At 57.3% G+C, this 115,343-nt stretch carries 84 protein-coding genes and 2 tRNA genes (2 of these 86 cut by a window edge); 19 read left to right on the forward strand and 67 right to left on the reverse strand.

The window, feature by feature from the left end; genetic code table 11:
- Window positions 1-381: the 3' portion of a hypothetical protein gene (locus tag ABGT79_RS01830; protein ID WP_346664743.1), read on the forward strand. It extends 312 nt beyond the left edge of the window; 381 of the gene's 693 nt are visible here — the last part of the coding sequence; its start codon lies off the left edge, out of view; it ends in the stop codon at window positions 379-381.
- Between the two features lie 166 nt (window positions 382-547).
- On the opposite strand, the gene ABGT79_RS01835 is transcribed toward ABGT79_RS01830, so the two are convergent.
- The 19 genes from ABGT79_RS01835 to ABGT79_RS01925 all read right to left on the reverse strand — a co-directional run bounded on the left by ABGT79_RS01835 (window position 548) and on the right by ABGT79_RS01925 (window position 22,803).
- Window positions 548-1,096, reverse strand: coding sequence for a VWA domain-containing protein (locus ABGT79_RS01835; RefSeq protein ID WP_346664744.1), 549 nt, complete (start codon window positions 1,094-1,096; stop codon window positions 548-550).
- A gap of 28 nt (window positions 1,097-1,124) precedes the next feature.
- Window positions 1,125-1,652, reverse strand: a complete 528-nt coding sequence (locus tag ABGT79_RS01840; RefSeq protein WP_346664745.1) for a hypothetical protein — start codon at window positions 1,650-1,652, stop codon at window positions 1,125-1,127.
- 1,126 nt (window positions 1,653-2,778) lie between these two features.
- Window positions 2,779-3,747: a protein rep gene (locus tag ABGT79_RS01845; RefSeq protein WP_346664746.1), complete on the reverse strand. Its 969-nt coding sequence runs from the start codon at window positions 3,745-3,747 to the stop codon at window positions 2,779-2,781.
- A 117-nt stretch (window positions 3,748-3,864) separates the two neighbouring features.
- A complete protein-coding gene (locus ABGT79_RS01850) occupies window positions 3,865-4,749 on the reverse strand; it encodes a ParB/RepB/Spo0J family partition protein (protein WP_346664747.1) in 885 nt (294 codons plus the stop codon).
- Window positions 4,750-4,888: 139 nt separating this feature from the next.
- Complete coding sequence (locus ABGT79_RS01855) at window positions 4,889-5,581, reverse strand: ERF family protein (RefSeq protein ID WP_346664748.1); 693 nt, start codon at window positions 5,579-5,581, stop codon at window positions 4,889-4,891.
- A gap of 9 nt (window positions 5,582-5,590) precedes the next feature.
- A complete protein-coding gene (locus ABGT79_RS01860) occupies window positions 5,591-6,370 on the reverse strand; it encodes a PD-(D/E)XK nuclease family protein (RefSeq protein ID WP_346664749.1) in 780 nt (259 codons plus the stop codon).
- 72 nt (window positions 6,371-6,442) lie between these two features.
- On the reverse strand, window positions 6,443-7,321 hold the full coding sequence (locus ABGT79_RS01865) for a DUF3150 domain-containing protein (RefSeq protein WP_294484722.1): 879 nt from the start codon (window positions 7,319-7,321) through the stop codon (window positions 6,443-6,445).
- Between the two features lie 9 nt (window positions 7,322-7,330).
- Window positions 7,331-7,552, reverse strand: coding sequence for a DUF2997 domain-containing protein (locus ABGT79_RS01870; protein WP_294484720.1), 222 nt, complete (start codon window positions 7,550-7,552; stop codon window positions 7,331-7,333).
- A gap of 9 nt (window positions 7,553-7,561) precedes the next feature.
- Window positions 7,562-7,993 (reverse strand): DUF1257 domain-containing protein, encoded by a 432-nt coding sequence (locus tag ABGT79_RS01875; RefSeq protein ID WP_346664750.1) that lies wholly within the window; start codon window positions 7,991-7,993, stop codon window positions 7,562-7,564.
- A 7-nt stretch (window positions 7,994-8,000) separates the two neighbouring features.
- Window positions 8,001-9,434, reverse strand: coding sequence for an AAA family ATPase (locus tag ABGT79_RS01880; RefSeq protein ID WP_346664751.1), 1,434 nt, complete (start codon window positions 9,432-9,434; stop codon window positions 8,001-8,003).
- Window positions 9,435-9,878: 444 nt separating this feature from the next.
- The gene (locus ABGT79_RS01885) at window positions 9,879-10,310 is read right to left on the reverse strand and encodes an IS5 family transposase (RefSeq protein ID WP_346664752.1); all 432 of its coding nucleotides are present in this window, start codon (window positions 10,308-10,310) and stop codon (window positions 9,879-9,881) included.
- A 500-nt stretch (window positions 10,311-10,810) separates the two neighbouring features.
- A complete protein-coding gene (locus ABGT79_RS01890; protein ID WP_346664753.1) occupies window positions 10,811-11,401 on the reverse strand; it encodes a DUF1796 family putative cysteine peptidase in 591 nt (196 codons plus the stop codon).
- Between the two features lie 332 nt (window positions 11,402-11,733).
- Window positions 11,734-13,527 (reverse strand): ABC transporter transmembrane domain-containing protein, encoded by a 1,794-nt coding sequence (locus ABGT79_RS01895; protein WP_346664754.1) that lies wholly within the window; start codon window positions 13,525-13,527, stop codon window positions 11,734-11,736.
- Between the two features lie 340 nt (window positions 13,528-13,867).
- Window positions 13,868-14,622 (reverse strand): IS5 family transposase gene (locus ABGT79_RS01900; protein WP_346664755.1). Its coding sequence is split into 2 segments (ribosomal slippage): window positions 13,868-14,289 and window positions 14,289-14,622, totalling 756 coding nucleotides; the frame shifts between segments, so codons are not numbered across the junction.
- A gap of 533 nt (window positions 14,623-15,155) precedes the next feature.
- A complete protein-coding gene (locus ABGT79_RS01905) occupies window positions 15,156-18,881 on the reverse strand; it encodes a glycosyltransferase (RefSeq protein WP_346664756.1) in 3,726 nt (1,241 codons plus the stop codon).
- A gap of 27 nt (window positions 18,882-18,908) precedes the next feature.
- Entirely contained in the window at window positions 18,909-20,096 is a 1,188-nt protein-coding gene (locus ABGT79_RS01910) for a nucleotide sugar dehydrogenase (RefSeq protein ID WP_346664757.1), read from the reverse strand.
- 37 nt (window positions 20,097-20,133) lie between these two features.
- On the reverse strand, window positions 20,134-21,069 hold the full coding sequence (locus ABGT79_RS01915; protein WP_346664758.1) for a glycosyltransferase family 2 protein: 936 nt from the start codon (window positions 21,067-21,069) through the stop codon (window positions 20,134-20,136).
- Complete coding sequence (locus ABGT79_RS01920; RefSeq protein ID WP_346664759.1) at window positions 21,066-21,923, reverse strand: glycosyltransferase family 8 protein; 858 nt, start codon at window positions 21,921-21,923, stop codon at window positions 21,066-21,068. Before ABGT79_RS01920 ends, ABGT79_RS01915 begins: the two co-directional genes overlap by 4 nt.
- Window positions 21,924-21,939: 16 nt before the next feature.
- Window positions 21,940-22,803 carry a tyrosine-type recombinase/integrase gene (locus ABGT79_RS01925; protein WP_346664760.1) on the reverse strand — a complete coding sequence of 288 codons (864 nt, stop codon included), beginning with the start codon at window positions 22,801-22,803 and terminating at the stop codon, window positions 21,940-21,942.
- A 1,145-nt stretch (window positions 22,804-23,948) separates the two neighbouring features.
- Between ABGT79_RS01925 and ABGT79_RS01930 the strand changes: the two genes are divergently transcribed.
- Complete coding sequence (locus tag ABGT79_RS01930) at window positions 23,949-24,503, forward strand: hypothetical protein (protein ID WP_346664761.1); 555 nt, start codon at window positions 23,949-23,951, stop codon at window positions 24,501-24,503.
- 396 nt (window positions 24,504-24,899) lie between these two features.
- Here ABGT79_RS01930 and ABGT79_RS01935 read toward each other — a convergent pair whose 3' ends face one another.
- The 5 genes from ABGT79_RS01935 to ABGT79_RS01955 all read right to left on the reverse strand — a co-directional run bounded on the left by ABGT79_RS01935 (window position 24,900) and on the right by ABGT79_RS01955 (window position 30,345).
- Window positions 24,900-26,534, reverse strand: coding sequence for a DUF927 domain-containing protein (locus ABGT79_RS01935; RefSeq protein ID WP_346664762.1), 1,635 nt, complete (start codon window positions 26,532-26,534; stop codon window positions 24,900-24,902).
- Window positions 26,535-26,713: 179 nt separating this feature from the next.
- The gene (locus tag ABGT79_RS01940; protein ID WP_346664763.1) at window positions 26,714-26,911 is read right to left on the reverse strand and encodes a helix-turn-helix domain-containing protein; all 198 of its coding nucleotides are present in this window, start codon (window positions 26,909-26,911) and stop codon (window positions 26,714-26,716) included.
- 351 nt (window positions 26,912-27,262) lie between these two features.
- Window positions 27,263-28,585: an integrase arm-type DNA-binding domain-containing protein gene (locus ABGT79_RS01945; RefSeq protein ID WP_346664764.1), complete on the reverse strand. Its 1,323-nt coding sequence runs from the start codon at window positions 28,583-28,585 to the stop codon at window positions 27,263-27,265.
- A 185-nt stretch (window positions 28,586-28,770) separates the two neighbouring features.
- A tRNA-Ser gene (locus ABGT79_RS01950) sits at window positions 28,771-28,858 on the reverse strand.
- A gap of 785 nt (window positions 28,859-29,643) precedes the next feature.
- Entirely contained in the window at window positions 29,644-30,345 is a 702-nt protein-coding gene (locus tag ABGT79_RS01955) for a heavy metal-binding domain-containing protein (RefSeq protein WP_346664765.1), read from the reverse strand.
- A gap of 553 nt (window positions 30,346-30,898) precedes the next feature.
- Here ABGT79_RS01955 and qrcA point away from each other — a divergent pair.
- The 5 genes from qrcA (at window position 30,899) to ABGT79_RS01980 (ending at window position 39,647) form a co-directional block, all read left to right on the forward strand.
- Complete coding sequence (qrcA, locus tag ABGT79_RS01960; RefSeq protein ID WP_294488391.1) at window positions 30,899-31,534, forward strand: menaquinone reductase multiheme cytochrome c subunit QrcA; 636 nt, start codon at window positions 30,899-30,901, stop codon at window positions 31,532-31,534.
- Between the two features lie 18 nt (window positions 31,535-31,552).
- On the forward strand, window positions 31,553-33,625 hold the full coding sequence (qrcB, locus tag ABGT79_RS01965) for a menaquinone reductase molybdopterin-binding-like subunit QrcB (protein WP_346664766.1): 2,073 nt from the start codon (window positions 31,553-31,555) through the stop codon (window positions 33,623-33,625).
- A gap of 10 nt (window positions 33,626-33,635) precedes the next feature.
- Window positions 33,636-34,421: a menaquinone reductase iron-sulfur cluster-binding subunit QrcC gene (gene qrcC, locus ABGT79_RS01970; protein WP_346664767.1), complete on the forward strand. Its 786-nt coding sequence runs from the start codon at window positions 33,636-33,638 to the stop codon at window positions 34,419-34,421.
- Between the two features lie 3 nt (window positions 34,422-34,424).
- A complete protein-coding gene (qrcD, locus tag ABGT79_RS01975; protein WP_346664768.1) occupies window positions 34,425-35,672 on the forward strand; it encodes a menaquinone reductase integral membrane subunit QrcD in 1,248 nt (415 codons plus the stop codon).
- A gap of 1,461 nt (window positions 35,673-37,133) precedes the next feature.
- Entirely contained in the window at window positions 37,134-39,647 is a 2,514-nt protein-coding gene (locus tag ABGT79_RS01980) for a hypothetical protein (RefSeq protein ID WP_346664769.1), read from the forward strand.
- Between the two features lie 770 nt (window positions 39,648-40,417).
- Here ABGT79_RS01980 and ABGT79_RS01985 read toward each other — a convergent pair.
- The 3 genes from ABGT79_RS01985 to ABGT79_RS01995 all read right to left on the reverse strand — a co-directional run bounded on the left by ABGT79_RS01985 (window position 40,418) and on the right by ABGT79_RS01995 (window position 45,212).
- Window positions 40,418-42,940, reverse strand: a complete 2,523-nt coding sequence (locus ABGT79_RS01985) for an ATP-binding protein (RefSeq protein ID WP_346664770.1) — start codon at window positions 42,938-42,940, stop codon at window positions 40,418-40,420.
- Between the two features lie 630 nt (window positions 42,941-43,570).
- Window positions 43,571-44,158 (reverse strand): hydrolase, encoded by a 588-nt coding sequence (locus ABGT79_RS01990; protein ID WP_346664771.1) that lies wholly within the window; start codon window positions 44,156-44,158, stop codon window positions 43,571-43,573.
- Between the two features lies 1 nt (window position 44,159).
- Window positions 44,160-45,212: a dynamin family protein gene (locus ABGT79_RS01995; protein WP_346664772.1), complete on the reverse strand. Its 1,053-nt coding sequence runs from the start codon at window positions 45,210-45,212 to the stop codon at window positions 44,160-44,162.
- A 2,015-nt stretch (window positions 45,213-47,227) separates the two neighbouring features.
- Here ABGT79_RS01995 and ABGT79_RS02000 point away from each other — a divergent pair.
- The gene (locus ABGT79_RS02000) at window positions 47,228-48,472 is read left to right on the forward strand and encodes an exonuclease SbcCD subunit D C-terminal domain-containing protein (RefSeq protein ID WP_346664773.1); all 1,245 of its coding nucleotides are present in this window, start codon (window positions 47,228-47,230) and stop codon (window positions 48,470-48,472) included.
- On the forward strand, window positions 48,460-52,248 hold the full coding sequence (locus ABGT79_RS02005; RefSeq protein WP_346664774.1) for an AAA family ATPase: 3,789 nt from the start codon (window positions 48,460-48,462) through the stop codon (window positions 52,246-52,248). Before ABGT79_RS02000 ends, ABGT79_RS02005 begins: the two co-directional genes overlap by 13 nt.
- Window positions 52,249-52,742: 494 nt before the next feature.
- Here ABGT79_RS02005 and ABGT79_RS02010 read toward each other — a convergent pair whose 3' ends face one another.
- From ABGT79_RS02010 to lysS, 6 genes are all read right to left on the reverse strand, one after another.
- Entirely contained in the window at window positions 52,743-53,942 is a 1,200-nt protein-coding gene (locus ABGT79_RS02010) for an MFS transporter (protein WP_346664775.1), read from the reverse strand.
- Between the two features lie 688 nt (window positions 53,943-54,630).
- The gene (locus ABGT79_RS02015; RefSeq protein ID WP_346664776.1) at window positions 54,631-55,275 is read right to left on the reverse strand and encodes an HAD-IIIA family hydrolase; all 645 of its coding nucleotides are present in this window, start codon (window positions 55,273-55,275) and stop codon (window positions 54,631-54,633) included.
- 706 nt (window positions 55,276-55,981) lie between these two features.
- The gene (gene bamA / locus ABGT79_RS02020; RefSeq protein WP_346664777.1) at window positions 55,982-58,672 is read right to left on the reverse strand and encodes an outer membrane protein assembly factor BamA; all 2,691 of its coding nucleotides are present in this window, start codon (window positions 58,670-58,672) and stop codon (window positions 55,982-55,984) included.
- Complete coding sequence (locus ABGT79_RS02025) at window positions 58,653-59,375, reverse strand: ABC transporter ATP-binding protein (RefSeq protein WP_346664778.1); 723 nt, start codon at window positions 59,373-59,375, stop codon at window positions 58,653-58,655. Before ABGT79_RS02025 ends, bamA begins: the two co-directional genes overlap by 20 nt.
- The gene (locus ABGT79_RS02030; RefSeq protein ID WP_346664779.1) at window positions 59,368-60,612 is read right to left on the reverse strand and encodes a lipoprotein-releasing ABC transporter permease subunit; all 1,245 of its coding nucleotides are present in this window, start codon (window positions 60,610-60,612) and stop codon (window positions 59,368-59,370) included. Before ABGT79_RS02030 ends, ABGT79_RS02025 begins: the two co-directional genes overlap by 8 nt.
- Before the next feature lie 55 nt (window positions 60,613-60,667).
- Window positions 60,668-62,173: a lysine--tRNA ligase gene (gene lysS, locus ABGT79_RS02035; RefSeq protein ID WP_346666643.1), complete on the reverse strand. Its 1,506-nt coding sequence runs from the start codon at window positions 62,171-62,173 to the stop codon at window positions 60,668-60,670.
- A 714-nt stretch (window positions 62,174-62,887) separates the two neighbouring features.
- Between lysS and ABGT79_RS02040 the strand changes: the two genes are divergently transcribed.
- Entirely contained in the window at window positions 62,888-63,757 is an 870-nt protein-coding gene (locus ABGT79_RS02040) for a phosphodiester glycosidase family protein (protein WP_346664780.1), read from the forward strand.
- A 543-nt stretch (window positions 63,758-64,300) separates the two neighbouring features.
- Here ABGT79_RS02040 and ABGT79_RS02045 read toward each other — a convergent pair.
- Complete coding sequence (locus ABGT79_RS02045; protein ID WP_346664781.1) at window positions 64,301-65,218, reverse strand: LysR family transcriptional regulator; 918 nt, start codon at window positions 65,216-65,218, stop codon at window positions 64,301-64,303.
- A 152-nt stretch (window positions 65,219-65,370) separates the two neighbouring features.
- Between ABGT79_RS02045 and ABGT79_RS02050 the strand changes: the two genes are divergently transcribed.
- Complete coding sequence (locus tag ABGT79_RS02050; RefSeq protein WP_346664782.1) at window positions 65,371-66,345, forward strand: DMT family transporter; 975 nt, start codon at window positions 65,371-65,373, stop codon at window positions 66,343-66,345.
- Between the two features lie 201 nt (window positions 66,346-66,546).
- Here ABGT79_RS02050 and ABGT79_RS02055 read toward each other — a convergent pair whose 3' ends face one another.
- The 3 genes from ABGT79_RS02055 to ABGT79_RS02065 all read right to left on the reverse strand — a co-directional run bounded on the left by ABGT79_RS02055 (window position 66,547) and on the right by ABGT79_RS02065 (window position 70,914).
- Window positions 66,547-66,828 carry a hypothetical protein gene (locus ABGT79_RS02055; RefSeq protein ID WP_346664783.1) on the reverse strand — a complete coding sequence of 94 codons (282 nt, stop codon included), beginning with the start codon at window positions 66,826-66,828 and terminating at the stop codon, window positions 66,547-66,549.
- A gap of 236 nt (window positions 66,829-67,064) precedes the next feature.
- The gene (locus ABGT79_RS02060) at window positions 67,065-68,372 is read right to left on the reverse strand and encodes an outer membrane homotrimeric porin (protein ID WP_346664784.1); all 1,308 of its coding nucleotides are present in this window, start codon (window positions 68,370-68,372) and stop codon (window positions 67,065-67,067) included.
- A 1,231-nt stretch (window positions 68,373-69,603) separates the two neighbouring features.
- Window positions 69,604-70,914, reverse strand: coding sequence for an outer membrane homotrimeric porin (locus ABGT79_RS02065; protein ID WP_346664785.1), 1,311 nt, complete (start codon window positions 70,912-70,914; stop codon window positions 69,604-69,606).
- Between the two features lie 286 nt (window positions 70,915-71,200).
- On the opposite strand from ABGT79_RS02065, the gene ABGT79_RS02070 reads away from it, so the two are divergent.
- Window positions 71,201-71,380, forward strand: coding sequence for a hypothetical protein (locus tag ABGT79_RS02070; protein ID WP_346664786.1), 180 nt, complete (start codon window positions 71,201-71,203; stop codon window positions 71,378-71,380).
- A gap of 62 nt (window positions 71,381-71,442) precedes the next feature.
- Here ABGT79_RS02070 and ABGT79_RS02075 read toward each other — a convergent pair whose 3' ends face one another.
- From ABGT79_RS02075 to hemW, 27 genes are all read right to left on the reverse strand, one after another.
- The gene (locus ABGT79_RS02075; RefSeq protein ID WP_346664787.1) at window positions 71,443-73,029 is read right to left on the reverse strand and encodes a hypothetical protein; all 1,587 of its coding nucleotides are present in this window, start codon (window positions 73,027-73,029) and stop codon (window positions 71,443-71,445) included.
- A gap of 10 nt (window positions 73,030-73,039) precedes the next feature.
- Complete coding sequence (locus ABGT79_RS02080; protein WP_346664788.1) at window positions 73,040-73,624, reverse strand: hypothetical protein; 585 nt, start codon at window positions 73,622-73,624, stop codon at window positions 73,040-73,042.
- A gap of 1 nt (window position 73,625) precedes the next feature.
- On the reverse strand, window positions 73,626-76,100 hold the full coding sequence (locus ABGT79_RS02085) for a hypothetical protein (protein WP_346664789.1): 2,475 nt from the start codon (window positions 76,098-76,100) through the stop codon (window positions 73,626-73,628).
- 78 nt (window positions 76,101-76,178) lie between these two features.
- Window positions 76,179-78,839, reverse strand: coding sequence for a tail fiber domain-containing protein (locus ABGT79_RS02090; RefSeq protein ID WP_346664790.1), 2,661 nt, complete (start codon window positions 78,837-78,839; stop codon window positions 76,179-76,181).
- A gap of 1 nt (window position 78,840) precedes the next feature.
- Window positions 78,841-81,774 (reverse strand): tail fiber domain-containing protein, encoded by a 2,934-nt coding sequence (locus tag ABGT79_RS02095; protein WP_346664791.1) that lies wholly within the window; start codon window positions 81,772-81,774, stop codon window positions 78,841-78,843.
- A 1-nt stretch (window position 81,775) separates the two neighbouring features.
- Entirely contained in the window at window positions 81,776-82,384 is a 609-nt protein-coding gene (locus ABGT79_RS02100) for a hypothetical protein (protein ID WP_346664792.1), read from the reverse strand.
- A 102-nt stretch (window positions 82,385-82,486) separates the two neighbouring features.
- Window positions 82,487-82,924 carry a hypothetical protein gene (locus ABGT79_RS02105; protein WP_346664793.1) on the reverse strand — a complete coding sequence of 146 codons (438 nt, stop codon included), beginning with the start codon at window positions 82,922-82,924 and terminating at the stop codon, window positions 82,487-82,489.
- An 8-nt stretch (window positions 82,925-82,932) separates the two neighbouring features.
- Complete coding sequence (locus ABGT79_RS02110) at window positions 82,933-83,925, reverse strand: major capsid protein (RefSeq protein ID WP_346664794.1); 993 nt, start codon at window positions 83,923-83,925, stop codon at window positions 82,933-82,935.
- Window positions 83,926-83,952: 27 nt separating this feature from the next.
- A complete protein-coding gene (locus ABGT79_RS02115; protein WP_346664795.1) occupies window positions 83,953-84,585 on the reverse strand; it encodes a hypothetical protein in 633 nt (210 codons plus the stop codon).
- 5 nt (window positions 84,586-84,590) lie between these two features.
- Window positions 84,591-84,875, reverse strand: coding sequence for a hypothetical protein (locus ABGT79_RS02120; RefSeq protein ID WP_346664796.1), 285 nt, complete (start codon window positions 84,873-84,875; stop codon window positions 84,591-84,593).
- A 2-nt stretch (window positions 84,876-84,877) separates the two neighbouring features.
- Window positions 84,878-86,593: a portal protein gene (locus tag ABGT79_RS02125; protein WP_346664797.1), complete on the reverse strand. Its 1,716-nt coding sequence runs from the start codon at window positions 86,591-86,593 to the stop codon at window positions 84,878-84,880.
- A 4-nt stretch (window positions 86,594-86,597) separates the two neighbouring features.
- The gene (locus ABGT79_RS02130) at window positions 86,598-86,819 is read right to left on the reverse strand and encodes a hypothetical protein (protein WP_346664798.1); all 222 of its coding nucleotides are present in this window, start codon (window positions 86,817-86,819) and stop codon (window positions 86,598-86,600) included.
- Window position 86,820: 1 nt separating this feature from the next.
- On the reverse strand, window positions 86,821-87,321 hold the full coding sequence (locus ABGT79_RS02135; RefSeq protein WP_346664799.1) for a hypothetical protein: 501 nt from the start codon (window positions 87,319-87,321) through the stop codon (window positions 86,821-86,823).
- Window position 87,322: 1 nt separating this feature from the next.
- Window positions 87,323-88,582, reverse strand: coding sequence for a terminase large subunit domain-containing protein (locus tag ABGT79_RS02140; RefSeq protein WP_346664800.1), 1,260 nt, complete (start codon window positions 88,580-88,582; stop codon window positions 87,323-87,325).
- On the reverse strand, window positions 88,582-88,968 hold the full coding sequence (locus tag ABGT79_RS02145; RefSeq protein ID WP_346664801.1) for a terminase small subunit: 387 nt from the start codon (window positions 88,966-88,968) through the stop codon (window positions 88,582-88,584). The genes ABGT79_RS02140 and ABGT79_RS02145 overlap by 1 nt, the downstream gene beginning before the upstream one ends.
- 1 nt (window position 88,969) lies before the next feature.
- Complete coding sequence (locus ABGT79_RS02150; protein WP_346664802.1) at window positions 88,970-89,434, reverse strand: hypothetical protein; 465 nt, start codon at window positions 89,432-89,434, stop codon at window positions 88,970-88,972.
- On the reverse strand, window positions 89,431-89,823 hold the full coding sequence (locus ABGT79_RS02155) for a 3TM-type holin (RefSeq protein WP_346664803.1): 393 nt from the start codon (window positions 89,821-89,823) through the stop codon (window positions 89,431-89,433). The genes ABGT79_RS02150 and ABGT79_RS02155 overlap by 4 nt, the downstream gene beginning before the upstream one ends.
- Window positions 89,820-90,287, reverse strand: coding sequence for a glycoside hydrolase family protein (locus ABGT79_RS02160; RefSeq protein ID WP_346664804.1), 468 nt, complete (start codon window positions 90,285-90,287; stop codon window positions 89,820-89,822). Before ABGT79_RS02160 ends, ABGT79_RS02155 begins: the two co-directional genes overlap by 4 nt.
- A gap of 425 nt (window positions 90,288-90,712) precedes the next feature.
- Window positions 90,713-90,788 (reverse strand) — tRNA-Lys (locus tag ABGT79_RS02165).
- 100 nt (window positions 90,789-90,888) lie between these two features.
- The gene (locus ABGT79_RS02170; protein WP_346664805.1) at window positions 90,889-91,278 is read right to left on the reverse strand and encodes a pancreas/duodenum homeobox protein 1; all 390 of its coding nucleotides are present in this window, start codon (window positions 91,276-91,278) and stop codon (window positions 90,889-90,891) included.
- Window positions 91,279-91,683: 405 nt separating this feature from the next.
- Entirely contained in the window at window positions 91,684-92,472 is a 789-nt protein-coding gene (locus ABGT79_RS02175; protein WP_346664806.1) for a phosphate ABC transporter ATP-binding protein, read from the reverse strand.
- 6 nt (window positions 92,473-92,478) lie between these two features.
- Entirely contained in the window at window positions 92,479-93,363 is an 885-nt protein-coding gene (locus ABGT79_RS02180; protein ID WP_346664807.1) for an ABC transporter permease subunit, read from the reverse strand.
- Window positions 93,360-94,238 carry an ABC transporter permease subunit gene (locus tag ABGT79_RS02185; protein ID WP_346664808.1) on the reverse strand — a complete coding sequence of 293 codons (879 nt, stop codon included), beginning with the start codon at window positions 94,236-94,238 and terminating at the stop codon, window positions 93,360-93,362. Before ABGT79_RS02185 ends, ABGT79_RS02180 begins: the two co-directional genes overlap by 4 nt.
- A gap of 6 nt (window positions 94,239-94,244) precedes the next feature.
- Window positions 94,245-95,069: a phosphate ABC transporter substrate-binding protein gene (locus ABGT79_RS02190; RefSeq protein WP_346664809.1), complete on the reverse strand. Its 825-nt coding sequence runs from the start codon at window positions 95,067-95,069 to the stop codon at window positions 94,245-94,247.
- A 691-nt stretch (window positions 95,070-95,760) separates the two neighbouring features.
- Window positions 95,761-96,387: an HAD-IIIA family hydrolase gene (locus tag ABGT79_RS02195; protein ID WP_346664810.1), complete on the reverse strand. Its 627-nt coding sequence runs from the start codon at window positions 96,385-96,387 to the stop codon at window positions 95,761-95,763.
- A gap of 264 nt (window positions 96,388-96,651) precedes the next feature.
- Window positions 96,652-97,665: a tRNA glutamyl-Q(34) synthetase GluQRS gene (gene gluQRS / locus ABGT79_RS02200; RefSeq protein WP_346664811.1), complete on the reverse strand. Its 1,014-nt coding sequence runs from the start codon at window positions 97,663-97,665 to the stop codon at window positions 96,652-96,654.
- Window positions 97,662-98,813, reverse strand: coding sequence for a radical SAM family heme chaperone HemW (gene hemW, locus ABGT79_RS02205; protein WP_346664812.1), 1,152 nt, complete (start codon window positions 98,811-98,813; stop codon window positions 97,662-97,664). The genes gluQRS and hemW overlap by 4 nt, the downstream gene beginning before the upstream one ends.
- A gap of 735 nt (window positions 98,814-99,548) precedes the next feature.
- On the opposite strand from hemW, the gene ABGT79_RS02210 reads away from it, so the two are divergent.
- A complete protein-coding gene (locus ABGT79_RS02210; RefSeq protein ID WP_346664813.1) occupies window positions 99,549-99,809 on the forward strand; it encodes a hypothetical protein in 261 nt (86 codons plus the stop codon).
- A gap of 264 nt (window positions 99,810-100,073) precedes the next feature.
- On the forward strand, window positions 100,074-103,358 hold the full coding sequence (locus tag ABGT79_RS02215) for an autotransporter domain-containing protein (RefSeq protein ID WP_346664814.1): 3,285 nt from the start codon (window positions 100,074-100,076) through the stop codon (window positions 103,356-103,358).
- Between the two features lie 544 nt (window positions 103,359-103,902).
- On the opposite strand, the gene nadD is transcribed toward ABGT79_RS02215, so the two are convergent.
- Window positions 103,903-104,592, reverse strand: coding sequence for a nicotinate (nicotinamide) nucleotide adenylyltransferase (gene nadD / locus ABGT79_RS02220; RefSeq protein WP_346664815.1), 690 nt, complete (start codon window positions 104,590-104,592; stop codon window positions 103,903-103,905).
- A gap of 4 nt (window positions 104,593-104,596) precedes the next feature.
- The gene (locus tag ABGT79_RS02225) at window positions 104,597-105,865 is read right to left on the reverse strand and encodes a glutamate-5-semialdehyde dehydrogenase (protein ID WP_346664816.1); all 1,269 of its coding nucleotides are present in this window, start codon (window positions 105,863-105,865) and stop codon (window positions 104,597-104,599) included.
- A gap of 783 nt (window positions 105,866-106,648) precedes the next feature.
- Here ABGT79_RS02225 and ABGT79_RS02230 point away from each other — a divergent pair.
- On the forward strand, window positions 106,649-107,380 hold the full coding sequence (locus ABGT79_RS02230) for a tetratricopeptide repeat protein (RefSeq protein ID WP_346664817.1): 732 nt from the start codon (window positions 106,649-106,651) through the stop codon (window positions 107,378-107,380).
- A 27-nt stretch (window positions 107,381-107,407) separates the two neighbouring features.
- Window positions 107,408-108,994: a sigma-54-dependent Fis family transcriptional regulator gene (locus tag ABGT79_RS02235; protein WP_346664818.1), complete on the forward strand. Its 1,587-nt coding sequence runs from the start codon at window positions 107,408-107,410 to the stop codon at window positions 108,992-108,994.
- 1,778 nt (window positions 108,995-110,772) lie between these two features.
- Here the strand turns inward: ABGT79_RS02235 and ABGT79_RS02240 are convergent.
- Window positions 110,773-111,000 carry a hypothetical protein gene (locus tag ABGT79_RS02240; RefSeq protein WP_346664819.1) on the reverse strand — a complete coding sequence of 76 codons (228 nt, stop codon included), beginning with the start codon at window positions 110,998-111,000 and terminating at the stop codon, window positions 110,773-110,775.
- Between the two features lie 161 nt (window positions 111,001-111,161).
- Here ABGT79_RS02240 and ABGT79_RS02245 point away from each other — a divergent pair, with 161 nt between their 5' ends.
- From ABGT79_RS02245 to ABGT79_RS02255, 3 genes are all read left to right on the forward strand, one after another.
- Entirely contained in the window at window positions 111,162-111,914 is a 753-nt protein-coding gene (locus ABGT79_RS02245; RefSeq protein WP_346664820.1) for a S24 family peptidase, read from the forward strand.
- A 717-nt stretch (window positions 111,915-112,631) separates the two neighbouring features.
- A complete protein-coding gene (locus tag ABGT79_RS02250; RefSeq protein ID WP_346664821.1) occupies window positions 112,632-114,029 on the forward strand; it encodes a hypothetical protein in 1,398 nt (465 codons plus the stop codon).
- Window positions 114,013-115,343 carry the 5' portion of a hypothetical protein gene (locus tag ABGT79_RS02255; protein WP_346664822.1) on the forward strand. Its footprint extends 790 nt past the window's final position, so 1,331 of the gene's 2,121 nt are visible here — the first part of the coding sequence; it begins with the start codon at window positions 114,013-114,015; its stop codon lies off the right edge, out of view. The genes ABGT79_RS02250 and ABGT79_RS02255 overlap by 17 nt, the downstream gene beginning before the upstream one ends.

Raw genomic sequence — 115,343 nt, forward strand, 5'->3', positions numbered from 1 at the left:
ATACGGGAACTGCATACCGACAGACCCGTCGTCCTGCGGACGCCTGAAATCAAACGCATCGCCATGCTGACCAAACCTGAAGGCGTGACGCATGAAGAGGCCATGACCTACTGGCTGGAGCGCCACCCCGCCTTCTGTTTCCGCCATCACAACGGCATGGCGTCCTATTCCCAAAACCACATCGACGAGCTTCTGACGGAAAACTCCATCCCTCTGGACGGATTTCCCATCCTCACCTACTGGAACGAAGACGCTTTCCGCTTCGGCCATTTCAGCATGAAGGATTCGAGAAAACTCATGCTCGAGGACTGCCGTCATTTCCGATCCACGTCTTTTGTCGTCACTGTCGATGAATACATCATGAAGCAGGAAGAACTCTGACAGCATATCCATATTTCATCTTCCCAACTTTAGGAAAAGATCAAAAAATAATTATCCGTAAAGCCTGCCTGTTATTCGTCACAGTCCTTCACGATTTTTATAGCGATCTGAAGAACCAGAATGCCTATCGCGAGCCAGGTCGTCTTTTTTATGGATGACGCCATGGTCACCTCCCTTTTTCGAGTAGAGGTTGTTGAAGAAGCCGGAACATTGCCGGAGCCGGTTCGCGGATGTCGGTGATGTTTTCGGAGATGGGAATCATAGAGCTGATGACCGGAGCATCGATGCCGATGCCCAGCACCTCCATTCCCATCTGTTGCGCTGCTGCTATCGTTTCTTTTGCAGTCTCAGGATCGTCCGGGTAGCCGCCCGTCACCACCAAGATGATTTTTCGATGTTCAGGGCGTGTCGAAAGCATCCCAAGTACCCACCACAGGGCTTCCGTCATGGGAGTGCTTCCATGAGCTTCTGCGGCGAATGAGTTTGTTATACGTTTACCATGTTGCAATAACGGATAAACTGTGGCCGCAACATCTTCCTTATGATCGGCAGGGAAAGCAGAAACGCCCACGGAGATGCCCGGAATAGCAGCAAGAGCCAGCGCCACGGAGCAACAGGCGGCACAGGCAAGCTCGATACGGCTGGTCATGGAACCGGAAATGTCCAGAAGAATATGGACGGCGGTATCGATTCCTGTGACGGATTCGTTTTTCATGAACAGTCTGGGATCATGAACCGCGAGTCTATAGAGACCATGAGTCGAGAGTCTCTCCATGCCGTGAGGGACCGGAACGCCGCAATACCTGGGATTGCAGAAGCCCTTGGAGTTTTGTCCGTAAGGCTCTGGATATGGCCTGAGCTTCCACGATAAGCGCATCGGGAAGTTCGGTTGTTGAGAGCTTGCCTGTTACTGCAACGCTCATTCCCTTTCGTTGCTTAGGGGAGCATTGGCCGGAAATCATGTCGGAGAGCTGCTTACCCATAGAGGGTGGCAGCTCTTCTTCCGTTGCCTGTACGAGTTCATGTAGCGATTGTTGTTCGCCTCCTGTTTGTGGCTCTTGTTGGGTTCGTTCTGAGTTATTCTGCGCAGTTATCGAGGGGGATACTACTGAGCTTTCGGTGGATTTCTGTTCCTTCTGGGCTTCCTGTTCGATGAGCCGGAGAATATCTTGGGCAAAATCCAGCGAATCCTGCGTAGATCGGCATCGGGCCGGAATATCCCGCATGATCGCGTCAATTTTTGGAGCGTAATCCGGGCCAGTGTTTTCCATGATGCTTGCTTCGAGTTCGCAATGACGAACCAGCTCCGCACATCCCAGGAACGCAGCGTCAGGAGCACCCGTAAAACAGGTAGTTTTCTGTTTCGGTCGCTTCCGCTCCCGCAGATGCCTGAAGACTTAAACAGCGTCCCACAAGGTGTCAGATACCTTATGGGACTTTTTGAAACTTTGTGGGAGATGGCTTTGAACATCCTTCAAGGTGTGCCCCTCTGGCAACAAAAAACAGCTCTGCCACTTCGGCACGTCGGCCCCGGATACGCTTTACAGACCCGGGGCTTGCACGACGGTCATTTCATTTAACGCCGGAAATGAATTCCGACTGTTCATGCCCGTCGGCCGGGCTCCTGGCGTCGCCCGGGGCGACATTTTCTAGCCGCCTGAGCAACTCTGCCTCCCGTCTGCTCTGGACACACTGTACTGTCGCGTAACTTGCACGACGGGCATTTCATTTAACGCCGGAAATGAATTCCGGCTGTTCATGCCCGTCGGCCGGGCTCCTGGCGTCGCCCGGGGCCCCGGGCGCTGAGATGACGGGAGATGGCACGACAAGAACGCAAAAAACGCTCTGGGCAAAGGCCCATCCTCCCCGACGGCTTAAAACACGAATCCCCGCAGCCTGTACGAACTGCGGGGACATGTTTTGCTCTTCTGGCGGGAGAGGGATTTGAACTGACAAGATAACATATTGATATTTATATAAAATACTGTAGTTTGCTTATGGAGAATACATCTTTTCATACATCCCTGTCATTTATACAAAAAATAAATAATTTCAATTAGTTATGTAAAAATCAACAAGAGTCAAAGGGACATGATCTTTTTCCCGTTTTTTTCACGCCTTCTTCCCCTGAAAAACGCATCCAATGGACGCATGGGAGGAGGGCACCTGTCGCTCAGTTAAAAAATTCCCCATACCATTCGGCATGGGGATATAGGGCGTCGTAAATGCCAGAGGGCAACCTTATTTAATAGTATAGAAACTTCTGATCACAAATTTATCTTTTAAAATCGACTATAAACACATATATTTCAATATGTTATTATATAATGCACGTACAGATTCATGTAACTCTGAGTCGGAGACTTTTTATGGAGATCAATCTGTCTATACTATAACTCAGACTCCTCCAATTTCTGAATAAAAAGTATCCGTACTCTTCCATAGAAGAAATTTTTCCTTATTTTTTTGAATATATTTTTCTGTATCTAATCTATTAAGTAAATAACAATTTTTATACTCTGCTGCGAAGTCAGCAGAAGATATATTATGTTTAGTATTACTTTTGCTAAATATTCCGCCTCTAGTTACATATTTCATATTTACAATTTGACTTATAAACGAAGTTAAAGATCTTCTATTTAACGATAATATGAGATTTTCTAAATCCTTTGACTTTAGTATATATTTCATCTTTTGAATTATTTTACTTATGCTTGTAATTGACTGTATATTAGTTTGAACTGGTATGTAATTTTCTTCACAAGAAACTTCATATATTATTTTATTTACCATATATGGCGTAAATTTTAACTTATACGCAATGCTATCAAATATATCACATACTATACTATTAAAATCAGTATTTTTTATAAAATTTCTACCTTTTACGCTATTTGACATGAATAATACACAATGCATATGTATATGAATATAGTTTTTATCAGTGATACTTCCAAATTCTATACATGTAATATATCCTGAAATTCTATTTCTGAAAAATTTATTATTTTTTATTTTTGTAAATGTTCCTCTTAATACATTTATTAAATCTTTAATATATTTGATTTCAACTCTTTTTGGTGAAATTGTAAAAAATATTGCATTACAAGTATCCATACTTTCTATCTTACTAATCAGATCATTTTTAATTTTATACAATTTAATATCGCTACATATAGGACACATACAATCTTTACATCTATAAAATCCAATAGGTTTTTGTGTAATTTCACCTGTATTTTCATTTATCTTATTAATAACATACATAAAAGAAGAACAATTTTCTAAAAATCTTCTTCTAAAGTGACCAGCTTTTTCCAATTTATCAATAAGATTTTCACTATTTTTTCGAATTACAAATGCCATGTCTTCCTCTTTTGCATATAAAACTTGATATATTTATGTAATACATTTCAAGTTAACTTATTTTATTTTTTAAGAAGACGGTAAAATATATACCGTCTTCTCCGATATTACCATATATTATACGCTTTCTTCATTACCATTTACAAAATTTATATATTCATTTTCATTATATTTTTCTATTAAATTTACAATTTTCTGTGCAACTTCATACACATCTGTAAGATCTTCTTGTGCAAGATCAGAATTGTTCGACAGATACATATATAATTTATTGATATCATAATAGGCTTTACTCTTCGGGTCTTTTTTCTGTCTCATAGGTTTGTTTTCCTTTTTTTCCATGTAATTATTGAACGCTTCCATTTGCTTATCCTCCTTCTTTCTTGCAATGATTAGCATGTCTCGTTTTGGAATATCGTGTCTTTGTCGTATGCTATTACGTATTTTTTCATCAAGATTCATCAACGTTCTATAATCTGAAACCGTTTGTTTCGATATATGAAGCGTCTCAGTAAGATACTTTGTCGTCAGGTGATACTTATTTATGTACTCGGCCATGTCGATGTAATGAATATCTGCTCTGGCAATGTTATCTTCCAGACAGACATTTCTGAGATTGGAATAAATAAATCTGGCCCGGATAGTCTTAAATCCAAGTTCTCGACAGGCACGCAACCGACGCTGACCGGAAATCAGATATATCCGCTTCTCAGACAGCTCCGGCTTTGCTTTATCTCCGACAGTCGCTTCCGTAAGGATAATGCTGCTGTTCTGACCAGTGGCTTTGATGCTGTTCTTCAGAGTCTCAAGCTCTTCCATATCCATGTGCTTACGAATTTCACATGGGTTGTCGAAAATAAGGTCAACGGGAATTTCGTATTCCTTATTTTCTTCATATTCCCTTCTGCTTTCATCTACAGGAACAAGTGGAAACGTATTGATGTTGAGTTTTTCAAAAACTTGATCACTCAGTTCACTAATTTGATCTTGAAAAGAAGCCATAACTAACTCCATTGTTGAATGTTAAACAAAAAAAATAAACTACTAATACCATTTCTATATAAAAACATAAAAAATTTACAACACAAAAAATAAGCCCTCTTTTGATGTAAAAGAGGGCTTTTGTTTTAGCCTGTCGAAGCTATTGTCTGATGGGTTGCGGTTTTCTGTAGGGGTTGAGGGTTTTGATCAATCCCCGCATAGCCAAGGGACTTCCCTTACATTCTCTAAGTATTTCAACCTGTTCCTGATATTGCTCATTAGTCATGCTCTCCACAGGACAGCCGTAGAGCTGCTCCAGGTATTTCCGGTAATGGGGAATGTAGTCGGCAAGATTCAAGGACGAAAGTATCTGACTCAGCGGTATTTTCTTTTGTGCGGTCGAAGACTGCGACCGGGAAGTACGCCGTGACGGACACTTTTCCTGTGGAAAGGATGCGGCATTGCCGTCATCATCTTCTTCCGTGACTATGCCGAGCATGGCAGAAAGAGCATAGCGTCGCCCATAGGTACAGGCAGAGCCAAAACCTTGAGCGTCATTTTTTGCCAGCGGGATCATGGCCAGACCTGCCTGATACTGACCAGTGTCCGCATGAACAAGCTTGGTGACAATGCCGCAGTATCCGGGTTCGGCGGGAACTTGGTGCTGAACCAGCAGAATGCCGTTGTCAATCAATACGGAGCGACAACAGTCCATAATACTGTTCAGTGTCGCGTATCTGTTTTTGACAAAAGGATTGACGGCATCTTTTATAGCAGGTTGAAGCTGCCTCTGCACATTCAGAAGCGCTTTTGCCAATTCACGTATATCATCTGATGCATAGGAAAATTCCATACGATAACCTCACATTATGGATTTTGACTGGAAGCATATGTCCTGATGCTGACACCAGGAACAGTGCATTCCGATATTTTTATAAAAGTTCCCCTGCAGGATAGCCTGGGATATGGACAGCAGCATGGAGTATGTCTGCTGGAAATCCTTTCTGCTCCGTGCAGAGTTGAGCCATACGACTTTGGGATTTTTAGTTCTGACAAGGTACAGATAAGAAACCGGAACACAACTGTTCCAGCCGAAACGACTGGCCAGAAGGTACGCATAGGTACTGAGTTCCAGGGAACGATCTGCCTGCCAGTCAAACGGAGTTCGTGCCGAAGTCTTGATATCTATGACTCGGTAAATTCCGTCATCTGTGCAGTCTATGAGATCCATGTATCCGCGAAGCAGTATGTTCTCATGGACCTCACCTGTCTCAGGATTGAACAACGGATACTCAAAGTACGTTTCCATATCCACGGGATTGAGAGGGGCTATCTGCGAGAGAAATGTTTCAGCTTCTTTGAGTACGCTGTCCTGAGCTTTTTTCATGGCTTCCGGGCTTTCATATTCTGTGCCCGTCAGCTCGATGTCCTTCCAGAATTCGTCGGATGCCACTCTGGAAATTTCTGCAATCTTGTCACCATACACGATGGTGTTCTCGATGACATGATGAAGTGCAGAGCCTTCCAGCATGGCCTTCGGAGTTTTTTCAGGAATGATCTTATCGACGTATGTATACTGGTACTTCTGAGGGCACAGGGTAAATGTGCCGATTTTGGACTTGGAGAGTCTCAGAGTGGTCATGATTCCTCCGAAAAGGAGGGCGGCGAGAGATCCCGCCACCCTTTTGAATTGTGACGGGAACAAGCCTGTGCCTTAATCGCTCATGCGGATTTTTCTTCGGGGAAGATTCTCCAGCGACTGATCAATGGCAGCAAGCAGCTCGCTCATTTTTCCGTGCATTTCCGTTTTGAAGGAAACGTCGGTACGAAGCCGTGCGGGCGATACGCCGTCCACAATGCTTTTGCATTGCTGCACCAGCGACTCCAGCTGTTCATCCTGAAAGATGTTCCTGTCGTCGAAATGAGACAGAAACTCATGCAGGTTTTCCACAGCGGAAGATCGGAGGCGTTTTGGCGTTCCGTCGGTTCCGTTCAGCTTGTCGGTCAGATTGGATACCAGATCGACAAACTCCATTCTCAGCGCCTCTTCGGCTTCCTGACGTGCCTGCGCCATGAGTTCCTTGAACTTGGTCATTTCCTCCTGGTACAGAGAGGCAGGGAGTATTCGGGATGTGGACGGGCCGACCGTGAGGTAACGCCATTCAAAGCGAAAGCGTCCCTTCAGCTGATCGGCAGAAGGGTAGTCCAGCTGATCGAAGAGTTCTCCCAGTTTCTCCGCTGCTTCCGTAATGGCGGAAGGATACCAGTAGAGAAAACTTTCCACGGAACATTCGTAATCGTTTTTAAACGTTGAAAGCTGATCCTGTATGGCAGGAATCAGCTTCCGTGGAACGAGTACGCAGCCTCGAATGGGAAATGGCAAGGCCAGTTTTCGGATGTAGTTTCGGGCTTTGCCGGTTATTTGTTTGATGGGAGCCGTGGATTCCGGATCAAGGAGAAGTTTTCTCCCTTTCAGATAGTCCACGTTTCCGACCTCAGCCAGAAGTGCGGGCGGCAGTTTTCTGTCAATGCTCCAGCAGGTTGCCGTGAGCTGAAGAAGCGCCGCATCCTTGAAGATATCAGAATACGACACGTCGGACTCCTAATGGATGGAATAACCGCCGTTCCTGCACACGGGAACATGACGGGTCACTTCTTTCCCTTCCCTATTAATATAGGAAAGAGGCGTCAGTTCACGGGAGATTTCCTCGCCGAGAACCTGCTTGATGAATTCCGAAGCTTCCAGGCACGTTTTGCCCTTGAAGCCGGAAGTTTCCAGCGTGACTTCGCCTGTGGCGTCGATGGAAATGGTGATGGTTTTCATGGTGCTCTCCTATACCGCGGTCAGGGTGATTCTCAGGGTATTGTCGACCTTCTTTTCCGAGTAGAAATAGTTGTGGCGTTTTGCCTGGGCTTTTACGACTTCCGCCGTATATGCCTGCTTGAGCAGTTCGCCATGATGGCCGACAGCCTTTCTGAGTCCCTGATCCCAGTCGTCAAAGAGCAGGATGTATTCATCACCGCGTCTGATAACGCCGATCTCATAGCCGAGTTTGGCCGTGGGAACCTGTATGGCATGGTCACATTTGCCGAGTTGTTCCTCGGTGATGTCCGTGTGAATCTTCAGGTCTTCGGGATGCACCACACGCCCATACCACGTATAGGTTTTCTGGTTCTCCACGAAGCGAAGATCGAGCCGTTCACAGGCTTTCTTGAGAAGGTTCAGGTCTTTGATCTGAAGTTTGATTTTAGCGATGTGCGACATGGTTGCCTCACTTGGCCGGGGTAAGAGGTTTTCTGGCTACGGAACGGATTTTTCTCACTTCCTGAGGAGCCTCGTCGGGGGTATTGGCTATTCTTGCTCTGGACATGGCCCAGGAACGCAAGGCGTCAATCTCTTCCTTCATGGTTCGGGAAAGCGGAATCAGGTTCTTTCTGGCTTCTTCCAGACCGTCAAAGAGGGAATCCCTGACGATCTGTTCCAGTTCGGAACCTGTGTATCCGTTCAGCTGCTCCGCCCACTCAAGGGGCATGGCAGTTCCGTATTTTCTGTTCATGATGGCAATGATCTCCCTTCGCTCCTCAAGAGCGGGAAGATCGACAAACCAGATGGAATCAAATCTGCCGGAGCGCAAAAACTCCGCAGGCAGTTCCCTGATGTTGTTTGCCGTGGCCACGATGAACGCCTTGTTCTGATCATTCATCCATGTGAGGAAATGAGAGAACATGCCGCTGGTGGTTCCGCCGTCGCTGCTTCCGTTGCCCTTGACTCCTCCGAACATTTTTTCGAGTTCATCGAGGAAAAGGACACAGTTGCCGAAGGCGTCTATGATCTTGGTTGCTTCTCTGATTCTTCGTTCCGATTCGCCGACAAGGGAATTTTTGAGTTGCCCTATGTCCAGACGAAGCAGAGGAAAATCCAGCATGGAAGCAACGGCACGGGCGGACAGTGACTTGCCTGTTCCCGGAATGCCCACAAGAAGGATTCCTTTGGGCCTGGGAAGCGACGAGTCAGGGGAGTAGGCCTGTGCGCGGTTCTGGATGTAGCTTTTCAGTCTTTTCAGGCCACCTACGTTCTGCATGTCGGCAGAGGGATAAAGCTCCAGCAGACCAGATTTCTTAATCATCTGCGCTTTGGCTTCAGTGATGACCTTGGAACTGAAATAGCCTTTTTTCACCAGCGATAAGCTGAAGGCAGTTTCTGCCTGAAATTCAGTCAAACCTGTGGCGAGCCTTGAGGCTTTGCGGTTTGTCCTGATGTTGGTGGTTTCGCCGATCTCGGCCTGCAGGCGCATCAACGCCTCTTCATCGGGCAGCTTCATCTCGATGAGATGAAAGAATGGTTGGAGTTGAATCGGAAGAGTCGGCAATGGGGAGACCATGACCAGACAGTTGCCGACACTTTTCCAGAGAAGAATTCCGTTCAGAATGGACTGGCAGACGACAGGATCGTCAAGAAAGTGCTGGAGTCCATGGGCGATGAGCACCGTATCCTTCACAGTGGAAAGCCATTGAACAGCTTCGACAGGGTTTTGGATTTCGTTGAGAGTGAAGGATGACGGGGCCATGCCGTGAACACCGGAGACACAATCCCAACGGCATATCTGCCATTCGGGAATCTTCCTCATGAGTTCATCCGCTCGATGCGGTTCCTGAGTTTGTAACAGGATGGCGGGGAAACCGGCTTTCAGATAGTCAGTAATCATAATAAAACCTCCTATCTGATACTATTTCTATATAAAAAATGAAAAAGCCCCATGACAGGATCACAGGGCTTAATGAATTGTTGGCGGGAGCCATAGCTTTCAGGCTGTCGGTTCCATAGGACAAACAGATCTTCCGTTTGTCGCTGTTTGGTGAAGTATGTTTCTAGCTTGGCGTCAAGCTCTTTTCCTTTTTCGAGTTCTTTTTATCTACACGCAACTTTTCTAGAGCGTGTCTGCAAACCTCTTATCGAAAACAGATAAGTGAAACATATAGACATACAAAGGCCGAAAAATCCTCTGAAAACTTACCATAACTTGTTGCAATTTTACGATATTCTTTAATCTTGTTGAAAAATATCTCTATAAGATGACGTTCCTTGTAGAGATACTATCAATTGTACAGAGATAATATTTCGTCATTATTGAGGGAATAACTGATTCACATCACTGCTGGTGAAGCGTATCGATGAGACTCCTGCTGTCATAGCCCTTATCGGCTAGAATTGTTGTGTTATGATACTGGATTAGAAGGCTACTGGCTTGAGGATACTCGGAGTATTGTCCTGCCGTGACAGTAAAAGCTATCAAATTACCGAGAGCATCCACTACCGCATGGGTTTTGGAGGTAACGCCGCCACGACTTCGGCCGAGAGCCTGATTGATTCCAGAGCCATGTCGAGCTCCGGCACTATGCTTATAAGCATGAACGTATATCCCATCAATCATGATGTAGTTCATGTCAGCCTGCAAGGCAAGAAGCTCAAGGATAACGGTCAGATATCCTCTTTTCTGCCAACGCCTGAATCGGAAATATACAGTTTTCCACGAACCATATTTTTCTGGCAAAGTTCGCCATGGAGATCCGGCTCGCAGCATCCAATGTTACAGCATTGAGAAAGTTTCTGATGTCACCAGTCGGTCGCTCTCCTCGAGGAGAGCCTTCTGTCGACAGTATAGGCTCAAGTCTGAGTCAGAGGGCTTCAGGGATGTCATAGTAGCACACTGCCCTGTCGTAACACGATGAAAACCTTACCTAACCTGACTTTCCTCTTTTCGTGAACTGTTTTTGCAGACACACCCTAATTCTGTCCTATTCTTTAATGGTATTTTTCTTTCACTAATGACAGATCTATCAATATTCAACGCCTTAGTATAAATTATGATAGTCTTTTTTTAGTTGATCATTATAATTTCTTATCTACAAACTTTATCTTCAGAGCTAGCATCATTACTCCTAGCAGTTTTTCTTAACTGTATTTTTTTTAAAATTTTATCCCATTCTTTAGTATTGCCAAGCCAAAATTTTGGGTTTTCAGGTCCTGCCCCATCAGGGTGTACATCATTAAAGTGAAAATTATAAATATAACAATTTGTCTTTATTTTTTATAAGAAATTCCTATTTCTACAGAATTTTCTATATTTATATATACCAATATTTTGTTAGGAAATAGTCTATCCATATCGAGCAAAAATTTTTCTATATTTTTCACTTGTCCATCTCTATTAGAGATAAAGCATATTTCTTGTGAATTATGAATTATTTTTTTTAAACGATCAAATCTTCTTTTCATAATTTCAAAAAATTGCAAATATCTTTCTTCTATTGGTATATCCGTAGGAAAAGAGTGCATAGAAATCATACCTGTTTTTACATCTTGAATTCTTCTAAAATTATTTTTATCCATATTTAAATCAATATGATTAATAAAAAAATCATGAAATCCATTTTCAAAAAAATCTGTTATAGTACTAAGACTGTAATTCATCATCCAATCAAATGGAGATGAGTAAAAACGCAAATTATTTCTACGAAGAGCTGCTGCAGGACGACATGCGTTTCCTAAACTCATTATATAGTCAAATTTAAAATCATTTAATAAAGGACACCCTCGCATTATACGCAAATATTTACATATATTTCGTATAATTGAAGTAGAGTAAAAACTATTTTTTAATATATTATTCATAATGCTCTTCTTCCTTGGTTATCGCGTTCCAAAATGTTATACTACCTTTTTAAATAAATCCACAAGCACTGTCAGGACATTTTAAATATCCGGCAAACGCCGATGCACTCATCTTGGGGGGGACCTCCTTTTGATTTGCTTCAGGGCGCAGTTGTCAGACTGCACCTCCTTTTTAGCTAGTCAAAAGGGGTTATTATAACACTCTCATAACTATAAGTTTTCGTCCCCAAGCCTAGCTGGGGGGCTTTTAACCAAATCCTCCCCCCCCCCTGAAGGGATGGGCCTGACTTTCGTTCAAAAGGAAGATAATGTTACGACTACAGAGTTACGCATCAGGCAACGTTCTCAGACTCCGTCACAGAATCCTTGAACTGCATATTATACAGCGTGCGGTACTTGCCATTGGATATTGCCATTAGCTCTTCATGAGTACCGAGTTCCACAAGCTCGCCTTCATTGATGACAGCGATACGGTTGGCGTTTTTCACAGTGGACAAACGATGCGCGATGACGAACACGGTTTTATCCTTCATGAGGTTGTCGATGGCCTGCTGGACTATGCCTTCCGACTTATTGTCGAGAGCAGAGGTTGCTTCGTCAAGAATAACGATAGGGGCGTCCTTGAGGAAGGCACGGGCAATAGCGACTCTCTGTTTCTGACCGCCGGAAAGGAGCATGCCACGTTCACCGATGGAGGTGTTCACACCATCTTTCAAAGAGGCTACAAACTCAGTAAGACAGGCGCGTTCCAAAGCCAGCGCGACTTCCTCGTCGGTAGCATCTGGCTTTCCCAGAAGGATATTCTCCTTAATAGTCCCTTCAAACAGAAAATTATCCTGAAACACCATAGCAATATGCTGGCGCAAATCGTACAGACTGAAATCACGGATATCCACACCATCTATGGAAATGCTGCCGGAGGTAACATCATAGAATCGAGGGAGCAGGCTCACGATGGTACTCTTGCCACCGCCGGAATTACCCACGAGAGCAAGCATCTCGCCCGCCTTGACATCAAGATCTATCCCCTTGAGAACATTGACGCCCTTCTTGTAGGCAAAAGTCACGTTCGTGAAGGAAATGCCTCTTTTAATTTTGCCGATTTCCTTAGGTTCTTTCTTTTCAGGTAGATATACCGGACGCTCCAGCATTTCAAAGGCTCGTTCAATGGCAAGGAAGGACTGCTGTACGGAAATCGCCACATTGGAGATATTCTTCAGCGGAGTATACAGCATGAGGAGCGCGGTAAGGAAGGAGACGAAGTTGCCGGGAGTGATCTTTCCTTCCACAATGAGCCAGCTGCCGAAGGCGATAGCAAGACCGAGGCCAATGGACACGACAAAGTGCATAAAAGGTGAAAGCCACGCAGTACGGCGCGTTATGGCAATGCGAAAATCAAAGAGATTTTCCTGTATACGATTGAACTGAGCCTTCTGATTGTTCTGCAGATTATACGCGGCAATAGTGCGGTTGCCAGAAAACGTTTCGTTGTAGATGGTATTCACCTTGGCCATGCCCGCAGTATCTTTGGAGACCAGAGACTTGATAAGTTTTTTTACGCGGGTGAGCGGTGCCACCGCCACGACTAGGATAACGATGGCCAGGATAGAAAGCTGCCACGAATTATAGAGCAGCACGCCAATAAGAGCAACAGAGGAACAAATACGGGAGATGAAGCTTTTCAGGTTTCCCAGCAAGCCGGCACAGGCTTTTTCTGCATCATTATTGAAGCGGTACATTACTTCGCCGGAACTTGTTTTGTCAAAAAAACCGGGTTCCATCTGAAGGAGCTTATCATACAGGCGCTCTCTCAGAGACATCGTAAGCTTGCCGCCGACCCACGAGTTAAGGTAGACGCCTCCGAAGTTCAGCAGACCCTGCACCGTGGTAAAGCCGACGATAAGCAGAGGGATGTACCATGGCGCCTCCATATTTTTGCCTACCACAACGATATCTGTGTAAGGCTTGAGAAATAGAGCTATTGCGGCATCCAGAGCGCCAACAGGGACACAAATGAGAAGAGACAGCAACGCGATAGGCCAAATGGGCTTCACGAAGGGCCACATACGGCCGTAGTTCACGACGAACTGACTCTGCCTGATCTTCTCTTTGATATTTTTACTCATACATACTCCAAAACAGAAGAAGGCTTACTCCGGGTAAAGAATAGCCGACTTATCCAGGAAGTGCCTTCATGCCACGGTAGGCCATCCGTGGCCTATTCCACCGTCACACTCTTGGCGCGGTTTCAAGATGACTCCACATCCTTACCGAGATGGTCGACCACGCAGGAGATGCAAAGCTGAAACGCTGACAACGCAAAAAAGCCCACAGTCACTGGATTCGCTTCGGGCAGAACCATAACTCTTCCACAGGCAGTTCAAGGCCTTGCCGTCCTTCTCCTGCACCAGTGCGAACGTCGGGAACGAGGAATATCCATCAGCATGGATCTAGGTTCAGGACTCATTAAATATAAAAGATGACAATGGCAGCGAGACAAATGGCCGAAAAGAACGTGTGTGCACAACGGTCATAACGCATGGCTATTCTGCGCCAATCCTTGAGTCGGCCGAACATGATTTCTATCTTGTGCCGCTGCTTATAAACCTCCTTGTCATAGACCACCGGAGTTTTTCGGCTGTGTCTGCCAGGAATACACGGCGTGATTCCTTTACGGGACAAGGCATGACGAAACCAGTCGGCATCATAGCCTCTATCCGCCAGAAGCTCCCTGGCCTGCGGCAGAGTATCAAGCAGGACAGCAGCGCCTTTGTAGTCGCTCACCTGACCGCCGGACAGATGGAAGGCCAACGGTTGACCGAAGGCATTGCAGACAGCGTGGAGTTTTGAATTCAGGCCGCCTTTTGTGCGTCCGATACATCGGGAAAGGCCCCTTTTTTCAGCAAACTTGCTGCTGTCCTGTGTGCCTTGAGATGTGTGGTATCAATCATCAAGCGTGTTGTGGAGCCGTTTTGTTCAACAAGCTCCGCAAAAATCCTGTTAAAGACACCCAATCGGCTCCAGCGGATAAAACGATTGTAGAGAGTTTTGTATGGTCCATACTCGCGCGGGGCATCTTTCCATTGCAGGCCATGCTTGATGACATAGATAATGCCGCTGACGACACGCCTGTCATCGACTCTCGGAATGCCGTGGGAACGAGGAAAGTAGCGTTTGATACGAGCAATCTGTTCATGAGAAAGATAAAAAAGTTCCTTCATGGCATCCTCCCTATGCCGACAATAAGAACTTTTTACCCTTTTGGCAATTAATGAGTCCTGAGCCTAGCTGATTTCCTTGAGCTTCAGCGTACCCTCCAAGGCAAGATCACGAGGAATCCTTGCCGATGAGATGAGCGAGAATTCGGTATTTGTGTCAAAGGAGAAGAAGCGATCTTTGGCGATAAGCTCGTCTTTAATCTCCTGAAAGTTTTCAATAATACAGTTTGAATGATGGGTATCTGCCCGTCCTGCGAGAGGTGAGGATGGGTGTTGCGCTCCACAGACAGACCGCGAGTGACCCAGCGTGTGGCCAGATGCCCGCCCTGCCAGCATAGCGCCCGACGTCTGAAGCCTAGATTCCAGATTGGAGAACTTACCCGCTGACTTGGTTACTTTGATTCTGCTATTCTGAACAAGGCTACGCCGAAAGGGTCAGAGCCGCGACATTCTAATCTATGCAGACCCTCCACAAGGAGGGAGACAGTCGGGCGATGTCCGCTATATCCTATGATTCCGCATATGGGGACTCCGTATTAAAGCGAGCTAAAGAATCCAAGGTCGGGTGAACAAATAACGGATGTTTCTTTATCACCTCTATATGTACCAGACACAAAGGAAATATTGTTTTGTTCAAGAGTAGACATCATTTCCTTCAAAGTATTGAGCTCTCCAGAACGGTTTGTATCATCTAGCATAATAATAAAATTATCAGCGAGGCATTCTGGAATCATCTTCAAGACGTCAATTCGTGAATAGACTTTCATATCTCCGCCAAGAGGAGCATCAATGAATATGAAGTCAAACTTTTTCTTATCAAGTTTTTCAGACAATCCTACAAAGACACGAACTTCCTCTGCATCCTTATACGATTCCATAGATCGATCACACTTAAGAATATTGGTGCGCAATGAAAGTGAGAAATCATTTTTAAAGAAGTTGATCCAGTTTTCATCATGTTCTACTACTATATGCTCTACATCAGCATTCGCAGCAACGTACTGAGCAATCATGCGTGTACTCTGGCCGAGTCCAAGCTCAAGAATGCTTTTAGGCCGAGCTTCGTTCAGTACACGGAACATAATGTAAAGGGCTGGATAGCCTAGCGCCCAGCGTCCCGGAGCAAAGGTTGTATTTTTTAGCCATTCACTCTGGGAACTTACACTGTTGTATGTGAGGGCCCATACACATTCTGCGGCTGAACGGTGGGCAGCCTCCGTAATCTTTCTTATCTTCTTTATCTCCATGCTGTGCGTGACACGGTTGTTGGTAATGTCACTCTGTAGAAACTTGACGGACTCTATGAGCTGATGAAGATCAGACTCAATAGAGCGCTTCCAGTTAAACTTGCTAAATTTGAAAAAAAGTAAACGACGAATTGTACGGAATCCGCTTGTCTTTTTTGAGTACACCGGGATACCGAGAATAGAGATACGTTTCTTTGAATCAGTCTGTTCACTCTTGTAAAGCTGTATGCCAAGAATGCTGATTCGTTTTTTTGTTCCACTTTTCATTTTTCTAAAAACAGGTAAGCCAAAAATATAAATAGACTTATTATTTTTATTCTTTTCCTTGTAATAAGGCTTTGAAAATCTATTAATTGTTTCTTTTACTCTCACTTTCTTGTTCTCAGCAATCAATATTTTTCTTACGCTTGGGTATGCATCTAAAAATGCCTTCAGTTTAATGTCGTTCTCATTTTGCAGGACATTCTTCTTCCATAATGGCAAATCCCCATCCTGAGAGTGAGGGACATAATTTAGTTCCACCATGGGCGGATTTACAATGTTTATTTTTGTACCCTGTAATACACTCATTCCCCAGAACCATATATCATCAGCATCAGGACAGATTTTAGTAAATATATCTTCACGCATAACATCCCTATATAGTAGGCTACTGTGGTATACAACACCACCTACACCTGTAAAGAAATTTAAAAAACTTGGAGAAACATTATACTCTTTAACATTCCATCTCTGATAAGGCAAAATATTTCCATTATGAATAACTATACGATGTGCACGCAAGCAATGAATCATGTCAGGATGCTCGCTATACGCATGTACAAGTCGGCGCAACCAGTCACGCGGATAGATGATATCATCGTCAGCAGTTACGATAATATCATCTGGATATTTTTTAAGGGCAGGAATTAATTTTTTGTATGATCTGAGATCAGTACACCATTCAATACAGAAAGAATCAGAAATCAAATCTGTAAGATCCGTCGGAAGTTCTTTTTCTCCCTGAGGAAATTGTTCTTTAGCAAGCCAAAGAATAATTTTTTTATAATGACAATCTTGTTTTAAAAGTGATTTTATCGTGTAGCTTACAGTATTAATTCGTAATGGATAAGATGTGAGAGATATGATAACATCAGGAAACTCTGGAAGAGGTTCCACTGTAGGAAATAATTCATGATATTTTTTAGAAAAAGTTGAACGTAAATTTTCAGGAAGAAGAAAATATGTTCCAGTACAATCTTTTTTAACTCTATCATACAGACAGTTTAAATATATATTTTTTTCTTTTTCAAATTTTAAATTTTGTATTTCATTGTATATTAAATAGTATACATCTATCATATCAAAGCAGCGTTCATCTTTCTTTGAAAGGATAATAGATGATTTATTTTCCCTATAATAGTATATTGATTTATTTGTATAAGAAATATAATTAGAGTACATAATTGATGTAAATACAAATAAATTATCTTCTCCATATTTAAACCCAAATGGAAAATGTATATTATTTTTATTAATAAAATTGTTATTATATATTTTATTCCAGCATACACCTGTTGATATAATCATCTTATATTTATCATTAATTGTTGAAATATCCTGTGTAATGCCCATGTTCTTTTTATCGTATGATGGAACACGAATTACATTTGATGTAGAGGCTATATCTGCGTTATGTTCTATTGCTGACAAATAAAGATTCTCAAAATAATCGGAAGAAATGTAATCATCTGAATCAACAAAACCGATATAGTGTCCTTTTGCCATAGAAATACCTATATTTCTAGAGCCTGCAGGACCTATATTTTTTTCATTTTTTACTATTTTTATTCTTGAATCAAGCTTTTCATATTTTTTCAATATAGAAAATGAATGATCAGTTGAGCAATCATCTATGCAGATAATTTCAATATTTTTCATAGATTGATTTATAATACTAGTTAGACATTCTTCAATATATTGCGAAGAATTATATACTGGTATAATAATAGATATACAAATATCATACTTAAGACTGTAAAAAAGACATTTATATTTAGACATTACTTCATCATCATTTATATGTTTAACAAGTATTTTCATTTCATTAACAATTTTGTCTTTTTCGTGAGATTCTTTTAAGTAATTATCATAACGAAAAAAAATTGATTCTATTAAATGCTTTCTTATACATTTTTTTATATTAATATTTTTATCTTCTATCATTTTAATTATTCTAAAAAATGTAATAATTTGACAATTAAAATGATCTTTTCTTATGCCAATTAATGATTTATTGTTATTTATTCTATAATATACAAATCTTTTCTCTGTAAGATAAACATAGTTACATTTTAAAATGCATTTATAAAAAAATGTAACATCATTTGAACATAGCAAATTATCAAACAATATATTATTATCAATAATAAATTTTCTATTATATATACCTGACCATGGTGCATCTGAAATATGAATCATAATTTCATAATCATCATTAAAGTTTAATTTTTTATAAAAATATTTTTTATTTATAGCTCCCATATTAGTAAAATATCTATTAACTATTTTATTATTTTCATTATCAAATGAATATGATCTAAATTTTACAATATCAACATTAATATTAGTAATAATATCGTACATACATTTATAACTATTTATATCTAACCAATCATCACTATCTAAAAAATGAATATATTCTCCTTTAGAAACCGAAATTCCTACATTTCTTGCCACTCCAGCATGAAGATTTTTTTGAGAAATAACAGTAATTCTTTTATCTTTTCTAGCATAATCTTTAATGATATCAAGAGACTTATCAGTTGAACCATCATCAATACAAATAATTTCTATTTCTTTAAGCGTTTGCCCTATAATACTATCAAGACATTTACAAAGATATTCTTCTGTATTATATACAGGAATAATAACAGAAACTTTTGGAACATAATTTATATTATTTTCTATAATAATACATGCTTCCGTTTCTGACTCATTAAAGGCGTTTTTTACTTTGATTATGGAAGAATGCATAATAACTCCGTTATGCAATGAATATTTTTAGTCTCTACCAAACAAATCACGAGTATAAATCTTAGATTTGCAGTCTATTAACTCATCGGAGATGCGATTACAGCAGATAACATCTGATGTGATTTTAAAATTTTTCAAGTCGTGGATAACATCAAATCCTTCAAATTTATCCCCTGACAGAGAAGGTTCATAGATTACCACTTTTACTCCAGCAGCGCTTATCCGGCGCATTACATCCTGAATGGCCGATGCACGAAAATTATCACTTCCGCTTTTCATGGTAAGGCGATACACTCCTACGGTGGCAGGATTCCGCTCCAGAATCTGATGAGCGATGAAGTTTTTACGTGTGGCATTAGCCGCAACGATGGCCGAAATGATATTGTTAGGCGTGTCTGCGAAATTGGCTTTGAGCTGTTTGGTATCCTTGGGCAGGCAGTAGCCGCCGTAGCCGAAGCTCGGGTTGTTGTAGTGAAGCCCAATGCGGGGATCGAGACCTATCCCCTCGATGATTTGAGCTGTATTCAGTCCGTGCAGCTCGGCATAGGTATCGAGTTCATTGAAAAACGCCACACGGAGAGCCAGATAGGTGTTGGCGAAAAGCTTGATGGATTCCGCCTCTGTGGAGTTGACGATACGGACGGGAATATTTTTGTCTTCCGCCCCTTCCTGGAGCAGAGTGGCGAACGTTTCGGCGTGACGGCGAAGCGTTTCCGAGCCTCCCCGGGGCACCCCCACGATGATGCGGGAGGGATGAAGGTTGTCGTAAAGAGCCCGTCCTTCGCGGAGAAATTCTGGAGAAAACAGTATATTCGGCAGGGCATGCCGCGTCATAACATCGAGCAGAAAGCCCACAGGCACCGTTGATTTGATGACGACAACCGCCTGAGGATTCACGCGCTCCACGATGTTCAGCACGTCTTCTATGGAAGAAGTGTCGAACCTATTATGCTCTGCGTCATAGTTGGTCGGGGTAGCTACGATGATATAGTCTGCCTGACGATAGGCGGCTTCGGCGTCGAGGGTGGCGGTGAGACGCAGACTGCGTGTCGCGAAAAAGGATTCAATTTCGCTGTCGGCAATGGGCGAACGACGTCGATTGATAAGATCAATCTTGGCGGGCTGTATGTCTACAGCGGTGACATTGTGATGTTGAGCCAGCAGAACGGCAAGACTCAGTCCGACGTAACCTGTACCAGCGATGGCAACATTCATACATGTATTCCTGATGATGAAGGTCTATAATTAATTCTCATCCGTGATAACAAAACATTGTATTTAATAAATTCTTTATTCTTCCTCTAATTACTCGCTTGATAAATTTATATCGATAGTAAAATGGAAGAAATAAAATAACATGTTTGATAAATATATTAGCATCTTGCAATGTTGGAAATTGTTCATACTCATACATACAATGGTTAAACATCATTTTATAAAATGGTTTAAGATTGTAAAAAGAAGTATTGTTTTTGATGTATAAAAGAATTTCTTTTCCAGCTTCAATAATATTGGAAGCATAGTGGTAACGCTTGCTGCTGATATTATGCGGATTCTTACGATAGATAAGCAGCTCTTCATTCAGAAAAAAAATACGCCGTGCAGCAAGAGTTGCAATTTTGGTAAAGGCAAAGTCATTGCATGTGCGAAGATTCTGGAAGCGGAGCCCGTGTTCTTTCAGAAATGCGCGTCTGAAGAGTTTGTTCCAAGGAGCCGGATTCGTCCAGGAAAGTCCGTCGATTCCGATAGCAATGTTTCCTCCGTGTTCAATGGCCCGGTGGGAAAGACCACGGTCATGCCAGAGTTCTCCTGTCATGAGATTTTGTTCGCAGTATTTGAAGACAACGATGTCGGCCTGCGTACGCTGCGCCAGAAGATAGCTTTTTTCCAGCATCTGAGCGTCAAAGAGGTCGTCCGCGTCAAGGAACGACAGATACTCTCCCCGGGCTGAAGCCATGCCCGTGTTTCTGGCGGCTCCTGCACCCTCGTGAGAAGTGTGGAGAATTTTGATGCGGGGATCCGTGTCTGCATATTCGCAGATGACGTCGAGCGTTCTGTCGGTACTGCCGTCGTCGACGAAAAGAATTTCAATGTTTTTTAGTGTTTGATTGATGACGCAGTCAAGAGTTTCTCTTAAATATGTTTCTGCATTGTAGGCTGGAATGATAACGGAAACGGACGGATTCATGAGCGGGCCCTTTTAAAAGAGAGAAAAGAACATTGCTTGAAAAGGCGCACGAGCCAGCTAGCTTTCCACGGTCCTTCTTTTTCATACTTCCAGAACTCCGCACGCCCCGGAGCCTTGCACCCCCAATGCCAAGGTTTTTTGTGCCCGATGAAGTGCAGAATGTTTGCCGTTCTGCTCAGCGCATGAAATCCGGTTTCCCTGCACTTGTGCGTTTTGGCTACCTGACAGTTCCATGTCATATCGAGTTCATGGATACGCCCTTCCAAGACACAGTTCAGAACATCCTGATCGTGCATGACGATGCGTTCATGCTGCTCTTCAAGAAACAGGAAGAAGTCCTTCTGCGTGTTTTCACGGCGCATGGATTCGAGATCCATGAGAAAAAGTCCGGCATTAAAGTAGCGTTTCAGCCCAAGCCTTGCAGATTGCTTGTCTTCGTCGATGTCTTTCACCGCTGCGGCAAGGTCTCCATTGAGTTGGGTGTTCCACAGCGAAGCAAGGCTCGATCGGCATATCATGTCGCAATCCATGTAGATGCACCGGTCGGCATAAACGAGTGAAGGAATAAGCAGCCGATAATATGTTGCCAGGCTGACATGATTTTCTTTAGTGATATGCAGGCATACACCGGAAAACTGTTCAGCTGAGACGAGGATGAACTCGATGGAGGCTTTTTTTACTTCTACCATGTCGCTGATACGGCGACGACTTTCCTCAGATAGTCCCCCGTCTAGCACATGAAAGAGCAGATCATCGCCCTCCGTTCTGTTGCAGAGAACGGACATAATAGTAACAGCAAGTGGATAGGCATAGTTGTCGTCAGATGAAAGCACAACATGTATAGTGGTCTTCATGAAATTCAACCTATTATTATTTATCGATGATTTGTGTGTCATAGACGGTGTTTCTGGAATGCTGTGCTCTATAATGCTGCGCAAAAGTTTCATAGGCTTCCCTATTTCCGAGAGACGCGACAAAACTCTGCCCGATGTCCTGAATACGAAGCTCCGGTCTTCCCAACCTGGTACGCAGAAGATTCCAGGTATAAAAAACAGACGTAAGACGCTGCCCAGATGACGAGGCAAAGAGCCACGGCACATCTTTACGACGGGGAAGTCTGCGAATAAGTCTGATTGCTTCGGCGTTCAGGGGGATCAGTCTGCTTTCCCCTGTATAGGTCATCCTCGTGGCAAGGACTGCACGACGCAGATGCACATCCTGCCAGCGGGCGTAAAGGATTTCCGACTTGCTGGCACCGGTAAGCAAAAGCAAATGAATAGCCTGCGCACTGGGACGAGCGGCATATTCCTCAAGCAGATAAACAAGCTTCAATGCTTCTGCTGAAGTAAGAATTTTTGGAACTGTTTGCGGCTTCCTTTTGCGCACGACCATACTCTGGAATGCGGCATCACTCTTGAGCACTCCCAACCGTACGGCAAAATTCAAAATATACTTGACGAGCCAGAACAGACGATACTGTGAACTGGGGGAGAGACCGTTGTTTTCCAGTGAAGAGAGCCATCCCCTGAGCCGTTCTTCAGAAATTTCGGACAGAGAACAGTTACCAAGATAGGGCAGGATATGTCGGTTCAGATATCGCTCGTCAGTCTTCCAGCTTCGTTTATTTTGCTGCACGTAGGGAAGATACCTGCTTCTGACGAACTCCTCGAACAGACACAGCTTATTGATATCACTCACATGGCTTGTGATGATGGTACTTTTCTCCCCAGCCATACGCTAATCCTCAGTTGGAGCGTCTAAAAGGTGTACTTTTTGGCTGGCGGGGGAAAGAATAACTCAGCGTTATTTTTCTGCTGGAATTTTAGAATATTCCTTGCTATAGGACTGAAAAGAAACTGACATTATCAAGAGTGTCTGAAAAGTACACTTTTTAGACATGTTATCCAACAGGCATGCTGGTGAATCGCTTCGATGATACTCCTGCCGTACCAATAAAAGCTGTCAAATTACCGAGAGCATCCACCACCGCATGGACTTTGGATGTAAAACCACCACGACTTCGGTTGAGAGCCTGATTGATTCCAGAGCTATGCCGAGCTCCGGCACTATGCTTATGAGCATGAACGTATGTCCCATCAATCATGGTGTGATTCATGTCAGCCTGCAGGCAAGACGCTCAAGGATAACGGTCAGATATCCTCTTTTCTGCCAACGCTTGAATAGGGAATATACAGTTTTCCACGAACCATATTTCTCTGGCAAAGCCCGCCATGGAGATCCGGTTCGCAGCATCCCATGTACAACATTGAGAAAGTTTCTGATGTCACCAGTCGGTCGCCATCCTCGAGGAGAACCTTCTGTCGGCAGTATAGGCTCAAGTCAGAGCCAGAGGTCTTCAGGGATGTCATAGTAGCACATTGCCCTGTCGTAACACGATGAAAACCTTACCTAACTCGGCTTCCCTCTTTTCGAGAACAAGGTTTGCAGACACACCTAGCAAGGAGACTGCGGTTAGGAGGACGAAACAATGAGCATCAGACATGTAAGCCTGCACGGCTAAGAGCTAATTTTTTGTTAATATTTTCAATTATTATATAAAAATATTACTGATGACACGGTTTCGTGCTCAGTGAAAACTTATCGACGATAAGGAGTCCCCCATGCACTGCCCGAAGTGTTCATCAGATACGATGATACCCGTTGACTTCCGGTTCCTGTGGAACCTGTTCAACGTTCACAGTCGTGGTCAAAAGATTCGGTATGCACGGCTCAGAAAACAACTGTTTTTCTGCCCTCACTGCCGAAAATGTTACATCATGTCGGATCTGTAGATCAGTAGTCCCCACCTCATAGTACCATCAACCGCAAAAGGCCGGATTCCTCACGGAGTCCGGCTTTTGCTATTTAAGGAGGTTGTTATGCCGAACTGGGTATCCAACACCGTTACCCCGCTCAATGAAACGGCTGTTTCGTTCACTCGTGAGCATATCGTGGATGAGAAAGGTGAATTCTGCTTCAGCAGGCTTGTCCCTCTCCCGCGTGAGCTCTCAAAAACTAGTTCTCCGAACAGAATCGTTTCCCCGGAGGAAATGCAGATGTTCAAGGATCGGTATGCGGATCGTGTTTGCACGGAGTATGAGCAGCAAGGGCTGCTTTATGTGGAGCATCCGTCAGGCTTCATCGAAAGCTGCTGTACCGCCGAGTGTGCTCAAAATCTCATCAAGAAATTCGGAGCCGCAGACTGGTACACCTTCACAAACAGCCATTGGGGCTGCAAGTGGGATGCCTGCTGCCGGAAACATGACGACACCAGCTACTTCTTCGATACGCCCTGGAGCTATCCTGAAACGTTTACGGAGGTCATGGCAGCATCATGCCCTGAAGGCCACTGGCAATGGCGATGGGAGGAAGAGCAGGGCTTCGGCGGAATCTTTGAGATCCGGAACGGCATCATTGTTCACACCGATTCCTAGGATATCCCGGAAGAAGCTCCTGCCCAACACTAAACGCACTGCTTCTCCCTGAGCGTTCTCCTCCATATTCGCCCCGTCAGTACCATGTTCTGACGGGGCATTTTTTTGCGAGCGTGTCGAATCATATGCCGCGTGATGACGCTTTTCTTCCGCCCTCCCTGTTTGCATCGGTAGTGGTATTCGTTTTACAGCGCGTCGTACTTTTGGGCTATGACAGCTCTTTCCCCCCTTAGCCACGGAATTCTGACGATTTTTTAATTATCTGATCTATTTCAACTGTATGACTCTATTTTTTTCGTCAAGACAGCCAATATGTGCAGCATCTTTCCGTCAATTTTCTGACGAACGGCAAAAATAAAAAGGCTCCTTTCATTGCTGAAAAGAGCCCTGAGATTATCAGTCCTTGGGAAGAACTACCACATAGTAATATCCTTTCTTGCCGCAGACCACACGTTCGTTGTCATCACGATCCTTGCGGGTCTTCAGCCATCCGGCCTGTTTCAGCCATTCCACCGCCTTTTTCTGAGGAAACATGGTGTGAAAGGTTGCCTTGGAGAAGAGATACTCCGTTCCTTTCGATTTGGGATTATAGTATCCGATCAGTTTGGAAACGTTATCGCCAGACATACTGACATGGATGAACTTTGACCGGTTCCGTTCAATACAGGCCCGAAACTTGTAGAGAAATTGTTGTTGTTCTTGATTCGATGAATTCTCGTAGTCCTTCAGCCAGTCATCGTAGCAACTGCGAACTGCGGCTTCTATGTCCATTTCGAAAGGTAAAATTTCTGCGTTCCAGGCAGCCTCGCCAGCAATCCATACGAGGGCAAAACGACGAGCTGCTCGCCTGATCACAGTTTTTTCTTCAGAGCCGCAAAGCATGTCCTCTTTTTGTTTCAGTTGTCTTTTCAAGCAGCTAATCCGACTTGGCAAATTTTCCGTCAGCCACTCTAAAAACTGAGGTCCAGCCGTACCGGTGTATTGATCAGCAAGGGAGACCATATCCGAAACAAGCTGAGCGGCACTGCTTCTCCCATGGAGATGCATAATCATGTCGGCACGTACAGGAATGTCCAGGAAGCGAACACGTTGCCCGTCATGGCAGGACGCTTTTTTTTCTGAGAGCTTATCCATGAGGCTGACTTCTCCGCTCGAAAGAAACAAACAACGCCAGGAATTTTTTTCCTGCAGTTTACCGTTTCCGCTGCTTCTGTTTTTGCCAAAGCCATTGGCCAGCATGTACACCGTCTGATGAAAGGACCCTGAATCCATTTCTCCCAGCTCGTCAAGGACCAGAAGATTGTCGTTATGCTCCGAAGCAATGTTTTCAAGAGCGTTTATCGTTGAATTCCAAGATATTATATCATTTCCCCATACTGACGAGGCAATTTTGAGAGCCGTAGTCTTCCCGGAGGATGATTCACCCACAAAATTAAATCCTCCCCCTTCAATTCCCAAAGGAGTCAGGAGAACTGCAGCAAAAGCTGCGCACAGCGCAAAAACGAAACGGGTATTTCCAACAGCAGTTTCGGCAAGCTGGCCCCACTCTTGAAGGTTTCCATGATTGCGGTAACCACTGCAGCTGCATTCAAAGTGATATTTGCTCTGGTCAAAGGTGCCGTAGATACGTTTAGGAAGGATGTACACCTCTGGGGCTCTTTGCCAGCCTACTTTGGTGATACGTGTGACAAAAGGATACCAAGTCAAATCCTGCTGAATACGCTCAAACAAGACATCCGGAGGAAATCCTTTCCGACAAGAATACCCGCCGTCACAGAGAATATTCCGGAAGAAAGAACTGTTCTTGGCATGGATGCAGGAAAGAGGGATTTCCAGTTTCTTTTCATGGGAGCTATAATCCTTGAAGGATACGAGTAGTCCCCATTTGTGGCTGGTTGAATTTTCCGTAATTCCTATGATGCTAAATCGAGCAGTGGGGGAAAGCAAACACCTTAGCAGATATTTTTCAAAAATGATTTCACCCTCTAAGTTCGTAATATAGGACCCAAAAGGTTCGATGGCAGTACTCACTTGTAACTCCTTACCTTCACAGTGCAGAGCCGCCAAAGAGTTTGACCCTGCACCGGTATTCAGGAGAGTACGCATGCCGAGAAGGACTGCACCGATAGCGGCGTATGCAGACCATTAGTGAGACAGCAGGCGGAGTGCGCAAGCCTACCTCGTACGGCACGCCGTACTCGAAGATAGGCCTAAAGAGAGAGATCTCGCTTCTGTTCAACGAAGGCGAGAACTTCCTTCAGCTCCCAGACTGTTACACGACTTGAAAGGCGGAAAGGATCGGGCAACTTGCCTTCAGCCCGCCAACGCCAGATGGTTGACTTGCTGACACCCAGAATGGCGGCGAGATCCGATGCCCGAACGAATTGAGATGATCTTGAAGTTGTCATCGTCAGGTCTCCTGGCTGCAACCTCTGAGACCTGAGCAATTACACACACCCAAAAAGGGGGAGAAGCCGTTATCGGCTTGACGTCAAAGTCGATCCGAAAAAGGGACCAAATGAGGAGCAGCGGTTTTGATGGATTTTGATGGAAATACGTTTCATTATCGGTAATTAGAAGTAATAATTTTATAATGCGCTTCCGGGAGTACCGACCGGAAAGCTACTTTTATACTTGTCGTACAATTATAATAAGGTCAGAGACCGTTATTCCGCGACTCCTGGATGGAGCGGAGTGCACGTGAGGTGTTGTGCATGGAAAAACATACGAAGAATTGCTCAGTAAGGCAAGAGAAAAAGTCATACCGCCATTTCCGGCAACGGACCTTCGTCGGAATTGTCCAGCACCAGATCGCTTTTTTTCGTTAACGCTGTGCCTGCAGAGGCGAAGTCTTCTGCTGAAGAACGAATTCGGCAGGTCTTCTTCAGGCTGTCCAGATAGTCTGCCCACTTCTGCATCATCCGTATCCGCTCAGGGAGGTACTGGGCGTGATTGTATGCAGCTCGAACCTGGTTCTTATCCGTATGGGCAAGCTGGGCTTCGATGACGTCCGGACGATATCCCTGTTCATTAAGAAGCGTGGAAGCCATGGCTCTGAATCCGTGGATGCACATTTCATCTCGTCCGTATCCCATGCGACGCAGTGCATTCAGAAGACACACGTCCGTAATCGCCCGTGTCTTGGAATGGGTCGAAGGAAAGATCAGCTCATGACTTCCTGTCCATGTATGGAGCTCACGAAAGAGCCGTTCCACCTGAGAGGCCAGCGGAACGACGTGCTGCTTTTTCATTTTCATGTGCTCTTTAGGGATTACCCAGAGATGCTTCTCGAAATTGATTTCCGACCACCTGGCAAGGCGAAGCTCCTGCGAGCGGACAAAGACATAGGGCATGATGCGCAGAGCATAGCGTGTGACGATATTTCCGCTATACTCATCAATATCGAGAAGAAGCCGGGCCACTCGTTCAGGCTCAGTGATGGTTGCTCGATGCTTTACCGGCGGTTTTGCCTCAAGAGCCTCTGTCATGCCGGTAGAGATGTCATAGGGAATATCACCGAGTAATCTGGCGTAACGACATATCTGTCCTACGATCTGTCCGACACGTCGTGCCATTTCTGCATGGCCCGTACTTTCTATCTGCTGCAGCATGGCAACAAGATCAGCCATGGTCAGTGAAGCCATAGGCTTATCGCCGATGACGGGGAAGACGTGCTTTTCAAGCCGCTGCATTTTCAGGCGGCGTGTGCTTTCCGTCTGCACCTTGGTTCTTTTCTTATGCCATTCCAGAGCGACTACACGAAAGGTTCTGGCATCCTTTTCCATCTGCTCCATGGCAAACGTTTTTTCGGCCTTCTTCTGAACGTTGGGATCAATTCCCTGATCCAGCAGTCCGGTAATCCTGTCCCGTTCCATTCTGGCCTGCTTCAGTGAAATACCCGGATAATGGCCAATGGTGAATTGATCCTGCCTGTGATCGCTTTTCCATTTGACCCGCCAGACCTTTTTTCCGGAGGGGTAAACGACAAGCCAGAGCCTGTCGCCGTCTCCAAGCTGAATAATCTTGTCGGAAGGCTGTGTTTTTTTGATTTTTGTGTCTGTCAACTTGTTGATTCCACTCATGAAATGCTCCTTGGGGATGTATGGCGGAAAGGGCCCTGGGATGCATGGACTCCATACATCCCCTCATACATCCCCAGAGCGGATATGCACAAGAATCAACTGAGACCAAGTGAGACTAACAGAATTAAAAAAGTGAAGCCCTACAAGGCTTTAAGTACCTTATAGGGCTTTCTGAGACTTTGTCGTGGCGGAGGGAGAGGGATTTGAACCCCCGGAGGTGTGACCCTCAACGGTTTTCAAGACCGCCGCAATCAGCCGCTCTGCCATCCCTCCGGCTGAAAAATATCGGGAGATAGTGTACAGGCAAACGACTTTGACTGTCAAGGCGCAGACCGGTTTGAACGCGGGAGCAAAAACGCCCGAGTACCGCCGTCGCCCGTTTGCACAAGACACGCTGTACGGACTGCATCACTTGCACGACGGGCATTATGTTTAACGGCGGGAGTGAATCCCGCCTGCTTATGCCCGTCGGCCGGGCTCCTGACGTCGCCCGGGGCCCCAGTGCGTCGAAAAAACGCCTTCTGCCTTCACTCTCCCCCTCGCCCTTGGCTTCGGACATAATCTTCCCGTTCACCCTGTCCTGCCGAACCGGCGAAGCCGGGAGGCAGAATCAGGGGGGCGCGGGGGGAATTATTTCTGACCTTGCTCCCTCCCGAAGAACACGCAGCTCCGTTTGCGCAAGACACGCTGTACGGCCTGCATCGCATGCACGACGGCGGCTGCGTTTAACGCCGGAAGTGAATTCCGGCTGCTTGCCTGCCGTCGGCCGGGCTCCTGACGTCGCCCGGGGCCCCAGAGCTTCGAGAAACGGCCTGCCGTCGGCACTCCCCCCTTCGCCCACAGCCTCCGGCATAATCTTCCCGTTCACCCTGTCCTGCCGAAGCAGCGTTAGCTGCGAGGCAGAATCAGGGGGGCGCGGGGGGAATTATTTCCCCCGCATGCCTTTCCTGCCTTTTCTGCCTTTTCTGCCTTTCCTGCCTTTCCTCTCTTCCTGCCTTTCCCACAAAAAAAGCCCCGCTTCGGGATGGGGAAGCGGGGCGGGATTTATGGGGTACGGCCTAGAGATAGGGGGGGATATGGAACTTTTCGTCCTTGGCGGGGGCGAGTTCGGAGTAGCTTTCGGACGTGCCGGCCACGATGGGAAGGCGTTCGGCCTTGAGCTTATGGTATTCGACGGAGAGTTCGCGCATTTTGGCGAAGTCGGGCATGTTGACGGAGCCGTGTTCGAGGGCCGTGCCCACGCAGGAGACGAGCAGCAGACCGGTGGAGCCGCTCTTCACTTCGAGGCGGATGCCGGAAATCACGTTGGCGCCCATTTCGATGGCCTGCATTTTGGCCACGTTGATGGCGCGGCGTTCGGCCTGACGTATCTTATTAAGGTAGTCTTCGGATTCGCCGCCGAAAAAGTCGGTGAGCACGTTGGCCAGGCCCGTGAAGGCGCCCACGCCGATGACCGCGTAGCCCGACACCACGCCCTTGATGCCGCAGGACCAGGTCTCGGGATGCGGCGTGGTGAACACCTGAATTTCCTGAAGCACCTTTTCCTGATATTCCTTGAGTTCCGCCTTGAGATCGCCGAGCCGTTCCTCGCGCACGAGGGAGAGTTCCTTTACCTTGTCCATGGCGCAGGACATGCACATGTCCTCGGCGTCGATATCGAACCGTGCAAAGTCTGCGATGGTTTCCTTGCACAGATGCCGGATGCCTCCGCGCTTGCTGAATTTTCTGCCACAAATACGACAATCCAAGGCCTGCTGCATGCAAGTACCCGCCTTTTACGTTTGTTCCGAAGACGAGGGACGCTCCCCGGAACGTTGATGGAAAAGGAAGACGGAACACCGCTTCGCAAAAAGTATAAAAAGGGTTGACGGTTATGGCAAGAGTCGTAAAGGGAATCCGAAAAGGACGCCTCAACGGAAGATTCGACGCGAACCCTGAGCGGCACGGGAGACGGATCGGATCATTTTAGTAAATGAAAAAAATAACATACCTTTTTTTATCGGAGAAATTTCCAGTCAAAAGGATGATTCTTTCGCGGGGATTTTTGGAAAGCTTCATAGATATTCCATGCTTAGGCGGAGAAATTCCGCGCATGCCCCTTGCGCCCGACCCGAGAGCCTTGCGCATGATGCAGAACGAAACGCGATTTCACCATTGCAAGCCGCCTCTTTTTAAACTAATATAACAAAGTTCACTGGAACCGTCGCCGTAAAGGCAAGGAATTTCAAACGGTTCCGACATGCCTCCCTTCCGGCCCGTCCGGAAGATGCGCACTGTCCTTTTTTATCACCTCAACCAGCACGAGGCATCGGGATGGAGGAGAGGAACAACACAACCACACCGGCGACTGCGGCAAAAAAATGCAGCTGTGGCTGGGGCGCGTTTGTCGTGGGGCTGGTAGTGGCCCTTATTCTGGGATGGTGGGTTCTGCCCAACCTTATGAAGGAAACCAAAAAGCAGCCCATCGCCTTCAGCCACGTCGAACACGTACAGAAGCAGGGCATGACCTGTGAGCAGTGCCACTTCGTGCGCGCCGACGGATCGTTCAGCGGAACGCCCACCACCGCTCAGTGCGCGGAATGCCATTTCACGGTTCTGGGCTCCAACCCTGAAGAAGCGCGCTTCGTCCGCGACTACGTTCAGACGGGCCGCGAGATCAAGTCGGAATGGCTGATTTATCAGAAGCAGCCCGACAACGTGTTCTTCAGTCACGCTCTGCACTTCGGCGCGCTTGCCGAACTCAAGGGCCCCAAGGAAACGGCCGCGTTCTGCTCCAGATGCCACCTCAACGTGGCCGAAACGGACGTGCCGCCCGTCTATCGGGAAAACAGGCTTTCGGGATACTCCGAAAACACCATGCTGATGTGGGGGTGCGAACGTTGCCATGCCGAACATATGGCGATGGGCAACACCAACGCCAGCAATGCCTGCTTCACCTGCCACAAGTAAGGCAAAAGCGAGGAAATCATGGATAGACGAGGATTTCTTAAATTTGCCGCCGGCGGGACCGTGGGCCTCGTGGCGTCTCCCATCATCTGGAACACTCTTTACGACGCCGTGTACTGGACCCAGAACTGGGGCTGGATTCCGCGCCTCAAGAAGGGCGAAAGCGAATACCTGCCCACAGTGAGCAAACTGTGCCCGTCCGGCACCGGATTCCTTGTGCGCACCGTGGCCGGCGTGCCCGTGCGCACCATCGGCGACAAGAACAACCCCGTGACCCACGGGGCCATGACCGCGCTCGCCGCCGCCGAAGCCGAACTTCGCGTGAGCCCCGCGCGTCTTAAAACTCCGCTGCGCCGCTCCGCCGACGGCGCCTATGTGGCCATCACCTGGGAACAGGCCGAAGCCATCCTTAAAGAAAAAATGCAGGAAGCCGGCTCTTCCGTGGCCGCCGTGTCCGGCGATCCCACGTCGAGCATCAACGAAGTGCTTTCCTCCATTCTGAATCAGCGCGGCTCTTCCGACTTCTACTTCATGCCCGACGAGGAACTTCCCGCCGCCGCCGCATGGGAAGCCATGGGCGGTCAGGGCCGCCTGGGCTACGACATGGAAGGCAGCGACTGCATCCTCGCCGTGGGCGCTCCCGTGCTCGAAAGCTGGGGCGTCGTGGCCGCCAACCGCAGCCTGTTCAACCGCACGCATCCCGTGGCGGGCACGCCCACCCAGAAGCTCATCTACGCCGGCGCCGTGCAGAACAACACCGCCGCAGGCGCCGATCTCTGGCTGCCCATGAAGCCCGGCACCGACATGGCCCTGCTGCTCGGCATCGCCCACCTCGTCATCAAGGCGGGCAAAACCGGCTTCGCCGCCGGTCTCGGCAACTTCGCCTCCTTCGCCGCGGCCTACACCCCTGAAAAGGTTTCCGGCATCACCGGCGTGCCCGTCGCGCGCCTCGAAGCCGCGGCCAAGGCCGTGGTCGAAGCGGAACGTCCGCTCGTCATCGCCGGTTCCGCGCTCGGCAGCGGCGGCGGCGCAGGCCCCGTCATGGCGGCCGTGGCCATCAACATGCTGCTCGGCAGCGTGAACAGAAAGGGCGGTCTGCTCGATCTGCCCTTCCCCGTGTCCGTCACCGCCCACGCCACCGACTACCGCGAAACCCTGCGCAAGCGCTTCGTGGACTACACCCAGGCCGTGGCCGCAGACAAGGTCAAGGCTCCCGCGCTCCTGCTCGTGTACGCCGCCAATCCGCTCTACGCCCTGCCCGCCGATTCCGGCATCGGGGCGACCATCAAGAAGGCCGGATTCTCCGTGGCCGTGGCCAGCTTCATGAGCGAAACCTGCGAAGCGTGCGATCTCGTGCTTCCCGCCGCCCTCGGCATGGAAGCCTTCGACGACGTGCAGACCCCCTACGGTTCCGGCCGCGTGACCTACGCGCTCGCCCGTCCGGTGGCCAAGCCCTTCGCCGATGCCCGCAGCGCCGGCGAACTGTTCATCGCCCTCGCCCAGGAACTCAAGCTCGACCTCGGCGTCAAGGACATGCCCGAACTGCTGTACAAGCATGCCTACGCCCTCGGCGCGCCCTTCCGCGCCATGATCAACGAAGGCGTCGTTCACACCGCAGGCGTCACCCTGCCCGCCTCCCCGCTGTTCTACAACTGGGAAGCCATTCAGGCCGCCGCTTCCGCCCGCGGCGCGGAAGGCGATCTGCAGGTTGCGCCCGTCACCGTGCTCGCCATGGGCACGCCGCAGACGGCCATTCCGCCCTTCGCCACCAAGGTCGTCACCGACTATCAGCTCAAGGGCAAGTACAGCGTGGCGCAGATGAACGGCGCCACCGCCGCTAAACTCAAGGTAAAGGCCGGAGACCTCGTCAAGCTGGTTGCCGGCAACAATGTGGAAATCACCGTGGTTGCCGCCATTTTTGAAGGCATCCTGCCCGATACCGTTTCTCTGGTTGCCGGTCTTGGCCATACCGCCTTCGACCAGTTCAGCAAGGGCAAGGGCTCGAATGTCCTGGCGCTGACCAGCGTTTGCAGAGAACCCGGCACCGGCCTGCCGGTCTGGGGCCTTGCCGGCGTGAAGGCCGCAAGAGCATAGGGGGGTCGTGATGTCTTCTGAAGTCAAACAGTTCAAAATAAGATGGGGCATGGTCATCGACATCGACAAGTGTACGGGCTGCGGCGCGTGCATGGTGGCCTGCCAGGCGGAAAACAACGTCGCTCCCGCCGTGGACGGCAGCAACAAGCTCCGTTCGCTCAACTGGCTCACCGTGTTCCGTCTCACCAATCACAAGCCCTTCCCCGATCATGAAGTGGCCTACCTGCCCCGCCCCTGCATGCAGTGCGGCAAACCTTCCTGCGTGTCGGTGTGCCCCGTCATCGCCACCGACAAGCGCGAAGAAGGCGGCATCGTCAGCCAGATTCCGCCCCGCTGCATCGGCTGCCGGTACTGCATGGCCTCGTGTCCCTACCATGCCCGCTACTTCAACTGGTACGACCCGAAGTGGCCCGGCGATCTGGCTCAGGCCCTCACCCCCGACGTCTCCACCCGCATGCGCGGCGTCGTGGAAAAGTGCTCCTTCTGCCATCACCGCTTCATGAAGGCTCAGGAAGCCGCCGTCGCCAAGGGTCAGGATCCCATGAACCTGCCCGACGGCGCGTATGTCACCGCCTGCACCGAAGCCTGCCCCAACGGGGCCATCACCTTCGGCGACCTCAACAATCCCGCCCACAAGGTGCATGAGCTCATCAAGAGCCCCTACGCCTTCCGTCTGCTGGAACGCCTCGGCACCGATCCCCAGGTGTACTACATCAGCAAACGCGAATGGGTGCGCCGCGAAGGCGACAACTATCTCGAACACGAAAAGACCGGCGAAGCCACAAAGCAGGGGTAGGTTATGGATTACAGCAAACCCGTTGATGCGGAGCTCTTCCCGGAAGGGTGCGAGCGCTGCTCTCTCACTAAGTTCACGGGATGGATGTCCATTCTGGGCGTCATCTTCCTCTGGGGTCTGTACGCCGCCGTGCGCGTCCTCGGCTTCGGCCTCGGCGAAACCGGCATGGACGACTACTTCGGCTTCGGTCTCTGGATCACCTTCGACCTCGCCGTCATCGCCCTCGGCGCAGGCGCCTTCTTTACCGGCGCTCTTCGCTACATTCTCAACATCGACGAGCTCAAGAACATCGTGAACCTCGCCGCCGTCATAGGCTTCCTGTGCTACACCGGCGCCATGATGATCCTCGTGCTCGACATCGGTCAGCCCATCCGCTGCTGGTTCGGCTACTGGTACCCCAACGTTCACTCCATGCTCACCGAAGTTATCTTCTGCATCACCTGCTACTGCATCGTGCTCATCCTTGAGTTCGTGCCCCTGGTGCTGGAGAATCGCCAGCTCATGAAGCGTCCCTTCATCCACGCGCTGGCCCACAACTTCCACGTGTACATGCCCATCTTCGCGGGTATCGGCGCGTTCCTGTCCACGTTCCACCAGGGCTCCCTCGGCGGCATGTACGGCGTGCTCTTCGGCCGCCCCTACCTGTTCCGCGAAGGCTTCTTCATCTGGCCCTGGACCTTCTTCCTGTTCGTGCTCTCCGCCGTGGCCTCCGGCCCCATGTTCACCGTGCTCGTCTGCACCCTCATGGAAAAGATGTCCGGCCGCAAGCTCGTCAGCTGGGACGTGAAGCAGCTCATGGGCAAGGTCGGCGGCACCATGCTCATCGTGTACACCGTGTTCAAGTGCCTCGACAGCTGGTACTGGGCTACCGACATGCTCGCCGGCGAAGGCCTCACCTTCGACCAGATGTTCCACGGCTGGATCTACGGCAAGTGGCTCTTCTGGCTCGAACACGCCTTCATCATCATTCCCATGATCGTGCTGCTCATCAAGCCCCTGCGCACCAAGCCGTGGATCTTCTACCTGATGCTCTTCCTTACCTGCACGAGCATCACCATCAACCGCTACGTGCTCACCGTGCAGGGCCTGGCCCAGCCCGTCATGCCCTTCGACAGCTGGTACACCTACGCCCCCAACTGGGCCGAATGGGCTAGCTGCTTCCTCGTGTTCGCCTACGCGGCCATGGTCCTCTCCCTGGCCTATCGCTACACGCCCATCTTCCCCCAGGAACCTGAACTCAATAAAAAATAACCCCATCCCCAATTCATAAAAAAAGGCGGCCCTTCCCTCGATCGGCCGCCTTTTTTTGTAAATGAAGAGAGGAAAGAGAGAAGGCGGGGGAAGGAAGGGCAACTTTTGAAAAAGTTTCCCTTCCTTCCCCCGCACCCCCATCCTTCCTTTCAAAACTTTTTAATTTTGAGGGTGGCTGGAGGAGGTATGTTGAGGGCGAAGGCTGTGTCAAGACTGAGGAAAGTCTTGCGAGGGGAAAAACAGAAAGTCGGCAGGGAAACAGAAACCGGGGAGAAGGCAAGGGCAAGAAGCAAAGGAAGACGGGCTGGAGACGAAAAGAGGAACCGGCAGGCGTTTCCCCGGATTTTCGCCATGTTTCAAGAGGTTAGAGCTAGATTGCGACTACCCGACGCAGGCAGGTAGAGGGACGCTTTTCCCCAGCAAATACCGTCGACGCGTTTTCCTCTCAGTCTTGAGCCCTTCTCCCCGCAAATTCTCTGGAAAACCTTCTCGGTCCACGTTCGGCAGGCGCGAAAACAGCTCCCCAGACAGGTCACAAACATGCGCGAAACCGCGCTCATCAAGAGCCGTCGTTTTTCTCCGGGCGTCGCCCCCTTTTTCCTCCTCCGGCAATCCCTTTCGGCGGCACGACTGCCCGTGTCAAAGAGATGCAGCGTCTGCCCTCCCCCCCAGCAAACAGCGACACCACTTCTCCAGGCCTGAAACGCCCCGATCCGCACTACCGAGCGCACCGGCGTTGTGCGTGAGCCCTTGGACTTCTCCCCTCCCCCCCCCAAGCGCCCGGCGTCCACAACGTCCCGGTTGCGCAAGACACGCTGTACGGCTGCGAAACTTGCACGACGGGCATTGCGTTTAACGGCGGGAGTGAATCCCGCCTGCTTATGCCCGTCGGCCGGACTCCTGACGTCGCCCGGGGCCCCAGAGCGCTGAAAGACGGCCTTCCAGCTTCCACTCCCCCCTTCGCCATAGCCTCGGGAATAGTCATCCCGTTCACCCTGTCCTGCCGAAGCAGCGTTAGCTGCGAGGCAGAAACAGGGGGGCGCGGGGGGAATTATTTCTGACCTTGCCACCTCTCGAAGAACACACAGGCCCGTTTGTGCAAGACACGCTGTACGGCTGCGAAACTTGCACGACGGACATTGCGTTTAACGGCGGGAGTAAATCCCGCCTACTTATGCCCGTCGGCCAGACTCCTGACGTCGCCCGGGGCCCCAGAGCGCTGAAAGACGGCCTTCCAGCTTCCACTCCCCCCCTCGCCCTTTGCCTCGGGAATAGTCATCCCGTTCACCCTGTCCTGCCGAAGCAGCGTTAGCTGCGAGGCAGAAACAGGGGGGCGCGGGGGGAATTATTTCCCCCGCATGCCTTTTCTGCCTTTCCTGCCTTTCCCTTGCTGATCCCCTTTCTCTCTCTTCTCTTTTGTTTGCTGTCGGGATAGTTTATGTTTTTTCGGAGGAGGCGCGTATGAGCGAGAATGCAGGCAAGGGGCCGGGGTGCATTGAGGTACGGGGGGCCCGGGTACACAATTTGAAGAATGTATCGGTGAATGTGCCGCTGAACGAGATTGTGGCTGTGGCCGGGGTTTCTGGTTCGGGCAAGTCGTCGCTGGCGCTGGGGGTATTGTATGCGGAGGGATCGAGGCGGTATCTGGAAGCGCTTTCGACCTACACGCGCAGGCGCATGACGCAGGCGGCAAAGCCGCAGGTGGACGAGGTTCTGCACGTGCCTGCGGCGCTGGCGCTGCGTCAGCGGCCGGGGATTGCAGGCATTCGGAGCACGTTCGGCACGGGCACGGAGCTGCTGAACAGTTTACGGCTCATGTTTTCTCGGCTGGCGAGTCATCGGTGCCCCAACGGTCATTATGTTGCGCCCTCTCTGGCGGTGGCGGCCGGGCTGGAGATGGAGTGTCCCGAATGCGGGGCGCGCTGGTATGCGCCTTCGGCCGAAGAGCTGGCCTTCAACAGTCAGGGGGCGTGCCGCACGTGCAACGGCACGGGGCTTGTGCGCACGGTGGATCGTTCCACGCTGGTGCCGGACGACTCCCTCTCCATCGACGAAGGGGCGGTGGCTCCCTGGAATTCGCTCATGTGGTCGCTCATGACGGACGTCTGCCGTGCGATGGGCGTCCGCACGGACGTGCCGTTCCGCGATCTCACGGACAAGGAAAAAGCCATCGTTTTTGACGGCCCCGCGGAAAAGAAGCACATTTTTTACAAGGCCAGGAGTTCCAATCAGGCGGGAGAGCTCGACTTCACCTATTACAACGCGGTCTATACCGTGGAAAACGCGCTCGCCAAGGTGAAGGACGAAAAAGGCATGAAGCGGGTGGAAAAGTTCCTGAAGGAGGACGTCTGTCCCGACTGCGGCGGAACGCGTTTGTGTGAAGCCGCCCGCGCGCCGAAACTGCGGGGCGTTTCACTGGATCAGGCCTGCGCCATGACGCTCGAAGAGCTCGTGACCTGGACGGCCGGAGTGCCCGAATCTCTGCCCGAGGTCATGCGGCCCATGGCCGAAAGCATTGTTGAAGCCTTTCAGAGCACGGCAAGGCGCCTGATGGAGCTCGGACTCGGCTATCTTTCTCTGGACAGGGCCGCGTCCACGCTTTCCACGGGCGAGCGGCAGCGCATGCAGCTTGCACGCGCGGTACGCAATCGCACCACGGGCGTGCTTTACGTGCTCGACGAACCTTCCATCGGACTGCATCCGTCCAACATTGCGGGGCTCATCGGCGTGATGCGCGACCTCGTGGCCGACGGCAATTCCGTGCTGCTGGTCGATCACGACACGCAGATTCTTTCCGCCGCCGACTGGCTCATCGAAATGGGGCCCGAAGCCGGCGAACGCGGCGGCACGGTGGTTGCCGAAGGACGCATTGCCGACATCGCGGCCGATCCTCATTCACGCATCGGGAAATTTCTCGGGCACAGGGGGATTTTCCGCGTGCGTCCGCAGTGCCCGGCCGATGCCCTGTTTACGGAAGGCTCCATTCATCTGGCCACAGCGGCCATTCATACCGTGCATCCGCTGGAGGTGGACATTCCGAAAGGCAGACTCACCGTGGTGACCGGCGTTTCCGGCTCCGGCAAAACCACGCTCATTCTTGAAAGCCTCGCCCCTGCGCTGAACGCCTTCATTCGCGGCGCCCGCATGCCCGATCACGTGCGTGAACTGCGCGCAGAGGGCATCCGGCAGATCAAGCTCATCGACGCCAGTCCCATAGGCATCAACGTGCGCTCCACCGTGGCCACCTACGCCAACGTGCACGATGAGCTGCGCAAGGTGTTCGCCCGCACGTCGGACGCCCGCAGGCTGGGGCTCAAGGCCGGGGATTTTTCCTACAATACCGGAAAGTTGCGCTGCCCCGTCTGCGACGGCACCGGCGTTGTCAGTCTCGACGTGCAGTTCCTGCCCGATGTGGACATTCCCTGTCCGTCGTGCCGGGGGTCCCGCTTCTCCCGCGAGGCCGACGCCGTAAAGTATCAGAACAGCGCCGGACGCGCCTTTTCCATGCCCGAGCTCATGGACATGGATGTTCGGCAGGCCCTCGACGCCTGCGCCGATCTCAAGCTCGTGCGCCAGCGCCTCGAAGTGCTTCAGCAGCTCGGCCTCGGCTACCTCACCCTCGGCGAAGAAACGCCCAGCCTTTCCGGCGGCGAAGCCCAGCGGCTCAAGCTCGCCGGAGAAATGGGCCGAGCTCAGCGCGACTCCGTGTTCCTGTTCGATGAACCTACCATAGGGCTCCACCCCCTCGACGTTGAAACCCTGCTCGGCGTCTTCCAGTCGCTCATCGACAACGGCGCAACCGTCGTCGTCATCGAACACGATATGGACCTCATCGGAAACGCCGACTACATCATCGATATGGGCCCCGGCGGCGGTACCTCCGGCGGCCGCATCGTCGCTGCCGGTACCCCCGCCCAAATCGCCGACTGCCCCCAAAGCCTCACCGGCTCCTTCCTCAAGCAGCAATGGAGTTAGAGAGGAAGAAAGGCAGGAAAGGCATGCGGGGGAAATAATTCCCCCCGCGCCCCCCTGTTTCTGCCTCCCGGCTTCGCCGGTTCGGCAGGACGGGGTGAACAGGAAGATTATGCCCGAGGCTATGGAAGGGCGAGCGTTCGGAAACGCAGCGCCTGCGAGGGGTGGTGCGCTTGGCTGGGCTCTGTTCGGTCTGCGGATGCAGTGCAGGTGTGTCCTGTCGGACCCACCTGCGGTGGCCGACTCCTGTCCGGCCTTCGCCGGACAGTCGTGTCAAAGGATGGGATTTCCAGATGTGGAGGGAGAAGGAATACCGAAGGCAGAGCGGCAAATACAGCCTGAAAAGTATTCTCTCAACGCCCTCATCACGGGCGATATGGGAAGTCTGTCAGATTTTTTGGAGGAAACACCGAGGTCAGTGCCACAGGTAAACCCGAACTCGTTTTTCAACGCTCTGGGGCCCGCGACCTGTCTTTGGACGGTCGCGCCGACGGCAGGCAAGCAGGCGGGATTCACTTCCGCCGTTAAACGCAATGCCCGTCGTACAAGTTCCGCAGGCCGCACAGCATATCCTGTACAAACAGGGCGTTGCGGACGCAGGGCTCTTTCCAGCGATTCCCTCCTATTTTTACCTCTTTTCCCTTTCCTCTCCCCCTGTCATCCTGCCCTTAAAAATTAAAAAGTTTTGAAAGGAGAGATGGGGGCGCGGGGGAAGAGAGGGAAAATTTTTCAAAATTTTCCCTCTCTTCCCCCGCATTCTCTCTTCCTCTCCCCTACTCTTCCTTTTTCTTTCTTGCCTTGATGAGTTTTTCGAGGAGGCGGCAGAGGATGGGGAAGTCGATGGGTTTGGAGACGTGGGCGGACATGCCGGCGCGGGAGGTTTCGGCGATGTCTTCGGAGAAGGCGTTGGCGGTGACGGCGACGATGGGCACGGATGCGGCGTCGGGTCTGGAGAGGGCGCGGATGCTTTTGCAGGCTTCGCAGCCGTTCATTTCGGGCATCTGCATGTCCATGAGGATGGCGTCGAAGTAGAAGGGCTCCGAGCGCTGGAAGATATTCAGGGCTTCGCGGCCGTTCCAGGCGCGTTCCACCTTCATGCCGTTGAGGGTAAGAATTTCCTCCGCCACTTCCATATTGATTTCGTTGTCTTCGGCAATGAGCAGGCGTTTGCCGGCAAGGCCGCCGCCTACGGGCGCCGATTCGGTTTCCACGGCGCTCTGTTCTTCGCCGCGCACCATGAGGAACGGCAAGATCACGGTAAACGTGGTTCCCTGACCGGGTTTGCTGTCCACAACAATGCTGCCGTTCAAGAGTTCCACCATGCTTTTCACGATGGGCATGCCGAGGCCGGTTCCGCTCACCGGACGCGACGCCACGCGGCTTTCACGGGTATAGGGCTCGAAAATCTGATGCAGAAACTCTTCCGACATGCCGATGCCGGTATCGGACACGACGATCTTATACTGAATGTATTCCTTCTGGCTCATCTGCGAGACTTCCACGGTGACGGAATCGCCGGCGTCCGTGAACTTCATCGCGTTGGAAAGCAGATTGTTCATGATGCGCGTCAGGCGGAAGGCGTCTCCCATCACCATGGAATGATTCACGTTCCAGACTTCGCGGAATATTTTTCCTTCGTTTTCCGCCTGAATTTTAAACGGAGTGAAGCTCTCTTCCAGGCAGACGCGGATATCCATGGGCTGATTGTTCAGCTCTATCTTGCCCTGCGCGAGGCGCGAAAGCTCAAGGATGTCGTTGACGAGCTGAATCAGCATCACGCTTGAGCGTTCTATTTTATTCAGGTAGTCGAGCACCTTCTGCGGATCGCGCGCAAAACGCTTGGCAATGCCGGTAAGATTGATGATGGCGTTGAGCGGCGTGCGCATTTCATGCGACATGTTGCTGAAAAACAGCTGCTTGGCCTTTTCGTTCTGTTTGGCCTTGTTCAGGGAGTTCATGAGCAGCGTGTGTTCTTCGAGCTGTTTCTGCTTCTCCTCTTCTATTTCGCGGAAGCAGAGAATGACGTCGTGACTCGCGAGCGATTCGTCGAACTGCACCCGGATGGTCACCCAGCGATATCCGTTATCGAAGCGCCGACGAAAGTCCCGACCGAAATCCCGTATGCGGTGCTCCACCAGACGTCGTATGCTGAGCAGGGAAAACTTGTCCATGAACTCGCCAAGGTCGCGGGAGTCCAGATTCTCGATGATGACCCGCACCAGTTCCGCGTAGGAACCCGACGACGACAGGCGTCTGCGCACGTCATCCGGCGCCTTGATGACCTCGTAACGCGCCTGTTCGTAGTCTATCCGATACACGGCGAAGTAGCTGTTGCCGAGCACCTGAACGGCCTCGTTGGTACGGGCATAGACGCGTTCGTTGTGAAGGTTTCGCCAGGAAATGAGTCCCATGCCGATGAGCAGCAGCACGACAAGGCCATAGAACAGAGCACTGAAGTAATCAAGATCATTGAGAATAACGCTGAACGGAATGGTCAGGATGGAAATCCATCCGTTCGGCATTTCAAAGTAGTACACGCCGCGGCGCTGTCCGTGCATATCGCTGGTGCTGGCCGCATACGAAGCCAGTTCGCCGCTCTTGATGCGCAGGAACAACTGATGCACATACGGTCTCATTTCGTCGTAGGACTGCTCTTCCGAAGTTTGCGCGTAGAGCAGCGTGCCCTTGTTGTCGCACAGGAAAAACGACGACTCCTGCAGTCCGGTCAGCGTGACCGAGGAAAAACGGAAGTTTTCTGGAAAGATGTCGAAGGCCAGCACGGCCCCCGAAGCGCACGTTCTGGCGATGGTGACGACAGGCTTGCCGTACACGGCATCGATATAGGTGTCGGTGAAGATGACCTTGCCGGGATTCTCCACCGCCTGCCGATACCAGACGGCATTGGAAAAATCGTAGTCGGCGTCGCCTTCCCAGGGATTCAGGGCAATGATCCTGTTTCCGGAAACCAGGTACGGATCAATGGTGCCTTCGCCAAGCAGGCTCTGCACCTGTCGGAAAAAGTACATGATTTTTTCCGCAAGATTGCCGTTTTTCTGACTTTCGTCCACAACGGAAACGCCGAACGACAAAAGCACGGAGTAAAACTGAAGATTGCCCCGCTGTTCAAGGGCGTAGGTGTGCGCCAAGTTATAGCCCAGATTCTGGGCGTTCTTCAGCATATTGATCTTCATGATCTGGTAGCCGAAAAAGGAAAAGACCAGCATGACCATGAAAATAGAGATGCTGAAACGGGATTTGCTGATGATATAAGCAAGTTTTTTATATAAATCTTTCATTTTTCCTCCAGCCGATGCGCGGAAGTCGGAATTTTCCGCTGCGCGCGATTGTTCTTCGCAGCGCGGAGCGGTACAAGGGGGGCTTCCGTCCGGGGCGGCAATATACGCTCTTTATCAATAAAATCAACATTGATAGGAATATTATGAAAGTTTTGCCGCTGTCCGCCGGAGCGCGCGAAGAAAAAACGTCGAATTTCGACGCGCCCGTACCCGGCAAAGATCTCCGCAGCTCCCCGCCCGCAGCGCTCTCCTCGACGCCGCGGCACGGCCTTCAACGCCCTCACCTCTCCGACGCCCGATCCGCCGAAAGGCTCCGGGCCCGCGACACCGCAAGGCGCCCCGCTCCTTCTTTCCGCCCTTCCCCGGGCCGACCCCCTCCGGCCCGGGGCGAAATCCCCCCCGGGCCCCTCGACAAAATCTCCCCGGATACCGCGGCGAAATCTCCCGGGCCCCCTCGACAAACTCTCTCCCGATACCGCAGCAAAATTCCCAGGCACCCCGATGACCTCCCCCGGGCCGCGCTCCTTCTTTCCGCCCTCCCCCGCAGCAACAAAAAAGGCGCGTCTCTCCCCCTCGGGAAAAACGCGCCGCAAATCCGCCATCCGGCCGGATGGCCGACGCCCTCGCGAACTATTGCGCGGCCATCTGCTCGTTCACGCTCGCCTCGCAGGAACGCATGGCGTCGAGCGTGCGCGCAAACAGTTCGTCCAGCGTCCAGCCCAGACGCTCCGCGCCTTCGCGGATCACGTCGCGCGAGCAGCCCGCCGCAAAGCGCTTGTCCTTGAATTTCTTCTTCAGACTGGACACTTCCATGTCCATCACGCTGCCCGAAGGACGCATCTTCACCGCCGCGCCCACCAGACCCGTGAGCTCGTCCACCGCAAAGAGTATCTTTTCCATTTCGTGTTCGGGCTCAACGTCGCAGCACAGTCCGTAGCCGTGACTGCACACCGCATGAATCATGTCTTCGTTCACGCCGCCCGCGCGCAGCAGTTCCGGCGCCTTGCGGCAATGTTCTTCGGGAAAGCGTTCAAAATCAATGTCGTGAAGAAGGCCGGACAGCCCCCAGAACTCTTCTTCATCCGCATAGCCGCGCTCGCGCGCAAAATACCGCATCACGCCTTCCACCGTGAGCGCGTGCAGAAGATGAAACGGTTCGCTGTTCCAGGTCTTCAAAAGGGCCAGTGCGTCTTCTCTGCTGATGCTGCTTGTCTTCATGTCACACCCGTTCGTTCAGCTCGTCCCCCTTCAGCGGGACGGCGTAATTCTTCACCGTAAGACGGTCGATGTACTCCTCAAGCGTCACCATGCCCGAACCCGTCACGGCCCGGCGACAGTCGGCGTAATCGAGAATCTTGCTCACGTTCTTGTTGATGAGTTCCGCGTTCTCAGGATGCACCCGCCGCGCCAGATATTCCAGCGACGAGCGGAACGCTTCCGAAAACTTCTGCAGTCTCCGCCATTCCTCCATCTGCTCCGCCACGCTGATCCGTATCTCTTCCGGAATCAGCGACGCCTCAAGCATCGCGCGGCACAGTCGCCAGTCGATGTACTGGCCGAATTCCACCTCGAACACCGTCAGCTTGTCGCGATCTATCATGCGTCGCCACACCTCGGCGCCCTTGGCCATCACGGGAATCACATCCACGTTCGAGCCCGACGGCAGATACTGCGCCACCGTGTCGCGCACTTCCTTCACGATGTCGGACACGGATTCCTTTTCCACGTCGATGACGTCGGCCTTGTTGAGGATCACCAGCACCGGCACTCCGCCGCGAAGCTCCGCCACCCGCCCCATGTCGCGCAGCAGCGCCTCTTCGTCGCGCGTGTGCAGCTGCGCCATGTCGAGCACCAGAAAAATATGCGTCAGCGGCAGCTTTTCCAGCGCAAAATACGTCTCGCCGCGATGCTCGTCGTGCTTGCTGGTGTTGGGACCGGGCGTATCGTAAAACACAATGGGACGCTTCTTCTCCAGGTGCGGCAGACGCAGCCAGATGTCGGCAGGCACGTTCTCACGCATGGTTCCGTTGTACGACGCAAGCCTCTCCAGCGTGAGCGGATGCCATTCGTCGCTCTCCGAAGGGTTGCGGCACACGTTCTGCTCGCACCACGGATCATGAACAATTCTGAATATCTGTGCCGTGGTAGCCCGGTTGCCCGCAGGAAACGCCCCGCGTCCGAGCATGGCGTTGAGCAGCGTGGACTTGCCCGAACTCATGCAGCCCAGGATAAGAATGTGAAGCCCGGTATCGGGCACGCGGAACTCGCCCATGTCTGACTCCCGTTCGCCTCCGCCTGCGCGGAAGCCTCGCTTTTTTCTGGAAAACCGGAAACGCGCACTGTGCGCCGCCTGTTCCGGCACGGCGCAGAAACAACCGTTGCCGCGCCTTTCCGAACATACCCTATTGACGACGCAAGGCAAGTCCCGGGATTTCTTCGCAAGCCGAACACGACCCCGGGCGACGGCGCGAGAGAACAGCCGCGCCCGCAACGGCCCCGACGCCGCCAGCAAATCAAAAAATAAAAAACACGCACCGCAGCAGCCGCGCCGAAGCCCGTGCCGACGCCACGGCAGCCGCTTCCGGACTGATTCCCTGCCCCGCCCGCACCGACGTCATGCTTCCGCCGCCTGTCGCGCATCCTCATGCGCTCGCCCACAGACATCCCCCCAGTCACCGCATTACCGGCACGATCGTCGCACCGCGCACCCAACCAACAAACACGGGAACCCGTTCTGCATCTTCCCGACAAGCAAGCTTCATACATGATTTCTTCATGTCATTTCTTTCACAAATAACATGACACATAAAAATCTCTCTTTCACGCTCCGCAGCACTGACAAAACAGCACGACATCATGCTTTTTCACGACGTCATTTTCCCATGCACAACTTCTCTTTTTCATCATTTCTATTTACTTCTTCCTTTTCCCTTCATATTTTCACATTCTTCTTTCATTATCCTTTATTTTTCTCTCACACTCTCTTTGCATATGATGCAAACATGCAAATAAATAAAAAAACTTTCCGAAAATATGTTGTTTTTAACTTGCGCACCTGCTATGTTATAAAAAAAAACAAAGTAGGCATCATTACTCATGATACTATGATTCATGACGTATGATATCTGCACAGAAAGAGAACTTTTTATTCTCTTCCCTAGAAAAAGGAGGAAGGTATGGAACTCGGAAGCCTGGTACTCACCATTTGCGCCTGCCTCATGGCAATAGTCGTCTGCCTCGGCATTTTTGCCTCCAAGGCCTACAAGTAATCCTTTTGAGCCTGCCCCGGGCAGGAATCCTCATGTCCATTTTGCGGGAACTTTTTCGGAAGTTCCCGTTTTTTTTGCCCGTTTTTTTTGTCGGACAGGAGTCGGCCACCGCATGCGGGGCCGTGCGGACACACCTGCGCTGAGTCCGCAGACCGAACAGCGCCAGCCAAGCACACCCAAGCCTGGCGCGCTTTGCCTTTCCCCTTCCGAACTTCCGTCAGTTTTCGGCAATGCGCTCTGCCTGCACACTCCCTTCCTGCCGCACCGGCGAAGCCGGGAGGCAGAATCAGGGGGGGAATTATTTCTGACCTTGCAGACCTCAACAGAGAACACTAGCCCGTTTGCGCAAGACACGCTGTACGACCTGCGCAACTTGCACGACGGCGGCTGCGCTTCACGCCGGAAGTGAATTCCGGCTGCTTGCCGCCGTCAACGCGACCGTCTGAAGACAGGTCGCGGACCCCAGAGCGTTGAGAGACGGCCTTCCGGCCTCCAATCCCCCCTTCGCCCACAGCTTCGGGCATAATCTTCCCGTTCACCCTGTCCTGCTGAAGCAGCGAAGCTGCGAAGCAGAAACAGGGGGGCGCGGGGGGAATTATTTCTGACCTTGCAGACCTCAACAGAGAACACTAGCCCGTTTGTGCAAGACACGCTGTACGACCTGCGCAACTTGCACGACGGCGGCTGCGCTTCACGCCGGAAGTGAATTCCGGCTGCTTGCCGCCGTCAACGCGACCGTCTGAAGACAGGTCGCGGGCCCCAGAGCGTTGAGAGACGGCCTTCCGGCCTCCAATCCCCCCTTCGCCCACAGCTTCGGGCATAATCTTCCCGTTCACCCTGTTCTGCTGAAGCAGCGAAGCTGCGAAGCAGAAACAGGGGGGCGCGGGGGGAATTATTTCCCCCGCATGCCTTTCCTGCCTTTTCTGCCTTTCCCGTTGCCGGGCCGTGACAGGGGGCGGCGGGGCGTGGTACACCGTGGGGGCGCTCCGCGAGGGGCGGGAATCAAGGCAGGGAAGGCATGAAGATACTTCACACATCGGACTGGCATTTAGGGCATCATCTTTACGGGCGGCGGCGGTACGAGGAGTTCCGTCGTTTTCTCGCGTGGCTTGTGGATCTGATTCGGGACGAGGGGGTGGAAGCGCTGATCATTGCAGGCGACGTGTTCGACAGTTCGATTCCCGGCAATCCGGCGCAGAAGCTGTACTACGACTTTCTGCGCGATGTTTCGGCAAGCGGGAGCCCGTGCCGGCATGTGGTGGTCATTGCGGGCAATCATGATTCTCCGGCCTTTCTCGACGCTCCGGCCGGGCTGCTTTCGGGCATGAACATTCACGTGACGGGCCGGGCGCGTTCTCCCGAAGAGGAAACCTTTCTGCTGTGCGGGGCAAGCGGCGAGCCCGAACTCGTGGTAAGCGCGGTTCCGTTTCTGCGCGACAGGGATCTTTACCGCGCCGCCGACGGCGACAGCATGGACGAACGCGACAGGCTCATGGCCGAAGGCATGAAGGAGCATTATCTGCGCGCCGCTCAGGAAGCGGAACGTCTGCGCGCAGGACACCCTGTTCCGCTGCTGGCCACGGGGCATCTTTTTGCCGCGGGAGGCGTGATTTCCGGCGACGACGGCGTGCGCGATCTGCGCGTGGGCTCGCTCGGTCAGGTGGACGCCGGCGTGTTTCCGGCCGCGTTCGACTATGTGGCGCTCGGTCATCTTCATTCGGCGCAGCGGGTTCACGGCGAGGAGCGTCTGCGCTACACGGGGTCGCCGCTGCCCATGGGCTTCGACGAGGTTTGTCGCGGGCACGAGGTGCGCATTCTGGAAACGCAGGGAGACGGCATCGTGTCCCGCGGGGTGAGCGTGCCCGTGTTTCAGCGACTGGAGCGCGTGGAAGGCGACATTGCCGAGATTGAGAGCCGCCTCGACGAACTTTCCGCCTCCGGGGAAAGCGTGTGGGTCGAAGCGCTCTACACCGGCAGCAGCATGATTGCGGATCTGCGCCGCCGCGTGGAGGAACACGCATCCGGAGCCGTGGAAGTGCTCCGCATCCGCAACGCGCGGTTCCTGCCCGAAGGCATGGACGCCGATCCCGAACAGGACGATCTCGAAGAACTCGGCGTGGAAGCCGTTTTTGAACGGCGCTTGCAGGAAGCCTTTCCCGACGCCGAACCCGACGATCCCGCGCTCAAGGAACTGCGGGCCACGTTCCGCGAAGCCGCGGCCGCCGCGCTCTTCGACGAGGAGGACGCTTCATGCGCATCTTAAGCATTCATATCCGCAATCTCAATTCCCTCGCCGGCGACTGGAGCATCCGTCTCGACGGGCCGGAATACGAAGCCGGGGGCATATTTGCCATCACGGGCCCCACGGGCGCGGGCAAGAGCACCATTCTCGACGCCGTGTGTCTGGCGCTCTACGGCGCTACGCCGCGCCTCGAAAAGGTGACCAAGAGCAGCAATGAAATCATGTCGCGGCAGACGTCGGAATGTCTGGCGGAGGTGCGCTTTTGCACCACTCGCGGGAAATATAAGTGCTGCTGGAGTCAGCGCCGGGCGCGTGGCTCGGGCAAACTTCAGCCGCCGCAGCACCACCTGTACGACGCCCAAGATCAACCGCTGGCCGACAAAACCACCGACGTCATCGCCCGCGTGGAAGAGCTCACAGGCATGGACTTTGCCCGGTTCACGCAGTCCATGCTGCTGGCTCAGGGGCGTTTTGCCACGTTTCTGCTGGCCGACGGCGACAAACGGGCTCCGCTTCTGGAAAAAATCACGGGCACGGGGATTTATTCGGAAATCTCACGGAAGACGCAGCAGCGCAGCAGCGAGGAACAGAAAAAGCTCAACGACCTCAAAAACAGACTGGACGCGCAGCAGCTTCTGCCCGAAGACGAGGAAGCGGCGCTTGAACGCGAACGGGAAACGCTTCACGCGACGTGCGAAACGCTGGCGAACCGCGAGCAGGCGCTCAATGACGACATGGCGCGCCTTGAGCAGGCCACGGCGCTCGACAAGGAGGAACAGGCCCTGAACGCCGAGCGGGAAACGCTTCTGCTCGACGGGCAGACCTTTGCGCCGCAGCGCGAAAAGCTGGAGCGCGCCGAACGGGCGGCCGGGATTTTTCCGGCGCTCGAAGCTTTGCGCATCCGGCGCGAGGAGCAGCGCGGCGACGAAGAAAAGCTCGCCGCGCTGAAGGAAGAGACGCCCCGCCTTGCCGAACAGGAAGAGCAGGCGTCTTCCGCGCTTGCCGCCGCGAAAACGGCGCTGACCGCCGAAAAGGACGCCGTGGAAAAGGCGCGGGACCTCTGGAAGCGCGTGCGCGCCGCGGACACCGAAATCGACGCCCGACGCCGCGATCTGAACAATCTGAATCTGGAACTCGACGCCCGCCGCAGCGCGCTGGAACTTCGCCGCAAGGAACAAAGCGACGCTGAACGGAGCAAAAAAGACGCGGAAGCCGCCCTTGCGAGCGTTTTCCGGGAAAAGGAAGCCTCCGCCGCCGACGCCGGACTTTCCGAAGCGGTGGGCGCGCTGGAAACGCGCCTCTGCCGACTGGAAGAAGACGAGAAAGCCCTAGAAGCCGAGCGCCTCGCGCTGAACGAACTCTCGCTCGACCTTGAAGAACAGGAAACGGCGCTTGCCGGACGCCGCCGTTCGGAAGAGGCGCTCAGCAAGGCGCTTTCCGAGGCTTCGGACAGGCTGACGGCGGCGCGCAGCGCCTTTGCCGAGCTTCTGAACGGCAGGGACGTGTCCGCGTTCCGGGCCGAACGCGACGCGCTTTCCGCCCGGCTCGGGGCGCTGGACAAGGCCCTCGACGCCGCCTCGACGCGCGCCGAACACCTTTCCCGCGCCGAACGCCTCGCCCGCGACGCACAGGCGCTGACCCTCACCGTACAGCAGGAAAACTCGGAACTCGCCCTGCTGCGGGAACGCGTGAACGCGCTGCGGGAAACGCAGACGCTCCGGGCGAAAATCCGCTCCTACGAAGAGGAACGCCGGGCTCTGCGCGAAGGAAGTCCGTGCCCGCTGTGCGGCTCCACGCATCATCCGTTTGCAAAGAGCGCGCCCGCTCTGCCCGATGAAGACGCCGAACGCCTCGCCGCGCTGGAGCGCGACCGCGACCGCGTTTCCGCATCGCTGGCCGGGCATCAGCGCGACGCCGTTCACGCCGCCGAAGGACGCGCCGAAGCCTCGGCCGCCGCCGAAGACGCCACCCGGAAGCTGCGCCTTGCGCTCTCCGCCCTTTCCCCGGCGCTGGCCGCCGCGCTGACGCAAAGAGACGACGCCGATTCTCCGGAGCCGACAGTCCCGGACGCGCCTTCCGCGCCCGACGACGAGTCGACGCAAAACCACGCCGCCCCCGCAGCCGCCCAAACTTCTGCGCCTGCCGAAGCGTGGGAAAACGACATTCTTTCCGCGCTTGCGCTCAGCGAACGCGCGCCCGCCCTGCCTGCACTTCTGGAAACGCTCCGCGCAGAGACCGCCGACGCTCTCGCCCGGGCCGAAGAGGCTCTCCGCGACCTCGACGCCCGGCAGCAGGCCGGACGCCGCCTTGCCGACGACGTGGAGCGCCTGCGCCTCATGCACGACAACGCTCTTGCCGACGTGCAGAGTGCGGAAAAGGAAGCGCTGCGCCTCGGCACGGAAGTCTCGGCACGCCGCACGGAACTTGATTCCAAAGCGGGCAAGGCCGACGCCGAACGCCTCGCCCTGCAACACGACCTTGCCGCCTTCCGGCGCGCAGACGAAGCCCCCGCGACGCTTCGCGAGGCCGTGAATATTCTTGCCGAACGCCGCCGTCGCTACGCCGACCTGCTCGCCCGCGAAGTGGAAGCCCGCAACGCCCTTGCCGAACAGACGCGCCTCATCGACGTGGGGGCCCAGGCACTGCACTCGGCGACGACCGAACACAACAGCGCGCAGGAAAACCGCGACCGCCTCGCTGCCTCCCTCGCCGCCCTCGAATCCGACCGCCGCGCAATCTTCGGCCTGCGCAGCGTGGACGACGAAGAACAGGCCGCCCGCAACCGTCTGCAGGAACTGGAAAAACAGGAAGAGGCCCTGCGCGTACGCCTCGACGACGCCTCCCGGGCGCTGACCCGCAGCCGCAGCGACGCCGCCGCCATCGACGAAAGCCTGACCCGGCGCGCCTCGGATCTGCGCGATATGGAAGCCGACCTCGAAAAACACCTCGCCGCCGAACGCTTTGCCGACGAGAAGTCCTGCCGCGAGGCCCTGCTTTCCCCTGAGGAGATGGACGAGCTCGCGAGCGAACGCGACCATCTCGCCAAACGCGCCGCCGCCCTCGACGCCCGCCAAAAGGACCTTGCCCGCAAGCGCGCCGAACAGCGTCTGCCCCTGCCGCCTCGCGACGCCACCGAACAGGCCCTCGCCGAAACCCGCGCCGAACGCGAAAACGCCCTGCGCACCCTCGGCAGCATTCAGGAACGCCTCAGCGCCAACGCCGTGCGCAAATCGCAGGCCGCCGAACTGACCGGCCTGCTCAAAAAACAGGCCGACACCTGCCGGCGCTGGAACGCCCTCAACGAGCTCATCGGCTCCTCCGACGGAAAAAAATTCCGCAACTACGCCCAGGAACTCACCTTCCGCAGACTCATCATCATGGCCAACCGGCAGCTCGCCTTCATGACCGACCGCTACCTGCTCGTCCACAGCAAAACCGAAGCCCTCACCCTCAACGTCATCGACCGCTACCAGGCCGACGCCGTGCGCTCCTCCCGCAACCTCTCCGGCGGCGAAAGCTTCATCGTCAGCCTCGCCCTCGCCCTCGGCCTCGCACAAATGGCCAGCCGCAACGTCCGCGTGGACTCCGTCTTCCTCGATGAAGGCTTCGGCACCCTCGACGAAGAAGCCCTCGGCACCGCCCTCGACATGCTCGCTTCCCTGAGACAAAAAGGAAAAATGATAGGCATCATCTCCCACGTCCAGGCCGTCCGCGACCGCGTCTCCCTCCAAATCCAGGTCTCCCCCCTCGGCAACGGCAAAAGCGCCCTCTCCGGCCCCGGCGTCTCCCAGGGGTGAAAGGCAGAAAAGGCAGGAAAGGCATGCGGGGGAAATAATTCCCCCCGCGCCCCCCTGTTTCCGCCGAAGGCTGCGCCATTCGGCGGGGCGGGAGCGCGAAGGCAAAGAGCGTTGCCGAAACGGCGGGCGTTCGGAAAGGCAGGGACTGCGAGGGATGGTTGCCTGGCTGGGGCGGTTCGGGCCGCGGTCTCAGTGCAGGTGTGCTCTTTCGCGCCCACCTGCGGTGGCCGACACTGATTCCGGACACGCCGGAATCAGTGTGAGAAAGGAAGGGATTTCCAGATGTTGAGGGAAGAATTGAGGGCAGGTTCGCCCATGCAGACCGGAAAACCCTCTATCAACGCTCTGGGGAACGCGGGCGACATCAGGAATCCGGCCGACGGCAGGCAAGCAGCCGGGACTCACTTCCGGCGTCAAGCGCAGCCGCCGTGCAAGTGGTGCAGGTCGTAACGTGTGAATTGCGCAAACGGGATGCGGCGAAAGCCGGGCGCTCGTCAAACGTGTGAATTGCGGCGACGCAGCTGGGGAAGAACGAGTTTCAGGAAGATGGCAAGGGAGGCGAGCTGTCCCAGCGCGCCCACGCGATAGGCGGCGTCCATGCCCAGGACGTCGGCAACGACGCCGCCGCTCAAGAGGGCGAGGAAAAGGCCGCCGTCCATGCCGATGAAGTACATGGAACTTGCCACGCCGCGCCGGGACTTGTCGGCAAGGGACATGAGAATGGTCTGAAAGCTCGGCATGAGCGCGCCCAGCGAGATGCCGAGCCACGCGCCGCAGAGCACGAACACTATGGGCGACGCTGTGCAGGAAAGCAGCATGGCTCCGCCCAGGGTCGCGAGTTCGGAGAAGCAGATAAGCTGCGCAATGAAGCCGTGATCGACGATGTACCCGGAAAAGAGTCGGCTGCCCATAAGTCCCAGGCCCATGAACAGGAAATAGAGGCTGGCGTAGTCGGCAAGGCCGTTTTCTCTGGCGAGCACGGAAAGGTAGTTGGTAATCATGCCCTGCATAAAAGAGGCGATGAGCAGCGCGAGAAGGGCGAAGGCTCCCTCCTTCATGAAGAACATGTCGGGCGAGAGCTTCTTTTGCCGTATGACGATTTGCTTTCGCGGGCGCAGGAGCAGTTGAAACACGGCTCCCGCAAACGCGAATCCCGCCGGAACCCAGAAGGCCGCGGCATAGGAAAAGGCGGCCGCAGAGAGGCCGAGCATGGGGCCGAAAATCATGCCGAGCGACACGGTGCTGCTGAAAATGCCGATGCCTGTGCCCATTTTGCCCTCGGGCATGAAGTCCACGGCAAGCGTGGCCTGCGAGGTGGTCATGGAGGAAAAGACCAGGCCGTGCGTGAGCCGGACAAGCATGAAGACCAGCACGCCCGAAGCCGCAAGGCAGAGCGGAAAGCAGACCACACAGGAAAGCGTGGAAAAAATGAGTACGTGCCGTCTGTCGAACCTGTCGGCAATGACGCCGGAAAACGGCCGGAACAGCAGAGCCACCAGAGGAAATACGGCCATGGCCACGCCCATGACGGATTTCTGACAGTGCAGCACGTCCATGAGATAAAGCGGCAACACGGGCATGATGGAATATCCCGCCATGCAGGTGCAGAGATTGGCCAGACAGATCAGAATGAAATTTCTGGTGAAGAGCGTTTGCCCGGGGACCGGTTTCGGATTTCCGTTGTTTTGCTTCATGGTACGCACTCCGGAAAAATGACCGCGCATGGCGGAAAAGGTTCCTTTGTGTCTGATACCATGTTTTTTCCGTCTGCGTAAAGTCGGAGCGCAGGCCCCTGCTCCGTCGCATGCAGCCCGTTACTGTTCTCCCCCAATATCTGGAGCAGGCTCCCAATGTCGCCCGGGACTAGGCGTTGAAAGAACACTTTCGGCCTGCATGGGCGGCCCTTACTGTTCCCTCTCCCAAAAACCTCTGGAAACCCTTTCCTCTGACACGCCTGCCCGGCGCAGGCCGGACAGGCGTCGGCCACCGCAGGTGGGCGCAGCAGCGCACACCTGCACTGAGTCCGCAGACCGAACGGAGCCTGCCAAGCACTCCGCCATCCGCAGTCTCCCGACGAGTACGCAGGCCCGTTTGCGCAAGACACACTGTACGGCCTGCGAAGACGGGCATGGCGTTTAACGGCGGGAGTGAATCCCGCCTACTTATGCCCGTCGGCGCGACCGTCTGAAGACAGGTCGCGGGCCCCCGAGCATTGAGAAACGGCCTTCCGGCAGGCACGCCCCCTTCGCCCATAGCTTCGGGCATAATTTTCCCGTTCCCCCTGTCCTGCCGAACCGGCGAAGCCGGGAGGCAGAATCAGGGGGGCGCGGGGGGAATTATTTCCCCCGCATGCCTTTCCTGTCTTTCCTGCCTTTTCTGCCTTTACAGCAAATCAAGGAGATCGAGGGGGGAGTGGATGACGGCGGAGGCTCCGGAGGCGCGGAGGAAGTCTTCGGTGCGGAAGCCCCAGGTGACGGAGACGCAGGGGACGCCGGCGTTGGCGGCGGTGCGGATATCGACGTCGGAGTCGCCGACGTAGAGGGTGCGGCTTTTATCGACGCAGAGTTCCTTCATGGCTTCGAGGAGGCTGTCGGGTTCGGGCTTGCGGCGCACGCCGGGGCGTTCGCCGAGGGCGGCGGGGAAGAGTCCGCCGAAGAAGGCGCGATTCAGCTCCTTGACCTCTTTGTCGGACTTGTTGGACACGATGCCGAGTTTCACGCCGCGCGCGGAAAGTTCGTTCAGCAGTTCCGGAATCTGCGGATAGGCGCGGGTATGATCGCGGCAATGGGCGGCGTAGTATTCACGGAAGGCCGCAAAGGCCTGTTCAAAGTACGGGCTCTCCTCGCCGCCGGGCAGGGCGCGGATCATGAGGGTGCGCACGCCGTTGCCCACGAAGGAGCGCACCTCGTCGATGCTGCGGCGGACAGTCGTGCAGCCGGACAGGGCGTGATTTACGGCGTCGGCAAGGTCTTCGAGAGTATCGAGCAGCGTGCCGTCCAGATCAAAAATAATGGCATCGTATTTCATGGAAGATGAGTGCGCGGTGCGCGGGTTGGAGTGAAAGACGCTTGGGGGGCGCGAAGCCCGGAAAAATGAGAATGAGACGCAGGAAGAGGCGACATCCGGGGAAAACTGAGACGCCCCGCAGGAAGAGGCGACATCCGAAGCCGGGAGCGACGCCGGGCTCAGAGTGCGGAAGCTCCGCGCGTCCGGATTCGGGACACGTCCGGCCCTCGGGGCGCGGGCGTCCTGCACCGGAAGGACTGCGGACGACATCCGAAGCCGGGAACGACATCCCGGGCAACAGACAAGGACTCGCGGCGGTCGAACGGCTTCACGGCGACCAACGGAGCGACCATTCCCCGTCGGGCAGGCCCGGCGTCGGGCGACCGCCGGGAAAACACCGGTCAGCACGGGATGTGCTGCACAACGGCGAAGCGCTCAAAGCCCGGGGAGCAAGCTCACGACGCGCCGATTCCGGATTCCGCCGGGGCTGCCGGACACGGGAGCGTTCCCCCGCCGCCCTGCTCTTTCCGGACGCCCGCCCTTTCCCGCGGGAAGGCGTCGTCTTCCGCCGTTTCGGCGTGCTCGCCGCCCTGCTCCGGTTCTGCGGCGTCTCTATCGCCGTTCCACCGTTCTACGCAAAAGGGGGAAGGTTGCCCCTCCCCCCGTTGATGGTCATGCGGCAATCGCGGCGCAAAAAGCGTCCGCCGATCGCCCCGAAGAATCCCGCCTAGAAGGCCTGACCCATCGAGAACTCAAACCGGCCGCTGTGGCGTCTGGTGCCGTCCGCGTTCTCGGAAAGCGGATAGCCGTAGGCAAAGCGCAGATCGCCCATCGGCGAACGCCAGCGCACTTCCAGACCCGCAGACGAATACACCTTGTCGAACACGCTCGAAGTCTGCGCGCTGTCCGTGTTGAAGCCGATGTCGTAGAACGGCACGAAGGCCAGGCCCAGATCCGGCTTCACCACCCAGATGTATTCAAAGTTCGCGTAGCCCATGCGGTCGGAACCGATGGTTTCACCCGTTCTCGGATCCCGCGGCGAGATGTCGTCGTAGGAGTAGCCGCGGATGCTGCGGATGCCGCCTATCCAGAAGCGCTCGAACACGGGGATGGTCTTGTCGCCGTCGGCCTTGTACACCGCGCCCACGCGGCCGCGCACGTGCAGAATGTTGGTGTCGTTCAGACCGTAGTAGAAGCCCGCCTCAAGAATCGGCTTGAAGAAGCTGTCGTCGCTGCCGGTCCAGGGGCCGCCGTACTGCATGTTCAGAGACACGCGCGTGCCTTCCGTGGGGAACGTCGAACGGTTGGTGGTGTCGCGCGAAACGCCCATGGACACCGTGCTCGCCCAGTGCTTGCCGCGGTACGCCTGAATGATCTGCGAAGCGTTGTCCGACATGTGATACAGGTTGTAACGCTCGAACTTGTAGCCGAAATGCACGTTCGTGTATTCGCCGATGGGATGGAACAGGCCGAGACGCACACCCGTGGAACGCTTGTAGAAGTACGACCATTCCTCGTCGATGGTGTACGGGCTGATGGAGAAGCCCCAGTAGGTGTCGAACACGCGCGGGTTCACGAAGGACGCTTCAAGGTAGCGCTCGCTCGCAGACGTGTACGCCGACAGTCCCAGCGTGTAGCCGCGTCCGAACAGGTTATTCTCCGTGATGGACGCCATCACGCCGAACTTGTCGTAGGTGGAGTAGCCGAAACCCACGCTCACCACGCCGGTTTCGGTTTCCTTCACGCCCATTTTCAAATCCACTTCGCCGGGCGTGCCCGTGGGCACCACCGTGGGATTCACTTCACTGAAATACCTGGTCTTTTCAAGGCGCTGCGCAGAACGACGCATCTTTGCGCCGCTGAACTGCTGTCCGTCGGCCAGACGCATTTCACGCAGGATGACGTTGTCGCGGGTGCGGTCGTTGCCTTCCACCTCCACGCGGCGGATGTACTGACGTTCCCCGGGCTTGACCGTGTACACCACGTCCACCACGCCCGCTTCCGGACGCGGACGCGGATCCACATCGATGTTCGCAAAGGCGTAGCCGTAGTCGCTGTAAAAGTCCGTGAGCGCCTTCACGTCGTTCTGAAGCACTTCCACGTCAAAATAGTCGCCCGCGGCCTGATGCTCGTCCATGGCGATCTGCTCGCGGATGCGGTCTTCCGTGTCGATGAGATCGCCCTGAAGAATCACGTCGCCCACCTTGTAGTGCACGCCCTCGCGCACCCGGAAGATCACCCGGATGCCGTCGTCGTCGTACTGCACTTCGGGGGCCGCCACCTGACCGTCCACGTAGCCGTGCTTCATGAAATACGCTCGGATGGCCTGCGAGTCGCGTTCCAGCAGATCGTCCTTGAGCACGCCCGTGCCCGTGAACCACGAAAGCAGACCGCGCTCCTTCAGAGAAAGGAAGTCCTTCACGTCGTCGGGAGAAATTTCCTTGAGGCCCTCGATGGCCACTTCCTTAATATAGAGCTTGCTGCCTTCGTTCACGTGCAGCACCAGCACCGCGGCCGCGCCGTCGGCGCGCGGCTGCACTTCGTAGGTCACCTGCGCCAGGTAAAAGCCCTGCTTGTGATAAAGATCCGTCACCTTCTGCAGGTCTTCCGCAAGCACCTTCTCGTTGAGCACGGAGTCGGTGTGCGTGGACATCGCTTCGGTAATGTCGCCTATCTTCACGGCTTCGGAACCTTCCACGCGCACCTCTTCAATGCGCGGCTTTTCCGCCACCGTGAACACCAGCACCGGGCCCGCGCCAGTGTTTTCCACGTCGGCGCTCACGTCGTTGAAGTAGCCCAGATCCCAGATGTTGCGCACGTCTTCGTCCACGCGGTCCTCATCCACAGGATCGCCCGTGCGGGAGCCTACGCGCACAAGCACTCTGTCCTTGTCGATGAACTTGAGGCCGCGCACCTGAATGTCCGCAATGCCGCCGCGCGACGCCTTGGCCGCCGTGCGAACGGGAGAGGCGGAATCCAGATCAATCACCATCTGGCCCACAAGGCTGTTCACCGCAGGCTGAAGCTCAAGAAGACTGGCGCCTTCCATGTGATACGCCCGCGAACCCGACGCCGAGGCCGGCACAAGCTGCATGTCGAGACTGAAATGTTCGCCGACCTGGCTCAGGCTGCCGTACACGGCGTAGCCCGCACGCGCCGAACGCGCGCGCTGCTTGGCGCTCGCCACCGTGGACGACGCGCTCTTGCCCGACGCCGACGTGGGTATGACCGCAATGCCGTGCGCCTCGAATCCCTGACGCACCAGCGAGGGCAGATCTCGGGCAAGCTGCGCCTGCGCCGACGGAGCATTGACGGCGAAAGGCAACACCAGCACACGGGTTTGGGCCGCGTCCGCAAGGCCCGCCCACACAAGAAGGCAGGCCACGGCACAGGCCAGACTAGAAAGAATCTTGCGCATAGAGCTCTCCCGATCTCAGTTCAAGGCTGCGGTCCATATTGTCCGCAAGTTCCCGGTTATGCGTCACGATGACAAGGGTCATGCCCATGTCGCGATTGAGTTTTTTCAGCACGTCCGCCACGCGGGCGCCCGTTTTTTCATCCAGATTGCCGGTGGGCTCGTCGGCCAGCAGCACCTTGGGGCACAAAAGCGTGGCCCGCGCTATGGCCGCGCGCTGCCGCTCGCCGCCCGAAAGCGTGGTCACGTGATGGTTCAGCCGTTCGGCAAGCCCCACCCGCTCCAGCGCTTCGGCGGCGCGTTCCAGCGCCTCGCGCCGCGGCATGCCCGCTATGATGGCCTGCATGGCCACGTTTTCCACCGTGGTGAATTCCGGCAGAAGATGATGAAACTGAAAAACGAAGCCCAGTTCCCGATTGCGGAACTGCGCCGCTTCCTGCGGGGTGAGGGCCGAAAGATCGCGCCCCTCGAAAAGCACGCTGCCGCCGGTGGCGCGGTCGAGCGTGCCCAGAATGTGCAGCAGCGTGGACTTGCCCGAACCCGACGAGCCCACGATGGCCAGCGCCTCACCCGCCTTCACGTCGAAGCTCACGTCGCGCAGAATGGTCAGTTCGCCGGCCGGGCTCTCCACGGTTTTCTGCGCGTGGCGCACCTGGTAGAGAGGATGATCCGAAAAGTCGATGGGAGCGAGAACGTCGTTATTCATAGCGAAGGGCCTCGGCAGGCACGAGACGGGCCGCCTGCCTGGCGGGATAGATGGTGGCCACGAAACACAGCAGCATGGACACCGCTCCGATGACGAGAAGATCCACCGGGTCGATGATGACCGGCAGGGTGTCCATCATGTACACGCCGGGAGGCAGCTCGATGAACTGATACTTCTTGAGGAGCAGCGCCAGCACGATTCCTAGCACATAACCTATGGATGTGCCAACAGCCCCGATGATGGCTCCCTGAAACATGAAGATGCGCCGCACGCCCGCCGCCGTGGCTCCCATGGACATCAAGATGGCGATATCCTTGGTCTTTTCCATGACCAGCATGACCAGCGACGTGATGATGGAAAACGAGCCCACCAAAATGACCATGAGCAGCACGATGAACATGCCGAAGCGCTCAAGCTGAAGCGCCGCAAAAAGATTGGCGTTCATGTCGATCCAGTTGCGGGAATAGAAGGGAGGGCCGAGGCGTTCGGCCACGTCCCTGGCGATGTCGCGGGCGTCGTAGGGATTCTTCACGAAGGCTTCCACGCCGGAGACGTGCCCATCGGGATAGCCCATGAGATCCTGCGCCGCGCCCAGGGAAACATAGGCGAGGCGGCTGTCGAAATCCGACATGCCGGACTTGAACACGCCCACCACCCGGAACGAGCGCAGCTTGGGCACAAAGCCCGCCGTGGTGCGCTGCCCTGCCGGAGACATGAGGTTCACCCTGCTGCCCACGCGCAGATTGAAGCGCCGCGCCAGATCGTGACCCACGATCATGCCCGCGGGGCCGGACTCGCGCACGAGATCCTCGACGCTGCCGCTCTCCAGATGATGCAGAAGCGGCATGGACTCGCCCGCCGACACGGGATCAATGCCGCGCACCACAAGGCCGGTGGCTCCCTGCGGCGTGGAAAGCAGCACTTCGGCGTACAGAAACGGCGTGGCCGACACCACGCCCGGAGTCTCGCGTATGCGCTCGATCACCTCGCCTTCGCCCCTGGCCGCCTCGGGGCCGAAGGCTCCGGCCTGCGTGGCCATGACCATGACGTGCGGATTCGCGCCGAGAATCTTCTCGCGCATTTCCTCGGTAACGCCGTTGTACACGCTCATGACAATGACGAGCGCCGCCACGCCGATGGCCACGCCGAGCACCGACATGAACGAAATGATGGAAATGAACGTGCGCTTGCTGCGCGAAGTGAGATACCGCGAAGCAATGAACAGCGAATACGACATAGATTCCCCTTTCATGGAAGCCCCGGCGAATCGCCGGGGCGTTGTTCCCGAAAGACTACACCTCGGGGCGCAGCAGCGGGAAGAGCAGCACCTCGCGGATGGTGGATTCGTCGGTAAGCAGCATGGTCAGACGGTCGATGCCCACGCCTTCGCCCGCGGTGGGCGGCATGCCGTATTCGAGCGCGCGCAGATAGTCGTTGTCGAGCGGGCAGGCTTCGTCGTCGCCCGCGGCCTTGGCTTCCACCTGCGCCTCGAAGCGCAGACGCTGATCCACGGGATCGTTGAGCTCGGAGAAGGCGTTGCCGTATTCGCAGCCGCAGATGAAGATCTCAAAGCGGTCGGTGATGTCGGGGTTCTTGTCGTTGCGGCGGGCCAGCGGCGAAATTTCCGCAGGATAGGCATAAATGAAGGTGGGCTGAACGAGCTTCTCTTCCACGTCAAGGTCGAAAAGACGCGACTGCAGCTTGCCTATTCCCTCGCTTTCCATGAACTTTTCACCGCGCGAGGTGAGATAGGCGCGCACGGCTTCCATGTCGTTGTAGAACTCGGGCCTGTGACCGCCCACCTTTTCGAGCGCCTCGTGATAGGTCATGCGCGCCCAGCGGCCGGGAGTGAGATCCACTTCCTTTCCCTGATAGGTGATCACCGGGCTGCCGCACACCTTCGTGGCGATGTGCGCAAACAGCTCTTCGGTGAGGTCCATGAGATCCTCGAACGTGGCGTAGGACCAGTAGAACTCGCAGGTGGTGAACTCGGGATTGTGACGGGTGTCGATGCCTTCGTTGCGGAAGCAGCGGTTGATTTCAAACACGCGTTCCAGGCCGCCCACGATGAGGCGCTTGAGATAGAGCTCGGGCGCGATGCGCATATAAAGATCGATGTCGAGCGCGTTGTGATGCGTCACGAAGGGCTTGGCCGCCGCGCCGCCCGCCAGAGCGTGCAGCATGGGGGTTTCCACTTCCATGAAGCCGCGCTCTTCCATGAAGCGGCGGAACTCGCGCACGATGAGCGAACGCTTGCGGAATATCTCGCGCGTGCGGGGATTCATCACAAGGTCGACGTAGCGCTGACGATAACGGGATTCCACGTCGGTGAGGCCGCTGTGCTTGTCGGGCAGCGCGCGGAACGCCTTGCTGAGAAGCCGCACGCTCGTGCAGCGCAGGGTGAGTTCGCCGGTCTTGGTGCGGAAAAGATGACCGGTCACGCCCACGATGTCGCCCACGTCGAGCTTCTTGAAGGCCGAAAACGCTTCGTCGCCGAGCACGCTCTTTTCGGCGTAGCACTGAATGCGGCCGCTGCGATCCATGACGTGGAAGAAGATCACCTTGCCGAAGGAACGCGACGACATCATGCGTCCGGCAATGGCAAATTCCTCGTTCAGCGCCTCAAGCTCCTCGCCGCTCATGTCGGCGTAGGCCGCGCACACGTCTCCGGCGTTCTGCTTTCGCTTGAAATCGTTGGGATACAGCGGAATGCCCGCATCCAGAAGATCGCAGGCCTTGCCCACGCAGTTCTTTACAACTTCGTTCAGTTCGCCGTGATCGGCGAAATTCTCCAGCATGGGCATGAAATAGGCCGCATGTTCCGACTTCGTGGCAAGCTTGATGGGCTTGCGGGCTTTCTTCTGTGCTTCCAAAAGACACTCCGTTATCTGGCAGGGGCTCTGCCCTCTTGCATGTATTCGGCAGCGCTCAGCCTCCTGAAAAGGCCGCAACGAAAGACTCGCTTTCCGGCGCCGTAAAAATATGGGCGTAGGACAAATACGCCCGGTCGTCAAGTGCCGCGCTCCGCACCGGGCCGTGCGCCGAATTCCCCGCGGCAAGGGGGAAAAACGGAGAGAGGTTCCCCTGCCGCCGCGGGACTGCGCTGCGCCGCTGCCGACAACTCGCCGAGGCCGCCCCCGAGGCAGGCGTCTCCGCAGAGTTCTGCGCCCGAATGAAGGGAAGCTCCAAAGCTTTGCCTCTCCACTGCCGGGAGACTCTCCTATTCTCCACGGCGAGGGACGCGCGCCCCCCCACGCCACGGCCCGGAAGAGGCCCCGGACCGCGCCGAGGCACAGAAAGTCGCCCTTCCCGCGCGGGAAAAACGCGCGCCCGGCCTCAGCGCCGGGGGAGAAACACGGAAGCCGATTGTTTTTCTCCGGGGCATGCGGGCGATGGGCAAGACAAAAAGTCGCGTTGCAACAAGCCGGAATAACGGAGCAATCCCCCCGCCTGCCGGGAAGACGCACAGGGTTTTTCTTGCCCATCGGGAGCGAGTGGCTTACAACAGGGGCATGGACACCCTGCGAACCATAGCCTTCGCTCTGCTTCTGCTCGTGTTTCCGGCCATGCTCGGCGCGGAAGAACCCGAGCCTGCCCTTACGCTCCCGGGCGACGCGATTATCTGGCTCAGTCCGGAAAAGGGGCTGGACATGGCAAGGCTGGCCTATGTGGAAGACAAGGGCGACGAATTTTCCCGCCGCATCGTGATTCGGGTGCTCCGCTTCGATACCGACGAATACGATTTCCGTCTGTTCAGTTCCCGATGGGAGGGGCAAAGCATTCCCACCATGCGCGAGTGGGCCGCCAGCAAGGCACTCACCGCAGCCATCAACGCCAGCATGTACCTCAAGGACGGGCAGACCTCCACCGGCTACATGCGCAGCGGCGAGCGCACCAACAACAGCCGCATCGTGAGCCGCTACGGCGCGTTCTTCGTGGCCGGCCCCAGAGAAAACGGACTTCCGCGCGCCGCCGTGCTCGACCGCAGCGTGGACGACTGGCAGAACCTGCTGCCCCGCTACGACATAGTGGTGCAGAACTTCCGCCTCATGGGCCCCGACTCGCAGCAGATATGGCCCGCCAAAGGCCCGGAACACGCCATTGCCGCCATTGCCGAAGACATGAACGGCCGCATTCTGTTCCTCCACTGCTCCGATCCCGCCTCCGTACACGACTTCGTGGAAGCCCTCAAGGCTCACACCGATCTCAATCTCAACAGCGCCATGTACGTGGAAGGCGGCAGCGAAGCCTCCCTGCTCCTCAGTCTGCCCGAATCCTTCCAGCTCTGGAACGGCATGTCGCCCGCATCCTACATGTTTTCCTCCCGCGGAGACGCCATTCCCCTGCCCAACATCCTCGGCGTCATACGCCGCCAACATTAATAAAGGATCCCCCTCCCCGAACGCGCCGCCGCTCCCAGCCGCCCACCCCTCAAAGCGGCACGGACAACGGGCCCTCTTCCGCAGCGTTCCGCCGTGTTCTGTTCCGCCGCCATCCCCGGAATTCTCTCTCCGCTTCCCGACACGCTCCAGCGCTCAGCGCTCTCCCCGCGCCCGGCTCCGCAGCGTTCCGCCATTCTGCGCCCTCTTACGCTCTCAACGTTTCTCCTCACCCCGGACACCTTTTCCCCTCGTTCCTTCCGCCTATTTTCCCCCATCTGGAAATCCTTCCTTACTCACATCAGTTCCGACGGGGTCGGAACTGATGTCGGCCACCGCAGGCGGGGCCGACAGGACACGCCTGCACTGCGTCCGCAGACCGAACGGCGTTTGCCAGAACTTTCCGCGTCCTGAGCTTACCCTGAGAAGCGCCTATCTTCGGCAACTCACCTTGCCTGCACACTCCCGCCCCGCCGAACGGCAAAGCCTTCGGCGGAATCAGGGGGGCGCGGGGGGAATTATTTCCCCCGCATGCCTTTCCTGCCTTTACGCGTCGGGGCGGGGGGCGGGGAGGGAGGCGTCTTCGGTGAGCATGTCGCGGAGGCGGCGGGCGGCGAGGCTGAGGGTATGTCCTTCGTATTCGAGGAGGCTGATGCTGCGCGGGGGGATGTCTTCCGCGATGTTCAGCGCGAACACGTCGCCGCGGCGCAGCGCCTGTTCCGCGGCCTGTTCCGGAACGAAGCCGATGCCGAAGCCGTGGCTGACGAGGTCGAGCACGAGATCCGACGTTTCGGGCTCCATGGCCGGTTCAAAGTCCAGGCCGTGCTCCTTGCAGATTCCCGACAGGAACTCGAACGTCAGCGTGCCGCGCCTGTGACAGATGAAGGGACGACGCATCACCTCTTCCAGCGGCACGGACCGATCCTTCAAATCGCTGAACGCCTCCGACGCCACAAACACGTCCCGAAACTCGCACAGCCGCGTTTCCTTCAACGAGCGGAACACCCCGCCCGAAATCGCCGCCACCGCAAAGTCGATGGCTCCGGACTTGAGTTCCTCCATCGCCTCAAACGACGTGCCTCCGTACATACGCAGCTTCACTCCCGGGTAGAGCGCGTGAAAACGTTCCAGCCGCGACAGCACCCAGCCCCGCAGCGCCGTCTCGCTCGCCCCTATGGCTATGCTCCCCGACTGCAAGCCCACCGCCTGCGCCAGTTCCTCGCGCCCCCGCCGGAACTGCTCGCAGCCCGCTTCCACATGCGCGTAAAAAATCCGCCCCTCGGGCGTGAGCTCCACCCCGCGCCGGTTGCGTATGAACAGCCGACACCCGAGTTCCCGCTCCAGCGCCGCCATCGAACGCGACACCGCAGGCTGACTCGTGAACAGCATCGCCGCCGCACGGCTGAAATTCCGACAGCGCGCCACCTGATAAAATATGCGGCAAAGTTCCCAGTTCAGTTCCACATTTCCCCCCTGTCATGCGTTCTTGATATGCCTACCATATCAAATGAGTATTTTACCGTATCATTGCCCCCTGCTATAGGCAAGAAATGTCAGGAGCGCGGTACTGTTCACGCGCGCCCCGGGAACGGCCCTCCGGGCAGGAACCTCTTACCATGAATCGCGGATACATCTTCATCTTTCTCGCCACCGTGTTCTTCAGCTCCATGGAAGTCGCGCTGAAAACCGTGGCCAGCGACTTCAATCCCATGCAGCTCACCTGCACCCGTTTCCTCATCGGCGGTCTGCTGCTCATTCCCTTCGCGCTGCGCGGTCTGCGTCAGCACGGAGCCACCGTCACCCTCGCCGCCTGGAAAGGCTTCGCCGGACTCGGCTTCGTCGGCCTCGTGGTCAGCATGATGCTCTATCAGGTGTCCATCCTCTACGCCCCGGCGTCGGTGGTCAGCGTGCTGTTCAGCTGCAATCCCGTGCTCGTGCTCGGCTTCGCCTACCTCATCCTGCGCGCCGACATCCGGCCCCAGCACATCACCGCTCTCGTGCTCGAAGTGGTGGCCGCCGTCATCATCATTGATCCGCTGCACACCAGCGCCGATCCCGTGGGCATCGTGCTCGTGCTGCTCTCCGCCGCCACCTTCGCCCTCTACGCCGTGCTCGGCAAAAAACAGTGCGCCCAGTATTCCGGCGTGGCCGTCACCTGCTTCAGCTGCCTCGCCGCCAGCGCCGAAATGATCGCGCTCATGCTCATCAGCCACATCGGACCCGTGGCCGACGCCCTGCAGGCCGCCGGCGCGCCCATGTTCGCCAACATGCCCTTCTTCTCGGGCTACACTTCCCACAACATTCTGAACTTCCTCTACATCTGCGTGTTCGTCACCGCCGGCGGCTACGCCTGCTACTTCATGGGCATGGAAGCCACTTCCGCCATGCAGGGTTCGCTCGTGTTCTTCTTCAAGCCCGTGCTGGCCCCCATCCTCGCCATGATCGTGCTCGGCGAAAAAATTCCGGCAAACATGTGGTGCGGCATTGCGCTCATGCTTGTGGCCTCGGTCATTTCCATGATTCCCACCTGGGAAGCCCTCATCGCCGCGCGTCCTTTTGTCGTCAGCCACCTCCTGCACAGACGGCACTAGGTCGATTGCGACGTTTTCCGGCTCTGCCGGAAAAGGGCCCGTTTCTCCTCCCCCCTGCTGAGAAACGGGCCTCATTTTTTAACGCAGAAACCAAAGGCGCGCCCCCTTCCGCAAAAAAAAACGCGGAACGCCCACCCGACGAAATGTCGTCAGGTTCAGCGTTCCGCGCCCTGTCCTGCAGAGGGGCCGGACGAAAATGCGCTACACGGTGATCAGCGTGAGCAGGCTCGGAAGTTCCTTGCTCAGCACGACAAAGTGAAACACGTTCAGAAAAAAGAAATAATTCAGCTCGGTGTAAAAATTGCGCACCGCAAAGTAAAGAATGCTCAGCCCCAGAAACACCGGAAAATAATAGGTGAAGGGAAAGACGACATTCTGCACGTTCAGCGCAAGGCCGCTCAGCGTCAGCGAGGCGTACATCACCGCCACGTCAAGCACGAAAAGCACAGGAACAAGTTTGATGGAATTCAATACCTTGGTCATAATTCAGCATCCTCTTTTTCCGCAGATGATATCTCTTGTGGGGCGCGCCTTCCGCTCTGCGCACGGCCGGCGCGAACGCGCGCGCCGTGTGGTGGTATAAAGTTTTCCTTTCAAGGACGCAACGCCCCCTTCTGCGCCCCCCCCCGGAAACGACGAAACGCGCGACCGCATACGCGGCCGCGCGTCCCTTACCCCGAACGCTCCATGCGTCCGCCCGCCTTCAGCAGGCAAGACGTCTAAAACGCGTACTGGAACTGAAGCGCCGCGCGCCAGTCATCCTTGTAGGAACCGCTGCGTCCGTGCGCGGCCGAGGTGTCGAAATCCTCGACAATGTACGCCAGTTCAAGGGCGGTCGTCAGGTTCTTATAAATTTCATAGGTCGAAAGCATGTTGAATTCCACGGCGGAATCCTCGGTGGTGAGGTAGTCGTAGCCGTCGCCGTAGGCGCCGTTATGCTTGCTGTTCGTGCCTGCAAAGTAGGTCACGCTGAAATCGTGCGAGAGATTCTCCAGAAACGATACGCCGTTCAGCTGCGCGCTCACGCCCCACGTGCCGCCGAAACTGCTTCTGTGCCCGCCGAGTATGCCCCACGCCGCATTGAAATACGTGCTCGTGCCGTTGAAGTCGCCGTAAATGATGGGTATCTGGCCGGAGTTCATGGCGCGGCCCTTCCTGTCGCCCGAGGAGTACCAGCCGAGCAGCGTCGGCTCGCCGAAGCTCATGGCATAGGCCGCCTTGCCTACCGCGTACCAGCCTTCCTGATCCGGCGAGGCGGAATATTCCACGCGGCCGTAGGCGGCGTCGAGCGCCAGCGTGACGGGATCGAAGGGTTTCCACTCGAAGCCCGCGCCGAATATCGCCATGTCGGCCCGGCCCGAACCGCTGAGATTGCCCTGCTCGGTCATGATGTCGGGATTGTAGCGCACGCCCTCTTCATTCACGAAATCGCCGCGCGTGCCGTAGATCGCCCAGGGCGACGCCGTGAAGCCGTCAAACTTCGCCGTGCCCACGAGTCCGAAAAGATCGTACTTCGGCGCGTTGACTTCCGATTTTTCGCCGCGTCCGTTGGCTTCGCGCGCAAGTCTGGTCCAGAAGCCGGTGACGTTGTAACGCTCGCCGAGCGGCACGGACGCCACAATGCCGTCGCCCACGAGATCGGCGATCATGGTCGAGGTGCTCGCGTAGGCGGGCAGATCGAAGGCGTGACGGCCCATGCGGATGGTCACCTCGGTGCCGGGCACGACCCAGTCGATGTAGGCCTGACGCATGAACACGCCCTGGTTGTTTCCGGTGGTGTCGGAACCCCAGTCGTGTTCGCCGACCTGAAGCTGAAAATAGCCGGAAAGCTGTTCCGATGCGGTCAGGGTCATGCCGAGGCGCAGACGCTGCACGGCATAGTCGGTGTTTCGGCCGTGGAAGCCTTCAGAACCGCTCTGGAATTGAAAGAGATATTCGCCGTCCATTTTGAGATCGACGGCGGACGCGGGACTGGTGGCGGCCGTGACGAGACCGGCGGCCAGGACAAGAGTGATGAGTTTTTTCATTCGCGCATTCCCGAATGTTTGACCGCGGCACGCGGTCTTGCCAGCGCCGCTTCGCAGGAACGGTCTCCGGTCCCCAACCTTTGCTCTCGCCCGACCCTGATGCGAAGCGTCCAAACGCAGAGCAAAAATTGCGCAAAATAGTACGCCTGTCAAGTTAATTGAAAAAGAAATTCATTTTTATTAAATACTTTGAACCCGCATGATTTCTGCCCACGCGCACGGCGGCTGCGGACGCTTTTCGGCAAACGGGGCAAGGGGCTCGGCGCGGAAGACGAAGGACGAGGGAAGACGCCGGGCAGGGATGGGCGAGGCGTGCGGGGATGGACGGGGCAACCGGAGCGACGAGGAACGCGCGCGGGGGATGAAAAAAGCGAGGCAAGGCGCGGGAATCTGCGGAGGGCTGCGGCGCAGAGAATCCTGCAAAATACTCTGGAAAAATTCGGATTTTTCTCGGAAAGCCAGGCGCGGAGGAAAGGCGACGCGCGGGGAAAGAGGCTCAGCAGAGGCACACGAGGGCAAGGCAGGGACATCAGGAGAAGCGAAAGAGGGGCGGCGAAGCGCGGCGCGGCGGAGCAGGGGCCGTCGCCGGAGCAATGAATGGTGAAGAGACGCCGAGCACAGAGCGCCCTCCCCCACGAATGACGCGAAAGACCGGCGGCGGGCGCAAGATGAGAGAGACGGCATGGCCGGGAATCCGCTTCCGCCCCGGCCTGTCCGCGGCTTGCCGCGTCTCCCCGGCGCTGAGCGGCAGGCCGAAAGCTGCATTCACGAGGGCGACGAGCCTTCCACGCGTCCGGCGCTGAGCTCGGCCTTGAAGGGCAGCGTGGACTCCAGGCGCGGCGGCTTCTGCGTTGCCCGGCGCTGAGGTTCTGCCGGACATCGCCTGCACGGCGTTCCCGGTCTTTCCCCATCGGCTTCCCCGCGCCGCCCCGCTCCCCCGCAGTGTTCCGCAACGCGACGACAACTCGCCGAAAATGCACGCAAGGCGTCTCTCATTCTCACCCCAGGGGGCCCGCAGGAGTGCAATCCCCCCGCCTCTTCCCTCGCCCCGCGCGCGTTTCTTTGCCACCCATCTTTCCTCTCGCCGTGCTCCTTCTTCGCTCCGCGCTCCTGCCGCTCCCGTGCGACTGCCCGCTGATTCCCCTCCCCCGACTGCCCACGAAAAAACGCGCGAAGTTTCCCCCGCGCGTTTTCTCATGCGGCCCGGACGCCGCAGCCGTTCATCGGCGAATTAGAACTTGTATTCAAAATGAAGCGCGGCGCGCCAGTCGTTCTTGAAGTCCTCGTCGCCTCGGCCGTGCGCGGGATTGGTATCAAAATCCTCAATGATGTACGCAAGTTCCAGCGCCGCATGCAGATTCTTGTAGATCTCGTAGGTCGAGAGCAGATCGAATTCCACGGCGGAATCCTCGGTGGTGAGGTAGTCGTAGCCGCTGCCGTAGTCGCCGTTGTACTTGTTGTTCGTGCCTGCAAACCAGGTCACGCTGAAATCGTGGGTCAGCCCGTCGATGAAGGACATGCCGTTCATCTGCGCGCTCACGCCCCACGTGCCGCCGAAGCTGTAACGATGGCCGCCCACGGGACCGAAGGTGTTGTCAAAGTAGGTGCTCGTGCCGTTGAAGTCGCCGTAGATGATGGGAATCTGACCGGAATTCTCGTCGCGGCCCCGGTTGTCGCCGGAAGCGTACCAGGCCAGAAGAGTGGGTTCGCCGAAGCTCGTGGCGTAGGCGGCCTTGCCCACGGCGTACCAGCCTTCCTGATCGTCGGATTCGTCGTACTTCACGAAGCCGTAGGCCGCGTCGAGCGCCAGAGTGACGGGATCAAAGGGTTTCCACTCGAAGCCCGCGCCGAAAATCGCGATGTCGGCCCGGCCCTGTCCGCTGATGTTGCCCTGATCGGTCAGATTGGACGGGCTGAAGCGCGTGCCGTCCACGTAGGTGGCGTCGCCCTTGGTCCCGTAGATCGCCCACGGGGACACGGTAAGGCCGTCGAAGGACGCGTTGCCCACCAGACCGAACAGATCATACTTCGGCGCGTTGACGTCGGTGACGTCGCCCTCGCCGTTGGCGTCTCTCGCCATGCGGGTCCAGAAGCCGGTCACATTGTAGCGGTCGGCAAAGGGCACGGAGACCACCACGCCGTCGGCCACGAGATCGGCAATCATGGACGAAACGCTCGCGTAGGCGGGCAGATCAAAGGCGTGACGGCCCATGCGCACCTTGATGTCGGTGCTCGGCACGGTCCAGTCGACGTAGGCCTGACGCATGGTTACGTCCACGCTGTTGCCGGTGGTGTCGGTGCCCCAGTCGTGGGTTCCGGCCTGAAGCTGGAAGTAGCCGGAAAGATTCTCGCTGGCGATGAAGGTCAGGCCAAGACGCACGCGCTGGAGCGCATAGTCGGTGTTCTGCCCGTGGAAGCCTTCGGAACCGGTCTGAAACTGGAACTGATAGCGGCCGTCCACTTTGACGTCAACGGCAGAAGCGGGAGAGGCGGCGGCAGCCGTCATGCCTGCCGCCAGAAGGAGAGTAGCCAGTTTTTTCATGCTCTTCTTTCCAAAAGTTTTACCGCGCATGCGGCTGGTTCGACGCCGCTCCGCCCTTTCGGCCAGAAAGCCGTCCCCATGGCGGAGCGTACACAATACATCAGCATGAACGATACATTCCTGTTCTGTCAAGCATGACGTCAAAAAAGGCGCTGCTCCGACATAAAAATCACAACGTCGGCGCGCGGGGCGAGGCCCGGCAGCATTCCTTCTCCTCTTCGCAGCCGCAGATGCGCGCCGCGCCTGACCGCGACGCATGCCAAAAATCAGCGTGATTTGAATGCGTATGGGCATCATGCCCGCCATGAAAAAGCTCCCTTTCTTCTTTCATGGCCTGACCGGCAGGCGGAGCCCTTTCAAAGGCGAAATCAACGCATTCTTCACGAGAGCCAGAGACTGCGTGAACGCGAAGTGTATGGGATCAACGCATGGCGGCGTGCTGCGGCTGCGCACTGGACACGGTTGAAGACTTCACGCCCCTCGTCCGTCCCTCGTCAGGCAGGACTCATGGTCCACGTACACTGTCCATCACGGCGCCGCGGCCGGCGTCATGTTCCGAATGACGGCCCTGATCTCCCGGTCGCTCAGTGCTGTGCTCTTTTTCTTCGCTTCCTGAATGACGGCGTCGTAAATGCTGTTCTTGTCAGTATCCTCCAGTCCCCCCTTCACGGCGTCGATGAGCGAAAAGACATGCTGCTGCGGATAGGCGAGGCGCACGTCACTGTAGGTTTCGGCGGCCCGTCTGTCCCCGGCGTTCAGGCCGAGGTCGAACATCATGGCCTTCTGCTCATTCGCCGTGGCCCTGCCGCCCACGGCATCGAACCACCGACGGTACGCCACAAGACCGGCCGAGGACCGAGCCGTGCCGTCCCCGCCGTCCACCGCGTCCATGAGCTCCCTTTCCGCCCTGTTTCTGGTCTGCTGCGAAAAATTCCCCGTGCGTATCGCGGCAAGCTTTTCCAGCGTCGTCATGTTCGGATTCCGGGCGAAGGTCCGGTCCAGAATTCCGAGCTCGTCCACCACGCGGGCCTTGCGCACAAGCTCCCTGTCGTTCAGATCGGCCCTGACAAGGGCGCACACCGCCCGGCGGCGTTTCGGATCTTCAATGTCTGCCGTGAGCTGCACGAGCTTTGCTTCTTTCTGCTCTGCGGTCCAGTCCTCCGGAAACTGGTCAAGCTGCGAAACGACGGATGCACTCGCACTCTGCACAAATGTCTTTTCGGCTTCTTCCCCGCGACGCTTCACCGCCGCATCCGCCTTCGCCTGCAAGGCATCCGCGTGGTTTCGTATCTTCTTTTCAGCCTTTGCCATATCGTCGGCCGTCATGCGCGTTTGCTCTTCACAAAATACCCTGCCCCCCTCTGCCAGAATTCTCCTGGCTGCTGAAATGTCGTCCGAAGCCAGCGCCTGATGGATGGCTCCGGCAAATATCCTGCTGCTTCTCTCTTTGAGCCCGCGCTCAAGGGCCTCGCCGGAATATCCCGCACGCCGGAGAATCTGCTCCTGATAATAGAGCGCCTGTCCCACGTTCTTCTGAAAGTCCGGCAGGCTCATGTAACTGTGCATGGCCGTTTCCGCCGCTTCCTCGAAAGCTGCGGCGTCCGTCCTGTCCTGATAGACGCGATACTGCTTTCCCTTGTATTCCTGCGCCTTCAGGGAAAAATCAGCTTCTTCCGAATCAGCAAGACGATTGAACATGGATTCGGCAAGGCTTCCTTCCATGTCCTTTAAAAGTTCCGAGCGCAGTTCACGGCTCCTTGCCCTGGCGTCGGCGTCGGCGGTAAAAGCCTCCTCGCCCTCTCTGGTCAGGAAACCGTTTTCACCGTACAGGCTCTGCCGCATCTGCGTCCTGTACTTCGTGAAAAGCTCCGTGGCCTTCGTCTTGCTGTAATCCTCATAGGCGGAAAGTCCTTCCCCGGCAGAAAGCCCGATGGCCTTCCCAAGTTTCCCGAGGGCTTCGGATTCCGCCCTCACGCCGGCCGCAAGCAGGCGGGCGTCTGATCCGGAAACACGGGCATGGACTCCAGATCCGGGAACGTAGCTTTCCCCCCGGCCCTGATACGTGGGAAGCGCGCCGCCGCGCCCCTGCACCTTCATGCGTTCATATATCGCCATGATCCGCCTCCTAGTGTCTCACGGGACTCGAAACATGCCTGCCAAGCGCCCGATCCCAATATCTGCCTTGTGTTGAAGACTTGTTTGTGCCGAACTTCGCCCATGCAGTTCCAATATCAGCAATGCCGCCTATGGCCGTGCTCGCCGCATTGAGATACCCGGCATTCCTTATGCTTTCCGCAGCCGCATCATAGGCGTCTGCCTGCTGGCCGTTGTTCCACGCCTGAATCTGCGAATTATAGGCAGCATCAAGACCCTTGTTGTACGCATTGACGGCGTCAAGTTCCCCCTGAAACGCGGTGTCGGCCTGAAGATCGAGATTGCTTCCCACGTCGACCGCTGCGCCCGAAGCTCCGGCCGCAGCCCTCTGACGGCCGATGAGTTTGGCGGTCTCCTGCCTCTGCGCGATCATGTTCTCGTAGCCCTGCCGCCTCTGTGCCCCGGCCTGCTGATCGGCAAGCTTCTGATTCTGCCTTGCCACGTCGGCCTGATATTTTGCCTGTGCGCTCTGCGTTTTTGCCGTCTGTATGGACGAGACCACGCCGAGCCCCGTACCTATGCCGCTGGCCATCATGGCAACCGTTGCCGCTTCCATGTCATACCTCCCCGAAATCTATGTCTGCGGAAATGGCCACAAGGCGGAACGGCTGCGGCCTGTCCTGCTTTATCCATATGAGCGTGTCCTCGTCCTGCCCGGCAGGAAGCGTGACCACGATGTCGCCGGAATAGGGCTGCACGGCCTCTCCCAGCACGTCGGGCAGGAACGGCAGGTCGTAGAAGTCACGGCCCTGCCAGGACTGCGTATCGAAAATGTCGCCCGTGGAACTTGCCGCATAGCTTCCGCCGACGCTCCGGTACACGCGCAGCACCACCTTGCCGTAAGCCCGCCTCTTGCCCAGCGTGCTGCCCCCGTCCGTGTCCGTCTCCACGGGCATGGGAGAAAGCACGGACGTGTAGCCGAGTCCCGCCTGCACCTTTTGTGCCGGATAGTAGAGCTCTATCTTTCCGTTCCGGACGACGTGCCCCTCTTCCGGGCTTCCGTCTGCAAGAACGGCCACTTCCATGCCTTCCAGATGCTCGAGACCGGTTACCGTGGTGCCCGCCTCTTCCAGCGTGACGGTCTTGCCGCAGTCCACGAAAAAGGCGTCGGCAATGCCGTCGGAATCGCGGAACCTGCGGGCCATGCGCTCAAGAAAGTACGCCCCGTCGCGCTCCACCACCAGCATGACCACGTCTTCCTCATCGCCGCAGAGCGCGGCCACGGAAAGCACCTTTCCCGCCGTGACGTGACGGCTCCAGGCATAGACTTTCTGCTCCTGCATGTAGGTGAGACAGAGGAGCACGCCGTCGTTTCTCACGCACCAGATGTTGGAGCCCGGCGACTGCTGGAACGCCCACTGCCTGATGCCGTGCGTTTCCACAAGCTGCGGCGCAAGAAGGGAAAGGTCGTTGCCTGCATAGCCGTCGTTTTCCCACGAATAGTAGAGGTCGCGCACATGACTTCCTGCGCGCTGACAGTGCATCACGCTGTTGCCTATGATCATGGGCTGAAGACCGGCGCTGCCCCAGTAGCTTTCCGTGGAAATCTGCACGTCGGAAGGCGTTATGGACGCTCCGGACGAGGTGGCCTTGTATTCCGCGCCGCTCGTGCCGATGAGCAGCTCTCCGAAGCTGGCCAGCCATTTGATGTCGTCTATGGAGCCGGAGGCCAGCATGTATTCCACGGGATCGTCGTCCTGAAGCGGACGGCTCTTGCGGAAGTTCTCATAGTCGCCGGTGCGGCTCATGTAGAACGACGCCGGGTTGTCCCTTGTTCCGGCAAGCACGAGACGCTGCTGATGCACCGTGACCGCCGCTGGATGGTTGCCGTTTTCAAAGGGGTTCCAGTCTTCTTTAGGAGTGGTTGATGTGTCCGGCTCGTAATTCTGGTCCTGAAAACAGCCTACCATCCTGTCCGGTAGAGAAGACCATACGGGCACACAGGCATACCCTCTATTGGAACCTGAAGGATAGGAAGAGTTCGATCCCCATTGGTAAGATCCCAAAAAATTCGTATCCTGTACAAAAGAGTCATATATTCCTGAAAGATCAGCGCTGGCAACGCCGTTAACCAGCACCCATATGCTGTTGTCTGAACTGGCACACCAGACAATGGCCTGTCGAGATGATGCACAATACCATGAATGCTGCGAACCTCCCGTATTAATTGTTACCTTTTCATTTTCCAGTTTGGCAGTCACTCCCGGGCCAGGAACAAAAGAGAGTCCATTCATATTGACGGACGATACAAATGAACTTCCAGCAATTTCTTTTAATGAGCTGCTGACGCCTATAAAACCATAATATCCCGCTGATTCTCGATAGATATTGTACTCTTTAGCTCCTGACACCACCGGCCATTGAAGATCAACATAATCGCCCTGCACCCAGTCCGTAGGATAACGACCCGTGACCCCGGCGACTTCAGAGGCAAGCGATTCTATGCCGTCATCGTTCACCGCCGTGACAACATAGTTCAGAACGTAGTTTTCATTCTGAGTATATGCTTCATTGCTGTCGCTGGACTTCGGCCCCCTGTGCCACCGCGCCGTGGGAGCGCCAGGAGCCTCAAGACTCTGATTGAGCGCCACCTCGGAAAGCCCCCACTGGTAATTCGGAGCCGAGCCCGAGCGCGTGAGCTTGCGCAGGGCGTATTTTTTATGCGCCAGATACACCACGTCCGCGACCTGATGGTACGAAAGATCGTACACATCGCTTATGGCATACGGGCTGTCCAGGCTTGCGCCGGAAACAAGGCCGTTTTCATCGGCCACAAGTATTTTCCCGGACATGAAGATAAGAACGTAGTTGTTTTCCGGCTCCGTGTTGAACTGAAAGGGAACAAGCACGGCAGGGCCGTCGAGCGATGCAAGGAAACGGATTCCCGGCCTGCGCTCGATGTCTCCGTGCAGGTTGGGGATAAAATTTTCGCAGCTCTGCAGAAAAGTGCCGAACTTTTGCAGATCGTACCTGGCGGACAGGGTGGGCGTCACTTCGCCGCCCGTGAAGTTGCGAAACGCTATGCGCGACATGGGCACATCCTTTTTTGTGCCATGCTACCAGACGGAGACTCTGCGGCACAGAAAAGCCCCGGTTGCCCGGGGCCTTCTTTACTGCGCCGCGCTGCCCCTGCCCACCGCCGTTTCCAGCGCGGCAAGGCGCGTTTCAAGGCCGGACACGCTCGCCTCAAGCCGCTCCGCCCTTCTGCGCTGATACGCCGCTTCAAGGCAGAGAGCCTCAGAGTACCTTATGCCGTAGCGGTCGCCTGCGGCAGTCACAAGGCGCTTTTCTGCATGCGTCCTTGCGGGCGCAACTTCGTTGCCCTCAGAATCCAGCACGGCAGGCTCGTCCACGACTTCCACAGTCTCGTATTCGTCGTCCCATGTGTCGTGGCAGAAAAGACCGTAGCGCGTGGCGTCGAGGCCGTGCTTCTCGAAGACCTCCATAACCTGCTGGGCCACAACGCCAGCATGGATGCGGGCCGCCTCGCCCTTGGCGGACACGGCGTCGCGGAACAGAAACTGCCGAAGCTCCACTTCGCCCCAGGCGTCCAGCACGGCGTCGGGATACTCGGCAACGTCCTGCTTCTCGCGCGCATCGGAGGTGTTGATGGAATCTGTTGCAGCATATACCTGCTTCCATCTATAAATCCCGGAACCAAGCGACAGTGCATTATCTGCCGTTGTTGCAAACTGATGCTGTGCAAAGTCGAAAGTGCTTTCCTGTCCTATGCCAAGTTTGAATCGTGCAACAGAAACAGACGGACCTATTTCATAAGCACGCCTTATGTAAAGTCCCTTTTTTGCGCCGTATATTGTATCAATAAACGAGTTGTTGGTCCCGGTCTGGCCGGTTGCAAGGGATGAGACCGGAACTTCCATGTTCTGATAACGGTTTCCGGTAAACATGTCGTGTGTTAGGTAATTAGGGTCAAGTTTGGCGTTTCTTGGGTCATCCTCGGACAGTTCTGCAAATACTGTCATCATAGCATTGGAAGTACCCAATACTATATTATCTGTTGCATAAAAATAAGTATGCAGCGTGTTTACACCAAACAGCGGAGTGTCGGGTTCAAAGTCCTTTATGGTATTTCCGCAGAACGTAACTCCATTACAAAATAGGCCAATACGAATAACTCGTCCTTTTATATTCGAGAAGAGGTTTCCTCGTATATCTATACCAAGAACGCCGCAGGCATAGTCTGTATATGCAGCAGAAGAATCTCCGCCTTCATAAGCGTACTCATCAGGAACGTCATCAAAATACACGCCGTAATCAGTATCAAAAAATGAGTTTCCAGAAATGAGTATTCCAAGATGACGGGATTTAGGAATTTCAGACCTGGCAGTAAACGGATAAAGCCGTATTCCTCTGCTGCCGTGAAAGATGTTATTGGTAATTACACATCCGTTGATAGTCGGTTCACTAAGCTGAATAGCAAAAGTCCCTGTTTCTCCTGTAGATACGTCGCCGTAAAAACTGCACCCATCTACAACGGTGTATGGAGAACGCACAAGCATACCAATGGCATACTGCGTAAATCGGCAATTTCTATACGAGCATCCCCATGCACCGCTGTGATTGGTTCCGGCATTGTCTGTGCTGCCGTGGCACACCGCTCCTGCTACCTCAATGCCGATGCACGGACAGCGCACGCCGGTCGGTGCAGTAGGTATGGAGTATGTCGCATCGAAATTCTGGCCGCTGTGCAGAGATGTCACATATTCCGCAGAGCAGTACCAGCAGGAAGCGAATGTGAAGTGATTGTCGTAGGTGTGCGTGACATTCACATTTTCATGGAACACTTGAGACGCATCAATTGTGCAGCGCACTGCTTTTGAGGCAAAGCAATTACAGAACTCTATACCACGTCCATGAGAATCCTCACCGCACTTGACGATGGTTACGTTCTCAGCCACGGCCCCTTCGCACAGGTCGAAAAGCAATGTGTTGTCATATCCCTGAGTTCCGCCGTACACCTCAAACGTGATGTTCTTGACTTCCACACCGTGCAGGAAATCGGCCTTTCGTACAGTTGTGTACTGTCTCTGCGTAGGCTGAGCGCTTACATCAACTCCATCTTCTCGTTCAGGAAGATAGTACGGGTATATCAGTGTGCCTGTACATTCAAACTCCGCAGGCGAAACGATTTTGTTCACCGTCAGGACTTCCGCCCACTGACATGTTTCCGTGCTTCCGGTAGGAGTACCGGTCCTGTATTTGCCTGAATCTTCAGCCAGTGCATCTCGTGCAGCCTGAATGATAATCCTGTCGCCTATAGAAAAGTCATGCGAGATGACGGTTTTTATAACCGTCTTTGATTTATCGGAAGCTGAGGATACCGGCTTCTCAGAGATGCGAACTTCATCACCAAGAGAACCATGAGCCTCAAAAATAAAACCTGATGGAACATGAGAGATGATAGTCGCACCATGGCCGTCAAGCTGCACACGGTCAAAGGAAAGCAGCTTAGACGTGATGAGATAATTCTCTCCCTGAACAAGAGATACCACACCTCCGCCAGAGTCGCCCGCGTGTTTTAGTGCAGCATTTATTGATATTGTATCGTCCGTGACGCCATCCCCCACGGCGCCGAAGTCCTTGACGTTGACAACGTCCCCGAACCTCTCCGCCAGATTGCGCGGCGTGTCGGAGCCCGCGGCAATCACGGTTTTCTCGTCGACAACGCCCTCGCCTTCGGACGCGATGTACAGGGTGTCGCCGACCTTTTTCACGTGAGCCACGCCGTGCAGATATTCCCGTTCCATCATATTATCCTCTCTGGTTCAGAAGGGCTTCAATATTGGCAATTCGCTGTTCCATGCGCTCGGCGCGCCTGCGCTGGTAAGCGGCTTCGAGGCAGAGGGCCTCAGAATAACGTATGCCGTAGCGGTCGCCTGCGGCCGTCACAAGGCGCTTCTCCGTATGCGTTTTTGCGGGCGTGACTTCATTGCCCTCAGAATCCTGTGCGGCGGGCGCATCCTCAACTTCCACAGTCTCGTATTCGTCGCCCCACTCATCGTGGCAGAAAAGACCGTAGCGCGTGGCGTCAAGGCCGTGCTTCCCGAACGCTTCCACCACCTGCTGGGCTATCACGCCGGCATGGATGCGGGCCGACTCGCCCTTGGCGGACACGGCGTCGCGGAACAGAAACTGCCGAAGCTCCACTTCGCCCCAGGCGTCCAGCACGGCGTCGGGATACTCGGCAACGTCCTGCTTCTCGCGCTCGTCGGAGGTGTTGATGCTGCCGCTGGCACAGAAAATTTCCTTCAGGCGATTGGAACTCAGGCCAACCACGGCGGAATTGTCTCGAACCGGATACAACTGCCTTCCCGGCAGCATGCGCCATACGGAAACAAGGGCGTTTGTGGCCGCCGTTCCACCGGAGGTAAGGAACTCAAGGCCGGAATATCCTCCCCCTTCCTGATCTTCCGACTGTACGCCGGCGACGGCACCGGCAGGCCGATTGCCGGAGGGCCTGAGGAAAGTAATGGCCCCGGACAACCCGGTCACATCCGCAGACACAGGCGTTTTCACCAGGATGGAAGATGTGCTTATCGCACTGTCTCTGTTGAAGCGCTGACTGGACGCCAGAATGTTGGGAGAAGCCCCCAGTGCGCGGCCATGCACATATATCTTCCCTCCGGCAACGTCGATAAGTTTTCCCGTGGCGTCGGCCGCATCGAGATAGACGTCGTAAAAGTTTGCAGCGGTATATATGTGCAGATATTCAGTAAAGCTGAGGCCCTTCACGTCGACATTGCCGTACGCCACATTCCGAACCACCATGCCGGTATTGTATATGCGGCTCATGCAAAATTCCGGTGCAGAGTCGTGCCCGGACAGGCGCACGTTGTTGAACTTGAGATTCCTGCATCCAAGTTCGGAATACGACTGTATATCCTCACCAAGAGTGACATCGTTCTCTTCATTTATGGCAATAAGACTGGATCCGACAATATCCGCGTACACATTGTCAATGACTACGCGCGTGCTGTTGTTCACCTCAACGACGTCGGTTTCCGGCGCAAAGGTGCCATCAAGGACGTCACCAAGATTATATGTTATGCTTCTTGCATACTTTGCATGGAAAGCATCACAGTGAGACACTCTGACAGTGCTCAGGCGACGATTGACTTCCCTGCTTCTCTTCCCTGCATCAATGGAGGTAACGTTTCCGACGTAAATATTTCTCGCCCTCTGTTTTACCCCGGAATTGACCTTGAGGGCACTGCCTCCATGTCTGTATGCTGTAATGTCTCCGAACTTGATGTCGTAGCTGACAAGCTCGGAGCCTTCCGGGGCAACGTCGTCTCCACCTATTCTCACGGCGTGTTCCAGCGCGCGTTCGGAGGCGATATCGCCCACGCTTATGTCATGGCAACTGCTGATGTACACCCCGTTGTAGCCGGGAGCAGGCGTTCTCTCCACATCGTCGGGAAGGCCGATCGTCGAGCCGGGTCCGACTTCCGAAAAAGCAAGACGTCCCAGACGCAGGCCCTGCACGCAGCCGTCGATATGGTATCCGCCAAGCCGTATGTTCTGATAATACTGCACGCCTGAAGGCGTCTTTCCGGTGCTTCTGTCGATATCGGAATACGCTCCGACAGTCCCGCCTCGATTGATGAACGTGGTATGGAGAAAACCGACGGATACCCTGTCGCCCATGAGATGTGCGGCCTCGCCGTTGAACCTGGCTCCTTCCGCGTACACGTACACGGTGCCCGCCGAGCAGCCTTCGTTGAATCGCACGCCGTAACGGTAATGACCGTTTTCCACCATCTTCAGGGAGATGTCGTCTATGGACGAATTCCTGCCGAAGACGACGAGGTACGAGGATTCCTCGCCGGAGCCGTCATCAACGAAAAGGGGTCTGCCAAGAACGTGCGTATTTTCGGGAAGAATGAGTCCATGCACGAGATAGGAGCCGGGCATGTACAGGGAGGCAGGCCGGGCGGCGGCCACTTCTGCCGCCCGCATGATGGCTTCCGTGTCGTCCGTCACCCCGTCGCCCTTCGCGCCGAAGTCCTTCACGTTGACGATGTCGGCGAACCGCTCGCCCAGAGTTCTTGATTCCGTGCTGCCGTCTGCGGTGACGAGGCGGCCGGAAATATCGTGCCCGGGCTTGCCCGCGTCGCCGAATCCGGTAACCCAGTAGTAGCCGTCCGCGCCGCTCTCCACCTCGGCGAGGCTCTTTTTGATGATGGGAATGCCCGAGACGTAGCGCTTGATGTAGTCCTCGGCGTCCGCAACGATGCCCACGGATTTCAGGATGTCGGCAACGGCCTTCCAGAAGGCGGCCATGTAGTCTTCAGGCTTTGTGTTCGACGTGACGGGAACTTTCACGGCGCGGCCGGTCTGTTCCCTGAGTTCCTGCCTCTCCGCGCAGGCTATGTCGAGCGCGTCCTCGATTTCGTGCGGATCAAAACGCGTTCCGGTGATGTACCTGTCCTGCTGCACGAAGGGCATGGCGCGGCGTATGTGCAGCTTGAACCCTTCGGGAAGCGGCGAAGGCAGCGACACCGTGCCGCCCGTCTCCGTCACGGACACGGAAGCCTGCGACGTTATGTTCGTCTCCACGCCTTCGGCATCAGCCTGCGTCACGAGAATCTGCGACGGTTTCCACACCTTGAAATCAAAGGGAAATTCGGTCGCAACGCCGTTCCCCACATACATCACGCTGCTTTTATCCTTGGAAATGCTCATATCACCACGTCTCCCTTGACAGCAGCCATGCATCCGGCCGCATCCTGCTTGCTCTCTCGCTTGCGTCCTGTCCGTCTGCCTGCGGAATGGCCATCTTATAAAGCTGAACCAGCTCCTGCACCTTGCCGGAACTGTTCTTGAGCAGGGGCACGGCAATGAGCGAGGCCAGCTTGCGGGCCATGGCCATGACGAAAAGCTCATCCCACAGACTGACCTCTTCCACGTCCATGGTCACATCGGCCATGGCCTCATCCACGTCGGAAAGGATGATCCTGCCGCCGTCGGCGTTCATGGTCTTCCACGGCCTGGGAAGCGGCTCCCTGTTGCGGCCGTCGTGCACGGCATGGATTTTCAAGGCGCCGTCCGGCACGCCGTAGCAGAAGCGCCACTGACCGGAATACACGTCGGGCATGGCCTTTTCCGCAAGCAGCACGCGGCGCTGCGCAAAGCCGTACGGATAGTCGCGAAGCGCCGCCCGCCTTGCGGTATCCCAGTAAAGCTCGCACTGAATGGCTTCCGGCACCCGTTCATTGGGAGAGGCCACGGTGCGCGTTCCCACAAAGCCGAGCGCCATGTTGTAAATGTCCAGTTTTCCTGATGTCGATGCCATGGCAAACTCCTTTGCTTCCATTGTGGCACACCGAAGAGCTGCGGCACACAGGGCACAAAAAAGGCGGGGTTTCCCCCGCCTCACGGCTTGCGTTATGCTCTTTTACCCGACGATTCTTCCGGCGTCGATGTACATGCCCGCTTCATAGGGCTGACTTTCTTCGCGCACCACGGCGGCAAAAATTTTGCCCGCGCTGAACGAACCGGACGGCGTGGCCGACATCTTGAGCCACGGCTTTGTCACGCCTGCCGGGAGAAAGCGCCAGCCGATGGTCCTGCCGACTTTGAGGTCGGCAAGGGGCACGGTGACTTCGGAGCCGGGCACATCGTCGTAACTGCCGGATTCGCTGTCGCTCTGCGTCAGCTTGAAGTCGATGGACGTGCCTCCGGCAAAGTCCTCTTCCACCACCATGGCGCAGATGTGGATAGGTTCCGCCCTGCCCGGCTTCAGAAGGGAAGTCAGGCCCACGGCGCTGCCGGTCACCTCACCGGACGTGACGGGAACCGAATCGAAAAAAACGGCATTGGAATCAATGAGCATGGCTCCTCCTAGGAAAGCACGGCTTCGGTGGAAAGGATGGCGTCGCACTGGCGGATGGGGCGGCCGTGCAGATTGGGCACGGCCTTGCTGGCGAAGTATTCGCCATAGACCAGATGCACATTGCCCGCGTCGGTGGCCTGAAGTTCCAGAGCCATGAGCACATCCTGATTGCAGTACCAGACGGCGCGATCGCGCAGGTGCGGAGGCATCATGTTCTTGGCCCTGATGGTCAGGGCCTGAAGATCGATGAAGCCGGATTCCCCCTTGCGAAGCGAGAGCTTTGTGGAGTCCAGATTGCAGATGCGCACCACGGCGCGCCAGTCGCGCAGGGCAAGACCGCACTTCCAGGTGTAGAGATCGCCCACGCACTGGAACTTCTTGCCGTCTTCGTCGAAGGTCATGTACTTGCCGAGATCCTCATTCTTGAGTCCGCCCGTGCTGCCCTTGGGGTAAATGCCGTGCACGGAGCTGCTGCCCCAGCTGATGAGGTACATGGAGGTCTCCTTGCCTTCGGAACTGCCTCCGGCGTCGATCACGTTGGGACTCGTTTTGCTGGGATAGCGCATGGCAAGTCCGTTGAACTCGTCGGGCGTCTTGTTGTGGTTGCCGTAAAAGAGCGTGCCGGCCACCTTCTGACGCATGGCCTCGGCAAAGGCCTTGCCCTCGGAAAGACGAAAGGCCTTTGCCTTGTCGCCGTAGAGCTCGATTTCGGCCACGTCCAGCTCCATGCGGGCTTCCAGCATGCCGCACTCTTCCTTCACCTGGCTCCACTCGCTCTTGCTGGGCGGCGTGCCGTGGTAGAGCCTGCGCCAGTACACGGCGGGAAGGCCCGTGCGGATGCGCGTCAGATGGCCGTCGGTCTGATTCGATTCCATCCACTGGACATCGCTCAGTATGTCGTTGGTCTGGTTCATGAGTTCGATGATGTCGCCCGCAGGCTGGCCTTTGTAGAAGTCTTCCAGCTCGGCCAGCGTGGCGACAAGTCCCTTTTCATACGCCATGACAACGTCTCCTTGTCGGGGTTATGGTTATACCTTCATGTCCGGGTACATGCGCTCTTCCAGAGGGATATCCCGGCTTTTTCCTGTGCCGCTTCGGCCGATGAACTCATGCTCCTTCATGGCTCTGCCCACGCGGGCCATGGCGCGGATGATCATGGGATTGTGCTGGTATCTGGTCTCCCGCAGAAAGGCCCGGAGCTCTCCGTCGGGGTCAACAAGACCGAATCCCCGCACGGCGTCGGCTCTGGTCGCCTTCCAGTTCGCGCCCCCGAATTCCTTGTCCGCCTGTATCTCCCTGTGCCATCCGTCGAGCACCTGCGCTTCCTGCTGCCCCCGCCAGGCCACGTCGTCGGCATACTGCTTCTTGTGCCAGTCGAGCACGGCCTGCGCCTGCTTCTTCGAGAGTCCGGCCTTGAAGCACGTTTCGGAAAAGGAGCGGAGATTTTCCTCCGGCATGGGGAAGTCCTCCGCCGCCTCAAGCACATACTGCTCAGGCGCGGCGTCTTCGGACTTTTGCTTGGCCTGTCCTTCTCCATCAGCCTTGGGCTCAGCAGCCGGTTCATCAGCGATTCCTCCGGCATCTTCCGGCGTCTGCGCTTCCGCCTGCACGCCCTCTTCGGTGATCACTTCGTCGGCAATGCCGCCGTCTCTGTCGTCCATGGTGATTACTCCTTGTTTTCCAGAAGCATAGCAGCGCAGCCCGCTGCGGCACACACTTCAAGAATCTGCAGGCCGAAAGAACGCCTTCCCGCACTCCACACGGCAAGACGCTCATCCCGCGGATACGCCTGCTCAAACACGCCGCATTCGGCCATGATCCAGCGCAGAAAGAACTTTCCGTCGTTCGTTTTTGCAAGGTCGCGCACCACGCCGGAGAGTTTGACGAGTCTTTCCCTGCGCTTTTCATCTCTGTCGCTCTGCTCAGGTACATTGATCCAGTCGTCATTCATGATTACAGACTCCCCAGACCGCCGAGTATGGAGCTCATGAGCGTCTGCCCGTCGGCCCCCGTCGGCGTCTGTCCGAGGTTTTTGGCCGCTGCCGTCACGTCCACGGCCTGCCGTGCCTGCATCACGGCTTCCTGCTGCTGTGCCGCCTGCGCCTCACGCCGGGCGCGCTGCGCCCTCACTGCCGCCGTCTTCACGTCGTCGCGCATGCAGCTTTCCGGCATGCCTATCCTGTCGAGATACGTCTTGCCCATGGCGTCGAAGTCGAGCACGTCCAGAACGTCCGGCTGCACCTGGGCCGCCTGCACCATGAAGGCAAGCCCCTGATCTATGGCGCTCGTGGCCGTCATGCGCTGTGCCTGCGCAAGAACGCTCTCAAACGACACGTCGAGCTCGGCCAGTTCCACGCCTTCGGGGGCAGGAGGCAGAGCGCCCCAGTCGCGCATGAGCTGATAGGTGCGCAGAATGAGCGGCTCAAGAAGCTCCTTGATGAGCCGCTCCACCACAGGACCGATGAGAGACAGCTTTTCCTGCTGCCTGGCCTGAATTTCCGTGGCCGTGATCTGCCGCCTGTCGTCGTCGATGAGCATGCGGAAAAGATCGGTGTACAATCCGTCCTTCACGATCTGTTCCACGTCCCTGATGCCCTGCATGGTGAAGTTCAGGGCCTGCGGCTCCGGCTGATGAATGGGCGTGACGGGCGAGCCGGACTGCGCCATGGTGGCCATGTCCACAAAGTTCAGGGCGTCCGGGTCAAGGCTCACCCCGTATTTCACCACGCTGGAGTCCACCACCATGGGCGGCGCGGCTATCTTGTGCTGCATTCTGCGCAGCGTCGCCGTCATGGCCTGAAGCATGCGGCAGTCGGGCGTCACGTCCATGGCCGGACTTCTGCCGTACACGTCGCCTCCGGAAGCGTCCCAGCGCGGGGCAAAGGCGGGAAACATGTCGTACCCGCCCTCGTCGAGCACCGTCGCCCTGCCGGACTGCGAACCGTCATTCATGAAGTACACGCTGGCATACGGCTTGCCTTCTTTTCCGAGACGCACGGAAGGGTCGAAATCCTTCCGCGGGAACACCGCATGGATGACGTTCCAGCGCGTCGAGCTGCTCTGCCCCGGCTGCGCCGCGCTCTTCACGGCCGCGGGGATGTTGTCGCCGTCGCCCCACCTGTCCACGATCTGCCGCGCCGTCATGAAAAGGCGGCGATAGAAGGTATCCACCTCGCCGCGGCCGTTGATGTCGAGCACGTACTCTCCGGCACGCACGAGGTCGAAGTGAACGCCGTCCTCATCGGCCGTTTCCACCAGAAGCGCCGTGCCGAAGGTGCCGAGGTCGGCATACAGACCATGCAGGACGTTGTAGCAGTTGCTGCGGTAGAGCACCTGACGCATGGCCTCGGTTGCCTCGTCGAGCCATGCCCCCATGCCGGGAACATGCGCCTGATCGGTTCCGGCAAGAGTCAGCCGAAACCACGGCCGCACAGGGCTGGTCATGCCGCCCTGCATTCCCGCGGCAAGCGTGCGCATGGCGAGCACGCCCGCGGAGTTCACCAGCCTGCCGTTGAGCTTCGGCTTTTTGTAGTCGGTCTCGTCCGTATCCGATCTCCACCTCGTGGGCAGAAAAAGCTCCGCAAGAGACGACCATGCCGTATCCCAGCCGCTACGCTCCGTCTTCAGCTCCTCGTACCGGCGCTGCAATTTTCCTACGTCCACAGGCATGGTCCTACCCGCCGAGCGTGGTGTTGCCGAACGCCGTTCCGCTCAGACCGCCGGAGCCGGTTCTGTTCGTCATGATGGAAGCCGTGAGTCCGCGGTTTTTCCGGGCCTTTTCCTTCTGCGCCTGCGCCGCGGCCGTGGCTCCTGCCGAAAGGCTTTTCGTCGCCTGCTTTTCCGGCACTTCTTCCACCTCGGGCATGGAGGCTCCGCCTCCGAAAAGTCCGCCCATGTCACACCTCACTTGCGATTACAGATTCCCGGGTCGCCAGAAGCAGCGCCCCCTCCACAAAACATCCTTTCTTCCCATACCAGCACATTCCAGGGATGCGGCACACCTCGCGAAAGCCCACGCGCGGAGCCATGCGAAGCACATGCCTGTTCTGCACGGGCACGCGGCCTATCATGGACACGCAGTCGAGATGCTCGAAAGCCCACAGGCAGGCCGCCCGGCACATCGCTTCCGCCGCATGAAAAAAGCCGCGAAACGCCACCGTGCCCACTTCCGCGCACTGCGTCACGCCGCAGAATGGGCGCACGGTAAAAACGCCGCCCATCTCGCCGTCCACAAAAACGCCGAGAAGAAGCGTGGCCCCGGCCTGAAGCTCCCGCCACTTGTCGAGCGGGATTTCCTGAAATTCCGGGTACATCGCCCAGAGTATGCGCTCACTCCTCAGCCGCTCGTACACGGCGTCGAGCTCGTCGTCACAAAGCACCCTGCACGTTATTTCCATGTCACCACTCCAGAGGATTCCAGTTGCTTTTTGCGCGCATGGGAGAAGCGCCCTTCTCTTCTTCGCGCAGTCCCATGGCCAGATACCGGAAGGCGTCCGCCCCGTGACTCGTCCAGTCATGCAGAGGCCTTGCGCGGAAGTCCTGCGCCTTCTCGTCCCATTCGCGCTGATACAGCCGCAGGGCTTCCAGCCCCTGCGCGCAGCGCTTCTCGTCGAACCAGCAGCGCGGCAGCAGCAGACGGACCGCGTTGATGCCGTCGTCCACCTTTGTCATGGGCAGCACCCGCCCGCGTATGCCGAGACGCCGCAGCGTTTCCAGACGCGTGGTGCCCGTGCCGAGCTCAGAGGCTCCGGCGTCGTGAGGCAGAAGATGCTCAGCGTACACATAGCCCTTCTCCTGAAGAACCCTGACATAGTGCTCCAGCCCCACGCCGGAAGCCTGATAATAGTCGATGACGTGCACCTCGCGCCCCACCACCTGCGCAAACCAGATGGCCGTGGAATCGGAAAAGCCGAGGTCCCACGCCGTGGTGACGGGGCAGCCCGGCTGATACGGCACGGAGCTTATGCGCCCTTCCCTGCCCAGCTGCTCCATGAGTCTGCCGTAGTACGCGCCCGCCACCGCCGCGGTGAAGGAACATTCGTATTCCTGCTCATACTCCGCTTCGCTCGTTTCGCGCCTCGCCGTGGCAAGGTCCTCGGCGGAAAGTATGCCCGTCTCACTCGCCCGGTACATGAGCGCCGCCCACTCCTCACTGTGCAGCCGCGCGTTTTCCCACACCTTCCAGAGCGCGTTCCTGCCCTTGGGCGTTCCCAGAAAAAGCGCCCGTCCGTGCGTGGCCAGAATCATGGGAAGCACGATTTCCGACCACATCGAATACGGCATCTGCGCCACCTCATCGAACACCACGTCGCACAGATTCAGGCCGCGCAGCGAGTCGGGATTCTCCGCGCCGTACAGGCGGATGCGCGCGCCGTTTTTAAAGTCGACGCGCAGTTCCCCCTCGTTCACCTTCGCTCCGGCGGCCTGCGCAATTTTCTTGAGGTAGTCCCACGCCACGTCCTTGGCCTGCCGGTACGTGGGCGCAATGTACGCGCCCCGGTACGTCTCCCCGGCAAGCGTGGCGTTGCGGCAAAGCCGCGATACCGCAAGCACCGTCTTGCCGAAACGGCGGTGACAGACAAGCACCCCGAAACGCCGGGAATCCAGCGCCTTCAGCGCCTTTTTCTGGAGCGGCCTCAGCTTTATGCGCACCTCCATCACTCGCCCCCGAAGAGAACGACGCGCACATCCTGCTTCACTTCGGCCTGCACCTTGTCGGTGTACAGGCCCGCGGCCTTGCCCCGGCTGACTTCGGCGGTAATGGCGGCGGAAAGCTGTCCCTTTTCCACGGCGAGGTCGCGCAGCCGCCTGAGCGCTTCAAGATGCCCTTGAAGCGTCACCTGCGCATTTTGCGCCGCAGCATGCTGAAGTTCCCGAATTCTGACTGCGACCTTGCCCTTGTTTATCAACGCCGACGATTTTACCCGTATGGCTGCCGGCTTCATTCTTTCAGCATCATAGGCGCGACAGTAGGCTTCCGCAGCGTTTCCGCACGTTACATACTCAATGCAGAACTTTTCCTGCTTTGCCGTCATTTTCTCCATGTCACCTTTTCTCCGCCGCACACTCGTCTTCCCGGAACGGGCACTGCGCCGCGTGCCTCTCCCGCGTTTTCTTGTCCATGGTTCTTCGTATGTCGTTGATGTCGTCGGGATTCATGAGATCCACCACAAAAAGGCCGAGCTTACGCAGAATCCACTGCTTCACCGTTTCCCCGCCTATCCCGGCCAGAATGACGGCCACGGCCACCTGCATTTCCGGCGTCGCGTCGGGAACGGCAAGCGGCAGAAGAAGAACGCAGCCGACGGCAAGGGATGTCGTCAGAACGGCGTTGAGTAAAACCGTGGCGGCCTGCTGTGCGCGGGTCCGCTGCTTGTATCCGCGCCTAAGCTGCCTGACGGCGGAAGCCATGGCCACGCCGCCAGCAAGAAGCACCAGCGGCCAGGTGCCCTTCACCACGCCGATGTATTCCGCCGCATGTTCGGCGCCGTCTCTGCCCAGATCGTTCACCGAGTCTTCCTTGTCTTTTCAAAGGTTCTCAGGCCGGAGAGGCCCAGCATGCCCGCCATGAGCTCCCACAGATTGTCGGATATGAGGGAAGGAAACACCGGCACGCCCGGGTACCAGCCGGAAAGCCAGACCATGACGGGACGCAGCACGAAATCGGAAAAGATGGCCAGCGCGCACACCCAGCCGATGGCCGGCCGCCACCCCGCCACAAAGAGCGATTCGTGGGCGGCCTCGGCCTTGTTCACTTCAAGCTGCGCCATGACCTGCGCCTGCGCGTTGTCCGCCTGCTTGAGCAGCAGTTCCGCCTCGCGCTTTCTGTCCCCGTCGAAGATGTCGAGCGCCGACCCCAGCAGTTCGGCGGCCGCGCCTATCCATCCCACGGCGCTCATGCCCCCTCCTGCCACGCTCCGGACTGCATCTGAGCAGCCAGCTCACAGGCACGACCCTTTACGTCGCTCTTCCACTTCGAATCCAGCATCTCATCGGCTGCGCGGGCGTAGTTCCCGGCCTCCAGGGCTGTCCACATTCGCTTGAACTTCGCAAGCTTCGTCAGTCCCATGTTGAAACACATATTGAGAAGCACTGCCTGCCGCGGCTCGGCAAGCCTTCGCCACCAGGGAAAGGCCCCGTCCAGTTCCTGCCCGCAGCTGCGGACGTCGAGCTCCAGCAGCTTCAGGGCTTCCATCCCGCTTATCCTGTCGCCCTCCTCGCCGACGTTCGGCACGGGATGCTCATCAAGATTGTGCCCGTAACCGATGGTCAGGGCTCCGGCCGGACAGCGGTATGCTTCCAGGCGGAGCCCCTCGTGCCTCTTGAGCTGTTCAAGAAATCTCGGATGATGTTCGATACGCATAAAAAAACGCTCCCTTTTTCAGAGAGCGTAAAAAGAAAAATCCGCGCGGCACAGCGTGCCTCCGTCGCGGCCGAGTCTTTTCCGGGGCGATTCCGGGCCGGGCGGCCCTGCCGTCATGACCTGCGCCGCCGGCACGCAGAAAGACGCATTCCGATGCCCGGCAACCGGGCGTTCCAAAGCCCCAAAGGATTGCACGACGAACTTCCCGCAACTCGCGCCTTCCGGCGGACGCGACGGACGTGACGACGCCGACCGGCTCCCCCCCCTCAGAGGGCACGGAATCGACGCGGCACGACGAATCCGGCATGCGTGCAAGGCACAACAAGGAGACGGGAGAAGCGCTGCCGGGCGCTGCACAGCATGCCCAAAACAGCAGGCAAAAAAAGAAGGGGTCATGCTTTGCCAGCATAACCCCTTGAAATTCATGGTGGGTCGTGCGCGATTCGAACGCGCGACTCTCTGCTTAAAAGGCAGGTACTCTACCTACTGAGTTAACGACCCTTCCGGTCGAAAAGACATAGCGCTATCGAGAGCCGGAGTCAAGAGAAAAAATATGACGCCGCTCTCCGGAAGCGTCCGAACGCGCTCTCAGCGGCAAACGTCAGTCCACGCGGCGCAGGGTCAGCGGAATGACGTGCAGCGCGCGGGAAATTTCGTCGGTGCTGCCGAGATTCCATTCCCAGGAGCCGTCCGGCCAGCCCGCGCGACGAGCCAGTTCCGCGGTCACGCCCTTGATGTTGATGACGGGATGCCGCAGAAACACCGCAGGCAGGCCATGCGTCAGATTGCAGGCAAGGCACGCGTCGCCGCGCTGATGCAGCTCGAACAGAAAATCGAGCTTCCTGTCCGACCCCGAAAGAAGCGACATGCGGATATCGTACGCGCCGTCTTCCGGATCCCCGAACAGCGCCTCGAAAAACTGATCGGTGCGTTCGGGAGGAAAAACCTCGTTCAGGCATTCAGGGGTGAAGATTTCTTCATAGCTCGGCATGGGCCTCTCCTTCAATGTTCAACATGACGCGCCACACGCGCGTTCCCGACATAATAACCTCCCGCCGCGCAAACGGCAAGGATGTTCCGACGGCGGATGCACAGCTCCGACGCGGACGCTGCGCTCCCGCTTCCGCCGGAAAAAAACCATCGCGCCTCAGACGCGAACGCCGCAGACACGCGCAGCCCGGCTCTGCCCCGCAAGCCCGCCAGACAGACAAAAGCCGCGCTTCGGGCCGGGCGCGGTTCGCGTCCGGCGCAGCACCTCTCTCCGATTCCTCCGCCCGGCGGCAAAAGCCGACGGATTTGCGCTCCTCCGCCGCGCCGGGCAAGGAGACTCGGAAAACAAAACGCCGCGCGCACCCCTCGTTCCCGCGGCCCGGCGGCAAAGCGCCGCGGCTCCGCGCTAACCTTCCGACGTCTCGTCGAGCATGGCTTCCAGATCGGCTTCCGAAAGGCCCGCGGGATTCTCCACCACGCGCAGCACGCGCCCCCCTTCCATGACCGCCAGAAACGACGCGAGGCGCAGGCTCTGAGGCAGTCCATGCGACACCATGACGACCGGCAGAGTTTCCGAAAGACCGAGGAGCAGGTCTTCCACATGACGCGCCGAACGCACGTCCAGCGAGGCCGTCGGCTCGTCGAGCAGCAGCATTTCCGGCTCCAGCGCCAGCGCCCGCGCAAGGCACAGCCGCTGCTGCTGCCCCCCGGAAAGGCGTTCCGCGCTCATGTCGAGGCGGCCTTCCACCTCGCTCCAGAGATCGGCGCGCACAAGCGCGCTCCGAACGCGGTCGTCGAGCTCCGAACGCGGGCAGTTCATGGTCACGCTGAGCGGCGCGGCAATGTTGCGGTACACGCTCGCCGGAAACACCTGCGGCGTCTGAAACACCATGCCCACGCGCCGCCGAAGCTCCTGCAGCGGCACGGCGTCCGGCCCGGAGCCGGGAAACGCTTCCACCGCGCCCCCGGCAAGGCGAAGCGTCACCCGCCCCGTGGCGCGGCAGCCCGGCACCTCGTCGTTGAGGCGGTTCACCGCCCGAAGAAGCGTGGTCTTGCCTGATCCGGAACGCCCCACCAGCACCGCTATGCCGCCCTGCGGCACCGACAAATTCACGTCGCAAAGCACGACGCGATCGAAGAACGACACCGAGAGTCCGCCAATTTCCAGCACGGGTTCATGCCGCATCTTGTCCATGAAACGCTACGCCCTCCCCTGCCACGTTCTGCGAAAGCTCCTCTCCAGCCCACGCGCCGCCGCCAGAAGCAGACAGGACACGACAAGCAGAAACGCCGCCGCGCCAAAACCGCGCAGAAGCTCCTGCTGATCCTGATACTGGGAGGAAATGTAATAAATATCGAAAGACAAGGCTTCAAACTTGCCGAAAAGCCCGGAAGGCAGTCCCGCATTGGCCACCACGCCGGTGAAGAGAATGACGGCGGTATCTTCCGCGGCGCGCCCCACCGCGAGCACCACGCCGCCCAGAACGCCGCGCGCCGAAGCCGGAAGAAAAAGATGAAACACCGCCTGCGCATGGGAAAATCCGCTGGCCGCGGCCGCGAGCTTCAGCGACGGCGGCACGGCCGAGAGCGCCTCGCGCGCCGAAGCCGCCAGCACCGGCAGCACCAGCAGCGACAGGCAGCACGCCGCAAGCAGCAGCGAAGTATTGGCCTCGGGCAGCACCGTGCGCCGCAACAGCAGAATGAGCATGAAGCCGAACAGCCCCATCACAATGGACGGCATGCCGGCAAGCACGTCCACGGCCGCGCCGAGCACGCGCTTTTGCCGGGGCGAGGCGAACTCCGCCAGATACACGCCGCATCCCACCCCGGGAAACAGCGCCAGCGCCATGGTGAGCTCCACCAGCCAGAACGTGCCCACGCACGCCGGCCAGAGGCCGTCCCACACGGGCGCGCGACCGAGCACGGCGTCGAGCGGCGGCGTGCTTCCGAACAGAAGTTCCGGCCCGAGCACGGGCAGCGCGCGCCAGAAAAGATATCCCATGAGCGCGAACACCGCGGCCGGAACCGCCACGGACGAGATCAGCGCCAGCGCGCGGAAACAGAGAAACGGAACCGAATGTCTCATGACTTCGCCCCCAGACGCCGGATGCCGAGACTGACCAGCGCATTGACCGCCAGCAGCAGAAGTCCCGCCATGAACAGCGAATCGTAGGCCGCGCCGCCCACCTCGTTGGACGTGACGAGCGCCATGTGCGCCGTGAGCGTGCGCAGGCTGGAAAGCATGGATTCGGGAGCCACGGGCGCGTTGCCCGCCAGCATGAGCGGAAGCATGGTGTCGCCCACGGCCCGGCCGAAGGCCAGCACCGCCGCGGAAAGCAGGGTGGCGCGCGAGGCGGGCAGCACCAGACGCCACATGATTTCCATGCGCGACATGCCGAGCGCCGCGCCGGGCAGGGCCGCTCTCTCCAGCCGTTCGCTAAGCCCGGCCTGGAGCACCAGCACCACCGTGGGCAGAATGAGCACGCTCAGCATGAGCGACGCCGTAAGCCACGAGAACCCGGAGCCGCCGAAGCCCCGCCGGATGGCCGGAGCCAGCAGAAACACCGCGGCAAAGCCGTACACCACGGTGGGCACGGCCGTCATGATGCGCACAAGGCCGCCCACCACGACGCGCCAGCAGCCGGGGCGACCGCCGCGCGGAGGACAGAGCAGCCAGCAGCACAGGCACAGACCCATGAGCCATCCGGGAATCACGGCCGAAAAGCCCACGGCCAGCGATCCCACCGCCATGGGCAGAATGCCGAATTCTCCCTTTCCCGGAGCCCACGACCACGAAAACGGGCCGCCGCCTCCGCCCGAAACAAAGGCGGGCAGGGCGAAGGCGACGACCATGAGAAACAGCAGCGCCATGGCCGTTGCGGCCAGCGCCACGGAAATGCGCAGGAGCACCAGGCCCGCATCCCGGTTCCCCCGGCTGCGGCAAGACGCGGCGTTTCTCATGACGGCCTACTTCCTGTCCAGCGGAATGTAGCCGGAGGAGCTGATGAAGCCCTTGCCGTCTTCGGAATAGATGTAGTCGATGAACAGCGCGGTGAGGCCCTGCGGCTTGCCCTTGGTGTTCATGTACAGAAGACGGGTGATCTTGTAGGCGCCGTTCGCAGCGTTTTCCTGCGAGGGAACCATGCCGTCCACCGTGACGCCGCGGATGGAGGAATCCAGATGCCCGATGCCCACATAGCCGATGGCGTTGGGATCCTGAGCAATGGCGGTCTTCATGGCGCCGTTGGAATTCACCACGTTCGCGCTCTGCACGGACGTGCCCTTGTCGAGGGCGCGTTCTTCAAAGGTTTCGCGGGTGCCGCTGCCGTCTTCGCGCACGTAGAGCGAAATGGGAGCGTCCTTGCCGCCGAGTTCCTTCCAGTTGGTGATCTTGCCGGCAAACACGTCCTTGACCTGCGCCTTGGTCAGCGAGGTCACGGCATTGGCCGGATTCACGGCCACGGCCACGCCGTCGATGGCAAAGGGGAAGGTTTCCAGACCATACTTGGTCACTTCGCTTTCCTTGAGGGCGCGACCGGTGTTGCCGATCTGCACGAGCCCCTCGCCCACCTTCTGCACGCCCACGCCGGAACCGCCGCCAGCCACAGTGATGCGGATGTTGCCGTTGGCGCTCATGATGGCCTGCGCGGCCTTCTTCATCACCGGAATGTGCGCCGTGCCGCCGGCGATATCAAGCGTGCCCTTCTGGCCCTTGAAGGAATCCAGAGGAGCGGCCACGGCCAGAGACGCGCTGAGCAGCACCAGCGCGAACGCGGAAAGAATACGATTCATGCTCACCTCACGCAGGAGGCGGCACCTTTCGGGAACAGTGAAGCATCGCAGAGATCGGCGCAGAACGCCACTACGAAAAACCGGCAAGACACACCTTGTCTCTGCGTATGAATGCGTCAGGTGTTCCTGAAAAACATGCCGGCCTCTCGTTGAAAAAAATGACAAACGGCGCGACCTTCGCGCCCTTACCTTGATTTTTTGCCTCACCGGAGGGGGAAAGTCAAGCCGCGCGCCAAGTTGCGTTTTCCGGCGCTCTCCCTGCCGAAAGCGTCTCTTGCAGAAGATGGTTGCCGCCTTCCACGGGAGCCGCGCAAACGACGGCGCGGCCCGCCCTCGGATCATCCCGCAGGCATTGCCTGCGGAGCATCAACGACAGACAGCCCGAGACAGGTTTCCGCACGCAGAACAAGGCAACAGCGCCGCGCGGCAGGCAAAAAAAGAGTCCCCGTGTCCGCCGTCATCCCCCCCCCAAAAAAAACGCCCGCAGAGAACAAACGCGGGGAACGAACACTCCCCCGGCAAACGCAAAGCCCCCGGACAACGCGCCGCGCAAGCACCGCAAGACCGAGCGGCCGGAGTTCCCGCTCCGTTCATCACGCCCTCGGCGCGCGGGCAGATACTCCGGCACAGCCGCAGGCGCGGCACAAACAACGCGCCCCCCCCTCTTTGCCTGTGCAACGGCGCGGCAGCGTCACGCTTCCGGCAGGGAGAGCGCCAGCAGGCCGTCCACCGCGGCGCGCACGTCCGGCGCGGCAAAAAGACGCGTTCCGGCGCGCCGGGCTCCGGGCAGTTCGGCCTCAACGGGCACAAATCCCCGCTGCACTATCCCGTCGACATCCAGCCCGAGCTTCCGCGCGCTCGCCTCGCCCTTGCCGGTGAGCACCAGCACGGCCGCGGCCAGTCCGGCATTCGCGCCGAAAAGAAGATCCTCCACCTTGTCGCCCACCATGGCGCAGCGCCCCTCGTCCAGACCGCGCGCCGCCTTCAGGCTCTCCCACATGCCGACATCCGGCTTGCGGCACGAACACGACTGCTCCGGCGCATGCGGACAAAAGCGTTCGTCGTCCAGACAGGCTCCGAACGGCGCAAGCAGCTCCCCGAGACGCTTCTCGCACGCGTGCCAGCCCGATTCCGGGAAATATCCGCGCCCGATGCCGGACTGATTGCTTATCACCACCGTTTTCACTCCCCGCAGGCGCAGTCTTCCCAGAGCCTCGCCCGTGCCGGGTATGAGCTCCACGCCCGCAGGATCCCCAAGATAATGCTTGTCCACAATGAGCGTTCCGTCGCGATCAAAAAGCACTGCCGACCATTCCATCCGGTCTTTCCCTCCAATATTCCAACATCCATGTTTCCCCTCTGCCTCAGAGCTACCCCACCCATCGCCCTCCCCGTCATTTCTCCCCCCCCCGCCGAACAGCAACGCCCCCGGCGGAATCAGAGCCTGTGCGCCGTGAAAGCGGGAATCCCCGCCGAACGGCGAAGCCGGAGGCGGAATCAGGGGGGCCGGGGGGAATTATTTCCCCCGGCGGGGTCCGGGGCGGCGCCCCGGTGCTCCGGGCTGCCCCCCTTCCTCTCCATCCTATTTCCAGCGCTGCGGGGCGCTCCCGGGGACGGCGATGGGGCCGCGGGGCAGGCTGCGCCAGGGGAAGGGGCCTTCGTGCATGATTCTGTCGGCAAGGCGTTTCGGAGACGTGGGGGCGCTTGTTTCCTGGAGTCCGGCGATGCGGGCGAACTCGCCCACGATGGCCTGCGGGCTGCATCCCTGTTCGCGCAGGGCGGCGAGGCTCAGGCTGGCGTGGCGCTTGGCAAGGCGTTCTCCCTGCTCGTCGCAGAGCAGCGGAATATGCGCAAAGGCCGGAGGCGTGCCCCCGAGCAGGCGATAGAGCAGAAGCTGACGCGGCGTGGAAAGCAGAATATCTTCTCCGCGCACCACCTGCGTGACGCCCATGCGCATGTCGTCCACCACCACGGCAAGCTGATAGGCCCACACCCCGTCGGAGCGGCGCAGGGCAAAGTCGCCGCCGCAGCTTTTCAGCGAAATTTCCTGACGGCCGAGCACGAGATCGTCAAACACTTCCACGTCGTCGTCCGGGCAGAGCAGGCGCAGCGACGGACGCCTGCCTTCGGCTTCCTTTCCGGCGCGCTCCTCCGCCGTGAGGTGACGGCAGGTTCCGGGATAGGCCGCGCCCGCATCGCCGAGACCGTCGGACGCCCCGTGCGGCGCGCCCGCCAGAACCCGCAGTTCCTTGCGCGTGCAGTAGCACGGATACACCAGTCCATGTTCCCTCAGCCTGTCCACCGCACTGTCGTACAGGCCGCGGCACAGACTCTGATGATACGGCCCGTGCGGCCCGTGATTGGGCCCTTCATCCCAGTCCAGACCGAGCCAGGTCAGATCGCGTTCGATGGCGTCCATCCACGACTGGCGGGAACGTTCGGGGTCAATGTCCTCGTGGCGCAGTATCACGCGGCCGCCCGACGTGCGCGCTCCCATCCACGCCAGAAAAAACGACCACGCGTTGCCCAAATGCAAAAGACCCGTGGGACTCGGCGCAAAACGCCCCACCACGCCCCCAGAACCTGCGTCGTTCATGCCTTCCCCTCCGGTTTCGGCGGAATGTGCTCAAAGCACTGTTCAATCACGGCGTTGGATACCAGCATCCCGCGCCGGGTAAGAAAAAATCGTCCGTCCGCAAGCACGGCCATGTTCCGCCGCTCCAGCTCCTCAATCAGCGCCCGGTTGTCCGCAACAAAATCCCGGCCCGTCAGACGCGCGTACTCCGAAAGCGTGAGCCCCGCCGACGTGCGCAGACGCAGCATCACCAGTTCTTCCGCGCGCTCGGCAAAGCTCAGGCGCTCCGTCTCTCCGGCGTCGCGCCCCTCCCGCACCGCCGCAAGCCACGTTTTGAAATCCGCAGGCTCGCTGATGCGGCATCCGTCAAGAAAGCTCACCGCCGCAGGCCCCAGACCGAGATATTCCTCCCCGCGCCAGTAGCCCATGTTGTGACGGCATTCCCGCCCCGGACGCGCATAGTTGGATATCTCGTACTGCCCGTAGCCCGCCGCTTCCAGAAGCGCGCCCCCTTCCTCGTACATGGCGGCCGCCTCTTCCTCGCCGGGCAGACGCAGCGAAGCGCGCTCACGAAACATGGGCGTGCCCTCCTCCAGCGTGAGCCCGTAGCAGGAAAGATGCTCCGGCGACAGCCCCGCCGCTTCGCGAAGCTGCGCCTTCCAGCCTTCCAGCGTTTCGCCCGGAAGAGCCCAGATGAAATCAAGCCCCACATTGTCGAACTTTGCGCGACGCAGCGCCTCAAACGCCCGGAGCGCTCCGGCCCGGTCGTGAACGCGGCCTATGGCCGCAAGCAGCGCGTCGTCAAGAGCCTGCACGCCCAGCGACACCCGATTCACCCCCGCCGCGCGAAAGCCCGCCGCGCGGGACGCGTCCACGGAGTCGGGGTTGGCCTCCATGCTGATTTCCGCATCGCCGTCCAGAGAAAAACAGTCCGCAGCCGCGTCCAGAATGCGGCCCAGCACCGGGGGCGGGATCAGGCTCGGCGTGCCGCCGCCGAAAAACACCGTGCTCACGCGCGGACGGCCAAGAGCCGCCGCCCGGCGGCGCATGTCCGCCACCAGAGCGCGGGCCCACAGCGACAGCCCTTCGCCCGAGCCCACCGGCTCGGAATAAAATGCGCAGTAACGACATTTGCGGCGACAAAACGGAACATGAATATAGAGCAACATCTTTTCAGAATGAAAAAATCCCGTCACCCCGTCAAGCCCCGGGGCCGCCGCGAGAAACGGAGGGAAGGAAAGCAGGAACGCGGGGCGAAACTGCGGGGACAGGCCGGAAGCGATGCCGGGCGGGATGAGGCAAAACACGGAGGGTTGAGGGCGCGCAGGGAGCAAGAGAAAACGACGGAGGGCGACAGACAAGCGCGGCCCTGCGGGAAAAGCGACGGGGACGCAACGGGGCGAGAAGCGCGAAGCGAAGATGCGAGAGCGCGACGGCGGAATCTGCGGGCGAATCACGGATGGCGGGAGCGACGCCGGTGCAGGACATGGGCCGGAGTACGGAGGAGATCAGGAAGGAAGCGGCGCGGGGAAGGCACCCCAGACAGGAGGGAAGACAGGGCACAGGGCCTGCGGCGGACAGGCCTCGGCGCAACACACCGCACGGGGGGAAGGCCCCCTGCCGGACGTTCCGCAAGGCGCAGCAAAAAAGCGACACGGAGATGCCCGGAGCGGACGGGAGAAAAAGACGAAAACGACGCCGGACAGAGGACAAAGAAAAAAAAGACGGCCCGGCGATGCCGGAGGAGCCTTGTCGAGGACCGGCCGGGGCCAGGAAACAACGCGAGCGACGCCCGCCTTCTCGCTCTCAGGTACGCGCGTTCCACAAGAACAGGCTGCGCCCCGTTCACCCCGGCGGAGCCTGTGAACGCAAAACGGGGAAAGATTGCCCGGAGGAATAGGAATGTGAGCAGAGAGCAAGGAAAAACGACACCAGGACGCCGCGGACAAGGCTCCATGTTCCCCGACGAAGCTCCCCGAAGTCTGCCGCTCGATGCAGAAAAAATCCGCTCCTTATGCATAACATTTTTCTATCTGTCAAACGAAATCTTTACCATGTCTGAAAAAATATTTTATCGAGCATTCAATACAAAAAAAATGTCGCTTCAAAAAAAAATTTTTTGCCATAAAAAAAGTTTATCACTGCATCATCATGTTTACCTGTAAAACTTTATCCCACATTGTTTCTTTCTATTTTTTAACGATAAATAAAATTTTCTTGCAAAGTGCAACACCTAATTTTTTTTTTGCTGGCGTTAACCATAACTCTATGCTATCCGCTATCTTCCCAAACCCGAACTTCTATCGTCACACCTGTGCCGAACCCGTTTGTACTCGAAAAATACTCCGGAAACATCCCTCGCCCGGGTTCGGAAAAGCATCGGCGAGCGACGCAACTTCCGAGGAAAACAGCATGGAGGCCTCTTCATCATGACGACCAAAGGCGCTCTCGGCAATCTCATCAACCGCTACGCCGCGGTGCTGAAGAAATGCCGCATCATCAACACGTTCGGCTCCCTCGCCGCGGCTGCCCTGCTCCTTGCAAGCATCGCCGCTCCGGCCATGGCCGTGGAAAACATGTTCGACGACTTCATCCCCGCCGATCCCGACTTCGTGGTCAGCAGCGGCGCCGACGTCGGCCCGCCCAAAACCACCCACAACCTCGCCGAAGATCAGACCGGCATTTCCTGGGGCGTGGCTTCCGGCGCCGACACTCCCGCCGTCGTCTATGCCGACGCAAACAATCCCAACGCCGAAAATCACGGCTACGTCTGGGTGAAATCCTCCGAAAACGGCGGCTACGCCGAAGGCATGGGCGGCAAAACCGGCACCAGCTTCACCCTCACCAACTACGGCAGCATCTTTGTGGACGGCACATCCGCCTCCGCCACCAAGGGCATGGGCGTCAATCCCGACGGCAAGGCCGTCAACGAGGGCCTCATCGCCGTGCGCAAGGGCAGCGCCATGACCGACAATTCCGGTTCCGCCAGCAAAACCCTTGTGAACAAAAACGTTATCTCCGTGGAAGACGCCGGCGGCGTGGGCATCTTCTACCGCAAGGAAAACATCACCTCCGGCGAAGTCACCAACCTCGGCGACATCCACGCCCGCAACGGCGGCGTCGGCGTCGCCATCACCAGCGACAAGAACGAAGAAGCCTACCACAACAAGTTCTTCACCAACTCCGGCCGCATCATGGCCGACGAAAACAGCGTCGCCATCCTCGTTTACGACACCGACAACGCCACCGTCAGCCTCGAAGGCAACAGCCGCGTGGACGGCCTCATCAGCCTCCAGGGCAAGAACAACAATCTCATGATCGACGGCGTGGGCTCCAAAAGCGCGGAAAATCTCTACGTCAAGGGATCCTTCGGGGGCGAAATCAGCAATCACAGCAACATCAACTTCACCGACAATTCCCAAATTTCCCTGGACGACTCCCTCACCATCGACAACACTTCCGGCGTCACCCTCGTCAATACCAGCCTCGTCCGGGGCCAGAACTCGCCCGAGTCCGCCCTCTTCCTCGTCAACGATGAAAAAACCGCCGTCAACGGCGGCATGAGCACCCGCGGCACCGCGTCCGTCGAACGCATGGAAAGCAGAGACGGCCGCGTTTCCCTCAAGGGCGCCGTCGTCGGCGACAACGCCTTCGTCGCCCAAAACGAAGGGCAGCCCGTCGGCGTCGTTTCCGCCTCCCTCGCGGACGGCCGTTCCCTCGACATCGACCGCTCCCTCTTTTCCGGCAACTCGCTCAAAGCTTCCGCCGGAGTCTCCTCCCTCGGCGGCGCGGTCGTTTCCGTGTCCGGCTCCGAAAAAAGCCGCGTGTCCATCGCCAATTCCGACTTCATCGGCAACTCCGTCAGCGCCTCCGAAGGCCGCGGCGGCGCCATCTTCAACAACGGCACCGCCCTGTCCATCACCGACAGCTCCTTTAAAAACAACCACGCCTCCTCCAAAGGCGGCGCGATCTTCAACAGCAAGGGCGGCAGTCTCACCTTCAACGGCGTGAACGCCTTCTCCGGAAACACCGCCTCCACCGCCTACAACGACATCCACAACGAAGGCTCCCTCACCGTGGCCGGCGGCGTCACCAAACTCGCCGGAGGATACACCCAGCAGGGCGCGCAGTCCTCGCTCCGCGTGGCAAGCGGCGCGTCCCTCATCATAGGCATGCCCGACGCCGGCGGCGTGGAACCCGCTTCCGGCGAAGCCCTGCTCGCCCTCGGTCGTCCCCTCGATCTCGGCGGCGGCAGCCTCCACGTCGGCGATTCCCCCGCGCGCAGCGCCTCCAACGTCACCTTCGGCAAGAACTCCCTGCTCGTGGTCGACGGTCTCGCCGCCAAGTCCGGCCCCGTGCTCTCCGGTTCCGGCTCCATCGCCGTGGACGAAGGCTCCAAACTCTACATCGCCAACGCCCGCTCCGGTGAATCCTACACCGTGACCTCTGGCCTCGCTTCCGATTCCGGCGACTACTGGAAAAGCGCCAATCTCCTCGCCGGTCGTCTCATCGAGGCCGAAATCTCCACCGAAGGCGGCGTGGTCAAGGTTCACACCCAGGCCCAGGACGCCGGCCGCACCCTGCCCGGCGTGATTCCCGTCAACGCCCTCAACGCCATGATGAACGGCGGCCTCAACAACACCGACGCCGAATCCATGGGCATCCGCTTCCTGAGCCGCGCCATGGACAACGCCCAGTTCATCGCCGACGATCACACCGCCACCGCGCTCGTCAACGAAACCTCCCGCGCCGCCGTCACCGCGGGCGTGCAGAACACCGCCCTGCGCGTTGCCGACGCCGGCGTCGATCAGCTCACGCATCATCTGTCGCTGAGCTTCTTCGGCCAGGAAAACAACATCCACAAGGACGGCGTGGACGTCTGGGCCACTCCCATGTACGGCAACACCTACACCCGCGGCATGAGCGCTTCCGGCGCTTCCGTGCGCGGCAACTACGGCGGCCTCATTCTGGGCGCAGACACCGAAATCGGCGAAATTCTCGGCGGCAAGGTGCGCGCAGGCGCGGCCGTCAACGGCGGCGGAGGCAAGTCCGAAAGCGGCGGTACGGCAAGTTCCGTGAGCAATTCCTACAACTTCGGCGGCTTCAACCTCTACGCCGGATGGAGACTCGGCGACTTCAACCTCATCTCCAGCGTGGGCTACTCCATCGGCACTCACGACGTGAGTCTGAACATGCCCGCCTCCATGGGCATGAGACAGGCCCGGGCCGACGTGGACACCACCGCCTTCGTCGCCGACATGCGCGCCGAATACCAGATAAAAACCCCCGTCGCCGACTTCGTGCCTCACGCCGGCGTGCGCTACACCTCCCTCAACACCGACAGCCACACGCTGAAGGTCAACGACTCCCCCCTGAACTCCGTGGATTCCGACACGAAGAACATCGTGCAGTTCCCCGTGGGCGTCACCGTGTCCAGGGATATCGACGTCTCCGGATGGAACATAAAGCCCCTCGCCGACGTCTCCGTGATTCCCGCCGCCGGCGACAAGAAAAGCACCACCAAGGTGTCCTATGCGGGCATCGGCGCGCTCGACAGCGTGAACACCCGCATCATGGATTCCACGAGCTTTGCAGGCACCCTCGGCGTGCAGGCCGAAAAGGGCAATCTCGCCCTCGGCCTCAACTACGGCGTTCAGACCTCCCGCCACGAAACCGATCAGAACGTGAGCCTCGGCATCAGCTGGAAGTTCTAGCCCCTCAACGTCGAACCGCGCCCGGCAAACGCTGACCCCTTATTCAGCAGGAACCGGACACGGTTCGACAGGCGCTGAGCCGCATTCGGCAAATCGCCTTCGTTCGGCAAAGCCTGAACGGCAAACGCCGAACCGCGTTCGGCAAAAGAAGACCGGGGAACTCTCCCCGGTCTTCTTCTTTTAATCCGACGTATTCCGTCCGAAACTTTTCATCCGGAGACACTCTCCGGCTCTGTCCTCTGACGCTTTCCTCCGACGCTTCCCCATCCGGTACGAGCCTGCACGCCTGCGCGAAAACGCCCGACTCTCCTGGCCTTTCCGTCATGCTCCGGCAGACAGTCCTACGCTCTCCAGACCTTTCCGCGCAAGATCTCCCCTGTTTTCCACAAACAAGAGCCATCAGCGCACCTGACCAGGCAACGCCATCGCCCTCCCCCATCCGCGGACGGGCGCGACAGCGCACGTCCGCAAACATGGGGGCGCGGGGGAGATTATCTCCCCCGCTGCCTTTCCTGCCTTTTCTGCCTTTCCTGCCTTTCCTCTCTCACCGCACGCGGGCGGTGGCCCAGCAGGCGGAGACTTCGGCGGCGCGGGCGTTGAGGGCGCGAAGTTCGGCTTCGGGGAGGAGACCGGCGAGGCTGCGACCGGCGCGCCAGCGGGCGCGGATGAAGGTTGAGCTGATATCGAGTCTGGGCACGGGGAGGAAGGTGCAGCATCCGCCGCCCGTGAGGGGCACGGTTTCGCGTCCCAGGGGCACGTCGCTGTCGTCGGGGAGGCTGCCGGGCCAGAAGGTTCGGATGCTTTCATGGAACACGCTTCCGTCGTCGCCGTTGCGCGGCACCATGACAAGGTGCGCGAAGTGCGGAAGTTCCAGGCCGTGCTTCCAGGTGTCGAGCGCGGCGAAGGATTCCGCCCCCATCATGAAATAGGGCAGCTCTTCGCCTTCGTGGCGTCGGCCCCATTCGCGGAGCGTGCGCCAGGTGTATGAAGGGCCGTCGAGTTCGCCTTCCAGGGTTTCCACGCCGAGGAACGGAATGCCGCGAACCGCGGCGCGCAGCAGTTCCACCCGAATGTCAAAGGGCAGCAGTCCGGCGCTTTCCTTGTGCGGAGGCGTGGCGCAGGGCATGAGCAGCACGCGCTCAAGGCCCAGCGCTTCCGCCACTTCTATGGCGTGGCGCACATGTCCGTTGTGAACAGGGTTGAACGTGCCGCCGAGTATGCCCGTAGCGCCCATGAAGCTATTTCCTCACCTGCCCCTGACCGAACACCACGAACTTGGTGGTGGTGAGTTCCTTCACGCCCATGGGGCCGTAGGCGTGGAGCTTAGACGTGCTGATGCCTATTTCCGCGCCGAGGCCGAGCTGTCCGCCGTCGTTGAAGCGGCTGGACGCGTTCACCGCCACCATGGAGGCGTCGGCTTCGCGCAGGAAACGCATGGCGTTCAGATGATTCGTGGTGCAGATGATCTCCGTATGATTGGAGCCGTACTTCGCAATGTGGGCCAGCGCTTCATCCATGTTGCGCACCACGCGCACCGCAAGAATGAGATCGTGAAACTCGCATCCGAAATCGTCGGGAGCGCCGGGAACGGCCGAAGGCCCGAGCAGCGGCAGCGAAGAGGCGTCGGCACGGAAGCTCACCCCCGCGCCGCCGAGCTTTTCCGCCACCATGGGCAGGAACGCGTCGGCCACGGCCTCATGCACCAGCAGACATTCCAGCGCGTTGCACACGCCCGGACGCTGCACCTTGCCGTTGTACACGATGTCGAGCGCCTGCGGAAGATCGGCGCTCTCGTCGATGAAGGCATGACACACGCCCTTGTAATGCTTGAGCACGGGCATGGTGGCCTGACTCGTCACCGCGCGCACCAGCGATTCGCCGCCGCGCGGAATGAGCACATCGACAAATTCGTCAAGACGGCACAGCTCGGAAACCGCGTCGTGCGACGTGATGTCGATGAACTGCACCGCGTCGCCGGGAAGACCCGCCGAGCTCAGCGCCTCGTGCAGCACCGACGCCAGCGCCACGTTGGAATGAAGAGCCTCGGATCCGCCGCGCAATATCACCGCATTGCCCGCCTTGAGGCAGAGAATGGAAGCGTCCACCGTCACGTTGGGCCGGGCCTCGTACACCATGGCCACCACCCCGAGCGGCACGCGCATGCGCCCCACCAGCAACCCGTTGGGCCGCTGCCACTGGGAATCCATGGCCCCCACGGGATCCGGCAGCGACGCCACATAGCGGCACGCCCCGGCCATGTCGGCCAGAACGGCGGGCGTCAGACGCAGCCTGTCCATGCGCGGCGCGTCCAGTCCCGCAAGCCGGGCAGCTTCAAGATCCCTGCCGTTGGCCGCCAGAAGCTCCCCTTCCCGCTCCTCCAGCAGCGAGGCCAGCGTCTCCAGAAAACGCACCTTCGACGCAGAACTCGCCGCCGCCATCCGGCGGGAGGCTTCCTTCGCCTTTCTGCCGGCAAGACGCACGGCTTCACGGATGTCTCTTTCTTCCATTGCCAACTCCTTAGAAAAACATGCGCCAAGCATACGGTCCCCCGCCCTCCGAGTCAAAGACAATTTCGGTAATTGAGAGGAAGCGAATCTGGCAGGAACACCGGGGCGCCGCCCCGGAAAGGCAGAAAAGGCAGGAAGAGAGGAAAGACAGGAAAGGCATGCGGGGGAAATAATTCCCCCCGCGCCCCCCTGTTTCCGCCTCCCGGCTTCGCCGGTTCGGCAGGACGATGTGCACGGGAACATGATGCCCGGGGTGCAGAGCTCACGCATGATTGGCGCACACGCGGGGGAGGCATGTTGAACGGAAATCGAAAAGGTCGCCAGGGCGGAAACAGTGCTTTAATTAAAGGACATAGCGGGAGGAGGCACAGCCTGGCAGTGAATGCACCGGTGGAGGAAGAAAAAAAACGCCACCCGACACAGAAGTCATCGGAAACGCACCGCAGTCCGAAAGAACCCTCCACAGAAGCGGCGGAAGATGCTCCCGTCCCGACGCGTCAAAAAATCCGCTCTGACTTCGTCGAACCGTTCCGCGCAGAGTCGGTTCGGGCAATTTTCCCCTCTCGTCATCCGCGCACAGCCGCGTTCCCCGCAGGACGCCTGCGCACAGCACGCCCCTCCCCCCTGACGAAATCCGCAAATCCCTCCCGGACATCAGAAAAACCGCACCGTTTCTGCGTCTGTGTTTGACATTTATGTCAGTCTCTACTAGCGTGCTTCCATGCGCCGGAAAGTCATCCGGCCTTTCCTTTTGTCCTCTTCTCCCCCGTCAAGGAGTCATACATGGCACAGCGTCCCACCATTCAGAAACCTACGCCTCTGTCCCAGCCCGCCTTCCGCAAGGGCGCCGATCCCGTCATGGGCGGCGTGAACATTCCCAATTTCAGCGCCGAAATGCAGGCCGAAGTCAGCCCCGAAGCCGCCCCCCTCTGGAACTTCGTGCTCACTCACGCCCGCAAGATCGCCGCCGGCGTGGTGGTCGTGGTGCTGGTCATCCTCTGCGTGGCCGGCTGGCAGTGGTATCGCGAAGAACAGGTGAAGGACGCCCGTCAAACCCTCGGACGCGTCATTTCCATTCAGGATCCGGCGCGCCGCGTCGCCGCCCTCGAAACCTTCCTCAAGGATGCGCCTTCCGCCGTGCGCGCCGCCGCCGATCTCGAACTCGCCGCCTCCGCCGTGCAGACCGGCGACTGGGACAAGGCTGCTTCCGCCTACGCCCGCGTGGCCGAAGCCGACGGCGACACCCCCCTCGCCTTCGCCGCCCGCCTCAACTACGCTCAGGTGCTCATGCACAAGGGCGATTTCGCCGCCGCCCGCGATGAATTCAAGAAGCTCGCGGCTTCCGCTCCCGCCGACGCCGTGCCCGTGATTCGCCAGCAGGAAGCCGAAGCCGCCGTCGCCGCCGGCGACAAGGCCGGAGCCGTGTCTGCCTACGAAGCCGCCGTCGCCGCCCTGCCCCCCACCGACAAGGAGTCCGCCGCGTTCTTCCGTTCCCGCATTGCCTCTCTCAAATAACGCCGTTCCGACTGTCGGAGTGCTTTCATGCTGCATCATTCCAATAACGCTGCCAATCAGGATGTCAGCCCCTGGCTGGAAACCCTGCGCCTCATGGCCAGCGAAATGGGCCCCAAACGCCCCTTCCAGACCAGTCTGACCTCTCTGCTGCGCAAGCTTTCCGAACGTCACGGTTTTCTGCGTCCGCACCTCGTGCTCTTCGATCCCGAAACCGGCATGCTGCGCCTCAGCCTCGCCGATACCCAGCCCAGAGCCAATCACGCCAACTATGCGCCCGGGGTGGGCGTCACCGGACAGGTCTTCGCCACCGGCCGTTCCGTGATCGTGGAAAAACTCAAGGGCGATTCCCTCTTCCTCAGCCTGCTCTTCGAGCGCACCGACGAGGAAATGGAACGTCTTTCCTTCATTTCCGTGCCCATTCTCGCGCCTGCGGGCGACGGTCCTCTTTCGGCGCGCGAGGTCATCGGCACCCTCAACGCCGACACCGAATTCGTTTCCCGCGAAGACCTCGAGAAACGCCGCGTCTTCATGGAAGTGGTGGCCGCGCTCATTGCCAACGAAGCAGCCTACCTCCAGGAGGAACTCAGTCGGCAGCGCCGCCTTCCCGGACGCACCGCCACCGATCTCGCAAACGAAGACGTCCGTTCCGACTCCGCGTTCATTGCGCAGTCGAAGGTCATGCGCAACATTCTGGAACAGGCCGCCCACATCGCGCCGGGACGCGCGCCCGTGCTGCTGTGCGGCGAACCCGGCGTGGGCAAGGAACGTCTTGCCACGCGCATTCACGCCTTCAGTCCGCGCAGCGACGTGCCGCTTGTCGTGTGCCACTGCGCGGCCCTTCCGCCGGAACGGCTTCAGATTGAGCTGTGCGGCTATCAGAAGGGAGCGTTTCTCGGAGCCATGCAGACGCAGAAAGGTCTCTTTGAACAGGCCAACACGGGCACCATCTTCCTCGACGCCGTGGAAGCCCTCCCGCCCGCCGCGCAGGAAAGTCTGCTGCGCCTGCTCAAGGAACACACCGTGCTGCGCCAGGGCGGGGAAGATCCCGTGCCCGTGGATGTGCGCGTCATTGCGGCCACGAGCGCACAGCTGGACACGCTGGTGGAACAGGGGCGCTTTTCCGCCGAACTGTACGCCCGGCTCAACGTGTGCGCGCTGCACATTCCGCCGCTGCGCGAGCGCCGAGAAGACATCGTGCCGCTGGTGGAGCATCTGCTGCTGCGCAACGCCGACTATCACACGGAAAAAATCAAGCGCATTTCCTATCCTGCGCTGGAGCTGCTCACCCGGTACTTCTGGCCGGGCAACGTTTCGGAGCTCACGAGCTGTCTTCAGCGCGCGGCCCAGTACTGCGAAGACGGCGTGATCCGCGCCGGCGACCTGCCGCCCTCGCTCCAGACGGCCGAAAGCACGGCCACCGAAGCCGGTCTCTCCCTCGGCGACGCCGTGACGCGCTTTGAAAAGGAACTGCTTGTGGACGCGCTCATCAAGGCCGGAGGCAACATGCTGAAGGCGGCGCGCGACCTCAAGTCGAGCTACCGCATCGTGAACTACAAGGTGAAGAAATACGGCATTGATCCGCACCAGTTCGTCTATCGCAACAAGAACATGTAGCGGATGAAAAAGCATGAATCCCTCCCCGGTTTCCGGCGGAGGGATTTTTTTTGGGAAAAGCGCGGGCGGAAGAACGCAGACGAAGGACTTTTTGTCGCGCGCACCGTTGACGAGCGTGCTTTTCTGACGCAGCGGGCGGCAGCCTTGCGTGATGCAGCGCAGCCGTTGATGCGAAGTTTTTGACGCGAGGCACAGCCTTGAAAGTACGTCTTTCACGACGCCGTACCGCGGAAGAAACGTTTTGCGGCACGGCAGAAACGGCGGCGGGAATTTTTCTCAACCCGGCGGAAAGATATTTTTTCAGCACGCAGGAAAAAGACACGATGTCGTGTTTTGGAAAAGCGCACGCGCCGCCCCCTCCGACGACAGGCCGACAGACGACAGGCAGAAAAAAAAGGAGATGACGCAAAGTTGCCCCGCGTTCGGCCGACCATGCCGATTGTGACGCTCCCGGCGACAAGCATCCGAACATCAACGTCTCGCAACCAGCGACTGAAGACGAGGTGAGACGATCGTCACGTCGGCGCTTTGCGGACAGCCACGCTCCAGAAAAAAATGATAACGGCGTCACCGCCTGCGGACGTCCGTCGCCCAGACGACACGACTCCGCGCGTCAAAGCTTCAGACGACGGATCCCATCGTGAAGTTCCAGACTCGAAAGGACGAGACGAAATTTCAAAGGACGGCGTTCCAGACGTGCCTGCCCCGGGCGGAAAGGTTGAGAGCACAACGAAGGGCGGCATTCTCAAACGACCACGTTCCAAACAACCATGATTCGGCCTCGACGCCCAGGATGCCCCAGTCCGAGCGACAGCCTTCGGCAGCAGGAGCTGCGCATGCCCACAGCGTGAACGACGCGTCTCCTGAAAGCAGGCAGAACACAAAATTTCCACTCCGCCATTTCTGTGACCTTCCGGAGCTCTGAAAAATTCCGTGCGACAAGCACCGCGCTCCGCCGGAAAGCACGAGGCAACGCCAGTCGAAAAGCGTCTCTTGCTCTGCCTCTTGCGGGCAGGAATACGCCCTCTGTGAAGCGTTGCATTTGACCAGCTCCCGCGCAGACACTGCGCACAACGCCTTGCATCCCCACGGACAAGAAAAAAATCAACAATTCCGGCTACGCTTGACCGCTCAACCGCCGCACCCCGCCTCCGGGCGCGCGACTTCCCGCACAGGTTCCGCATGGCGTCAGCCCCGGCATCCGCATACAGTTTCCGCTTGCCGCGCTGCACGGCGTTCATCCCGGCACTGCGAGTTTCGTCTCCAGAACGGCACGGCGTTCCCCGCCCCCCCGTTCAGTACACAATACCCCAATCCTTCAAGGGAAAGGGCACCCCGCTCCGCCGGCCTCTGCACGCCTTGCGCCGCTGTCTTGCAGCATGCAGCGGCGCAGCGCCTGCGCACCATCTGAACTCTCGGAAGCCGACCGCAACGAAGATTCCGTCGCAACGGCGTCCGATTAACGCTCCGCTCCATGCCGGATTCCTGCCCGCACGACTCCGTCGCTGACCTGTGCCGCATCCGAGTCCATCCCCGCAGAAAATCCACGTCGCCCGGCGCGGCGACGGCACCAGCGCTGCACAACGTCCGTGACCGGCACTCTGCCGCTTCGGGGGGAGAGGGGGAAAAACTGGCGCGGCCTCTCCCGGCGCAGCGCAAGGCCCCCGCAACGCCCGCCGACACCCGGTGCGCCTGTCTCCGAACAAAGGGACGTTGCCGCTCCATCGACCAAAGCCGCACGCTCTGCCGAACCGGGAGCACAAAACACTCAGAGCAGACTACTGAAGCAGCGACAGTACTTCCATGCGGCGAACAGCGGCGGCGGGCGCAGCGCGGCGACGAGGAGAACGACGAACGGCCAGAGGCGTGTTCTCCAGCGCTTCGGCCTGCTCGGCCAGGGCTTCGAGATTGCTGCAGGCAAGCGCCACCAGCGCGGGAGTGAAGGTTTCGACATTCAGAGAACCAAGGAAGGAACGCACGCTGCGGATATCGTCACTCATGGCCATAGGAAGGTCTCCTTGAAAAGTCTCATTGATTTTTTGTGCTGAACACGACTTTCTTTTGCCAGTTTTATTTATTTTGTCAACTAAAAATTTACATTTTGAACTTTTTAAATTTTTTCAATTTTCAATTGACTTTTTTGTTCTCTTACTTTAAAAATTGATTCATGAACAGCGCAACACCTGAAACTCTCGATCGCCTCCTCCAGGGAGCCGGACTTCGGCGCGACAGCCAGCTTGCCGAGCTTCTCGGCGTGTCTCCGCAGGCCGTGAGTCAGGCTCGCCGCAAGGGGCGCATTCCCGACGGCTGGGTTCTGAAAGTGGCCGCTCAGTTCGGGCTGTCCACGGACTGGATATTTTTCGGCAGAGAGCCCGGAACGGGCGTCGTGCCTGCGTCGGAGGCCCATGACGCCGCGGCCGAATCGGAGGACGACGCAATGCGGGAACGCCGCGCCAAGGGCGAAAGCTTTTTCGGCGAAGTGGGTTCCGGGCAGGACGCCATCGGTCTGGTCATGGTGCCGCTTGTGGCCGCGCGCCTTGCCGCGGGCAAGGGCAGTCTGGAAACCGACGGCGACGTGCTTTCCTACTTTTCCTTCCGGCAGGACTGGCTGTGCCGCAAGGGCAATCCGGACAAGATGGTGCTCATGAAGGTGTGCGGCGACAGCATGGAGCCGGACATCCGGCACGGCGACATGGTGCTTGTCGATCAGAGCAAGTGCCAGATTTACGGACACGCCATCTACGCCATGGGCATCAACGAGGAAATCTACATCAAGCAGGTGGAAACGCTGCCCGGCGGACAGCTGGTGCTCCGGAGCCGCAATCCTGAATATTCGCCCATCAGCGTGGATCTGCACGGCGATCTTGCCGACAGCGTGCGCGTCATCGGCCGCGTCATCTGGTGCTGCCGGGAAATCTAGGGCCGTCTGACCGGGCGCGGAGCAGAGCGCGCTTTCCGCAGCATGCCCTGCAAAGCGACAAGCCGGACAAACAAACCGGACAAAACGGCACACTGGGAGAACGCCGACGGCCGGGAGATCGCATCGGCACTCTGGCGAGTCCGTCGAAACTTCGAGGACGCCGTCAAAGGCCGCTTGCGGAAAAGCAACGAAAACGCTCCACGCATGGGGCGAGCACAAGCACGCCCTGCCGCCGCAAGCGGCGCATCACAGCGTCTTTTCCCTGCCCCCTGCTCCAGCGCTCCATGTTGCGGCGTCATCTCCCAGCGCCGCGCAACGGGCCGCACTCGTGCGCAAGGTTCTCCCTCGGCGTCTGCGTTTCCCTGCAAGGCCTCGCGCCTATCCTTTCTCATCGCCCTCCCCTTTTTCAGCAACGTTTTGCGCCTCGCCCGACGCCCTCTGCTTCCTTTCGGCCCGATTTCCCCGAGTCTCCCTTCCGCCCCCCCCGGGACACGTTCCGCAGCTCCCACGCCTTTTTCCTTCGCATCTCTGCTTTCTCCAGCAAAGCCCCAAGTTCCCCCTCCTTTCTCTATCCCTCTCCCCTCTTCCTGCGATTTCCTTTCCACCGCCTTCCTTTCTCTCTCTTCTTGCGCTCATCCTCGCAGTTTTTTCCCCGCGTTCTCACCCCGCGCCGTTCCCCCGCCCCGAGTTTCCCGCCCGCCTTCCCGGCGTCGGACCTTGCGTCGCGCGCTCTTCGGGCATACCCTGAAACCGCACTCCCGCCGACATTCCAACCTCGCGCCAGACCTCGACGCCCACGTTCCCTCCATGTTTCTCACGCCCTACACCGTGCTGCCCTCCGGACTGGACTCTCTGGATCCCCTCGGATTCCTGCGCCCGTACACCGCCCTTTCCGACGCGCTCCTGCCCCAGTTCACCACGCTTACCGCGTCCCCGGCCTGTCACGGCTTTCTCTGCTGGGCCGTCGGCTTTCTGCGTCAGCGCCGCGCCTCCGGCCGCGACTTCACCCGCGGCATGCGCGATCTGGAAATTCTCTGGGGCGCGCTCTGCATCAAGGGCTCCCGCCCCGAAGGCGTGCTCAACATCGTCCGGCTGAGCCGCCTGCCCCGAACCGGCCTCACTCTCAAAGTCGCCCGTCGGGAAACATACGGCCTCTATCTGCGCCCGGGCTACGGCGTGCGCGGGCACTACGCCGGGCCGTCCGTGATCTGGGGCTTTCTCAGCGCCGATCAGCGCCTCACCGACGCCGGAAAGGCCCTGGCCGACGCCTGGGATTTCCGCCTCACCGCAGGAAAAGGCCGATCCTCCGGACTCCCCACCTTCACCTTGCTCGCCGAACGCTGGATGGACAACCTTCCCGTGCTCGACGATCCCGCGCTCAGCGAAGACGTCTGCCGCCGCTGGAGCGTGTCCGCCGGAGAACCGAACAACAATGAGCGGCAGGTCTGGAAACGCGCCGTGAGTCGCGCCATCGACGCCTGGCCCGCCGGCGAAGGCCTCTGGACGTCTCCTCCGAGCGACGAGCTGAAAAAAATGTATTTTTCCGACAGGTTCCACTTTTTCCCGGCGCTTTTGCAGCACTACGACGAGCAGAACGCGTCCGGCCGCTTCGACGAACTGCTGCGCCGCCTCGATCGCTGCCTGGCCTTCGAGCAGTTTGCCGCGCTCACGCAGTTCGCCTTTGAATGGGAATATCTGCGCCGGGAGCGGGCAGGCGGCAACGCACCCGTTTCGCCGCATCCCGACCTGTTCTCCGAGCTCAGGCTGTCCGCCGAAGACGCCGCAAAAGCCGTTCGCGCCGCCGGTCTCGACTGGAACATGCCGGAACGCCTGCGCGCATGCAAAAACTACACGCAGCAAGTGAGCGCAATCATCGCCATGCACGTGGAACATCAGAAAAGAAAACTCGCCCAGCCCTTTCTGGACGAACACGACGTGCTGCTCGCCGACCGCCTTCCAAACTCGCCCGCTCCGCGTCTGGCCGACGATCTCGCCGACGCCGACCACGTCGCCCTGCGCAGCCGCGTCATGAACGCCTATCCGCGCACCTGGTTTTTCAACAACGTCTGGCGCTGGCTCGACTATCTGGGGGAATCGCGTGGCCACATCCATTGAACGGCAGAGCCTCGGCGACGTGCTGATCCGCATCGCCCGACAGGACGGAGAACAGCTGCGGCATCTGCTGGCGCTGACCTATGAATTTGATCCGGAACAGGCGCTCAACCTCATGCTGAGCCGCGAACTGTACGCCCCTCTCGAACTCACCCTCCGTCGCCGACTCGCCATTGCCAGGCTGCACCCGCTCATCGTGTACGACGCCGCCAAAACCCGCGACGTGAGTTCCCTGCCCCATTTTCTGGAACTGCATCCGTGGAAATCGCGCGCCTTCGGCTGTCATCACAGCAAGGCCTGCTGTCTCGTGACGGATCAGGCCGTGCATCTTTTTCTCGGCAGCTTCAACCTGACCGCCTCCGGCCTGTTTCACAATCGGGAAGTCATGGAATATTTCCGCTGGGCGGAAGACGGCCGCCCGGAAGACGGACGCCTCATCCGCGAATGGGCGGAGTTTCTGCGCCGCTGCTACAGCCCGCGCACGCACGGCTCCGAACGTTCGTCGCTGAGCGCCCTCATCGACTGCCTCGACGCGCGCCTCTCCTCCCTTGACGGAGACGACGAATACGCCCCGCGCCTTCTCATCTCCGGCTACGGCGGCCTCAAAACATCCGCCCCAGGCGCCGAAGACGACGCGCCGCGCGCCGCAGCGCCTGCCGAACGCGGGCTCGACAACCTGCGCAGGCTCTGGATCCGCTGGTTCGGCGAGTCTGCCCGTCCGAGCCGTCTCTGCGCGGTTTCGCCCTTCTTCGACGTCTCGGCTCATCCGCGCTGCGCGGCCTCGGTCTTCCGCCAGGCCTTCCCCTCGCTGCGCTCGCTCGACATCTGCACCGACGCCCGGGGCCTGACCGGGCTTTCACTGGCGCATTTCGGCGGCCTGGCCCCAGGGCTCCGCCTCATTCCCGCCGAAACCTCAAAGGCCGAACGGGCCGACATCGAAAGACGCGCCGCCGAACACGGCGTTTCCGTGCCGGAATCCGCCACTCTTGAGCGGAAACTGCACGCCAAGATTCTCCTGCTCGCCGACGACGAAGGTCACGGCCTCTGCTACGCGGGCAGCGCCAACTTCACCCTCAACGCGTGGCTCGGAAACAATCAGGAACTGGGCGTGTGCCGACGTCTGAACGAAGACGCCGACGCGCTCTGGAAAAACATTCTGAAAGGATTGTACGCCTCTTCAAAAAACGCGGCCGACCGCCTTCCAGACGAGCCCCCGGCGCGCGTGGAGTCCGATCCCGAAGACGACGCCGCGCCCGACATGTTTCCGGATTTCATCGACTTCATCACCCTGGAAACCATGCCCGACGGCGGAGCCTT

It is taken from the genome of uncultured Mailhella sp. (genome assembly GCF_963931295.1).
Classification (GTDB): Bacteria; Desulfobacterota; Desulfovibrionia; order Desulfovibrionales; family Desulfovibrionaceae; genus Mailhella.

What these genes read in the sequence shown, in the direction of transcription:
- ABGT79_RS01835 (WP_346664744.1), bottom strand. Translation starts at nt 1,096, where the DNA reads ATGAAAAACGAATCCGTCACAGGAATCGATACCGCCGTCCATATTCTT.
- ABGT79_RS01840 (WP_346664745.1), bottom strand. Translation starts at nt 1,652, where the DNA reads ATGGAAAACACTGGCCCGGATTACGCTCCAAAAATTGACGCGATCATG.
- ABGT79_RS01845 (WP_346664746.1), bottom strand. Translation starts at nt 3,747, where the DNA reads ATGGCATTTGTAATTCGAAAAAATAGTGAAAATCTTATTGATAAATTG.
- ABGT79_RS01850 (WP_346664747.1), bottom strand. Translation starts at nt 4,749, where the DNA reads ATGGCTTCTTTTCAAGATCAAATTAGTGAACTGAGTGATCAAGTTTTT.
- ABGT79_RS01855 (WP_346664748.1), bottom strand. Translation starts at nt 5,581, where the DNA reads ATGGAATTTTCCTATGCATCAGATGATATACGTGAATTGGCAAAAGCG.
- ABGT79_RS01860 (WP_346664749.1), bottom strand. Translation starts at nt 6,370, where the DNA reads ATGACCACTCTGAGACTCTCCAAGTCCAAAATCGGCACATTTACCCTG.
- ABGT79_RS01870 (WP_294484720.1), bottom strand. Translation starts at nt 7,552, where the DNA reads ATGAAAACCATCACCATTTCCATCGACGCCACAGGCGAAGTCACGCTG.
- ABGT79_RS01875 (WP_346664750.1), bottom strand. Translation starts at nt 7,993, where the DNA reads ATGTCGCACATCGCTAAAATCAAACTTCAGATCAAAGACCTGAACCTT.
- ABGT79_RS01880 (WP_346664751.1), bottom strand. Translation starts at nt 9,434, where the DNA reads ATGATTACTGACTATCTGAAAGCCGGTTTCCCCGCCATCCTGTTACAA.
- ABGT79_RS01885 (WP_346664752.1), bottom strand. Translation starts at nt 10,310, where the DNA reads ATGCTGCGAGCCGGATCTCCATGGCGAACTTTGCCAGAAAAATATGGT.
- ABGT79_RS01890 (WP_346664753.1), bottom strand. Translation starts at nt 11,401, where the DNA reads ATGAATAATATATTAAAAAATAGTTTTTACTCTACTTCAATTATACGA.
- ABGT79_RS01895 (WP_346664754.1), bottom strand. Translation starts at nt 13,527, where the DNA reads ATGAGTAAAAATATCAAAGAGAAGATCAGGCAGAGTCAGTTCGTCGTG.
- ABGT79_RS01905 (WP_346664756.1), bottom strand. Translation starts at nt 18,881, where the DNA reads ATGCATTCTTCCATAATCAAAGTAAAAAACGCCTTTAATGAGTCAGAA.
- ABGT79_RS01910 (WP_346664757.1), bottom strand. Translation starts at nt 20,096, where the DNA reads ATGAATGTTGCCATCGCTGGTACAGGTTACGTCGGACTGAGTCTTGCC.
- ABGT79_RS01915 (WP_346664758.1), bottom strand. Translation starts at nt 21,069, where the DNA reads ATGAATCCGTCCGTTTCCGTTATCATTCCAGCCTACAATGCAGAAACA.
- ABGT79_RS01920 (WP_346664759.1), bottom strand. Translation starts at nt 21,923, where the DNA reads ATGAAGACCACTATACATGTTGTGCTTTCATCTGACGACAACTATGCC.
- ABGT79_RS01925 (WP_346664760.1), bottom strand. Translation starts at nt 22,803, where the DNA reads ATGGCTGGGGAGAAAAGTACCATCATCACAAGCCATGTGAGTGATATC.
- ABGT79_RS01930 (WP_346664761.1), top strand. Translation starts at nt 23,949, where the DNA reads ATGCCGAACTGGGTATCCAACACCGTTACCCCGCTCAATGAAACGGCT.
- ABGT79_RS01940 (WP_346664763.1), bottom strand. Translation starts at nt 26,911, where the DNA reads ATGACAACTTCAAGATCATCTCAATTCGTTCGGGCATCGGATCTCGCC.
- ABGT79_RS01945 (WP_346664764.1), bottom strand. Translation starts at nt 28,585, where the DNA reads ATGAGTGGAATCAACAAGTTGACAGACACAAAAATCAAAAAAACACAG.
- ABGT79_RS01955 (WP_346664765.1), bottom strand. Translation starts at nt 30,345, where the DNA reads ATGCAGCAGGCCTTGGATTGTCGTATTTGTGGCAGAAAATTCAGCAAG.
- qrcA (WP_294488391.1), top strand. Translation starts at nt 30,899, where the DNA reads ATGGAGGAGAGGAACAACACAACCACACCGGCGACTGCGGCAAAAAAA.
- qrcB (WP_346664766.1), top strand. Translation starts at nt 31,553, where the DNA reads ATGGATAGACGAGGATTTCTTAAATTTGCCGCCGGCGGGACCGTGGGC.
- qrcC (WP_346664767.1), top strand. Translation starts at nt 33,636, where the DNA reads ATGTCTTCTGAAGTCAAACAGTTCAAAATAAGATGGGGCATGGTCATC.
- qrcD (WP_346664768.1), top strand. Translation starts at nt 34,425, where the DNA reads ATGGATTACAGCAAACCCGTTGATGCGGAGCTCTTCCCGGAAGGGTGC.
- ABGT79_RS01980 (WP_346664769.1), top strand. Translation starts at nt 37,134, where the DNA reads ATGAGCGAGAATGCAGGCAAGGGGCCGGGGTGCATTGAGGTACGGGGG.
- ABGT79_RS01985 (WP_346664770.1), bottom strand. Translation starts at nt 42,940, where the DNA reads ATGAAAGATTTATATAAAAAACTTGCTTATATCATCAGCAAATCCCGT.
- ABGT79_RS01990 (WP_346664771.1), bottom strand. Translation starts at nt 44,158, where the DNA reads ATGAAGACAAGCAGCATCAGCAGAGAAGACGCACTGGCCCTTTTGAAG.
- ABGT79_RS01995 (WP_346664772.1), bottom strand. Translation starts at nt 45,212, where the DNA reads ATGGGCGAGTTCCGCGTGCCCGATACCGGGCTTCACATTCTTATCCTG.
- ABGT79_RS02000 (WP_346664773.1), top strand. Translation starts at nt 47,228, where the DNA reads ATGAAGATACTTCACACATCGGACTGGCATTTAGGGCATCATCTTTAC.
- ABGT79_RS02005 (WP_346664774.1), top strand. Translation starts at nt 48,460, where the DNA reads ATGCGCATCTTAAGCATTCATATCCGCAATCTCAATTCCCTCGCCGGC.
- ABGT79_RS02010 (WP_346664775.1), bottom strand. Translation starts at nt 53,942, where the DNA reads ATGAAGCAAAACAACGGAAATCCGAAACCGGTCCCCGGGCAAACGCTC.
- ABGT79_RS02015 (WP_346664776.1), bottom strand. Translation starts at nt 55,275, where the DNA reads ATGAAATACGATGCCATTATTTTTGATCTGGACGGCACGCTGCTCGAT.
- bamA (WP_346664777.1), bottom strand. Translation starts at nt 58,672, where the DNA reads ATGCGCAAGATTCTTTCTAGTCTGGCCTGTGCCGTGGCCTGCCTTCTT.
- ABGT79_RS02025 (WP_346664778.1), bottom strand. Translation starts at nt 59,375, where the DNA reads ATGAATAACGACGTTCTCGCTCCCATCGACTTTTCGGATCATCCTCTC.
- ABGT79_RS02030 (WP_346664779.1), bottom strand. Translation starts at nt 60,612, where the DNA reads ATGTCGTATTCGCTGTTCATTGCTTCGCGGTATCTCACTTCGCGCAGC.
- lysS (WP_346666643.1), bottom strand. Translation starts at nt 62,173, where the DNA reads ATGCTGGAGAATTTCGCCGATCACGGCGAACTGAACGAAGTTGTAAAG.
- ABGT79_RS02040 (WP_346664780.1), top strand. Translation starts at nt 62,888, where the DNA reads ATGGACACCCTGCGAACCATAGCCTTCGCTCTGCTTCTGCTCGTGTTT.
- ABGT79_RS02050 (WP_346664782.1), top strand. Translation starts at nt 65,371, where the DNA reads ATGAATCGCGGATACATCTTCATCTTTCTCGCCACCGTGTTCTTCAGC.
- ABGT79_RS02055 (WP_346664783.1), bottom strand. Translation starts at nt 66,828, where the DNA reads ATGACCAAGGTATTGAATTCCATCAAACTTGTTCCTGTGCTTTTCGTG.
- ABGT79_RS02060 (WP_346664784.1), bottom strand. Translation starts at nt 68,372, where the DNA reads ATGAAAAAACTCATCACTCTTGTCCTGGCCGCCGGTCTCGTCACGGCC.
- ABGT79_RS02065 (WP_346664785.1), bottom strand. Translation starts at nt 70,914, where the DNA reads ATGAAAAAACTGGCTACTCTCCTTCTGGCGGCAGGCATGACGGCTGCC.
- ABGT79_RS02070 (WP_346664786.1), top strand. Translation starts at nt 71,201, where the DNA reads ATGGGCATCATGCCCGCCATGAAAAAGCTCCCTTTCTTCTTTCATGGC.
- ABGT79_RS02075 (WP_346664787.1), bottom strand. Translation starts at nt 73,029, where the DNA reads ATGGCGATATATGAACGCATGAAGGTGCAGGGGCGCGGCGGCGCGCTT.
- ABGT79_RS02080 (WP_346664788.1), bottom strand. Translation starts at nt 73,624, where the DNA reads ATGGAAGCGGCAACGGTTGCCATGATGGCCAGCGGCATAGGTACGGGG.
- ABGT79_RS02085 (WP_346664789.1), bottom strand. Translation starts at nt 76,100, where the DNA reads ATGTCGCGCATAGCGTTTCGCAACTTCACGGGCGGCGAAGTGACGCCC.
- ABGT79_RS02090 (WP_346664790.1), bottom strand. Translation starts at nt 78,839, where the DNA reads ATGATGGAACGGGAATATCTGCACGGCGTGGCTCACGTGAAAAAGGTC.
- ABGT79_RS02095 (WP_346664791.1), bottom strand. Translation starts at nt 81,774, where the DNA reads ATGAGCATTTCCAAGGATAAAAGCAGCGTGATGTATGTGGGGAACGGC.
- ABGT79_RS02100 (WP_346664792.1), bottom strand. Translation starts at nt 82,384, where the DNA reads ATGGCATCGACATCAGGAAAACTGGACATTTACAACATGGCGCTCGGC.
- ABGT79_RS02105 (WP_346664793.1), bottom strand. Translation starts at nt 82,924, where the DNA reads ATGCTCATTGATTCCAATGCCGTTTTTTTCGATTCGGTTCCCGTCACG.
- ABGT79_RS02110 (WP_346664794.1), bottom strand. Translation starts at nt 83,925, where the DNA reads ATGGCGTATGAAAAGGGACTTGTCGCCACGCTGGCCGAGCTGGAAGAC.
- ABGT79_RS02115 (WP_346664795.1), bottom strand. Translation starts at nt 84,585, where the DNA reads ATGGACGACAGAGACGGCGGCATTGCCGACGAAGTGATCACCGAAGAG.
- ABGT79_RS02120 (WP_346664796.1), bottom strand. Translation starts at nt 84,875, where the DNA reads ATGAATGACGACTGGATCAATGTACCTGAGCAGAGCGACAGAGATGAA.
- ABGT79_RS02125 (WP_346664797.1), bottom strand. Translation starts at nt 86,593, where the DNA reads ATGCCTGTGGACGTAGGAAAATTGCAGCGCCGGTACGAGGAGCTGAAG.
- ABGT79_RS02130 (WP_346664798.1), bottom strand. Translation starts at nt 86,819, where the DNA reads ATGGGCGGACTTTTCGGAGGCGGAGCCTCCATGCCCGAGGTGGAAGAA.
- ABGT79_RS02135 (WP_346664799.1), bottom strand. Translation starts at nt 87,321, where the DNA reads ATGGAAATAACGTGCAGGGTGCTTTGTGACGACGAGCTCGACGCCGTG.
- ABGT79_RS02140 (WP_346664800.1), bottom strand. Translation starts at nt 88,582, where the DNA reads ATGGAGGTGCGCATAAAGCTGAGGCCGCTCCAGAAAAAGGCGCTGAAG.
- ABGT79_RS02145 (WP_346664801.1), bottom strand. Translation starts at nt 88,968, where the DNA reads ATGGAGAAAATGACGGCAAAGCAGGAAAAGTTCTGCATTGAGTATGTA.
- ABGT79_RS02155 (WP_346664803.1), bottom strand. Translation starts at nt 89,823, where the DNA reads ATGAGCGCCGTGGGATGGATAGGCGCGGCCGCCGAACTGCTGGGGTCG.
- ABGT79_RS02160 (WP_346664804.1), bottom strand. Translation starts at nt 90,287, where the DNA reads ATGCGTATCGAACATCATCCGAGATTTCTTGAACAGCTCAAGAGGCAC.
- ABGT79_RS02170 (WP_346664805.1), bottom strand. Translation starts at nt 91,278, where the DNA reads ATGCCGAGCTATGAAGAAATCTTCACCCCTGAATGCCTGAACGAGGTT.
- ABGT79_RS02175 (WP_346664806.1), bottom strand. Translation starts at nt 92,472, where the DNA reads ATGGACAAGATGCGGCATGAACCCGTGCTGGAAATTGGCGGACTCTCG.
- ABGT79_RS02180 (WP_346664807.1), bottom strand. Translation starts at nt 93,363, where the DNA reads ATGAGACATTCGGTTCCGTTTCTCTGTTTCCGCGCGCTGGCGCTGATC.
- ABGT79_RS02185 (WP_346664808.1), bottom strand. Translation starts at nt 94,238, where the DNA reads ATGAGAAACGCCGCGTCTTGCCGCAGCCGGGGGAACCGGGATGCGGGC.
- ABGT79_RS02190 (WP_346664809.1), bottom strand. Translation starts at nt 95,069, where the DNA reads ATGAATCGTATTCTTTCCGCGTTCGCGCTGGTGCTGCTCAGCGCGTCT.
- ABGT79_RS02195 (WP_346664810.1), bottom strand. Translation starts at nt 96,387, where the DNA reads ATGGAATGGTCGGCAGTGCTTTTTGATCGCGACGGAACGCTCATTGTG.
- gluQRS (WP_346664811.1), bottom strand. Translation starts at nt 97,665, where the DNA reads ATGAACGACGCAGGTTCTGGGGGCGTGGTGGGGCGTTTTGCGCCGAGT.
- hemW (WP_346664812.1), bottom strand. Translation starts at nt 98,813, where the DNA reads ATGTTGCTCTATATTCATGTTCCGTTTTGTCGCCGCAAATGTCGTTAC.
- ABGT79_RS02215 (WP_346664814.1), top strand. Translation starts at nt 100,074, where the DNA reads ATGACGACCAAAGGCGCTCTCGGCAATCTCATCAACCGCTACGCCGCG.
- nadD (WP_346664815.1), bottom strand. Translation starts at nt 104,592, where the DNA reads ATGGGCGCTACGGGCATACTCGGCGGCACGTTCAACCCTGTTCACAAC.
- ABGT79_RS02225 (WP_346664816.1), bottom strand. Translation starts at nt 105,865, where the DNA reads ATGGAAGAAAGAGACATCCGTGAAGCCGTGCGTCTTGCCGGCAGAAAG.
- ABGT79_RS02230 (WP_346664817.1), top strand. Translation starts at nt 106,649, where the DNA reads ATGGCACAGCGTCCCACCATTCAGAAACCTACGCCTCTGTCCCAGCCC.
- ABGT79_RS02235 (WP_346664818.1), top strand. Translation starts at nt 107,408, where the DNA reads ATGCTGCATCATTCCAATAACGCTGCCAATCAGGATGTCAGCCCCTGG.
- ABGT79_RS02240 (WP_346664819.1), bottom strand. Translation starts at nt 111,000, where the DNA reads ATGGCCATGAGTGACGATATCCGCAGCGTGCGTTCCTTCCTTGGTTCT.
- ABGT79_RS02245 (WP_346664820.1), top strand. Translation starts at nt 111,162, where the DNA reads ATGAACAGCGCAACACCTGAAACTCTCGATCGCCTCCTCCAGGGAGCC.